The sequence below is a fragment of the Gilliamella sp. G0441 genome, assembly GCF_050589305.1.
In the GTDB taxonomy this organism is placed as follows: Bacteria; Pseudomonadota; Gammaproteobacteria; order Enterobacterales; family Orbaceae; genus Gilliamella.
In genome coordinates this window covers 57,672-173,014 of record NZ_JBNRJF010000003.1, presented here as the reverse complement: position 1 = coordinate 173,014, position 115,343 = coordinate 57,672, and the positions used below count along the sequence as shown (strand labels likewise).

96 protein-coding genes and 1 riboswitch (2 of these 97 cut by a window edge) are annotated in these 115,343 nt (G+C 33.6%); of the genes, 32 read left to right on the top strand and 64 right to left on the bottom strand.

Going from position 1 to position 115,343, the window contains the following annotated elements:
* The 4 genes from ACKJXD_RS04295 to ACKJXD_RS04280 all read right to left on the bottom strand — a co-directional run.
* Positions 1-523, bottom strand: partial view of a phosphatase PAP2 family protein gene (locus ACKJXD_RS04295; protein WP_430875637.1) — the 5' portion only. Its footprint begins 20 nt before the window's first position; 523 of the gene's 543 nt are visible here — the first part of the coding sequence; the start codon lies at positions 521-523; its stop codon lies beyond the left edge, outside the window.
* A gap of 137 nt (positions 524-660) precedes the next feature.
* Positions 661-1,353: an amino acid ABC transporter permease gene (locus tag ACKJXD_RS04290; protein ID WP_430875636.1), complete on the bottom strand. Its 693-nt coding sequence runs from the start codon at positions 1,351-1,353 to the stop codon at positions 661-663.
* Between the two features lie 6 nt (positions 1,354-1,359).
* A complete protein-coding gene (locus tag ACKJXD_RS04285) occupies positions 1,360-2,085 on the bottom strand; it encodes an amino acid ABC transporter permease (RefSeq protein WP_430875635.1) in 726 nt (241 codons plus the stop codon).
* Between the two features lie 4 nt (positions 2,086-2,089).
* Positions 2,090-2,917 carry an ABC transporter substrate-binding protein gene (locus ACKJXD_RS04280; RefSeq protein ID WP_430875634.1) on the bottom strand — a complete coding sequence of 276 codons (828 nt, stop codon included), beginning with the start codon at positions 2,915-2,917 and terminating at the stop codon, positions 2,090-2,092.
* A gap of 376 nt (positions 2,918-3,293) precedes the next feature.
* On the opposite strand from ACKJXD_RS04280, the gene ACKJXD_RS04275 reads away from it, so the two are divergent.
* The 3 genes from ACKJXD_RS04275 (at position 3,294) to ACKJXD_RS04265 (ending at position 5,845) form a co-directional block, all read left to right on the top strand.
* Positions 3,294-3,890 carry an imm11 family protein gene (locus tag ACKJXD_RS04275; protein ID WP_430875633.1) on the top strand — a complete coding sequence of 199 codons (597 nt, stop codon included), beginning with the start codon at positions 3,294-3,296 and terminating at the stop codon, positions 3,888-3,890.
* Between the two features lie 533 nt (positions 3,891-4,423).
* Complete coding sequence (locus ACKJXD_RS04270; protein ID WP_065563112.1) at positions 4,424-5,014, top strand: imm11 family protein; 591 nt, start codon at positions 4,424-4,426, stop codon at positions 5,012-5,014.
* A 285-nt stretch (positions 5,015-5,299) separates the two neighbouring features.
* A complete protein-coding gene (locus ACKJXD_RS04265; protein WP_430875632.1) occupies positions 5,300-5,845 on the top strand; it encodes an imm11 family protein in 546 nt (181 codons plus the stop codon).
* Between the two features lie 326 nt (positions 5,846-6,171).
* Here the strand turns inward: ACKJXD_RS04265 and ndk are convergent, their stop codons facing one another.
* The 9 genes from ndk to coaA form a co-directional block, all read right to left on the bottom strand.
* Positions 6,172-6,606 carry a nucleoside-diphosphate kinase gene (gene ndk, locus ACKJXD_RS04260; RefSeq protein WP_430875631.1) on the bottom strand — a complete coding sequence of 145 codons (435 nt, stop codon included), beginning with the start codon at positions 6,604-6,606 and terminating at the stop codon, positions 6,172-6,174.
* A 15-nt stretch (positions 6,607-6,621) separates the two neighbouring features.
* Positions 6,622-8,925, bottom strand: a complete 2,304-nt coding sequence (pbpC, locus tag ACKJXD_RS04255; protein ID WP_430875630.1) for a penicillin-binding protein 1C — start codon at positions 8,923-8,925, stop codon at positions 6,622-6,624.
* 136 nt (positions 8,926-9,061) lie between these two features.
* Complete coding sequence (locus ACKJXD_RS04250; RefSeq protein WP_430875629.1) at positions 9,062-14,260, bottom strand: alpha-2-macroglobulin family protein; 5,199 nt, start codon at positions 14,258-14,260, stop codon at positions 9,062-9,064.
* A gap of 268 nt (positions 14,261-14,528) precedes the next feature.
* Positions 14,529-15,212 carry a 7-cyano-7-deazaguanine/7-aminomethyl-7-deazaguanine transporter gene (locus ACKJXD_RS04245; RefSeq protein WP_220216827.1) on the bottom strand — a complete coding sequence of 228 codons (684 nt, stop codon included), beginning with the start codon at positions 15,210-15,212 and terminating at the stop codon, positions 14,529-14,531.
* 117 nt (positions 15,213-15,329) lie between these two features.
* Positions 15,330-16,490: an acyltransferase family protein gene (locus ACKJXD_RS04240; RefSeq protein WP_430875628.1), complete on the bottom strand. Its 1,161-nt coding sequence runs from the start codon at positions 16,488-16,490 to the stop codon at positions 15,330-15,332.
* Positions 16,491-16,511: 21 nt separating this feature from the next.
* On the bottom strand, positions 16,512-17,171 hold the full coding sequence (queC, locus tag ACKJXD_RS04235) for a 7-cyano-7-deazaguanine synthase QueC (RefSeq protein WP_430875627.1): 660 nt from the start codon (positions 17,169-17,171) through the stop codon (positions 16,512-16,514).
* Positions 17,172-17,198: 27 nt separating this feature from the next.
* A complete protein-coding gene (gene queF, locus ACKJXD_RS04230) occupies positions 17,199-17,672 on the bottom strand; it encodes a preQ(1) synthase (RefSeq protein ID WP_220216824.1) in 474 nt (157 codons plus the stop codon).
* Positions 17,673-17,674: 2 nt separating this feature from the next.
* A riboswitch (PreQ1 riboswitch) is annotated at positions 17,675-17,719 on the bottom strand.
* Between the two features lie 241 nt (positions 17,720-17,960).
* Positions 17,961-18,398: a DUF1090 domain-containing protein gene (locus ACKJXD_RS04225; RefSeq protein WP_430875626.1), complete on the bottom strand. Its 438-nt coding sequence runs from the start codon at positions 18,396-18,398 to the stop codon at positions 17,961-17,963.
* Between the two features lie 17 nt (positions 18,399-18,415).
* Positions 18,416-19,354: a type I pantothenate kinase gene (coaA, locus tag ACKJXD_RS04220; protein WP_267351425.1), complete on the bottom strand. Its 939-nt coding sequence runs from the start codon at positions 19,352-19,354 to the stop codon at positions 18,416-18,418.
* Between the two features lie 167 nt (positions 19,355-19,521).
* On the opposite strand from coaA, the gene yihI reads away from it, so the two are divergent.
* Positions 19,522-20,010, top strand: coding sequence for a Der GTPase-activating protein YihI (yihI, locus tag ACKJXD_RS04215; RefSeq protein ID WP_220216821.1), 489 nt, complete (start codon positions 19,522-19,524; stop codon positions 20,008-20,010).
* A 280-nt stretch (positions 20,011-20,290) separates the two neighbouring features.
* Entirely contained in the window at positions 20,291-21,694 is a 1,404-nt protein-coding gene (gene hemN, locus ACKJXD_RS04210) for an oxygen-independent coproporphyrinogen III oxidase (RefSeq protein ID WP_430875625.1), read from the top strand.
* 91 nt (positions 21,695-21,785) lie between these two features.
* Here hemN and rsmC read toward each other — a convergent pair whose 3' ends face one another.
* On the bottom strand, positions 21,786-22,826 hold the full coding sequence (rsmC, locus tag ACKJXD_RS04205) for a 16S rRNA (guanine(1207)-N(2))-methyltransferase RsmC (protein WP_430875624.1): 1,041 nt from the start codon (positions 22,824-22,826) through the stop codon (positions 21,786-21,788).
* 87 nt (positions 22,827-22,913) lie between these two features.
* Here rsmC and ACKJXD_RS04200 point away from each other — a divergent pair, with 87 nt between their 5' ends.
* From ACKJXD_RS04200 to cyaY, 6 genes are all read left to right on the top strand, one after another.
* Positions 22,914-23,318 carry a DNA polymerase III subunit psi gene (locus ACKJXD_RS04200; protein WP_220216818.1) on the top strand — a complete coding sequence of 135 codons (405 nt, stop codon included), beginning with the start codon at positions 22,914-22,916 and terminating at the stop codon, positions 23,316-23,318.
* Positions 23,290-23,751, top strand: coding sequence for a ribosomal protein S18-alanine N-acetyltransferase (gene rimI, locus ACKJXD_RS04195; protein WP_220216817.1), 462 nt, complete (start codon positions 23,290-23,292; stop codon positions 23,749-23,751). Before ACKJXD_RS04200 ends, rimI begins: the two co-directional genes overlap by 29 nt.
* Positions 23,752-23,772: 21 nt before the next feature.
* Entirely contained in the window at positions 23,773-24,396 is a 624-nt protein-coding gene (locus ACKJXD_RS04190; protein ID WP_220216816.1) for a thiamine diphosphokinase, read from the top strand.
* An 81-nt stretch (positions 24,397-24,477) separates the two neighbouring features.
* Positions 24,478-25,242 (top strand): hypothetical protein, encoded by a 765-nt coding sequence (locus ACKJXD_RS04185; RefSeq protein WP_430875623.1) that lies wholly within the window; start codon positions 24,478-24,480, stop codon positions 25,240-25,242.
* A 19-nt stretch (positions 25,243-25,261) separates the two neighbouring features.
* On the top strand, positions 25,262-25,777 hold the full coding sequence (locus ACKJXD_RS04180; protein WP_430875622.1) for a surface-adhesin E family protein: 516 nt from the start codon (positions 25,262-25,264) through the stop codon (positions 25,775-25,777).
* A gap of 98 nt (positions 25,778-25,875) precedes the next feature.
* Positions 25,876-26,184, top strand: a complete 309-nt coding sequence (cyaY, locus tag ACKJXD_RS04175; RefSeq protein WP_430875621.1) for an iron donor protein CyaY — start codon at positions 25,876-25,878, stop codon at positions 26,182-26,184.
* Between the two features lie 88 nt (positions 26,185-26,272).
* On the opposite strand, the gene uvrD is transcribed toward cyaY, so the two are convergent.
* The 7 genes from uvrD to lptM all read right to left on the bottom strand — a co-directional run bounded on the left by uvrD (position 26,273) and on the right by lptM (position 33,592).
* On the bottom strand, positions 26,273-28,501 hold the full coding sequence (gene uvrD / locus ACKJXD_RS04170; RefSeq protein WP_430875620.1) for a DNA helicase II: 2,229 nt from the start codon (positions 28,499-28,501) through the stop codon (positions 26,273-26,275).
* 190 nt (positions 28,502-28,691) lie between these two features.
* Positions 28,692-29,405 carry a 5-amino-6-(5-phospho-D-ribitylamino)uracil phosphatase YigB gene (gene yigB / locus ACKJXD_RS04165; protein ID WP_294827145.1) on the bottom strand — a complete coding sequence of 238 codons (714 nt, stop codon included), beginning with the start codon at positions 29,403-29,405 and terminating at the stop codon, positions 28,692-28,694.
* On the bottom strand, positions 29,405-30,328 hold the full coding sequence (gene xerC, locus ACKJXD_RS04160) for a tyrosine recombinase XerC (protein WP_220216810.1): 924 nt from the start codon (positions 30,326-30,328) through the stop codon (positions 29,405-29,407). Before xerC ends, yigB begins: the two co-directional genes overlap by 1 nt.
* Before the next feature lie 9 nt (positions 30,329-30,337).
* Positions 30,338-31,072 (bottom strand): DUF484 family protein, encoded by a 735-nt coding sequence (locus ACKJXD_RS04155; protein WP_430875619.1) that lies wholly within the window; start codon positions 31,070-31,072, stop codon positions 30,338-30,340.
* 116 nt (positions 31,073-31,188) lie between these two features.
* Entirely contained in the window at positions 31,189-32,013 is an 825-nt protein-coding gene (gene dapF / locus ACKJXD_RS04150) for a diaminopimelate epimerase (RefSeq protein ID WP_220216808.1), read from the bottom strand.
* A 142-nt stretch (positions 32,014-32,155) separates the two neighbouring features.
* A complete protein-coding gene (gene lysA / locus ACKJXD_RS04145; RefSeq protein ID WP_220216807.1) occupies positions 32,156-33,409 on the bottom strand; it encodes a diaminopimelate decarboxylase in 1,254 nt (417 codons plus the stop codon).
* 15 nt (positions 33,410-33,424) lie between these two features.
* Positions 33,425-33,592, bottom strand: coding sequence for an LPS translocon maturation chaperone LptM (gene lptM / locus ACKJXD_RS04140; protein WP_220216806.1), 168 nt, complete (start codon positions 33,590-33,592; stop codon positions 33,425-33,427).
* A 170-nt stretch (positions 33,593-33,762) separates the two neighbouring features.
* Between lptM and ACKJXD_RS04135 the strand changes: the two genes are divergently transcribed.
* Complete coding sequence (locus ACKJXD_RS04135) at positions 33,763-34,098, top strand: zinc ribbon domain-containing protein YjdM (protein ID WP_220216805.1); 336 nt, start codon at positions 33,763-33,765, stop codon at positions 34,096-34,098.
* A 66-nt stretch (positions 34,099-34,164) separates the two neighbouring features.
* Here ACKJXD_RS04135 and ACKJXD_RS04130 read toward each other — a convergent pair whose 3' ends face one another.
* From ACKJXD_RS04130 to ACKJXD_RS04110, 5 genes are all read right to left on the bottom strand, one after another.
* Entirely contained in the window at positions 34,165-35,061 is an 897-nt protein-coding gene (locus ACKJXD_RS04130; RefSeq protein WP_430875618.1) for an L-ribulose-5-phosphate 3-epimerase, read from the bottom strand.
* A 67-nt stretch (positions 35,062-35,128) separates the two neighbouring features.
* Entirely contained in the window at positions 35,129-35,773 is a 645-nt protein-coding gene (locus ACKJXD_RS04125; protein ID WP_267361259.1) for a 3-keto-L-gulonate-6-phosphate decarboxylase UlaD, read from the bottom strand.
* A gap of 19 nt (positions 35,774-35,792) precedes the next feature.
* Complete coding sequence (locus ACKJXD_RS04120; protein WP_430875617.1) at positions 35,793-36,485, bottom strand: L-ribulose-5-phosphate 4-epimerase; 693 nt, start codon at positions 36,483-36,485, stop codon at positions 35,793-35,795.
* A 3-nt stretch (positions 36,486-36,488) separates the two neighbouring features.
* Entirely contained in the window at positions 36,489-36,962 is a 474-nt protein-coding gene (locus ACKJXD_RS04115; RefSeq protein ID WP_220216801.1) for a PTS sugar transporter subunit IIA, read from the bottom strand.
* 21 nt (positions 36,963-36,983) lie between these two features.
* Positions 36,984-38,753 carry a PTS ascorbate-specific subunit IIBC gene (locus tag ACKJXD_RS04110; protein ID WP_430875616.1) on the bottom strand — a complete coding sequence of 590 codons (1,770 nt, stop codon included), beginning with the start codon at positions 38,751-38,753 and terminating at the stop codon, positions 36,984-36,986.
* Between the two features lie 430 nt (positions 38,754-39,183).
* Between ACKJXD_RS04110 and ulaR the strand changes: the two genes are divergently transcribed.
* Positions 39,184-39,945 (top strand): HTH-type transcriptional regulator UlaR, encoded by a 762-nt coding sequence (ulaR, locus tag ACKJXD_RS04105; RefSeq protein WP_220216799.1) that lies wholly within the window; start codon positions 39,184-39,186, stop codon positions 39,943-39,945.
* A gap of 26 nt (positions 39,946-39,971) precedes the next feature.
* Positions 39,972-41,039, top strand: coding sequence for an L-ascorbate 6-phosphate lactonase (ulaG, locus tag ACKJXD_RS04100; RefSeq protein WP_430875615.1), 1,068 nt, complete (start codon positions 39,972-39,974; stop codon positions 41,037-41,039).
* 151 nt (positions 41,040-41,190) lie between these two features.
* On the opposite strand, the gene recG is transcribed toward ulaG, so the two are convergent.
* From recG to pmbA, 6 genes are all read right to left on the bottom strand, one after another.
* The gene (gene recG, locus ACKJXD_RS04095; protein ID WP_430875614.1) at positions 41,191-43,284 is read right to left on the bottom strand and encodes an ATP-dependent DNA helicase RecG; all 2,094 of its coding nucleotides are present in this window, start codon (positions 43,282-43,284) and stop codon (positions 41,191-41,193) included.
* Positions 43,284-45,398 carry a bifunctional GTP diphosphokinase/guanosine-3',5'-bis pyrophosphate 3'-pyrophosphohydrolase gene (spoT, locus tag ACKJXD_RS04090; protein ID WP_220216797.1) on the bottom strand — a complete coding sequence of 705 codons (2,115 nt, stop codon included), beginning with the start codon at positions 45,396-45,398 and terminating at the stop codon, positions 43,284-43,286. The genes recG and spoT overlap by 1 nt, the downstream gene beginning before the upstream one ends.
* An 18-nt stretch (positions 45,399-45,416) precedes the next feature.
* A complete protein-coding gene (gene rpoZ / locus ACKJXD_RS04085) occupies positions 45,417-45,707 on the bottom strand; it encodes a DNA-directed RNA polymerase subunit omega (protein WP_220216796.1) in 291 nt (96 codons plus the stop codon).
* Positions 45,708-45,862: 155 nt separating this feature from the next.
* Positions 45,863-47,086, bottom strand: coding sequence for a CinA family nicotinamide mononucleotide deamidase-related protein (locus ACKJXD_RS04080; RefSeq protein WP_430875613.1), 1,224 nt, complete (start codon positions 47,084-47,086; stop codon positions 45,863-45,865).
* A gap of 48 nt (positions 47,087-47,134) precedes the next feature.
* A complete protein-coding gene (locus tag ACKJXD_RS04075; protein ID WP_294827179.1) occupies positions 47,135-48,871 on the bottom strand; it encodes a SulP family inorganic anion transporter in 1,737 nt (578 codons plus the stop codon).
* An 8-nt stretch (positions 48,872-48,879) separates the two neighbouring features.
* A complete protein-coding gene (pmbA, locus tag ACKJXD_RS04070) occupies positions 48,880-50,232 on the bottom strand; it encodes a metalloprotease PmbA (RefSeq protein ID WP_430875612.1) in 1,353 nt (450 codons plus the stop codon).
* A gap of 86 nt (positions 50,233-50,318) precedes the next feature.
* Between pmbA and yjgA the strand changes: the two genes are divergently transcribed.
* The 3 genes from yjgA to cspE all read left to right on the top strand — a co-directional run bounded on the left by yjgA (position 50,319) and on the right by cspE (position 52,386).
* The gene (gene yjgA, locus ACKJXD_RS04065) at positions 50,319-50,852 is read left to right on the top strand and encodes a ribosome biogenesis factor YjgA (RefSeq protein ID WP_220216792.1); all 534 of its coding nucleotides are present in this window, start codon (positions 50,319-50,321) and stop codon (positions 50,850-50,852) included.
* Between the two features lie 67 nt (positions 50,853-50,919).
* Positions 50,920-51,450: an inorganic diphosphatase gene (ppa, locus tag ACKJXD_RS04060; RefSeq protein WP_220216791.1), complete on the top strand. Its 531-nt coding sequence runs from the start codon at positions 50,920-50,922 to the stop codon at positions 51,448-51,450.
* Positions 51,451-52,176: 726 nt separating this feature from the next.
* Entirely contained in the window at positions 52,177-52,386 is a 210-nt protein-coding gene (cspE, locus tag ACKJXD_RS04055) for a transcription antiterminator/RNA stability regulator CspE (protein WP_065559242.1), read from the top strand.
* Between the two features lie 132 nt (positions 52,387-52,518).
* On the opposite strand, the gene gapA is transcribed toward cspE, so the two are convergent.
* The 4 genes from gapA to ACKJXD_RS04035 all read right to left on the bottom strand — a co-directional run bounded on the left by gapA (position 52,519) and on the right by ACKJXD_RS04035 (position 59,196).
* Positions 52,519-53,517 (bottom strand): glyceraldehyde-3-phosphate dehydrogenase, encoded by a 999-nt coding sequence (gapA, locus tag ACKJXD_RS04050; RefSeq protein ID WP_065559241.1) that lies wholly within the window; start codon positions 53,515-53,517, stop codon positions 52,519-52,521.
* Between the two features lie 408 nt (positions 53,518-53,925).
* The gene (locus ACKJXD_RS04045) at positions 53,926-55,311 is read right to left on the bottom strand and encodes a hypothetical protein (protein WP_430875611.1); all 1,386 of its coding nucleotides are present in this window, start codon (positions 55,309-55,311) and stop codon (positions 53,926-53,928) included.
* 655 nt (positions 55,312-55,966) lie between these two features.
* Complete coding sequence (locus ACKJXD_RS04040) at positions 55,967-58,564, bottom strand: SIR2 family protein (RefSeq protein WP_430875610.1); 2,598 nt, start codon at positions 58,562-58,564, stop codon at positions 55,967-55,969.
* A 431-nt stretch (positions 58,565-58,995) separates the two neighbouring features.
* On the bottom strand, positions 58,996-59,196 hold the full coding sequence (locus ACKJXD_RS04035; RefSeq protein ID WP_430875609.1) for a hypothetical protein: 201 nt from the start codon (positions 59,194-59,196) through the stop codon (positions 58,996-58,998).
* 228 nt (positions 59,197-59,424) lie between these two features.
* Here ACKJXD_RS04035 and mutS point away from each other — a divergent pair, with 228 nt between their 5' ends.
* On the top strand, positions 59,425-61,983 hold the full coding sequence (mutS, locus tag ACKJXD_RS04030; RefSeq protein ID WP_430875608.1) for a DNA mismatch repair protein MutS: 2,559 nt from the start codon (positions 59,425-59,427) through the stop codon (positions 61,981-61,983).
* Between the two features lie 118 nt (positions 61,984-62,101).
* On the opposite strand, the gene dld is transcribed toward mutS, so the two are convergent.
* Positions 62,102-63,799: a D-lactate dehydrogenase gene (gene dld / locus ACKJXD_RS04025; protein WP_430875607.1), complete on the bottom strand. Its 1,698-nt coding sequence runs from the start codon at positions 63,797-63,799 to the stop codon at positions 62,102-62,104.
* Positions 63,800-64,160: 361 nt separating this feature from the next.
* Positions 64,161-65,120, bottom strand: coding sequence for a 23S rRNA (adenine(1618)-N(6))-methyltransferase RlmF (rlmF, locus tag ACKJXD_RS04020; RefSeq protein ID WP_220216787.1), 960 nt, complete (start codon positions 65,118-65,120; stop codon positions 64,161-64,163).
* Between the two features lie 232 nt (positions 65,121-65,352).
* Between rlmF and ACKJXD_RS04015 the strand changes: the two genes are divergently transcribed.
* Entirely contained in the window at positions 65,353-66,777 is a 1,425-nt protein-coding gene (locus tag ACKJXD_RS04015; RefSeq protein WP_430875606.1) for a sodium:proton antiporter, read from the top strand.
* 518 nt (positions 66,778-67,295) lie between these two features.
* Positions 67,296-70,754, top strand: a complete 3,459-nt coding sequence (locus ACKJXD_RS04010; RefSeq protein ID WP_430875605.1) for an autotransporter outer membrane beta-barrel domain-containing protein — start codon at positions 67,296-67,298, stop codon at positions 70,752-70,754.
* Between the two features lie 628 nt (positions 70,755-71,382).
* On the opposite strand, the gene ACKJXD_RS04005 is transcribed toward ACKJXD_RS04010, so the two are convergent.
* Complete coding sequence (locus ACKJXD_RS04005) at positions 71,383-73,935, bottom strand: autotransporter outer membrane beta-barrel domain-containing protein (protein WP_430875604.1); 2,553 nt, start codon at positions 73,933-73,935, stop codon at positions 71,383-71,385.
* Between the two features lie 866 nt (positions 73,936-74,801).
* Between ACKJXD_RS04005 and asd the strand changes: the two genes are divergently transcribed.
* Entirely contained in the window at positions 74,802-75,650 is an 849-nt protein-coding gene (gene asd, locus ACKJXD_RS04000; protein WP_294828852.1) for an archaetidylserine decarboxylase, read from the top strand.
* 10 nt (positions 75,651-75,660) lie between these two features.
* A complete protein-coding gene (mscM, locus tag ACKJXD_RS03995; protein WP_430875603.1) occupies positions 75,661-78,264 on the top strand; it encodes a miniconductance mechanosensitive channel MscM in 2,604 nt (867 codons plus the stop codon).
* Here mscM and ACKJXD_RS03990 read toward each other — a convergent pair.
* Positions 78,261-78,791 carry a DedA family protein gene (locus tag ACKJXD_RS03990; RefSeq protein ID WP_294828846.1) on the bottom strand — a complete coding sequence of 177 codons (531 nt, stop codon included), beginning with the start codon at positions 78,789-78,791 and terminating at the stop codon, positions 78,261-78,263. The genes mscM and ACKJXD_RS03990 overlap by 4 nt on opposite strands.
* 204 nt (positions 78,792-78,995) lie before the next feature.
* Here ACKJXD_RS03990 and fdhD point away from each other — a divergent pair, with 204 nt between their 5' ends.
* From fdhD to ACKJXD_RS03970, 4 genes are all read left to right on the top strand, one after another.
* Complete coding sequence (gene fdhD, locus ACKJXD_RS03985) at positions 78,996-79,805, top strand: formate dehydrogenase accessory sulfurtransferase FdhD (protein ID WP_430875602.1); 810 nt, start codon at positions 78,996-78,998, stop codon at positions 79,803-79,805.
* Between the two features lie 238 nt (positions 79,806-80,043).
* Positions 80,044-80,862, top strand: a complete 819-nt coding sequence (locus tag ACKJXD_RS03980) for a purine-nucleoside phosphorylase (protein WP_294828840.1) — start codon at positions 80,044-80,046, stop codon at positions 80,860-80,862.
* Between the two features lie 59 nt (positions 80,863-80,921).
* Positions 80,922-82,163: a nucleoside permease gene (locus ACKJXD_RS03975; RefSeq protein ID WP_220216778.1), complete on the top strand. Its 1,242-nt coding sequence runs from the start codon at positions 80,922-80,924 to the stop codon at positions 82,161-82,163.
* 180 nt (positions 82,164-82,343) lie between these two features.
* On the top strand, positions 82,344-83,249 hold the full coding sequence (locus tag ACKJXD_RS03970; RefSeq protein WP_430875601.1) for an EamA family transporter: 906 nt from the start codon (positions 82,344-82,346) through the stop codon (positions 83,247-83,249).
* A gap of 12 nt (positions 83,250-83,261) precedes the next feature.
* On the opposite strand, the gene ACKJXD_RS03965 is transcribed toward ACKJXD_RS03970, so the two are convergent.
* Both ACKJXD_RS03965 and dsdC read right to left on the bottom strand, forming a co-directional pair.
* Positions 83,262-84,281, bottom strand: a complete 1,020-nt coding sequence (locus tag ACKJXD_RS03965) for a hypothetical protein (RefSeq protein ID WP_430875600.1) — start codon at positions 84,279-84,281, stop codon at positions 83,262-83,264.
* Positions 84,282-84,383: 102 nt separating this feature from the next.
* On the bottom strand, positions 84,384-85,319 hold the full coding sequence (gene dsdC / locus ACKJXD_RS03960; protein WP_220216775.1) for a DNA-binding transcriptional regulator DsdC: 936 nt from the start codon (positions 85,317-85,319) through the stop codon (positions 84,384-84,386).
* 702 nt (positions 85,320-86,021) lie between these two features.
* Here dsdC and ACKJXD_RS03955 point away from each other — a divergent pair.
* Both ACKJXD_RS03955 and ACKJXD_RS03950 read left to right on the top strand, forming a co-directional pair.
* Positions 86,022-86,453 (top strand): hypothetical protein, encoded by a 432-nt coding sequence (locus ACKJXD_RS03955; RefSeq protein WP_430875599.1) that lies wholly within the window; start codon positions 86,022-86,024, stop codon positions 86,451-86,453.
* A gap of 388 nt (positions 86,454-86,841) precedes the next feature.
* Positions 86,842-87,321 (top strand): hypothetical protein, encoded by a 480-nt coding sequence (locus ACKJXD_RS03950; protein ID WP_220216773.1) that lies wholly within the window; start codon positions 86,842-86,844, stop codon positions 87,319-87,321.
* Between the two features lie 110 nt (positions 87,322-87,431).
* On the opposite strand, the gene amtB is transcribed toward ACKJXD_RS03950, so the two are convergent.
* From amtB to ACKJXD_RS03905, 9 genes are all read right to left on the bottom strand, one after another.
* Entirely contained in the window at positions 87,432-88,712 is a 1,281-nt protein-coding gene (amtB, locus tag ACKJXD_RS03945; protein WP_430875598.1) for an ammonium transporter AmtB, read from the bottom strand.
* Between the two features lie 14 nt (positions 88,713-88,726).
* Positions 88,727-89,065 (bottom strand): P-II family nitrogen regulator, encoded by a 339-nt coding sequence (gene glnK / locus ACKJXD_RS03940; protein ID WP_220216771.1) that lies wholly within the window; start codon positions 89,063-89,065, stop codon positions 88,727-88,729.
* 263 nt (positions 89,066-89,328) lie between these two features.
* Positions 89,329-90,822, bottom strand: coding sequence for a dGTPase (gene dgt / locus ACKJXD_RS03935; protein ID WP_430875597.1), 1,494 nt, complete (start codon positions 90,820-90,822; stop codon positions 89,329-89,331).
* 18 nt (positions 90,823-90,840) lie between these two features.
* Positions 90,841-91,905 (bottom strand): 5-(carboxyamino)imidazole ribonucleotide synthase, encoded by a 1,065-nt coding sequence (purK, locus tag ACKJXD_RS03930; RefSeq protein ID WP_430875679.1) that lies wholly within the window; start codon positions 91,903-91,905, stop codon positions 90,841-90,843.
* 7 nt (positions 91,906-91,912) lie between these two features.
* Positions 91,913-92,413 (bottom strand): 5-(carboxyamino)imidazole ribonucleotide mutase, encoded by a 501-nt coding sequence (gene purE, locus ACKJXD_RS03925; RefSeq protein WP_430875596.1) that lies wholly within the window; start codon positions 92,411-92,413, stop codon positions 91,913-91,915.
* A gap of 143 nt (positions 92,414-92,556) precedes the next feature.
* The gene (locus tag ACKJXD_RS03920) at positions 92,557-92,907 is read right to left on the bottom strand and encodes a RidA family protein (protein ID WP_430875678.1); all 351 of its coding nucleotides are present in this window, start codon (positions 92,905-92,907) and stop codon (positions 92,557-92,559) included.
* A 25-nt stretch (positions 92,908-92,932) separates the two neighbouring features.
* Positions 92,933-94,936, bottom strand: a complete 2,004-nt coding sequence (gene uvrB, locus ACKJXD_RS03915) for an excinuclease ABC subunit UvrB (protein ID WP_220216767.1) — start codon at positions 94,934-94,936, stop codon at positions 92,933-92,935.
* Between the two features lie 395 nt (positions 94,937-95,331).
* The gene (modF, locus tag ACKJXD_RS03910) at positions 95,332-96,804 is read right to left on the bottom strand and encodes a molybdate ABC transporter ATP-binding protein ModF (RefSeq protein WP_430875595.1); all 1,473 of its coding nucleotides are present in this window, start codon (positions 96,802-96,804) and stop codon (positions 95,332-95,334) included.
* Positions 96,805-96,814: 10 nt separating this feature from the next.
* Positions 96,815-97,822, bottom strand: a complete 1,008-nt coding sequence (locus ACKJXD_RS03905; protein ID WP_430875594.1) for a TOBE domain-containing protein — start codon at positions 97,820-97,822, stop codon at positions 96,815-96,817.
* 105 nt (positions 97,823-97,927) lie between these two features.
* On the opposite strand from ACKJXD_RS03905, the gene modA reads away from it, so the two are divergent.
* From modA to modC, 3 genes are read left to right on the top strand one after another with little or no spacing between them, the layout of a single operon-like run.
* The gene (modA, locus tag ACKJXD_RS03900; RefSeq protein ID WP_430875593.1) at positions 97,928-98,692 is read left to right on the top strand and encodes a molybdate ABC transporter substrate-binding protein; all 765 of its coding nucleotides are present in this window, start codon (positions 97,928-97,930) and stop codon (positions 98,690-98,692) included.
* A gap of 12 nt (positions 98,693-98,704) precedes the next feature.
* Positions 98,705-99,394: a molybdate ABC transporter permease subunit gene (gene modB / locus ACKJXD_RS03895; protein WP_220216763.1), complete on the top strand. Its 690-nt coding sequence runs from the start codon at positions 98,705-98,707 to the stop codon at positions 99,392-99,394.
* Positions 99,395-99,400: 6 nt separating this feature from the next.
* The gene (modC, locus tag ACKJXD_RS03890; protein WP_430875592.1) at positions 99,401-100,081 is read left to right on the top strand and encodes a molybdenum ABC transporter ATP-binding protein; all 681 of its coding nucleotides are present in this window, start codon (positions 99,401-99,403) and stop codon (positions 100,079-100,081) included.
* Here modC and ACKJXD_RS03885 read toward each other — a convergent pair.
* The 4 genes from ACKJXD_RS03885 to ACKJXD_RS03870 all read right to left on the bottom strand — a co-directional run bounded on the left by ACKJXD_RS03885 (position 100,060) and on the right by ACKJXD_RS03870 (position 102,982).
* A complete protein-coding gene (locus ACKJXD_RS03885) occupies positions 100,060-100,821 on the bottom strand; it encodes a UDP-2,3-diacylglucosamine diphosphatase (protein ID WP_430875591.1) in 762 nt (253 codons plus the stop codon). The two genes, modC and ACKJXD_RS03885, sit on opposite strands and share 22 nt — an antisense overlap.
* On the bottom strand, positions 100,805-101,296 hold the full coding sequence (ppiB, locus tag ACKJXD_RS03880; RefSeq protein WP_220216760.1) for a peptidylprolyl isomerase B: 492 nt from the start codon (positions 101,294-101,296) through the stop codon (positions 100,805-100,807). The genes ACKJXD_RS03885 and ppiB overlap by 17 nt, the downstream gene beginning before the upstream one ends.
* A 76-nt stretch (positions 101,297-101,372) precedes the next feature.
* Positions 101,373-102,224: a bifunctional methylenetetrahydrofolate dehydrogenase/methenyltetrahydrofolate cyclohydrolase FolD gene (gene folD / locus ACKJXD_RS03875; protein ID WP_430875590.1), complete on the bottom strand. Its 852-nt coding sequence runs from the start codon at positions 102,222-102,224 to the stop codon at positions 101,373-101,375.
* A 68-nt stretch (positions 102,225-102,292) separates the two neighbouring features.
* A complete protein-coding gene (locus ACKJXD_RS03870; protein ID WP_220216758.1) occupies positions 102,293-102,982 on the bottom strand; it encodes a hypothetical protein in 690 nt (229 codons plus the stop codon).
* A gap of 373 nt (positions 102,983-103,355) precedes the next feature.
* On the opposite strand from ACKJXD_RS03870, the gene ACKJXD_RS03865 reads away from it, so the two are divergent.
* Positions 103,356-103,622: a GrxA family glutaredoxin gene (locus ACKJXD_RS03865; RefSeq protein ID WP_220216757.1), complete on the top strand. Its 267-nt coding sequence runs from the start codon at positions 103,356-103,358 to the stop codon at positions 103,620-103,622.
* A gap of 62 nt (positions 103,623-103,684) precedes the next feature.
* Here the strand turns inward: ACKJXD_RS03865 and tsaB are convergent, their stop codons facing one another.
* The 9 genes from tsaB to msbA (ACKJXD_RS03820) form a co-directional block, all read right to left on the bottom strand.
* Positions 103,685-104,368, bottom strand: a complete 684-nt coding sequence (gene tsaB, locus ACKJXD_RS03860) for a tRNA (adenosine(37)-N6)-threonylcarbamoyltransferase complex dimerization subunit type 1 TsaB (RefSeq protein ID WP_430875589.1) — start codon at positions 104,366-104,368, stop codon at positions 103,685-103,687.
* Between the two features lie 30 nt (positions 104,369-104,398).
* Entirely contained in the window at positions 104,399-106,303 is a 1,905-nt protein-coding gene (locus tag ACKJXD_RS03855) for an ATP-dependent DNA helicase (RefSeq protein ID WP_430875588.1), read from the bottom strand.
* Positions 106,304-106,606: 303 nt separating this feature from the next.
* A complete protein-coding gene (locus ACKJXD_RS03850) occupies positions 106,607-107,800 on the bottom strand; it encodes a glycosyltransferase family 9 protein (RefSeq protein WP_430875587.1) in 1,194 nt (397 codons plus the stop codon).
* Positions 107,801-107,832: 32 nt separating this feature from the next.
* A complete protein-coding gene (locus ACKJXD_RS03845; protein WP_430875586.1) occupies positions 107,833-108,795 on the bottom strand; it encodes a glycosyltransferase family 8 protein in 963 nt (320 codons plus the stop codon).
* 55 nt (positions 108,796-108,850) lie between these two features.
* Positions 108,851-109,840: a glycosyltransferase family 2 protein gene (locus ACKJXD_RS03840; RefSeq protein ID WP_430875585.1), complete on the bottom strand. Its 990-nt coding sequence runs from the start codon at positions 109,838-109,840 to the stop codon at positions 108,851-108,853.
* A 120-nt stretch (positions 109,841-109,960) separates the two neighbouring features.
* Entirely contained in the window at positions 109,961-110,941 is a 981-nt protein-coding gene (locus ACKJXD_RS03835) for a glycosyltransferase family 8 protein (RefSeq protein ID WP_430875584.1), read from the bottom strand.
* A 71-nt stretch (positions 110,942-111,012) separates the two neighbouring features.
* Positions 111,013-112,089 carry a glycosyltransferase family 10 domain-containing protein gene (locus ACKJXD_RS03830; RefSeq protein ID WP_430875583.1) on the bottom strand — a complete coding sequence of 359 codons (1,077 nt, stop codon included), beginning with the start codon at positions 112,087-112,089 and terminating at the stop codon, positions 111,013-111,015.
* 81 nt (positions 112,090-112,170) lie between these two features.
* Positions 112,171-113,937, bottom strand: a complete 1,767-nt coding sequence (gene msbA, locus ACKJXD_RS03825; RefSeq protein ID WP_430875582.1) for a lipid A export permease/ATP-binding protein MsbA — start codon at positions 113,935-113,937, stop codon at positions 112,171-112,173.
* A gap of 20 nt (positions 113,938-113,957) precedes the next feature.
* Positions 113,958-115,343 carry the 3' portion of a lipid A export permease/ATP-binding protein MsbA gene (msbA, locus tag ACKJXD_RS03820; RefSeq protein WP_430875581.1) on the bottom strand. The gene runs 351 nt beyond the window's last position, so only the last 1,386 of its 1,737 coding nucleotides appear in the window; the start codon falls outside the window, past its right edge; it ends in the stop codon at positions 113,958-113,960.

Here is a 115,343-nt window from a genome sequence, read left to right as displayed (position 1 = left end):
TAAAAAATAAAATCCAAATCTTTTTTACAATAAAAGCTGATAATCCACTGATGATAAATCCAATAACAATATCAAGAGGCCAATGAATGCCTAAATAGATACGGCTCCAACAAATAAGAATCGCAATACCAGTAAACAATAGTATTAATTTTTTGTATTTATGTTGATAATTAAACAAGACCGAAAAGCAAATTGCCCCTATAAATACTGCATGTTGACTGGGTAAAGAGCTATTTTTTTCATGATGCAAATAATTAGTACCGATTTCTAGAGCAAAAGGCCGTGGAGAATAAAATAAATGTCGAATAACAAACGTTATCAACAAGGCAAGCAACAATGTCATAAAGACTTTAATAATCAAGGTTCTAGATAACGGTTTGGTAAACCAATAGACGACAAGAACAATAATAGGTAGATAAATGAGATAATTAGCACAAAAAATAGCAAAATAAATAAAGGACTTCGATGCATGTTCAGATGCGTTAATTAATAAAAAAAGTTTTGTATTAATATCATGCCACATGAAATGTTTAGCTAAATTAATTATTCATTCTTTCAATTTAAATAAACTACCTTAAAAAAACCTTAATGTTAGAATCTTTCACAATAATAGTATCTCAACTGTAATAAAAATGATTAATAAGTAAAGGTAAAGCGTTACTAATTCTTCTGAATTGATTTTGATATATGCACTTTAGTTATATTTGAAATCGATATATCCAGTACAAAACAAATCATAAAATAGATCAATATAACAAATAGAAAAATCTCAGTGGGGTAAACCATACTTCGATTATTAATTTGTGTTGCAACAAAAGTGAACTCAGCAACCCCAACGATATAAGCTAACGAAGTATCTTTAATTAGTGAAACCCATTGATTAATAAACGACGGCAACATCATTTTTAATGCTTGTGGTAAAATAATATAGATAATGACTTGCGCTTTATTCAGTCCCAATGAATAAGCGGCTTGCCACTGATCTTTAGCAATTGCAATCATACCTGCATAAACCGAATGACCAATATAAGCAGCTCCAATTAATGATAAAGCAAAGATCACGGTCGCAATAGCTGGCACATCAATATTAAAAATCACAGGTAATAAAAAATAAGTCCAAAAAATTAACATGATGACTGGGATTGCTCGCAAAAAAGCAAGAAGTGTGATGAGTAACCAACGCACTGCACCTTTCAGCACGGTCAAACCAATACCGGCTAAGATGCCTAAAATGGTAGAAAAAATAATTGCAATAACACTCATTAATAATGTCAAAAATATGCCACCAGGAAAGTTACCCCACATCAGGTAACCCAGATTATTCCAAATAACAGCAAATCCCATAAGATCCATAACTGACTATCCTTTGCTTATTTGCAATCGACTTGCTTGATAAATATTACCTAGCGTTCCAACTATCGCAATGGCTAAAATATATAACATTGTTGCAATAGCAAAATCTTGAAACGTCTTTAATGATTCCGTTTCGACTTGACGAGAAACATAGGAAAGCTCAAGCACACCGATAGCCATGGTTAATGATGAATTTTTGATAATATTCATATATTGCCCAATTAATGGCGGAAAAGCGATGCGCACACTTTGTGGTAAAATGATAAACCGCATACTTTGCCACCACGTTAACCCCAATGCTAAAGACGCTTGTTGTTGTCCCTTCGACACGCCTAAAATACCAGAACGAAACTCTTCAGCAATAAAAGCACTGGAATAAAAAGTTAAAGCTATTAGACCAATAATAAACTCAAAAGAAGGCATTTTTAACGTTAAAAAAAAGAGGTTAATTTGGGGCTCATCAAATAACCACACTTTAAATTCAACAGGCAACAAATTACCGACACCAAAATACCAAAAAAACAGTTGCGGTAATAAAGGCGAATAACGAAAAATAGCATTGTAGGTTGTTACTACTCCTTTGATGATTTTGACATGGCTTTGTTGAGCAATGACTAACAAAAAACCCAGTACGGTTGACAATATTATGGTTAATAACGAAATCGCAAGCGTCACTAAAAAACCGTCCCACAACCACCACAAATATCGTGGTTCAAGTAATTGCTCAAACATCTATTTATTGACCTTTACCGATTTTAAAATCACCACGTGGCATTGCTGACGTTGTTTCGGGTCCAAACCAACGATTATAAATCGTCACCGCTTCACCGTCTGTTTCAAGATTTAACAAGATTTTATCCACTTTATCTTTTAGACGAGTTTCGCCTTTAGGAATGCCAACCGCTTGATATTCTTGCGTAATACTAAAGGGTGAAATTTCAAAAATAGCACGTTGCTCTTCTGGCACATTGGCAAGTAAACCAATTAATTTAGCATCATCTTGCGTAATAGCTTGCACTACCCCATTACGTAATGCTGCAAACGCAAACGGCGTATCATCATACGAAATTACTTTAGCGGTAGGATATTTCTCACGTAGAGTAATTTCCATTACTGTACCTTTATCGGCGCCTATACGAAGATTTTTTAAATCATCCGGCGATTTTAATACCCCTTTTTTTGCCACAAATTTTTGACCTGTAGCAAAGTAAGGCACGCTAAAATCGACCGCTTTGGCACGCTCCTCTGTTACGGTAAAATTAGCCACAATTAAATCGGCTTTTTGTGAAGTTAATAATGGTATACGATTGGCAGGATTAGTCGGTACAAGTTCGACTTTTACCTTTAAAGCTCTACCGATTTCATTGGCATAATCCACATCTAACCCGACAATATTATGCGTTTTTTCATCAACAAATCCAAAGGGTGGATTACTATCAAATACCGCAATTTTAATTACCCCTTTTTTTTCGATATCATCAAGACGATCAGCATAAGCCGAACTTGAAACCAATAATGAGCCGATTAGTGCAGCTACCGACAGTGACTTAGTTAAAAATTTCATTGTTATTATCCCCCTTTGGACTTTATATGGATTTAAGTTTATCAATAAAGAATCGAAGGGAATAAATAACAATTATTTAGATGCTTATAACTTAAAGTTATATTAAAAACGTCTTATAAGTCTTATAAGTAGTAAGCAACAAATTATCTGAATTTATAGCGCATTTCTATTTACAGTCACTTGGACGGATTTGATACTCAAAAAAGTAAATGTGGTTATTGAGACCCACCCCCCTCAGCCAAATAAAAGATTTGAAAAAAGCTATTTAATTTAATATAAATTAATTTACAAATATGATTTTTTTGAAAATCAGACTGAATGTTATAATAATAAAAACAAACTGATAAAAATTAAATATATATAAGGAATATGAAACATGAATAGTACAAATGACGAGTTTGAATATTACATTATTGACCGAGCAGGAGATAAAGCATATCCATTAATCGGTCCTCAAGATGACTCCAGGCACACTATGATGTATACTCTAAGCAAAACAAGAATTGAAAATCCTGAATTAACTCATTTTAAATTTTGTGATCCCATTCCCAAAAAACCTGTAATTGGCGATTATTTTCCTTCACCTGAAAGTATTGTTTCAAGTAAAATAGCTGATGTTTTAAACAGTATGCACATTACAGGAATACAGCTCATACCGGCAGAAATCGAGACCAATACTGGAGACATTTTAAAAGATTATTTTTATATACATATCTATAATCATCTAAAAGCTGTCGATAGAGAAAAATCTGAATATACAGAAGATGATTACGATCCAGATCTATTACTTTGGATTGAGAGTTTAGAACTTGACAAAAATGTGTTAAAAAATGTTCCATTAGTTGAACGATTAGTATTTAAACTTTATGAAGATTCATCTATACATCTTTACCATAAGACCGTTGTTAATGCTATTATGGCGGTTAACCCTGAAGGAGTTTCATTTACAAAAGTGGAAGATTGGTATTTTTAATTTTAGTGAAGATTTGAAGATATTAATCCAACTGAAATAAATAGGATAAAAATATCCATGAATTGATTTTTATCTGAATGATGAAATTTAGTTAAAAAATAAACTTCATTACCATTACAAAAAGAGCAGGATAAATTCTTGCTCTTTGCCGAAGAAAAATTTCATTGTTATTATCCCCCTTTGGACTTTATATGGATTTAAGTTTATCAATAAAGAATCGAGGGAAATAAATAACGATTATTTAGATGCTTATAAATTAAAGTTATATTAAAAATGTCTTATAAGTCTTATAAGTAGTAAGCAATAAATTATCTGAATTTATAGAACACTTCTATTTACACTCACCCAGACGGATTTGATACTCAAAAAAGTAAATGTGGTTATTGAGACCCACCCCCTCAGCCAAATAAAAGATTTGGAAGAAGCTATTTAATTTAATATAAATTAATTTACAAATATGATTTTTTTGAAAATCAGACTAAATGTTATAATAAAAACAAACTGATAAAAATTAGATATAAGGAATATGAAACATGAATAGTACAAATGACGAGTTTGAATATTATATTATTGATCGAGCAGGTGATAAAGCCTATCCTTTAATTATGTGTGATCCTGATTCGGAACATACGGAAGAATATCTATATGATTACGAAAATGAAAAAATTCTCAAACCGAAAGTGATGGAATTTACATTTAGTGAACCCTATTTTGCCAGCCCAGTCATTGGTGATTATTTTTCCCAACCTGAATCAGTAATCTCAGATAAGTTAAAAAAAATATTGTCTTCACTCAATATATTTGGAATTCAACTAATTCCAGCTATGATTACAAGTAATAAAGGTGATATTTTTAAGGATTACTTTTATATACATATTTATAATATTATTAATGCAATGGATAAACTAAACTCTAAATTCGACGAAGGGGATGATTGCTATTTTATCGATAAATTTAAGCTTGATGAAAATATTTTAAAAAATATTCCGTTAGAAGAAAGATTAATTTTTAAATTAGGAGAAGATCACACAATAATGCTTTATCACCGATCTATAGTTGAAGCATTAATGACTGTTAAACCAACTGGTTTAAAATTTATTAAAGTAGAAGATTGGCATATTTAAGCCATTACTGAGCCAAATATTAGCCTATCATTTAGCGCAATTTAAACAGTTATATGACTAACAAATAGCGTTCATGAATATATCAACAGAGAGCATTTAGAAGGAGAATAAATCCAATCTTCTATCTATTTTGTTATTCAAAACTTTGGAAAACATAATAGATAGGTAAAATAATTACAAAAATAAACGCTTCAGAAAACATACTTCATGCTACTATTTTAACCAACAATCAGCAAATCTATTATATCCCCCCAAAAAATACAACCCTTTGAAGAGAAATAAAACATGGAAAATTATTATTTTATACAGAGAAAATCAGACCAAGCCTATCCATTGATTCGAATAACCAATCGTGATGATCACTTAAACCCCACTTTAATAAATTTGGAATTTAATGGAACAATACCCTCTCAGCCCGTTATGTCTGATTTTTTGTCTGGCCCTGAGATTTTTATTACCGATAAAATTGCCAATGTCATTAAAAGCTTTAAGCCTAAAGGGATTAAAATTATTGACACTGAATTAACAACCCCACAAGGTAAACTCATTAAAGACTATTTTTGTCTACTTTCTGACAATATAATCGAGGCTTTAGATAAAGATAAATCCGATTATGAAAAGCCTAGAAGAACATATTTTATAAAAAAACTCATTTTGGACAGAAAAATTTTAAATGAAATTCCTTTAGAACAAAGATTAGTTTTTTTATTGAGAGAATCGCTTCATATCGTTTTTCATGAAACATTAGCCAAAGCCATAATGGCGGTAAACCCTACCGGTATGGAATTCATTAATATCGAAGCCGACGGAAAACCGTTAGAAGTAAATTGATATTGTTGACCATAGTCATAATCAAACCTAGTTTAGATTAGAATAAAATCAATCAATTATAATTACTTTTATGTGTGGAGCAGGAATAAATGCTGCTCCTTGAGAAAAATAACTAATTATTTAGCGAAGAGAAAAGAATGAAGCTTTTTGTGCCCGCTAATTAGAGATCTTTTTATCAGCTACAACACCGCATAGACGTTCAAATCAACTGTTCACAAAAATCTACCAACTATTATTTAAATTGTTGAGTAATAAGTTTTTTTGGATTTAATTAATGTCATATTTTTTATTTAAAGTTATGCTAGTATTTTCGTAATTTTTTATGTTTATTTGTTTTCACCACCAAAGATCTCACTATCTACAAAAAAATAAGCGATTTCTCTTTCAGCAGAAGTTAGAGAATCCGATCCATGCACAGCGTTTTCCGTTACACTATCAGAAAAATCTGCTCGTAAAGTACCGGCATTAGCTTTAGATAGATCCGTTGGTCCCATAAGATCACGGTAACGTTTGATAGCATTTTCACCTTCTAATACCTGCACGACAATTGGACCAGAAATTATAAATTTAATCAAATTGTCAAAAAAAGATTTCCCTTTATGCTCTGCATAAAAACCTTCAGCTTGATCTCTCGTTAATTTAAGCATTTTCAAAGCAACAATATCAAGTTTTGCTTGTGAAATTCTGGTTTCAATCTCACCAATGACATGTTTTCTAACTGCATTGGGTTTAATAATTGAGAGTGTTCTTTCAATAGCCATATTTAGATTTTCCTACTAATCAGATATAAATTTAATTCGTGATATCTGCCCACTTTCATCTATCAAAAGCAAACGATGAGTACCTTTTCTAGCAATAGTTAGTGACACTTTTTCATCATCTATTGACTGTGCAACCAGTTCTCCATCTAGAAACCACCATTTTTCACCCGCTCCACCTTCTGCTGATAAATCTATTGAAAGTTGACTTTGTCCTGGTACAGATTTAACTAGCTGTCTATCACGTAATCCGACAATCATTAATGAAGAAAAAATATCTCTACCAATTATAGGACAATTTTTATCAATTGCTGGTATGAGTGCTTGTCTTTGCTCATTTGGCAATAACCAGTTTTCAAGTGCAATTGGCCAGAGTACAATCTGCTTTTTCTGTGCACCATGACAATCGGCCGCCACACGTTTACCATCCTCATTCACCCAAAGATTGATCCAGCCAGAATGATACATATTATTATTAAGTTCAGTCAATGTTCCAATTGTTGGTGGAACCATATGATTTAATATCCATGCATTTTTTTGACGATGGCAGTTAACATCATTATCGGGTAATACTTGTCCGGATGGCCAGCATATTTTTTCCGAAGTGACAGAGTCAGGTTTAACTGAAACAGGTAACGAACGATTTAATCGGTATTCCCTATTTAATAATAATGAATCAACTTGTTGTAAAATTGGCGTTGCCGAAATAGAGCCATATTGACCGGCTACAGGGGTTCCATCAGGACGACCAACCCATACGCCAATTAAATAACGCGGATTAATACCAATTGCCCATGCATCCCGATATCCATAACTTGTACCGGTTTTATAATAAAGCATATTATTTCTGACTAACATATGTTTGGTGATCCATGCACTTCCTTCTGAAATAAACGGTTTATTGACTACAGGATCACTTTGTGTAAAACGTAACGGACTAACTTCCCCCTGTCGGGCAAAAGCGCTATAAGCGCTGACTAAGTTATCTAATCTTAATGAAGCTCCACCTAAAATATAAGAGATATTAGGCGTATTATTAATTGATTTTAAAGATAATCCAACACCAGCAAGTTTACCCGCAAATCGTTTAGGGCCATAAAGTTCGATTAACTGTACTGCCGGTAAATTTAAAGACTTACTCAAAGCCTCTGAAGCACTTACTGGGCCTTGAAAATCTTCATTAAAATTTGTAGGTCGGTAGTCTGAATGGATACGAGGAACATCTTGCAATAAAGATTCAGAATGGATCATACCCTCATCAATAGCAAATGCATAAATAAATGGTTTCAAGGTTGATCCCGGTGATCGAAGTGCATTAATCATATCTATCTGACCAAAGCGATCTTTATCATTAAAATCGGCTGAACCTATATATGCTTTAACTTTCATATCGGTATGGTCCACAACTAATATAGCCAATGATGATTTTGGTGGTAATTGATTTTTACGGTTGATTGCCATATCTTCAAGATTGTATTGAAGAATTGAATCAATGGTTGAATGAATAATAGTATCATTAGGATATTGTCGTTTTAAACGATACGATAATAATGGTGCTAGCTGTGGTGTTTTACGGGGATAAACCCATACTTCTTCTTGCCTAACTTGCTCTATCAAGTCCTTTGACCAAACATTATATTCGGACAGACGATTTAAAACTTTATCTCGAGCTAACTTTGCACGCTCAGGATATTTATCTGGTCGCAATCGACTCGGTGCTTGCGGTAATACCGCTAACAAAACCGCTTCACTTCGGGTTAACTCACTTGGTTGTTTGCCAAAATATGTCCAACTTGCAGCACCTATACCTTCAATTGTCCCGCCATAGGGTGCATGATTAATATATAAGGTTAAAATTTCTTTTTTACTATAATGCAATTCAAGCTGTAGAGTACGAAAAATTTGGTTCAATTTACCAAGTATAGTTCGATCATGTGGATAAAGTAATCTTGCCACTTGCATCGATATAGTACTTCCGCCAGAAATAATTCTATCATTACAAAAATTTTGCCAAGCAGCACGAATCAAAGAAACAGGATTTATACCAACATGTTCATAGAAATAACGGTCTTCATAATTGATCAATACTTCTAAATAAAAATCAGGAACCTCTTCTAAATTAACTGAATAACGCCAAATACCATTTTCATCAGCAAAACGCCATAAAGGTGTTTCATCTTCAGCGACAATAGTTTGTGTAGTTTTATTTTTTGATATTGATATAGGAAATAAAAAGTCAGCGATAAAAAAAACACTTAACAAAGTAAATATGACAATTAATAACCAAATAAGTAATTTTACAAGGCGTTTTTTTATCTTCATCAAAAAACAGTCTATTATTGGAGTTAACAAATATTTTTTATCATAAAAACACCGCCAATCAAAATTGGCGGATGTATTATTATTATTTTAAGTTTTAAAAAATGAGTTATTCAAACTTAAAATAATTATGCATTCTTTATTTAGGTTGTGAAATAGCCATCATATCAAGCGAACGACCAATTGCAAATAGTTCCGGTCGATACATAGATTCTACATAAGGCTGAGGAACTACATAGTTACCTGGAGTAACAGCCCTTACTAAGTACCCAACTCGTTTATGCGATTGATAATACTTACCTATATCAACGGCAGTAACATACCTGTCATCACGATATTCTTGATATTTAACATCGCCACTATTTTCATTGCTCAGTAGCTTAACTAAAGCTGGATAAGTATCTAAATTAATACTACTTCCAGTTAGATTTTGATTTTCTAATTCTAACCCGGCAGGTAAGAAATCAACAATTAAACCATCCTGAATTCTTTCTTTTGATTTTATATCTAACATGACAAACATTACGGTACCTACGTCAATCTTTGATGGCGTAATACTTTTTCCATTTAAGTCGTAATAACTTCGACTAATTGTTAAGTCATTTTGCTCTGGAGTTGGTGCTGGTGGTGTTTTAGCATAACCTGACACGGTCATGTTAATGTAAAGTGGCATATCATTTTGAGGATTTGAAATAGTTAATCCATGCTTAATATCCTCAAAGTCATAGGATTGTTTTAAAGATGCATTGGCAGACTTCACTTTATCATTAATAGAAACTTTGAATTTTTTCTTACTTTTATGTTGTTCTAATGACCAACCAGCAATAAATAGAGCATTTAATTCTTGAGTTGAAAAGTAACGCTTATTACTTAAAGAATCAGATAAACTAAATAAATAATCAGGTTGTAAATTAATTCCAATATCATTTTCTAATAATAATGCTAACACCAAAGCTTCATCACGAATATCGCTTCCATAATCATAATACCACCCATTCTGATTATCATAGATAGTGTTATCAACTTCTTCCATTAAGTTTTGATAAAGTTCCTTATTACCTATTAGCTTAGCGGTTAATGCTAACTGTGCAATAGGCAGAGGCGATAACGCTATATTTTCATTCATGATTTGTCGAGATAAACTATAAATTTCATTACGCATAGCAGACGTAATTTTATTTTGTTTAGCCAGTATCATCAGTGCATAAGCTTTTATAGTCAATTTACTATAGGCTATCATTTTTGAATCACGATAATAAACTTCCATATTATTAAAGGATGAAGAATCATAGATATACTGACCTATTCGCGTCATAGCTGAATTGAGTGCCGAATCACTCACTTGATACCCTCGTTCTTTAGCTTGCAATAAAAAGTCAGTGGCATAAACAGTCAGCCAATATTCTTCATTACTTTCACTATTCCAAAGACCAAAACTACCATTATTTCGTTGCATCGATAAAATTCGAGAAATCCCTAATTGAATCTTTTGACGACGGTTTTCGTCAGATTCGGTTTCAATCCCTAATGCAGCAAGTTGTTCACTATTAGCATACAAAGATGGAAATAAACCACTTGTTGTTTGTTCTAAACAACCATAAGGGTACGCAAATAATTCTTTGATATATTGCGCAATATTCAGCGGTGGTTGATTAGAAATAATTAATTTAGCACCAACAGTATTGCCAATTAAATTATCCATATCTTTAGAAGAAAACTGCCAACTTTCGCCACCATTTATGGCAAAGCTATAATTCATATCTGTTGCAGAATAAGCTGGTCTTACGCCTAATTTCCATGAACGATTAATTTCATAATTTGGATTATCATTTAATTTAATACCTTTGATACTGACATTTATCGTTCCTTGTCCATAGCCATAATCAGCAATGACAGGGATTTGAAGTATTTTTTTCTGTTTGCTATCAAGTTTGAGATTTGTAGCGTTAGACGAATTTTGATGAACTAATCCTGTCGTCTTGACTTCTACCTGCATTGTTTGAGACAAATCAGTTAAATTATGAATATCTAATGCTAATACCGCCTGATCGCCTCCCGATAAGAATCGTGGCATTGATAATTCGGTCACTACAGGAGAAGCAACCGTCATAATTTGTTCAGCTTTACCGAAACGATTGTCATCCCAAGCTTGAGCCATCAAACGTAATTCACCGTTAAAATTAGGCAACGCTAATTCAACAATCCCCTCCCCATCTTTATTTAATTGAATGGTTTTAAGCTGTTGAGCAACAATTTGCACTTCGGTTAATGGTTTTTTACCACCAGAGATAATTGCATCACCACCAAAAGTCATATTGATTGTTCGTCCTGTTGCCTCAATCAACTTGCCATACACATCATATTGATCCACGTTATATCGTTTTCGTCCTAAAAATGCGGTGTATGGATCAGGTGTTTTAAAATCAGTTATATTCAAAACGCCTGAGTCTACAGCAGATACTAATACTGTTACTTTCTGGCCTTTATTAACTGCTTGTTTATCCATTTTGATTTTTATCGGAACGATTTTTTCTGGTTCGGTTACCTTAGGTGCATCAATCGTCAAATTTAATTGACGATTAGAAGTATCGATTGGTAAATAAAGTAAACCAACAGCTCTTTTAACAGTTTGTACTGCTGTATCAGTTGATGGACGAATAATCATTGCGTTAATATAAATATCATGTCTAGCCCAATTTTTAATTGGTATTTCGACTTCTAGACCCTCTTCGCCTAAAGTAATTTCTTTTTTCCATAACGTGCCATCATTTGTTTCAAGCGATATATATCCTGAACCTGCAACTGGGGCTTGAACATGAACTTTAGCTGTATCACCATAAGCATAAGATGTTTTATCAATACTTAATTTAACTTGATCTGGACGTACTGAGTTCGTACCGCGGGTGTTATCTTCCCAATCATAACCAACCCAAAAGCGCAGACTACTGATAATGTTTGTTTTTGGATCAATAATTTCAACTCGATAAGATCCATAATCATCTGGCTGGAAGCGAACAGTGGCGGTACTATTTTCACCAATGGTTAATTTATTTTCTGAAACAACAAATTCTTTTTCATTAACAATTTCACGCCAACCATCGTCGTCAGACCAAGACCAATAATAGTCATTACGTTCACGAACGACACGAGCTTTTAAGTTATTGGTAGCTAATTTCTTACCAAGCATATTAATATAAGCTACTTCAAATTCAGCTATTTCGCCCACATCTACAGTTGGACGATTATCATACTTATCAGTTTTCCAATCATAATAGGGTGATTCACTAAATAGTACTCTTAAAATAGGCATCTGTTCAGCAGGCCAAATATCTTGAGTAGCATAACGCGTCACGGGTCTACCACCTGAATCGAGTAAGCTAGCTTGCATAACCACTCTAACCGGCATTTTTATCCTCGACCATTTATTTGAATCAAGTTTGATTTGATTAAGACCACTATTATCTAGCGTATTATCAATGGTTTCTAGCTCTTTATAAACGTTTTTATCTGTGATAGATCCAATTTTATAATCGTCAAATCCTTTAATCGAATCCAATTTTTTTAGATATACTTGACCAGTTAATTTATTACCTGATGCTGGTGCACCATATAAATAGCGACCTTTAATATCGAATTCTACATCATTACCAATCAACATTGGATGGTCAGATGGAGCCGTAATTTCCATTGCCATTCGTTCAGGCAAGAACTCTTCCACACCAAAATAAGAAAAACGATAATTATCATCACCTAAATTAAAACGAAGTGCCCATTTACCTGTAGCCGCATCACTCGGAATAGTAAGATGAAATTGATATAAACCGTGAGAGTCAGATTGACGTTTCAAATTATATGTTCCAGTCGATTTACCATCAGGAGAAAGAACATCAACGATAATCGGTTGATCCGGTAACATTTGTCCATCCGCATCTCGTAGTAATGCATTAAAGTAAATGGTTTCATTAGGACGATATAAATCACGAGGTCCAAAAACAAATAATTGTTTTGAATAAAACGTTGAACCAGACAGGTTAAATTCAGTTAAATTCAATGCATTACGATCGATATTGACAAATGAAGTTTGGTTTCCATCATTGGCTATTAATAAAGAATAATGATCACCTTCCGATATAGTTAATTCAGCAAAACCTTCGTTATCTGTTTGAGTTGATAGGGTTAGGCAATGTTTATTATCCGCGGTTGTATTTTTAGCACAAAGTAATGATAAATTTATGTTTGGTAATGGTTTACCATCATCTAACGCATGCGTCATAACCATCAATTTACCATTTTGATAAGCATGAATAGCGACACCCACATTACTTATTGAAAACAAACTGGCTGGGTTTTCATAGGGATATTTACCTGCTTCATTCATTACCGCTAGATAAACACCTTCCTTATTAAGTTCTGAAATTGCGGATAAGTTCAATAACAAAGTTTCTTGAGCATTAGGTTTAGGATTTAAATCAAAACGAGACGAATAAACCAAATCCATATAAGGGCTAATTTCAGAAGAACGCCAATTAGGTAAAAAATTAATAAACCCAACATTAGTAATAAATTCAGATAATTTTTCTGGTTTGATTCTAAAAAAGTTAACATCGACTTTATTTACGTTTAATGTATTAACGGGTATTCCACTCATAGATTTACTAGGCAATAATAACCCCGTACTTGCAAATCCGATAAAAGGTTGGCGGTTTTGGGTGGTCAACTCCGTTTGATAAACAGCTGATAACTGGCTATCATTAATTGCCGATAACATTTTATCAATAGTCAACGTTAACTTACGATTTGGCTCAAGAAATCGATGCCTTAACTCTAATCCATTATCTGAAAGTTCCCATGCTCCATCTACATTACCTTTTTCTTTATCAACAAGCCTAAGTAGATTAGAGAAATTGAGTTTAGGATTAAGTGGAACAGAAAAAGTAATGACTAAAGTACTGGAGCCATCAAGCATTACTTCTGAGCTATCGAGAACCGTTAAATGTTTATTTTTATACTTCTCTTTTAACTCCGGTGTTACCGTAAAAACACTATTTGATTGATTTTTATGTGCTGATTTAGCTTCAGAGGATTTTTTTTCAACGGATTGAGCTGATGTTTGACTATTTTGATTTGAACTAGTTCCTAATGGTTTTTCTTCAACTAATTGAGCAGTTGGTTGACTATTTTGATTTAAGCTACTCTCTAATGATTTTTCTTCAACTGATTGAGTTGTTGTTTGAATTTCTTTATTTTCATTAGCAACTGAAGTCGGTTGATTGCTATTATCGCAACCAATTAAAAACAAAATTAAGCTCAGCACGCTTAACTCTTTAATAAAGCTCATTATTTTCCACCTATTATCTATTCCAAATATGACATTATCAACATTATTCGATTATCTATATTATGCACTCCCTTAAAACGTTTGGCAAAAGTTGTTTTTAAAGACAATACCCGTCCTTCGAGTATGACTAATTAAAAATTATCTTTCATTAAAACATATCGTTAAAAGAATATCATTGCCATTAAATGAGGAGAGAAACTCATTTATCCATGAATATAAATGAGTTTTGTAAATAGTGGAAGGCGCTCCGTTACAAAAGCGAACAAAATTATGGATTGGCGTTGGCTAACGTCATTAATCTTTTCATTAAAAAATTTAAAATAACACCGTAAAGAGGTAAGAAGAATAATCCACAAATTAAAATTTTAAAACTATAGTCAATTGAGGCTATTTCGATCCAATGATTCGCCATAAATTCGTCGTTACTTTGATAAAAGGCAATAGCAAAAAAGACAATTGTATCAATACCATTACCTAACACCGCTGACGCCGAAGGCGCAACCCACCACGCTTTATTTTTTCGTAAATAATTAAACACAGTGATATCCATCAATTGCCCAACCAAATAAGCAGCAAAACTGGCTAATGCAATTCGAAAAACAAAACTGTTAAAATCACACAACGCTGAAAATCCCATCCAATGCCCTTCAAAAAATACAACCGAAATGGAATAAGAGAACAGTAAAGCAGGTATCATGACAACAAAGATAATTCTTCTGGCAAGGCTGGCACCAAATACCCGGATGGTTAAATCGGTGGTTAAAAAGATAAATGGAAAGGTAAATGCTCCCCATGTGGTATGAAAACCGAAGATATCAAACGGGATTTGTACCAGATAATTGCTTGATGCAATAACTAAAATATGAAAAAAAGAGAGCCAACAAAGTGCTTTACGCTGCTGAGCTAGGGTAAATTTTTTCTGTAGTGTGTCTGAGTGAATATCCAAATACATATTCGTTTCCTTTTTTGAATGGGGTGAGAGAACCCATAATGTTTAACGTAAAAATGATGTAATTAAGGTAAAAAATGTCGGATAATTCGAATTTAATTACATCGATATTTAATATTTTTAAATTGTTATAAAAAAATGCTTTTTATATAAAATAAAAGCAATCAACCAACAAATACCGACAATGAATAAGGCATAGATAAAAGAACTGGGATAGTTTCCAAAATATTGAGCTAAAACTTTTGAATACAGAAATTGTCGCAAACTCAATGAATCAGAATGATAAACCAGCGTCATTCTACGCGTTATGATCGAAATAATACCGGCGATAACAAAAATGAATAAAGAATTCATGCCAAATGGGATAAAACAATGAACAGCGTTTTTGTATTTTTTGATATCAATCAACCAAATTAATAAGGCAAATAACACACAACCTATACCACAAGTGACCAATACGAATGACGGTGACCAGATTTTTTTATTAATTGGGCAGATAAAACTCAAAATAAACCCTATTATGGAAAAAGTTATCCCGTATTTAATCAAGATTTTTATTTTGTCGACATTGACATTAGTGGCAAATATTTGTTTGGCTATACAAAAGCCAATAAGGACTTGAGCAATAGCCGGAAAAGTACTTAATACCCCTTCCGGCTCAAAATAAATACCATCATCAAAATACATACGCTCTTCACCCAAAATCATTTTATCGACTTTAGCAATAATGTTGTTACTTTTTTGCTCAAACCCGTTGCCCAAATATAAGATGAAAAAATAAAAAAGTAATATTTGAACGATCAAAATAGGCAAATATTTTCTATCAAAACATAAAATAATAAGAGAAGAAAACAAATAACAGATCGCTAAACGCTGTAAAATGCCCATAATTCGGATTTGATCTATGCAAGACAAAGCTTCAACCATCCGCTCATGAAACGGCAGCCAATTAAAATATTTATACAAAGTAAGAAACCCCGAAAACCAAGCAATCAATAATCCAATAGCAAAAATGATCAGTGTTCTTTTCAAAATTTTAATTAGCAAAATTTTATTAAGCTTAAATTCTAATTTATTTAAGGAAATATAAGTCGAAACTCCCATAATAAACATAAATAAAGGAAAGATGAGATCGGCAAAAGTCAGCCCGTTCCATTTAGCATGCCTAAGTAAAGGATAAATAGCATTTGGCGACCCAGGATTATTCACTAAAATCATTCCTGCAATGGTCATTCCTCGCAATACATCCAATGAGACTAATCGTTGTTGATGGTCAGACATGCTTTTACCCTTTAAATAATACTATTTAGTGTTATGAGTTAGATACTGATTTAACCCTTTTTCACGCAGCTCACAACTTGGGCACTGACCACATCCGCCGTCAACCCCGTAATAACAAGTGTGAGTGTGTTGTCGGATATAATCAAGATAACCGAGTTTATCAGCCATTTCCCATGTTTGCGCTTTAGTGAGATACATTAAAGGGGTGATGATGTTAAACGTGTAATCCAAGGCTAAATTCATCGATACATTCATGGATTTAATAAAGATATCTCGACAATCCGGATAACCACTAAAATCAGTTTCACATACACCAATAATAATATCTTGAATAGCGTGTTGTTTGGCATAACACCCCGCTAACAATAAAAATAGCATATTACGCCCATCAACAAAGGTATTCGGATAATTCCCTTCTTGAGCAGCTTTGATTTCTTGTGAGTCATCAATCAAGGCATTATTGGTCGTTTGTTTGATCACTGAAGTATCAATGAGGGTTTGCTTTACACCAAGATCGTCAGCAATCCATTTGGCTTTTTCAAGCTCAATGGCATGTCGTTGACCGTATTGAAAGCTGATTGTTTCAACGTTTTCACGTCCATAATCAGCAATGGCTTGCAGCAGGCAAGTGGTCGAATCTTGCCCACCCGAAAATATCACAAGTGCTTTACGATGTTGCATTAAAAAATTCCTGTTAGGCTGATGAGATTAGCGATTATCGACTTTTTCAGGATAAAGATCGTGATTAGCTAAACGATTAAGCGCAATTTGTTCCCAGTGAGTACCGGGTTTACCGTAATTAGCATAAGGATCAATAGAAATACCACCTCGTGGCGTAAACTTACCCCAGACTTCGATGTATTTGGGATCCATTAATTTAATTAGATCTTTCATGATGATATTAATGCAATCTTCATGATAATCACCATGATTACGGAAACTAAACATATAGAGCTTAAGTGATTTACTTTCGACCATTTTGATATTCGGTACATACGAAATGTAGATCGTTGCAAAATCAGGTTGACCGGTGATAGGACAAAGACTGGTAAATTCCGGACAATTGAATTTTACAAAATAGTCATTACCAGGATGTTTATTATCAAAGGTTTCCAGAATTTCTGGACAATAAGTTGTCGGATAGCGAACAGACTGATCGCCTAGTAGTGTAACGTTACTCATAATTTTCCTTAGTTTTTTTGCGTGGGAGGTTTACGAACCACGTGATAAGGCGCACACCTTACCTTTTTTTGTGATAAAAGTCTAGCCTATTGCTTAATCACTTAGCATAACGGGGTTAAACGCAAAGTTAACTTAATTTGCTTGAAAATTGGGGCATTTTGGTTAAACAATAGTAATGGATGTTGAATAAGAAAATTGTCATCATCAACGGGATAACTCACAACGTTATCACTATTTTGATGATGACAATTTGGAGAATAATGTTAATAAAAGCTAAAAAACTAAGATCTATTTCGATTTCACTGCTTTGTAAAAGTTGTCCAATTTATCTTTAGCTTCCGCAAGTTCTTTTTCAGCATCATTTAATTTTGCGGTTTTTTCTTCGATTTTTTGGTTATCACCTTTGAGTTTTGCCTCTGCTAAATCTTTTTGTCTTTCTGCCACTTTTTCAGTCTTATCAGTAATATCCTTTTTGTATTCGGCTTCTAAATTATCATCTTTACAATGCATTTTGACATTTAACAATGCTTTTTCTAATCCTTGAACACGTTCAACATTATCTGTTTTTTGGGCTTCAGTAATTTGTGCTTCAATTGCCTCTTTTTTGCCGGCACAGGTTTGCCCTTCATGATCATCAACGTTTGCGGCACAAACACCTAATGTAAGAGTTGTTAAAAAAGAAAGCAGTGTTAATTTACTTACAGACGACTTAATTGTTGATTTCATAATAATTCCTCTTAAGTTTATTTTCTTAATTGAACACAATCGACTTTATGGTTTTTGCCTTTCGTTAATATTAGACTTGCTCGCTCTCTTGTCGGTAAAATGTTTTCGATCAAATTTAATTCATTGATTTCTCGCCAAAGACGATTAGCGATATTTATCGCTTCTTGCTCTGGAAGCTGTGAATAGTGATTAAAATATGAGTTAGGATCACTAAAGGCGCCAGCTCGAAATTTTAAAAAACGATTCACATACCAATCATGTAGAAGCGACAAATCCGCATCAACATAGATCGAAAAATCAACATAATCTGAAACAAAGACTCGGTTGGTATTTTGTGTAAAATTTAAGGTTCCTTGTAATACGTTTAATCCTTCTAAAATGAGAATATCAGGACTATCTATAACGATTTCTTCATTATCAACAATATCATAAACCAGATGTGAATAGACGGGTGCTTTAACTTGAGATTGACCTGATTTTACATCAGCAACAAAATTGATCAACCTTTTAATATCATAAGATTGTGGAAAGCCTTTTTTGTTCATTATGCCACGCTCTTCAAGATATTTATTAGGATATAAAAAACCATCCGTTGTGACTAATGCAACTTTTCGATGTTCAGGCCAACGACTTAATAATGCCTGTAAAACACGTGCAGTCGTACTTTTACCTACTGCTACACTCCCGGCTATACCGATAACATAAGGAATTTTTTGGGTTTTACCTAAAAATTTGGCAAGAACAGCCTGACGGCTAAAACTATTATTAATATAGTAGTTGAGCAATCGGGATAAGGGTAAGTAAATTTCGCTGACTTCATCTATGGACAAATCTTCATTAATCCCTTGCAATGAAGTCAGTTCTTCAGGGGTTAATGTCATGGGTTCAGCATTACGCAAACTAGCCCATTCTTGGCGGCTAAACTGCATATAGGGACTAAGATGATTTTTCATCATGTCGTGTTCTCAAATTCCATCTATTTAAATTGATTGGGTTAAGATTATACATAAATCTTAACTTTTACAATCATAAATTAGCATTAATGCATGATCGTAGCTATATTGAAGACTTACTGATAAAATAGCCTAAATAAATATTTGTCCTAATATTAAACAGAGATTATATGTTAAAAACCAAATCGAAACAAAAACAGAAAAAAACCCGTCAAGAGATTAATGAAGAATCTTGGGCACTCAAGCGAAAACGCAAACATAAAGGCTTACCAAGTGGTTCTCGTTTCAATAATGAAACCCAAAAAAATAAACCAACTACTAAAACCGTTAAAGATCCGCGCATTGGTAGTAAAAAACCGATTTCGTTAATTGCAGATGAATCAGTGAAATCGACCAATAAAATCAAACAACCGAAAACGCAAAAATTAGTTCTTTCACCCGAGCAAGAATTGGAACAACTGGAAAACGATCCTAAATTAGAGCAATTACTTGATTTAGTCGAAAGTGGAAGCCAATTAACAAAAGAGCAACAAACATATCTCGATACTAAATTAAATCGTATCGATGAATTGATGCAGCAACTCGGTTATAGTGTTGATGATTTTGAAGATGAAGAAGAGAAACAAGAAGATATTGTGAGTTTATTGAAACGTAATTGACGTCATACCTGAACAAATTTACATTAATTTATTGTGATATATAATGCGATGAATTTGTGATAGTTTGGCTGTTAAAATATCAACATCAATCTGTTCCGTCGAATGAATGTACAATCAAATATTTAATAATGAGAGCCAATCATTATGCCTATGTTAATCATGCTTAGTTTATATATTGGACTATTTATTTGTACTTTACTCTATCTTCGAAAAACGAATCGGATTAAATTTCGTGTTAAGGCAAAACAGAAAACGATTTTAAAAGGTCATGGAAAAAGTCATGTCAAAGACAAAATTAGACGAAAATAATAGCTTAGCAGAAGCACAATTGTGGGATCAAAGTTTAATTGAAAAATACAATTATTCAGGCCCACGCTATACTTCTTATCCTACTGCGTTAGAGTTTAATGAAAATTTTAGCCAACAAGACTTTATCTTGTCCGCCACCCGCTTTGCGGATAGACCTTTATCGCTTTATGTTCATATCCCATTTTGCCATAAACTTTGTTATTTTTGTGGGTGTAATAAACTGGTTACCCGACAAACCCAAAAAGTCACCCAATACTTAGATATACTGGAACAGGAAATAGCTTTACGTTCTCAGTTATTTAAAGATCGCACCGTCACTCAAATGCATTGGGGAGGCGGTACACCGACTTTTTTAACGCATGACGAGATTACTCGACTTATTACCTCGTTAAAAAAGCACTTCCATTTTGATACCCATGCTGAACTTTCAATCGAAATCGATCCAAGGGAAATTACCCCACAAACTATTGATCATCTAGCCAATTTGGGCTTTAATCGATTAAGTATGGGGATTCAGGATTTTAATCATGAAATACAGAATTTAATCAATCGTGAACAAGATGAACAACTCATTCGATCCTTGATCCTTCAAGCAAGAAAAAACCGTTTTCATTCAATTAGTTTAGATCTTATTTATGGATTACCTAAACAAACGGTTGACAGTTTTACCGAAACATTGGATAAAGTGATTGATATCTCACCCGATCGTTTAAGTGTCTTTAATTATGCCCATTTACCTAGCCGATTTGCAGCACAACGCAAAATTAAAGACCACGATTTACCTAATGCTCATGCAAAATTACAGATTTTACAGACCAGTATTCAAAAGTTAACCCAAGCAGGGTATCGCTTTATTGGTATGGATCATTTTGCAAAACCGACTGACGAACTGGCAATTGCCCAGCAGCAAAATAAATTACATCGAAATTTCCAAGGTTATACTACCCAAGGGGAGGCAGATTTATTAGGGCTTGGCGTATCAGCAATTAGTATGCTGGGTGATAGTTATGCACAAAATCAAAAAGATCTTAAACTTTATCAACAACAAGTTGAATTAAGTGGTAATGGTTTATGGAAAGGGTTTTCCTTAAAAGAAGATGATAAAATTCGTCGTGATGTGATAAAACAGCTTATTTGTCATTTCTATTTAGATAAACAAGCGATTGAACAGCATTATCAAATCCGATTTGATCACTATTTTGCCGAAGATTTAACCTTGCTTGACCCATTAGTCAAAGATGGATTAGTCACAGTAACAGACGATGCCATTATTGTTAATCCTAAAGGCCATCTGCTTATCCGTAATATTTGCATGTGTTTTGATAGCTATATGAGACAACAAGCACGGCAACAGCAGTTTTCAAGAGTGATTTAGTCGCTAGTCATCCTCCCCCCTCTTTCGATGATATGTTAAAGGCAAAGTTACGGTAAAAACCGTAACTTTTTTGCTTGCGTGGAATTATCAGTTAATGACAAGCTAAATAAACTCTAAATTTTGTTGTTTGTGCAATGACTTCAACGCTTTTGAAGGTTTCGTCTAAAATAGCTTGATAAGGCAAAAATGAGTTTGCCACAATACAAAGGTAACCATTTAATTTTAAATGTTTTTTCGCCTCTTTAATCAGTGTGTTTACTGCCGTATAACTGGTTTCTTTACCATCATGAAAAGGGGGATTAGACACAATAAGATGATATTTATCATTAATATTTGAAAATACATCGCTGGCAACAACCGTTGCATCAATATGATTGGCATTTATCGTTGCTTTACTTGATTCAATGGCAGCCACGCTAACATCAGACAAAGTAAGATTGATTTCAGGATACAATTTACCCAACACGGTTGATAACACCCCTGCTCCGCATCCTACATCTAACACATTGCCTTTAATAATATCAGCATGATCAACTAACGCATTTATTAGCAGTTCACTTCCGGCATCTAATCCTTTTTGACTAAATACGCCCGGTAAACTCTTAATTTCAATATCTTGATCTTCAATGGATAAATGATAATTTAACCACCATTCACTAAGATCAAATGCCAAACGACTTTCAGCTTGAAAATGATACAAACCACAACGCCTTGCGCTGTCAATTTTTTGGATGACACCAAAATCAGCGAGAAGCGACTCAACACTTTTCACCCCCGTTCGATTTTCACCAACAATAAAGATATCACTATCTTTTGGCATATTATTTAATAGATAAGAGAGCTGAAATTGGGCTTCGCTTTTTGTTTTTGGCCAATAATAGATTAACGTATTCATGCCGTTATAAAAATCTTTATCAGGCAGAAGAGAAAAATCGATTTCAGTGCCTTTGCGACTATTTTTTAGACGCAAATAGGTATGAAATTGTGAACAATGAATTTTAACTTGATTAGCAGCAATAACGATGGGATAACTATCTTGGATATCGCCAGCAATAATAATATTTTTATCGCTAAATAATGTTTGGTGGCGTTCAAGTACTTGACTTGCAGGAGTAAAAGCGGATGTTGCCATAATGCCTCAATGAAAAACCTTTATAAATTGATGCAATGATTATACAATTAACTAACTTTAATCTCTAATAAAAACATAAATTGAATAATGGCTCAGCTTGATTGGTATTTACAGCAATGTAATATAACGCAATATGTATTGCGTAATGCGCATGTTTTTAAAGGTGAAATAGCGACACATATCAGCGATAATATCCGTTTAATTGTTGTTGCTGACAACAAACCTAATCAAAAAATTTATTATGATATTTTGAATGCAATCGGTCTTAAGGAAGATCAGGTTTTAGTGTTAACACCCGCACAATTAATCATGCCTGCAAACGAAGTAAATACAGTTATTTGGTTTATCGATATAAAGCCGGATAATTCTTGGGTAAATCCACTTATTATCGAAACAGTTAATTTGGATCTTTTAGCAACTCAACCGAAACAAAAACGCCAACTTTGGCAACAATTATGTCAATATGAAAACTATTTCCACCCTGAGCACTGATGATTTAGAAGAAGTTTATAAAATTGAATTACTATGTCATGCTATACCTTGGTCAAAAAAAACATTAGCTTCTAATCAAGGCGAACATTACTTAAATCTGAAAGTTGAAATTAACCATCAAATTGTTGGATTTTGTATCTGCCAAAACGTTGCCGATGAAGCAAACTTATTTAACATAGCAATTCATCCTCAATTTAGAGGGCAAGGACTAGCTAAAGATTTATTGAATAACTTAATTGAACGCTTATTACAAATCACTTCACCCCATGTTATTAAAACATTATGGTTAGAAGTGAGAGAATCAAATTATCCAGCAATTGAGTTGTATAATTCTGTCGGATTTAATGAAATAACAGTTCGAAAAAATTATTACCCAACCGTTAGTGGTGAACAAGAAGATGCAATTATTATGGCCTATACATTAGCTTTATAAAAAAGCCTAAAGGAAATAACAATGACGCAACGTAAAGCTCTTTTGTTTGTTAATGGTGAAATACCTAAAAACTTTCCTAACGATCTAGATAACTATAACCATATTGCTTGCACAGATGGAGCTTATCATAATTATTTATCTCGCACTGCTATTGTACCTGAATTTATTATTGGAGACTTAGATAGCTTAAATAAACAGGAAAAAATACCTCATTCCATTAAAATAATCCAAACGCCAGATCAGAATTATACTGATTTCGAAAAAGCAATTTTATTTTTAGCAGACAAAGGCGTTACACAATTTATAATATATGGCGCTTCAGGGAATGCTAGCGATCATTTTCTGGGTAATCTTTCAGTCGCAATGAAGTACTATCAAAAATATGATTTTATGTTCTATGATAATTTTGGTCGCTTCTTTTTTGCTAACCATCAACATCAGATAAAAAATGTTAAAAATCATACGATTTCATTAATTCCATTGTCAAAAGTCAACCATTTAACAATTACTGGTTTTCAATACCCTTTAGAAAACCAAACTCTCACTTTTGGTGGCTTAATCAGTTTAAGAAATAAAGCAATATCCGATACAGTTAAAATCTCTTTTAAAAATGGAAATTTACTCGTTTTCATTGAAGATTTATAACGTAAAGATTGACTGCAATATTTACAGTACTTTACAATATCATAATAATTTCTTAATAAATATTTGTCCAAGGACACGATTATGCTTTTAAAAAAACTTTCTGTGTTTGTCGGTGCATTACTTATTTCATGTATCACATTAGCACAGCAAGAGATGAATCTAAAAAAAACAGATCAAGTATTTGATGCTTTTTTACAGTGCGATAAACAGTTTTTTAAAAAGTTAGCAGAAAATAAAATTTCATTTAATCACTATGTTGATGTAACAACTTCAGATAATGTTACCTATATTTCAGTTGAATCTATAAAAAATGGAGAAGAAAATAAGGTCACATTCAAAAAAGTTTATCCATATCATGGTTTAACCGTTTCAGGCTATCGAAATTTAAATATTTCGACCGCTACATCCGGTAAATTCTATTATTGGGGATTTATTTTGGATAATTCCGTTGAAGAAGTGAAAAAGACATTAACGGATATTAATTGGCAAAAATACAATTCCAACATTTATAATGCAAATGCTAAAATTTATGAAATCAAATCTCATTCTTATAGTTGGCAAGATAATCCTTATTCTATCGATAATGTTATTCCCAAAATTGGTAGTGCTGAAAAATCACTATTTTTAGAAATGCTTCCTAACAATCAAAGTCAATTAACTTGCTCTCTTCAAGGAGACGTAGACAAAACACTTCTATACAGTATACGTCCGGATATAAAAGTTATTGTAAAGAAAATGGAAATTGAACATAAAGAGAGTTCTAAAAAAATAAAACAGCTAAAAGAGTTAGACTATAAAAAACAACCTCAAAATGAGGTTTATATTAACTTACAAAAACAAAGCTAAAAAAGGAGATAAAATTCAAATGAAAAAATTAGGATTATTATTATTTCTTTTTACTTTTTCAGTACTTAGTGAACCGTATATAACAAAATCAAAAGCTGAAACTAAAGTTGATATGAATAAAGAATATGAGAAGTTGAAAAATTCCAGTATTGGTGAACAATTTATTCCAATTTATAAAAGCTATGAAAATAATTCAATCGGCTACGCTTTTATTAATAAAAGTTCTGTTAAATTGCATCCTTATAACAAAAATATTCGTGTGTTTGATAAAGTAATTAATTATATTCCTGCATTAAATCATGCTACCGATGATGGCTCACATATCCCGTATCATTCTGAAGTAATTGAACAATATGCTAATTGCGATAACATGGAAATTGCTAATGGTAAGTCACAATATTATGCAAACTATTTTGGAGACGGAAAGTTGATTTATAGTCATCAAGCGATTAACCGCTGGCAATCAACGACGCTGGGAACAAATCAACGTGTCTTTCTCATTATTGCTTGTTCCTTACCGCTTATAAATGAATAACAGCCAATGTTGTCTGCTGCAATACTTCATTAAGTAGCAGACATCGGGGCTTTATGCTAATATCGTGACATTCCCTATCTTGAAATGATTAAAGCTAAATGAACATTACACAATTTCGAACATTAACTGAACAATTATTTAATAATATTGAAGTTTACCTGGATGATTATTCAGAAGAGCATGACATTGATATCGATTATGAAACAAATGGAAATGTGATTACTATTAGCTTTCCAAACAGTAGTAAAATCATAGTAAATACACAAGAACCGTTATATCAAGTATGGTTAGCAACCTCTAAACAAGGATATCATTTTGATTATATTGATGATCAATGGATTTGTAGCCGTACTAACCAAAATTTTAAAACTGTTTTTTCGGACTCGGTAGCAGAACAATCAAATTAAAACTCATTTAATACAACTAAAAAGGATCGATATTGATAATATGGATCCCTTCTATTCATAGCAATTAGCGGTAATCGCAAACATCCAATTAAAGCAAGGTTAAATTAGCTAACTTAATAACGAGCCATTTGATTCCTTCGTTAACAAAAGCGATTTGAACACGTCGGTGATCACCTTCACCATCAAGATTGATTATTGTGCCTTCACCAAAACGATGATGTTTAACTTTTCTACCTAAGGTATATCCATCACTTTCGCGACTTTTATCCAGATAAGATTGTCTACGATTCTGTTGAAATTGCTTTTCTTGACGGATTTGAGCTGATTGACCTTCTGGTGGTGCAAAGAATCCACGATAACTGATTTCATTTAATCTTTCGATTGGCAATTCAGCTAAAAAACGAGAAGGTAAGTTACGTTCTTCACGACCATAAAGGCGTCTTAATTCACATAACGATAAGGTTAAATGCTTGCGTGCTCGTGTAATACCGACATAAGCGAGGCGCCTTTCTTCTTCCATTCTGTCAATGTCTAGTGCTGAACGCTGTGCTGGAAACAGCCCTTCCTCAAGCCCCACAATAAAGACATTATCAAATTCAAGTCCTTTTGCGGCATGTAATGTCATCAATTGAACAGAATCTTGTTCTTTTAACACATCTCGGCTTTCTAACGATGTATAAGCTAAAAATGATTCAAGCACGGTTAAGGTCTGACCGGTTTCACTATCTTCAATCACGGTATTTTCATTATTACGATAAAACTGTTCAGCTGCCGACACTAACTCTTCAAGATTTTCAAGTCGAGATTGTCCTTTAATGCCTGGCTCTTGCTCATACATTTGTTGGATTCCTGACGATTTGATTAGGAAATCAAGTTGTTGATAAAACGGCATTTGTGCGACTTCATCATAAATTGATCCCATAAGTTCAAGAAAACGGCTTACCCCAGATCGCTGCCGTTCAGTTAATCCATTCATTTGAATTAACATCAAGCACGCATTCCATAATGAAATATTATTTTGTTTGGCTGTTAATCTGATTTTATCAAGGGTCACATTACCGATACCCCGCGTTGGTGTATTCACCGTTGCTTCAAATGCCATATCGTTATCGTGATCATGTAGAAGCCGTAAATAAGCAAGTGCTAACTTGACTTCTTGCCGTTCATAAAACCGAATCGACCCATAAATCTGGTAAGGTAAACCTGCTTGTAATAGTGTGTCTTCAAAAAGTCGAGACTGCACATTATTGCGGTATAAAATGGCACAACTGGAATATTTTTCACCAGCATCATGGTGTTTTTTTATCTGCCCAATAACAAATCTGGCTTCATCAATATCATTGAAACCGACATAGAGAGAAATCTTTTCGCCTTCACTGCGATCTGTCCACAAATTCTTACCTAATCGATTCTGATTTTTAGCAATAAGTTTATTAGCGGCATCTAAAATCGTACTGGTTGAACGATAATTTTGCTCTAATCGAATAATTTCGGTTTCTGGAAAATCATTAATAAAGAGTTGTAAATTATCAGCATTCGCACCACGCCAACTATAAATTGATTGGTCATCATCGCCAACAATCATGACATTAGCTGTTGTACCGGCTAATTTTTTTACTAAACAATATTGAATATGATTCGTATCTTGGAATTCATCAATTAAAATATTTGAAAAACGATGTTGGCAGTAACTTAATACATCTTTGTCACTGCACAATAATTCATAAGCACGTAAAATAAGCTCCGAAAAATCAACATAGCCAACTCTGTCACAAATTGCTTGATAGTCATTATAGATGGTCTGCCACATTATCTGCTTAGGATCTTCAGGTATCAGATCTTTAGCGCGTAAGCCTTTCTCTTTTTGATTAGAAATAAAACTTGCACACTCTTTTGCTGACCACTGTTTTTCATCAATTTTTAATTCACGAAAAATCCGTTTAATAAGGCGGATCTGATCTTCAGTATCGATCAATTGAAAATTGGATGGTAATTTAGCTTGCTGAGAGAACATGCGTAATAAACGGTGGGTTAATCCATGAAATGTTCCAACCCACATACCATTAAAATAACCTTCACCAATGAGATGTTGTATACGCTCTTGCATTTCAGCCGCAGCTTTATTGGTGAATGTAACGGCAAAAATGGAATGAGGCGAATAATGTTTTTCAATACAAAGCCATGCAATACGATGAACGAGTACCCGTGTTTTTCCACTACCAGCACCGGCAAGCACAATGGTGTATTGATTGTCGGTGGTCACCGCATCTTTCTGTTCGGTATTAAGGTCGTCTAATAATGATTGTTTTTTTTCCATTATGTTAAAACCTGTAGTAATCATAGCAATTCTTGATAGGTTTTGAATTTAAACCTATATCAATCAATTCTTTTCAGTTAATCTGTCGTGCTTAGGTTGTCATCAAAAAGGATGTAAAGATAGGCGTAATTTTAAAGCAATTGATGATGATCGTGTAGCTTACTGTCTATTTATACATATTTAAAATAAATTATAGCAGATTATCCAGTTCTGATAAATGATTGATTTCAATATGCGGCAAACATCTGGCATCACCAAGATGATAAATATCTTGCCCATAAATATTAATCCAACAGGCTAATAAACCATTATTTACTGCGCCGTTAACATCTGTTAATAGATTATCACCGATATGTAAAACGTGCTTTGCTGGTACGGCTAACTTGTTAACGGCCAAATTGAATATCTCAGGAAAAGGTTTAGAACGACCATCCGCCCCACCCCGCAGTGAAAATTGAAAGTAATCACTTAATCCTATTTTATGAATATCCACATTGCCATTGGTGATCACCGCTAAGGGTATTTTACTGGCAAGTGTTGCCAATAATCGATGCGTTGATTCAGAGATTTGCATTTTATGACGCCAAAAGTTAAAGCACGCCATAGATTGCTGAACGATATCATCAATTTTAAATGTGGATACCCCCATTTTAAGGAGTAGAGATTTAATCGTTTCGATTCGCCAAATAACTACATCGTGATAGATTTCGGGATTTAGAGCTAATACCTGTTGTTTTTCAGTATGAAGATCTGACAAGGTGATGTTTTTTAGCTGTTCATGTTGTCTTAATGTTTTGATGATTTCATCTTCAGCTCTTTCAACAATCATGCTGTTGTCATATAACGTATCATCAAGATCAAATGTCATCGCTTGAATGCGGTTAATTGATCGGTAAAAACGCATTACTTTCTTCCTCTTTTTGCTCTTGGATGTGCAGAATCATAAACATCTGATAAATGTGAAAAATCAAGGTGAGTATAAACTTGAGTGGTTGACAAATCGGCATGTCCGAGTAACTCTTGCACCGCACGCAAATCTCGACTGGATTCTAACATATGGGTCGCAAAAGAGTGACGCAATTTATGCGGATGAATATGCGAACTTAATCCCTGCTTGATTCCCCACTCTGCGAATCTTTTTTCAACATTTCTTGGTGAAATTCGACGCCCCAATTTTGATATAAATAAAGCATCATCTTGAGGCTCTAAAAAATCTCTCATTGATAACCAATGTTTAATCCATTTAATCGATTCTCTGCCAAGTGGTAATTTTCGTTCTTTATTACCTTTCCCTATCACACGTATTTCACCATCGATTAAGTTCAATTCTCGGCAATTAATATTGACTAATTCAGATAGGCGAAGACCTGAACCGTACATAACTTCAAGCATTGCTCGATCACGGACAGATAAAGGATCATTATACTCAATATTAAGTAATTGATTAATTTCATCAATATCGATATTTTTGGGAAGATGTTGCCCTACTTTGGGATTTAACACGCCACGAGCAGGATTAGCCTTCATTAACCCATTTTTAACCATCCAATCACAAAAACTTCGTAATGCCGATAACCTTAATGACAAGCTTCTTGCTTGTAAACCTGCTTGTTTACTTCTGCCGATTAATAAACGAACCGCTGACGAATCGAGATCTTGCCAATTGAATATTTCTGCTGTTTTTGCTAATTCAATAATGGCATAGAGTTGACGTCGATAATTGATTTGCGTGTTTAAACTGAGTTGTCTTTCGGATTTTAAGTAATTTAAAAATTGTTCAACTGGCTTAGTTAATAATGCAATATGCTCTTGATTAGGATTATTCATTAGTTGTCCTTATCTTCTTCGCATAATCCACCTTTCAATCAATATTGGCAATACTTCACTTATTTTTTCTAATAAAAGTGTCCCTTGTCCAGATTGATAATGATGTGGATTAGCACTAGTAAATATTAATATGCCTAAGTCGCCAAATTTCCCTAACAATGATAAAGCAACCGAACCAACATTGTTACGTTCAGGTATTAAGAAATCTAATTCAGTTGCATTTAAAGTACCTAAATATTGATAGCTATATTGCAAATGCCGGACACGAATAAAATCGAATTGGGAAGCATTTAACGCAAAATGATGATAATTTGATGGTGCACTTAATAACCATTTATCGTCAAAAAGATAAAGATATGCTCCATTTAATCCCAACGATTTTGCCCATAAACTAAGTAATTGCACTAATTCATTAGGGTCAGATGCTTGAATCAATTGAATCTGAAGATTTAATAATTGACTAAACAGCTGCTCATTTGCCGTAGCATGTTCCATTAACAGCGTAATTTCAGATTCAAGCTGTTTTATTTTATTACGTTGTCTTGCCATATGCCACTCCGTTAGGGAAACTGCACCACGGACTGGATGAGGTACTTGCATACTCTCTATTTGACTAGCATTGCGAATAAAAAAATTCGGATTTTGAATTAGAAACTGGCTAACTGCTTCATCATTTAATTTAACCTGCTGAAATCGTTGGTTAATAGCTTTAGCTTTTGAATTCTGCCTTTTTTTAACAACCATAATTAATGTCTATTTATTTGTTTTTAGAAATTAAAGTTAACCAATTTGTTCTATTTTATTATTAAACTTGATTTGTTTTAGAAAATAAATCAATTAAATTTTTTTATAAGTTAGATTTAAAAAGAGATAAAACCATCATAAACATGTGTTGCTGGCCCCGTCATATAAAGTGGTTGATTTTCGCCTTTCCACTCAATCAGCAATTTGCCCCCCGGTAAATTGACATTTACAGTCGGATTTAACAAGCCTTGATTAATTCCTACCGCGACCGCTGCACACGCACCAGTCCCACATGCTTGGGTTTCACCGACTCCACGTTCGAATACGCGCAAATTGATGTTGTTACGATCGATGATATGCATAAATCCAATATTTGCCCGTTCAGGAAAACGTTCGTGTTGCTCTAATAGTGGCCCCAGCGTACTCACTTGAGCAGTTAAGATATTATCGACTTGTATTACACAATGTGGATTACCCATTGAGGCAACTCCACATAAAATGGTTTGTTCTTGTGCTCTGATAATGTAGGTTTTTTCTTCTTTGATCGCTTTAAAAGGCACTTTATTTGGCTCAAAAATAGGTACCCCCATGTTCACTCGAACGGTTTCATCATCGTTAACAGTTAAAACAATGTTCCCTTTCATGGTACTGACTTTTAACACGCGTTTTTTGGTCAGGCCTTTCAAACGAACAAAACGCGCAAAACAGCGCGCGCCATTACCACATTGTTGAACTTCTGTCCCATCCGAATTAAAAATACGATAGTGAAAATCGCTATCAGGTGAATAAGGCGGTTCAACAATCAGTAACTGATCAAACCCAATACCGGTATATCTATTAGCCAGACGCTTAATTAAATCCGGAGATAGATGAACATTTTGCGTTACCGCATCAATAACCATAAAGTCATTTCCCAGTCCATGCATTTTTGAAAAGTTCATCATCATCTACCTTTTATCATCAAAGATTACTATATCTTTAATAACTGTTTATTGATTCGTTTTATTTTAAAAACGTCATAAACAACTTATTAAGATTCATCATTCTTGTTTAACCAGTTATAACCTATACATTAATGGATAGCTAAAACACGTGTTCTCCACGCCATAAGTCGTCAAACGTTTCGCGTTGACGAATCAACTTATGCTGTTGTTGATCAATCAGCATCACTTCTGCTGGGCGAGGATGGCTGTTGTAATTTGAAGCCATGCTGAACCCATAAGCACCTGCGCTACATATCACGACTAAATCATCTTGTTTGACAGATAGCTCACGTTGATAAGCAAGTACATCACTTGATTCACAAATCGGCCCAACAACGTTGTATATAAAGGTTTTATCTTCCGCTTGTTGCTCTTTTTCGGGTAATATACGCATCCAAGCTTCATAAAGCGCTGGACGAATTAAATCATTCATCCCCGCATCGACTATTGCAAAATGGTTATCATCTTGATGTTTAGTGTATTCCACTTTCGTAATGAGTAAACCTGCATTAGCCACTATTGAACGCCCCGGTTCAAATATTACTTCGAGATCTGGATAATGCGCTAATTTTTTCAATAATTCAGTCACCAGTAGCGATGCCGTTGGTGGTTGCTCATCATCATAACAAACGCCTAACCCGCCACCTAGATCAATATGTTGTATCTGAATATTTTCTGATTTTAATTTATCGACTAATAAAAGTATACGTTCAGCGGCATCCAAAAACGGCGATAACTCGGTGAGTTGCGAGCCGATATGACAATCAATACCAACAATGTTAATATTGGATAATGCTTTTGCTTGACGGTACACCTCAATCGCTAATTGGTAACTAATACCAAATTTGTTTTCTCGTAAACCGGTTGAAATATACGGATGCGTTTTTGCATCAACATCGGGATTAATTCTTAAAGATATAGCAGCGACTTTACCAAGACGTTTTGCAATATCATTGATTCGATATAATTCTGCTTCTGATTCAACATTGAAGCATTTTATACCTACTTGTAAGGCTCGTTCAATTTCGACAATGGATTTCGCCACGCCCGAAAAGACAACTTTTTTGGGATCTGCACCCGCTTTGAGTACTCGTTCTAGCTCACCTTGTGAAACAATATCAAACCCTGAACCTAACTTAACTAACAACTGTAATACCGCTAAGTTACTATTCGCTTTGACCGCATAACAAATTAAGTGTTTACGATGAGTAAGTGCATGCTTGTAAGCTAAAAACTGCTGAGTGATATAGTCAGCAGAATAGACATATAAAGGGGTACCATATTGTTTGGCTAAATCATCAATAGCAATTTGATCAGCCAATAAATGACCATTTTGATAATGCAAAAAATTCATTGTTTCTTTCCTAACTTAAGCAACTTTATTTATTATTTGTTCTTGATTCAAACTATTCATAGTTGTTTGGTCTGTTTGATTATTGGATGCTTCTGTAGGATGATATAAAGGCCCTTTTAGACCGCACCCCACAATAGATAAAATGAGCAAAAACATCGAAAGTAATTTTATTAATGATTTCATATAATATTCACAATATTCTAGATTTTTATGATAACGACTATATTACACGATAGCCCTAATCGTGCAAAGCGCTAATAATAGGTTTGCCAAAGAACAAGGCAAAATCTAAAGTCAGGGAATTTGATAATAATTATGCTATAATTAAACTTTTTAATACGACAGGAAACAAGATGGAATCAACAAATCACTGCCCTACCTGTGGATCAGAATATACTTATCCCGACGGTAATTTAATTGTCTGCTCAATGTGTGCTCATGAGTGGGATCCTAATCAAGCAACGACTGAATCATCTCAACGTGAAGTGAAAGACAGCAACGGTAATTTATTAGCGGATGGCGATGATGTATTATTGATTAAAGACCTTAAATTAAAAGGTTCATCGACTGTGCTAAAAAAAGGGGCAAAAGCGAAAGGGATTCGTTTAGTCGACGGTGATCATGAAATTGATTGTAAAATCGATGGCATGAAAATTATGCTTAAAGCCTGTTTTGTCAAAAAAGCTTAATGCATTGAATGCTTCATCTTTTTCAATAAGATGAAGCGTTGATTTACAATCAAATCATGTTTGATTTTATATTGAATTAAATATAGGAAATCCTGCCTGTTCGCCAATTGCCTTTAATCTTTTTTGAGCTGTGATAATATTTTCTTTCCATTTATCATCTTTTGCCCACATCTCAATGACTAACGGTGCTGAATAGTTCATCATTTTAAGTGTTTTAAGTATGGAAAGAAAATCAACCTCACCTTCACCAATGACAAGATCTCTAAATTGTCCTGAATAATTCTTTTTCACTTTTAAGGTGTCTTTCAGATGAATTTGGACGATATGATCACGACTTAACAATAGCTCAGTACATGTATCGTAGTTCCAACCCGTGATATTTCCAACATCAGGATAAGCCATGAAGTAAGGGGAATTCACATCCCGTTTTAAAATTTCAAATTTACTGAGTGAATTTAGGTAATTAGTATCCATAATTTCAACTGCCAACATTATCCCAACTTTTTCCGCTTGTTTAGCTGACCATTGCATACCTTCAATAAAACGTTGGTGAGTCTTGTTATTGGCTGGTTCATAATAGACATCATACCCTGCTAACTGAATCACTCGTATTCCAAGCTTATAAGCCAAACAAAGCGCTTTATTCATGATGTCTTTAGCTTGGTTGCGGACTGTTTCATCTGCTGAGCCAAACGGATATTTACGATGTGCACTTAAACACATTGAATGTAGTGGTATTTGATTTTGCTCACATAATCGTTTTAGTGCATAGATTTCGTCATCAGACCAATCGAGCCTTGCTCGACGCTCATCTGATTCATCTATTGATATCTCAATAAAATTAAATCCTAATGATTTTGCTTCCTGCAATTTTTGTTGCCATGAAAGTTCATTAGGCAATGCCTTTTCATAAATACCAATATGATTGGTCTGTAGAGTGGGATCGATTGCAAATGTTGACATAGTTAAAACCTGCTCATATCTTTATTATTTTAAAAATGCAGTCGCCGTAACGACTGCAATCTATCACTTACCAATATTTTGCTATTTGCTCTCTTAATGCTTGAGCCGTTTTTTTACCATTTTCATTGGCAAGAGCTCGACCAGCAATGAAGGCTTTGGTTTTAATGCCAGCAAACAAGTGGATATCTTCCGGTACAATTCCGCCTGTGATTGAAAGTTCTAGTCCTAAATCTGAAAGCTGACGCATTTTAACCAAATCCTCCTCACCCCAACCTACGCCAGCTAATTCCGCATCTCGAGAACGGTGATAAATTGCCTGTTTTATCCCCAATTTACGCCAAGCTTTTGCATCTTCTAATGTCCAATGCCCATACAATTCGATTTGGATTTCGCCTTTAAACTCATCGGCGACTTTCTTACATGCTTCAACCGTGGCTATGTGCGCAGCTGCCGATACGGTTAACCAATTAGCGCCAGCAGAAAAAGCCATTTTTGCTAATATTGCTCCGCCATCGGTAGTTTTTAAATCACAGACTAAAATATGATCGGGATAAAGTTGTCGTAATGTTTTTACACTTTCCATGCCTGCCCCAAATGCAAGAATAGTGCCGACTTCAATAATGTCGACAAATCCTGACACATTTTTAGCAACATCTAATGCTGGTTTTAATTCAGTTTGATCTAAGGCGATTTGTAATTTAGGTGCTGTCATTTTTATTTCCTTGTTCATTTTATTTTTGACCGTAATAAGCGTTTGCGCCATGTTTGCGAAAATAGTGCTTATCAGATAAGGTTTGTTGTATTTTAATGGTTTGATTGAGCTGACGAGTTGCAATTGCCATCATAGCGACTTCTTCCAGTACCACAGCATTATGTACGGCATCGATAGCATTTTTTCCCCAACAAAATGGAGCATGTCCAGAAATCACAGCGCCAGGCATGGCTTTTGGATCCACGCCTCGACGCTTGAACTCCTCAATAATGACAAGTCCTGTATTTTTCTCATAATCGGTAGCAATTTCAATATCGGTTAACCGACGAGTACAAGGTACATCACCATAAAAGTAATCGGCATGCGTTGTACCTAAGGCTGGGATGTCTAATTCTGCTTGAGCCCAGATAGTGGCATACCGCGAGTGGGTATGGACAATGCCACCAATATTTTCAAATGCTTTATAGAGTTCAAGATGTGTGGCTGTATCACTGGACGGATTGAGTTTGCCTTCTACAATTTCCCCTGTTAATGAAAGCACAACAATGTCATCTACAGTCATCGCACCGTACTCAACACCTGAAGGCTTTATGGCAATAACGCCTTTTGTTCGATCAATTTCTGATACGTTGCCCCAAGTAAAAGTAACCAGATTATATTTAGGTAACAGTAAATTAGCGTGTAAAACCCTTTCTTTTAAAGCTTGATACATAAACTAGCCTCCATTTAAAGCCCGATCAATGACTGCATAGACATCTTCTTTACTGTTACAACGTCTTAATTTATCGAGATCAACACCTGTTTCGCTATTTTCATCATCTAAAATTTGTGTGACTTCCATTAATCCTTCCATATGTTGATCAGACGTACTCCCAGCTAAGGTGACAAGCACGTCAACCGGTTCATCTTCTCCATCAAAATAGACAGGATTTTGTAAGGTTACCAAGGCAAAAGCGGTACGATTAACACCATCTTCAGGTCTGGCATGCGGCATAGCCAGATTAGGCGCAATGATAATGTAAGGTCCCATGGATTTTACACAACGGATAATGGCATCGTGATAAGATGGTTCAATTGCTTTTGATGCTACTAACATATCGGTACCAAGCTTGACTGCATCTTCCCAATTTGCTGCTTTTGCTTTGAGTAAAATTGAATTATTTTCGATTAAAGATTCTTTGAAAGCCATATTGCGCTCCTTTTTCATATTCTATTTATTCGTATTAACTTGATTGATAAGTTCGATAAGCTCATCGCCAAACGTGTGTGGATTAAGCATATTTTGTACACCGAGTGCGTGTTGACCTTCATTCACTTCAATTTCATGTATCAGATGCTTCGATGCCACGATAATATCAACATTCGGTAAACGGGATTTGTAGTCGGTAACCGCACAAGAATCCATGATATTGGGGATCCCCTTCTTATCCAGAAAATTAGCAATTTTCATTTTCATCATCATTGATGACCCTTGACCACTACCGCATACCGCCAAAATACGAATTGGTTGGCCTTCACTTATTGCAACTTCATCCATTTTTTCAACTACTGCTTCATTTACATCCTGATGTATATCGTTTTCGATAGGTTGATTTTTTTGTTGTGCTTCTTCTGCTCGTAGTGTTTTAGCGGCAAAGAACATATACACCAATGCTAACGCAATAATTAAATAGATAAACAAATGGGAGAATGATAATCCTTGTAAGATTGGTGGGAATAAAATTGACCAATCCGCCATACCCATCCATGAGTCAATAGGCGTACCATTTTGCGCAAAAATATTGATCACCCAAGCAGAGCCTAGGACTTCGATTATCCCCATCGCAAAACAGATTTTCATTACCGCTTTCCAACCACCAAAATGGTTGGCAAATACGCCGATTGTCGCATTTGAGAAGAACATAGGAATAAATCCTGGAATAATCATTATTGGGGATTTGAAGATAAGCAATAATGCGATCGCTAAGAATTGCCCTAATGCACCCCAAATAAAACCAAAAACCATGGCATTGGGTGAAAATGCATAAATGGCTGCACAATCAATAGCAAGCACAGCATTGGGAATTAATTTTTCAGAAATGCCTTTAAATGCTTCGGATAATTCAGCAACAAACATTCGTACACCGCCCACAATAACTTGTATCGCAACGGCAAATTTAAGCCCTGTTTCGAAAATATAGATTGTCCAATGGGTTGAACCTGCCATTGTTTGAAGATTATCTAAACCAAATGAAAGAAGGATGATGCCAAAAAAGAATGTCATGACAATGGTTGTGGCAGCGATACTATCATGAAAAATATGTAGCCATTTAGGTAATTTAAGATTATCAACCGAATCCTTTTTATCACCCAGTTTTGGCGCTAATTTTACTGCTATCCATGAACCGAGTTGCTGTTGATGACCAATGGAAAAACCAGCCCCACCTGTTACCGCTTCGGTTGGTTTAAACATCATATTTGAGAATATCCCCCAATAGAGTGCAGTAATAATGGCGGAATAGATAATGGTTTCCCACATGCTATAACCAAATAAAAAGTAAAATAGTGCAATGAGACCGACTTGCTGAAACATAATATGACCTGTCAGCATGATCGTTCTGATACCGGTTAAACGGCGAAACAGCACAAGTGCAATATTGATAGCAAGTGCCAATAGTACTGCATAGCCAACCCAAGAATATTGATCGCCCATACCCTTTTCGACGGCCACCATCGAGGCATACGTATCAATAATCGATCCTTTAATACCATGATATTCTGATAGTTTTGCAATGACGGGTTTAAAAGTTGAAACTAACACTCCTGAACCGACTTGTAATAACATAAAACCAACAATGGTTTTAATGGTGCCTTTTAAAACGGTTGTTATGTCTTTACGTAAAAGGCAATAACCTAACATTGTCACTAAGCCAAGCAACAAAGGCGCTTTTGTCATAACTTGGCTATAAAAAATATAAAATATGTTGTAGATTACTTCCATATGTTCCTCTCATTGGTTTATCGACATCTTTAAACATCTAACGCTTGACTGTGGAGAACTAACTTCGTTTTTGAATTTTCTTAAATTTTTATTTTGTAAATAGATAACTAAAACTTCTTAACTCTTTGTTATTTCGTATTACTACTCAAATAACACTTGTTATATTCTACAATCATAATTAACCATTCAATGATTATTTATGATTATTTTGATAAAGATCACTTTTCTAAATCTATCACACCAACATCTGTGATTATCATCACATTTTTGGGAAAAAACAGCGGTAAAATTTAAAAATATAATTATTATTATCAATATATTGAATCAACAATGAGTTACGATTGATTATAAATATTTGACAAAATTATTAATGAAAATTATTATCATTTTTAATCATAATTAATCATATAAATTCAATAAAGAGGTAATAATGAACGAAATATCGCGACATAACGAAATAGTGGCAATGGTTAACGACAAAGGAATGATAAAAGTGACTGAGTTAGTTTCATATTTTTCTATCTCACCCGCTACAGCTCGTCGTGATATCACTAAGCTTGATCAGGAAGGAAGAGTAAAAAAAGTGCGTAACGGCATAATGCGAATTGAAGAGAAAAAACCTATATGGGCACCAATCGGTAACAATAATACCGATCATTATCATGAAAAGGCTCGTATTGCGATTCGTGCAGCAAAGTTGTGTGGAACTGATGAGAATGTAGTTATTAACTGTGGTTCAACAGCATTTTTATTGGGTCGAGAACTCTGTGGTAAAAACGTTTCAATCATTACTAACTATTTTCCATTAGCTTGTTACTTGATTGAACATGATCACGAAAATGTCATCATTATGGGAGGGTTATATAACAAAACACAAAATATTATTCTTAACCCTATTGCGAACATTACTGATTCTTATGCTGGCAAGTGGATGTTCACCAGTGGCAAGACGTTAACACCTAATGGGCTATATAAAAATGAAATATTAGGTGCCGTGGCTGAACAACAGATACTTGAAAAAATTGAAAAATTAGTTGTGGTTGTCGATAGTTCAAAAATTGAAACCAAAGCCAACTCTGGCATGCTTTTTTGTCCTGTAAATAAAATCGATATTTTAATTACCGGTAAACAAGCAAACAAGGAAGTCATTGAAAGCATTAAGGAGCAAGGCGTTGAAGTTATTTTAGTTTAATTATTGAAATGTAAAAGGAACAAAGTATGAGTAAAGTGAACGAAATTACCCGAGAATCGTGGATATTAAATACCTTTCCTGAATGGGGTACTTGGCTAAATGAAGAGATTGAAGCAACAGAGGTTAAACCCAATACGTTTACCATGTGGTGGCTTGCTTGTACTGGCATTTGGTTAAAATCAGCCGGTAATACCAATATCTCAGTCGATTTTTGGTGTGGAACCGGTAAAAAAACACACGCGAATCCCTTGATGAACAAACAACATCAAATGATGCGTATGGGGGGAGTACGCGAATTACAACCTAATTTAAGAACCAGTCCTTTTGTATTAGATCCTTTTGCCATTAAAGAGATTGATGCGGTAATGGCAACCCATGATCATGCCGATCATATTGATGTCAATGTGGCGGCTGCGGTTATTCAAAACTGTTCACCAAAAGTGAAATTTATTGGCCCTAAAGCTTGTGTCGAATTATGGAAAAGTTGGGGTGTACCTGAAGATCGTTGCATTGTTGCCAAAGTAGGCGAAACCATTAAAGTCGGCGATATTACCATTCGAGTACTTGACTCGTTTGACAGAACATCGTTAGTGACACTACCAAAAGGGGTATCCTCAACTGATAAAGCAATTTTAGATGGCATGGATGACAGAGCCGTTAACTATCTGTTTGAAACCTCAGGTGGCTCGCTCTATCACTCAGGTGATTCTCATTACTCTAACTATTATGCCAAACATGGTAATGATTACAAAATCGATGTTGCGTTACTTTCTTATGGTGAAAATCCGCGTGGCGTGACCGATAAAATGACGTCTTCAGATATTTTGCGTGCTGCGGAATCGCTGAAAACAGAAGTTGTGATCCCTTTTCATCATGATATTTGGGCGAATTTCCAAAGTGATCCTCGTGAAATTGAAGTACTTTGGCAAATGAAAAAAGATCGTTTGGAATATCAATTTACACCATTCTTCTGGCAAGTTGGCGGTAAATACACGTATCCAACAGATAAAAAGAAAATGCATTATCAGCATTATCGTGGATTTAGAGACATCTTTACCGATGAGCCTGAATTACCTTATCGTTCTTTCTTATAATTTGTTTCGAAATTAAAATCAATAATTTTAGTGGGCAGCGAATACGATTCAATGTCCACTTTTTATATCCTCTGCTAAGAATAAACGTGGAATCATTTCACTGAAATTATTTTTCTGTTTTTATGAATAAACTAATAAGAAAATGAAAATACTAGGCATTGATATATTTTTGTCTATCCGGAAGCCAGCAATTTATCAACTCTTTAACACTTTCGGGATGCTGTTGCTGTAAAAAATAAGAGGCTTTTTGAACTTGATTTATCAAATGCTGATCACGGATTAAATCAACAACTTTAAAGTTAGCTATCCCCATTTGACGCGTGCCCAAAATCTCCCCACTACCTCGTATTTCTAAATCTTTTTGCGCAATCACAAAACCATCATTACTGTCACGCATGACTTTCATTCTTGCTTGTGCAACTTTGCTTAATGGTGCTTGATACATTAATACACAATGAGATACAGCCGTTCCTCGTCCTACACGACCACGTAATTGGTGCAATTGCGCCAATCCTAATCTTTCCGCATTTTCAATAATCATCAAGCTTGCATTTGGCACATCGACACCTACTTCAATTACCGTCGTTGCGACTAGCAATTGGATGATACCATCTTTAAAATTCTGCATTACCGATTGTTTTTCGTCCGACTTCATTTTGCCATGAACCAGCCCAATCGTTAAATGTGGCATTTTTTCTCTTAGCTCTTCAACCAGTATTTCAGCAGCTTGAGCATCTAATGTTTCCGACTCTTCAACTAATGTACAAACCCAATAAACTTGACGATTTTCCAAGCAAGCTTGATTAACGCGTTCAATAATTTCATCACGCCGAGAATTTGGAATAACGACAGTTGTGACAGGTGTGCGACCCGGTGGTAACTCATCAATGATAGACACATCTAAATCAGCATATACCGTCATGGCTAATGTTCGTGGAATCGGAGTGGCTGTCATAATTAGCTGATGAGGATAGTCGTTATCTTTGATCCCCTTTTCCCACAAACTCAATCTTTGATTCACACCAAAGCGATGCTGTTCATCGATAATCACCAGTCCTAAAGAAGCAAATTCAACTTTATCAACAAATACGGCATGTGTGCCAATTAACAATCTAATATCTCCACTTTTTACTTGTTCGTAACGCAATCTTTTATTTTTAGCAGTCAAACGCCCTGATAACCAATCAATGGTAATACCCAAAGGATCAAACCATTGTTTAAAGTTATTATAGTGTTGCTCAGCTAATATCTCGGTTGGTGCCATTAAGACAACCTGAGCGCCATTTTCAATCGCATTTAATGCCGCTAAAGCCGCGACCAACGTTTTTCCAGATCCAACATCCCCTTGAATTAATCGCATCATCGGGACAGGTTTTGCCATATCGAGATAGATATCATATACAACACGTTGTTGTGCGTTAGTGGGTTTAAAGGGTAACGAGGCTAAAAAAGGCGCTAAAAATTGTTGAGTTGGGCGAAAAATACGCGCTTGCTGTTTTTGGTTATCAACTTTTAGCATAAGCATACTCAGATGATAAGCAAGTAACTCTTCAAAAATAAACCGTTTGATAGCAGGATGTTCACCTGTAGATAATTGAGTGATATTGGTACCAATTGGAGGATTGTGAATGATATTTAATGATTCCAATGCTGGTAAAAAATGATTTACTAATGGCTCAGGCAGAATTTCTTTGGGAGGATTACGTTTTAGTAGTAATAATGCAGAAGCCATTAATTTACGAATGACATTTTGAGTTAACCCATAGGTGGTTGGATATATTGGGGTATATTTTTCTTGTTCATCACCTAGTTTATTCGATTTGCTTTCTGGATTTGTAAACAATTTATATTGAGGATGAATAATTTCGGGATACATTTTTCCCTTTTTTATTTCACCATAAGCACTAACCCAACTACCAATCGCTAAGCTTGCTTTAATGCCTGCATTGAAATGCATAAATCTTAGTATTGCTATGCCTGTATCATCTTGAATATGACAAATTAGCATTTGTCGACGTCTAACCACCACTTCACACTTGATGATTCTTCCTTCAATAGTGGTGTGTTCACCAATAGAAACCTCGCCAATAGGACAAGAAGAAGAGCGATCTTCGTAACGTAAAGGAAAGTGTAATAAAAGATCTTGAACAGTATAGATACCTAGCGTATTAAATTTTTTTTCGAGGTTACTGCCAATTCCGCTTAATTTTATTATCGGAACCTGACTTAGGAATCGACTTGTCATCATCGCTTATTAATGTTACGAGTGACACTAACGACATCTTGCTGTAGTGAAATTTTACGCATTAACTCATTAAGTTGCTGACGATTTTTCACTTCAACTTGCAAAATGACAGTATAAATTTGTCGATCTTTCTCTTCAGTATTCAGCCATTGCAAATGTGCTTTTTCATCATTAATGATTGAAAGGATATGCCCAAGTGCACCTTGGTTGTTTGAAATATCGACCCATATTTCTGCAACAAATTGCTGAGTGATATCGGTAGCCCATTTTAATAAGATATATTTTTCAGGATTATTTTGGTAACCAGTTACATTTCGACATGATTCGTGATGAACAATTAATCCTTTTTCTGGGCTGACTTGGCCGACAATCGGATCATCGGGAATTGGGTGACAACATTTAGAAAATGTGACTAATACTCCTTCACTGCCTGTTATCACTAATGTTTTATTTGTGTCACTGTTATTTTGAAACAATTCTTTGTGTTCTAAACCTTTGACAATAAAATGACTCATTATATTACCAAGACCTATCTCGGCTAATACATCATCAAAAGAAGGCAATTGTGTTATTTCAACAATCTTAGCGATTTGTTTAGTCGTCAGTGAACTGATACCACCAGTTTTAATTAATGAAAGATTTAACAATCGACGACCTAATTCAATCGCATCATCACGTTTTAACAATTTAAGGGCTTGCCTAATACGAGATCTTGCTTTAGCACTCACGACAAAATTAAGCCAATTTGCATTTGGACGCCCTTCAGGAGAGGTTATGATTTCGACAGTCTGACCATTGCTAAGTGGCTGAGAAAGAGGATAAGGTTTACGATCGACAATCGCACCAATACATTGATAGCCAATGTCCGAATGGACTGCATAGGCAAGGTCAACCGCAGTTGATCCTTCTGGTAATTGAACTATCCTGCCTTTAGGCGTAAAAACATAAATTTCTTTTGGAAAAAGGTCAGATTTCACATTTTCGATGAATTCAAATGAGTTGCCCACACTTTGTTGCAACTCTAATAAGCTTTGCATCCAACGCTGGGCTTTAATTTGTGCCGTTGTATTGTTCAATTCATCATTAGCATTGTAAACCCAATGTGCAGCCACTCCCATTTCGGCCATTTGATCCATATCTTCAGTACGTATCTGAACTTCAACAGGTGTACCATGAGGCCCAATTAACGAAGAGTGTAATGACTGATAACCATTAGCTTTGGGGATTGCAATATAGTCTTTGAAGCGATTAAGACGTGGTTTATAAAGATTATGTACAAGACCAAGTGCACGATAGCAGGCATCAACATCTTTAACAACAATCCGAAAAATATAAATATCCATGATAGAATGAAAATGCTGCTCACGCATTTGCATTTTTTGATAAATCACGTAAATATTTTTTTCTAACCCTTCGACTTCAGCATCAATATTTGCCTCTAATAAACGATTACGAATCTCAGACAAAATCTGTTGAATTAACTCTTTTCGAGTACCTCGAGCAGCTCTAATCACATTTTCAATCACTTTAGCTCGATTAGGATGCATTGCCGTAAAACCTAAAATTTCGAGTTCAGTTTTAATGTGGTGGATACCTAAACGATGAGCGAGAGGTGCATAGATTTCTAGTGTTTCTTTGGCGATTCGACGTCGTTTTTCAGGTCTTAATGCTGCGAGGGTTCGCATATTGTGTGTGCGATCAGCGAGTTTGATTAAAATCACTCGCACATCTTCGGTCATGGCGAGCACCATTTTCCGAAAATTTTCAGCTTGCGCTTCTTGCCGATTACGAAATTTTAATTTATCAAGTTTAGATACACCTTCCACTAAAACAGCAACATGTTTACCAAAATGATTAGTAATATCTTGAAATGTTACCGGAGTATCTTCGATAGTGTCATGCAATAGCGCAGCAATAATGGTTTCATAATCAAGTCGCATATCCGCCAAAATTGAGGCGACAGCAACAGGATGGGTAATATAAGGTTCACCACTTGATCGAAATTGCCCTTCATGTGCTTTTTTAGCAAAAAGATAGGCATCTTGTATTATTTCAACTTGTTTAGGTGGAAGATAAGATGCTACAACCTCTTTTAAGCTATCAAAATATTGCATAGGCAATTCCAGTAGCGCTTATTCGTATGACGGCGTATTTTCGAGAAGGATCGATTCATGAAGTGTTGAACGCACTTCTGCCTCTTCTTCTTGACGAGCTTGAAAATCAGCAGTATCAAGAATCTGTTTATTAACTAGACCATCTTCAATTTCACGTAAAGCAACGACGGTTTCTTTGTCGTTTTCTTCTGGAATTAGTGGCGACTTATTTTCGACTTGTAATTGTCGAGCGCGTCTTGCGGCAACTAAAACGAGATCAAAGCGATTACCAATTTTTTCTACTGCATCTTGAACAGTTACTCGAGCCATTTTTACCTCTAATGTATTTACTAGTTTGCGTAATTTGGAAGATCCGCTATTCTACTTAATTTTGAGGTGAATTGTCTATAATAATGTCTTACTATTATTAAGATAGCCAAAACCAAAGAAATCAAGTTGAAACGCATGTGTATCTCTATTAAAGATCAATCGATTATCTCTAACCAGGTATTTGGTCCAATTAATGTTTTGTTTAACAGATAACGACGCAAGGCATCTAAAGCAATTGCAGCAAGGGTTTGTTGTTCAATTTTTCTTGTTTGTTTTCGACCAGTGTATTTTAAATTTATGGGTAATATTTGATTAGTTGTAGCAATTATTAGCGTAAACTGACTATTTTTTTCCTTAAAATTTACAATCCCTAAGGCTATGTCTGCTCTATTTTTAGTCAAAATTTGTAAAAAGATGCTTTTAAGGTCATCAATGAGTAATGGAGAAACTTCAGATTTTACGATGGGGGCATCTGATTCAAATAATAGGTGACCAATAACGCCTGCGGATTGCTGTTCAATGACGGCAACAGTTAAATTCTTTTCATGCAACAGTTCCGAAACCACTCTTGCTAGACCAAAACCACTTTGCTGAGCAAACCGACCTTCAAAAAGCAAATTATCGCTGACAATAATTTTAATTTCTCGCCATAATTTATCAAGCTCATCCTTTTTTTTCTCTGGCCCAGATAATTTCAATTCAACATATGGCATTGCAGCACGATAACCAATATTAATATCATCTGATGTCATAAGTTTTGTTTCTATTTCAGTGGCTAGTTCACTTTCAGAACGCCCCATAGTAGTCAATTGATAACAAAGTTGTCTTTCAATTCGAGGATAGTAACGTTTAATTTCTGGTAAAATCGAGGTTTGAATCATTTCTTTGAATTCAGCAGGCACTCCTGGAGTAAAAAAAAGCAAACAATCATTGATTTTCATCTGAAACCCACAAGCAGTTCCTATAGGATTATTAATAATTTTTGAACTTTTAGGCAACATGGCTTGTTTTATATTGCTTGATGGCATAATCTTGCCTCGATTTGCAAAATAACGTTCAATTTGATTTAACCATTCTTGATTTAATTCCAATATTTCATGATTAGCTAAAGCAGCTGCTCGTGCGGTTAAATCATCTCGAGTAGGCCCGAGTCCACCATTAACAATAATAATATCATTGACCAGACTATGTGTTTGAAATGTTTTTATGAGTTGGTTTAAATTATCGCCAACAGTATGTCTAGTAATTATGGGTATACCTTCCTGAAATAGAAATTCAGATAACCATGCACCATTGGTGTCAAGAATTTGACCATATAAAACTTCATCACCCGTACTAATCATTTCGATCAATATTTGACTTTTGCTCTGATTCATCATGTTTATTTGCCTTTTAAAACATTCATTGAACAAAATAAAGGTAATTAGTTAATCATCATTATCTTCGTTATCTTTATTTTCCATATGTCCTCTACTTTGCACTAATTTAACAGCGAAATAGAGATCATAGGTAAATTCAATATAGTCATAATCTGGTTTAATGTTCATCTGTTTAAACCAATTTTTGATTGTTTTTCGTCTTCCAGATAATATGAGCACGGCATTGCGAACTTTTAAAGAATTAACTAACTCACTAATTCCAGATAAGACACTTACATCTTTATAAGTAAAACAGGGAATCGCATCAACGATAACATAATTAATTGGTTCTTCTGCTTCATCAATAAAACTGATAATTCTACGTTTAAAATAAGCAATATTAAAATAAGTTAGAGGCGAATTAAATCGATAGATGATCGTATTACTTATTGGTTTTACATCTTGTCCTAATGAGTGAATTCTCCCTGTATCATCGATACCTAATAATTGATCATTAGGTCTAAAAACACGACGTAAAAATAAGAACAACCCCAATAAAACAGCTAAAGCCATACCCGGAATAATTCCAATAAGCAAAACCGCAATGAATGTTGATAAACTTAAATAAAATGCATCTCGATCAAATTTGAAAAAGCGAATTATGATTTGAAAATTCACTAATGAAAGAGTTGAGTAAATCAATATTACACCTAAAACACAAGTTGGTATATATTGTAATGGCGATAACAAAAATAGTACGACAAATCCTATTAATGTCGCAGCTATGATTGATACCAGTTGCGTTTTTCCACCATTTGCATCATTTACGGCTGTACGAGATGAAGTACCACTTACCACAAAACCTTGTGATAGACCAGCCGCAATATTTGCCATACCTAATGCTTTAAACTCTACATCAGCATTGGTCTCATAATTATTTTTAGTGGCAAAACTTCTTACTGTAATCATCATACTTACAAAGCAGATAATGGCAATATTTAGCGAAGGAACAACTAGATTTCGCATTAATCCTTTATCAAAATCAACCCAAGCTTCAATTGGGATATAATCTCCAGTGACATTACCTATGATTTGAATACCAAAATATTGAAAATTAAAAAGCCATGAAAAAAAAGTCATGATTATCACTGCAAAGAGCGGAGCAGGATAACGTGGTTTGTATTTTTTCAATACAATTAATATTAATAAAGCAATAAATGAAACAAATGCTGTTCCTAAATGCGTTTGTAAAAGTTTAAGTGGAAAATAAGCAACACGTTCAATGAGATAGGAATAATCGTAACGGAAACCTAACGTTTTAGCTAATTGATCAACAATAATTGTAATTGAAATACCATTTAATAAACCGATCAATATCGGTTGACTTAGCAGATCAGCTAATGCACCTAAATGAAATTTTCCAGCAATAATGCACCAAACTCCAATCATGATGGTCAGCAGAACCACTAATTGCCAGCGTAAAATCGGGTCATTAGCAGCTAAAGGAAAGACAACCGCGGCAACCACAGCACAAGTTGCAGTATCGGGTCCAACTATAAGCTGCTTAGATGATCCAAAAAGTGCATACACAATAAGAGGTAAAATGGTTGAATATAGTCCAGCAATAGCGCCCACGCCTGTTAACTCTGCATAAGCGATTGAAACGGGTAATGAAACTGCCGCTACCGATAATCCAGCTTTTAAATCAAAACTGAAGTATTCTCGTTTATAAGTTAAGAAACTTGCCAGTCCAGGCATCCATAATATAATCTTTTGGAAAAACGTACTGCTGACTAACTTCCCCATTTTATTTCCTATTTTCCTGCTATACTCATGTTATCAATTAATATTGAACCGCTATGAATATTACTGCGTGTTTCAACATCATTACCTATTGCTACAATATTTTTATACATATCTTTTAGGTTACTGGCAATAGTTATTTCATTAATTGGATATTGAATCTGACCATTCTCGACCCAAAAGCCACTGGCACCTCGAGAATAATCACCAGTCACGCCATTAACACCCTGTCCCATTAATGAAGTAACCACAATACCTTTATCTAATTTTTTCAACATCTCATCAAAACTAGCATCCGGTTGACTTGGCGAGACTAGCCAATTATGGATTCCACCAGCATGTCCTGTTGAAACTAAACCCAGTTTTCGAGCAGAATAATGACTGAGTAAATAGGTTTGCAAAATACCTTGTTCAATAATATTACGCTTAACTGTTTTTGTTCCTTCACTGTCAAAAGGTGAAGAACCAACACCTTTCAAAATATGGGGATTTTCAAAAATTGTCATCCAAGATGGAAATACTTGTTTACCAATACTATCAAGCAAAAATGAAGATTTACGATAAATTGCACCCCCACTAATCGCTCCAACTAAATGTCTTATTAACCCCACGGAAACGTCAGCGCTGAATAGTACAGGTACTTGCATTGTAGCGATTTGTTTTGCCCCTAAATGGGCAATAGTTTTCTCAGCAGCTTGTCGCCCTACCCAAGCAGAAGATTTTAATTCATTAATATCACGTGATGAGGTATATGCATAATTACGTTCCATCTGTCCTTCTTGTTCCGCAATTACAGTACATGATAGTGAATGCGAACTTGCACAATAACCTTGTAGCATTCCTAAACTATTTCCATAAACGAACACGCCATAACGGCTACTAAAATATCCCCCATCACTACTTTTTATTTTCGGATAAGTTAATGCTGTTTGCTCTGCTTGTTTAGCTTGCTCAATGGCATTATCAACGTTTAAATCGCTTGGGTAAAATAGATCTAGGTCAGGTGGATTAAAAGCCATCTGATCAACATCACCTAATCCAGAATAAGGATCGGGTGAAGTGTATTGCATAATATTGATTGCTTTATCTATTGTTTGTGAAATAGCCTGTGGTGATAGGTCATTTGTTGAGGCACTACCTTTTCGTTGATCTTGAAAAACAGTGATAGCTAAAGCGCCATCACTATTAAACTCAACATTTTCTGGTTCTCCTAATCGAGTACTTACACTAATACCGGTTGATTGATTTATTGACACTTCCACTGAATCAACTTTTTGTTTAGCTTGTTCAATGGCCTGAGCAACAATATTGGATAAATTTTCTTTTTGCTTTATAGCATCTTTTTTAATCTGTTCAATACTCATTTTATTATTTTCTACAATTCTGCTAATGATACGTTATAATAAGCCAGAATTGAATTTTAGTTAACTATTAACATAAGAAATCCTATATGAATAAGCAAAAAGATTTACTCATCGATAATGATTTTGAAACCCCTATTGATGAAGAAATTATTTATGTGAGTAAAAGTGAAATCAAACGTGATGCAGAAGTGCTAAAGAAAATGGGCATTGAATTAGTTAGTTTAAGTAAGAACGAACTGACTAAAATCCCACTTGATGAAGATTTACTTTATGCTATTGAGCTGGCTCAGAAAATTAAAAAAGAGGGATATCGAAGACAAATACAATATATTGGTAAATTGCTTCGTAATCGTGATATTGAACCAATTACTCAAGCGTTAGATAAACTTAAAAATCGTCATAATCAGCAAGTTGCTTTATTCCATAAACTTGAAAAGCTACGTGATGAACTGATCGAAACAGGCGATGCAGAAAAAATTATGGCGTTATTTCCAACGGCTGATAGACAACAATTACGTACGTTTGCTCGTTTAGCCAAAAAAGAGCAACAATCCAATAAACCACCAAAAACAGCCAAACAGATTTTTCAATATTTAAAAGAATTGAGTGAAACAGAATAATCTTTATAATGTGCGCTTATTTCTTATCATTAAACAATATTTTTTAACCAAGATAGAGGATATAAAAATGGGACTTTTAAACGTACCAGCAGGTAAAGAGTTACCGGACGATATTTATGTAGTAATTGAAATTCCAGCTAATGCAGATCCAATTAAATATGAAGTAGATAAAGATACTGGTGCGGTATTTGTTGACCGTTTTATGGCAACAGCAATGTTTTATCCATGTAATTATGGTTATATTAATCATACTTTATCGCTTGATGGCGATCCTGTAGATGTGTTGGTCCCTACACCATATCCATTACAGCCGGGTTCTGTAATCCGTTGTCGTCCTGTTGGCGTATTAAAAATGACGGATGAAGCGGGTCAAGATGCTAAACTGGTTGCCGTACCACATACTAAATTATCAAAAGAGTATGATCATATTAAAGATGTAGATGATCTTCCTGAACTACTTAAATCTCAAATTAAGCACTTTTTCGAACAATACAAAGCTTTAGAAAAAGGTAAATGGGTGAAAGTAGACGGTTGGGATAATGCCGATGCAGCTCGCAAAGAAATTCTTGAGTCTTTTGAAAGAGCTAAAAATAAATAATAGCAATAACTCTTATTTACATTAATCAAATAGAAGCCATAGTTACTTACATATGGCTTTTTTATTCGGAATCAGAAATTTTTTCATTAATAATTTTTACATATATTTTCCAGCAGATATTCAAAGATGTCATTTTCGTAATTATCAGTAACTATCTAATCTTAATGCGAGTGATTAAGAGCAGTTTTTTTAGTGCAAACATGTTATTTATTTAATTTAAACTATCAATAATTATTTTTTAAATTGGTTTAATCAAATTCCTTTTTAACTTGTCAACCTTTTTTAAAAGCTAATGTAAACGTTTAAATCATAAATGACACACTTGTATGATACAAAGGATTAGAAAAGTAATCGTTAGAACTAATATTTAAATAAATTTCTTACAACACTTAATTAGCTTAAATAATCTTTACTTTCGAAATAAATTTAAATTTAAAAATCACTTATAATTTGCTATTTATCAAAATAGATCATTCCATATAAAAATTTTATATAAAACTTCATCCTAAGATGAAAAAATTGTCATTAATTTCTTGCTTTCGAATATAAATTATGCGGTAATAGTAACAGACTTATGACGCACTATTTTTTTATGAAAACGTTTAACAATTATGATGTAGTTTTTGACTCATTATTTTAGTTTTATTTGTTGATTAATGAATATTGTGTAAAAGTCTATACGTGCCTTAAAGGCAAAATATTAATTATTGTTAGGATATCTAGTAAATGAATAAGAAAACAGGCCAAGTAAAATGGTTTAACGAGAGTAAAGGTTTTGGATTTATCACACCAACCGATGGGAGCAAAGACGTATTTGTTCACTTTTCAGCAATTTCGGGTGAAGGTTTTAAAACCCTAGCTGAAGGTCAACAAGTGGAATTTGCTATTCAAGATAGCCCTCGCGGACCTGCGGCATCAGAAGTTGTCGTTATCTAATTAATATCGTAGTAAATATTAGTGAAAACGCTCATTTTTTAAATGAGCGTTTTTATTTTTGTAATAATAATAAAATTTGAGCATAAAAAAAGTGACCAAATGGTCACTTTTATGGTAACTAAAAATTAGTTATTATTTTTTAGATACAACAGCAATTAAATCTAAAACTTTATTTGAATAACCAACTTCGTTGTCATACCAAGAAACTAATTTAACGAACGTATCGCTGATTTGGATACCCGCTTTTGCATCAAATACAGAAGTGCAAACTTCACCTAAGAAATCAGTTGAAACAACATCATCTTCAGTGTAACCAAGAACGCCTTTCATTGGACCTTCTGAAGCCGCTTTGATTACTTTACAGATATCTTCATATTTAGCAGGTTTTGCTAAACGAGCAGTTAAGTCAACAACAGAAACATCTGGAGTTGGTACACGGAAAGCCATACCAGTTAATTTACCATTCAACTCAGGAATAACTTTACCTACTGCTTTAGCAGCACCTGTTGATGAAGGGATGATGTTTTGTGCTGCACCACGACCACCACGCCAATCTTTGTGAGATGGGCCATCTACCGTTTTTTGAGTAGCTGTAGTTGCATGAACAGTTGTCATTAAGCCTTCAACGATACCAAAGTTATCATTGATTACTTTAGCTAAAGGCGCTAAACAGTTAGTGGTACATGACGCATTAGATACGATATCTTGACCAGCATAATCTTTATCATTAACACCCATAACAAACATAGGCGTGCTATCTTTAGAAGGACCAGTTAAAACAACTTTTTTAGCACCCGCTTGGATGTGTTTACGAGCAGTTGCGTCATCTAAGAATAAACCTGTTGCTTCAGCAACAACATCAACACCCACTTCGTTCCATTTTAAGTTTGCAGGATCTCTTTCAGCTGTAACGCGAATTGTTTTGCCGTTAACGATTAATTTGCCATCTTTAACTTCAACAGTACCGTCAAAACGACCGTGAGTTGAATCATATTTAAGCATGTACGCCATATACTCAACGTCTAATAAATCATTGATAGCAACGATTTCAATATCAGAGCGTTTTTGTGCAGCACGGAAAACAATACGACCAATACGGCCAAATCCATTAATACCTACTTTGATTGTCATAAAAATTACCTTCTTTATTTGTGTTAAATGATAAAATAATTAGCAGTAAACTACCAAATTTTTAAGGTTTATTCAAGCTGATTCAGAATAATTGGCAAGAATAAATTAAAATGAAAATCATATTAATAATCATAGGATATAGGTTACTTATATTTTAAATAAGATTGTTATTGAATTAAGCAATAACAATGATAATTTAACTTAATTATGAGACTTAAATTCATCATAATTAAGTAGCCCAATATCCCTCTTTCCCAATATTAGATAATCACGTGATTACATTAAATAAATTAAAAGGTATCAATTAATCCATAGTCAATGTTAAGTTATGTTAAGAGGCGATTAAAATAAAAAATCCCACATTATCAACTTTGTGGGATTATATTTTGGAGTCATGACAAACAATTATTATAAAGCACTCATCCTATCAATAAATTGTTTTAAATAGTTTCTGATATCTTCACCTTGCGAATAATGTGCTTCAAGTTTTAACGTTGATTTGGATTTCCACTCGCCTTCATGTGAGTTATGAAATTTACTTGGAACATCGCCCGAATAGATATAATCCGTTTTAGAAGAAATTGCTTCGCTTATCAATCGTTTAGAATTATTGATATCACCGGTTATTTCGATATCAGTAGTAAAAATGTATTTTTTCGAATTAGTGATAGTCTTTAAGTTGAATTTTTGTTCTTTATAAATTGGAACTTTGATTTTATTACCATTATCATCGGTTTTCTCGCTCATCCTTTCTACATATTTTTCTGTTTTAACTTCATTTGTTTCATACGGTTTCATATGAATATAGTCAGATTTGGCACTAATATCTATGATGACATTAGCTTGTGAGCTATGATTAACAAAGTATATATAATCAACGTTAAAAACTTGTTTTACCCAACTAAGATAGTCGGTATCTTTAACATACACATTAACGCGTCCCTGTAATCTACATCGACTCGCTCTAGCGCTGGCATCACGGTATGAACCGAACTGTGCATATGCTGAATTGGCTGCCTCATAATATTTAGCCGCTTCACGATAAGTTTCGCGTTTATAAGCTATTTTTTCAAGTAACGCAGCTTTTTCGTAATACTCCTTTGCTAGTGCAGTGACGTGCTTTCTTTTATTAGCCTCATAGAGTTTATAGCTATCTTTATATTCGCCTATTGGCTTATAAACCTCCCAAGCTTTAAGGTATGCCAAGGAAGCTTCCTGATAATTACCTTGTTGCGAAAATGTTTTACCTAAATCGTAATGGTGCTTTGCTTCAATATCCAGATGTTGCTTTTTAGCATTTTTATATAAAGTAAAAATATCTTTATATTTATACCGTTCTGAACCTTTTAAATATAAGTTAGCTTTTACTTTGTAACTTTCACTATCCGTACCCTTTATCGAGTTACCATAATCGTAATATTCTTTAGCGATAAGTTGATCTAATTTACTCGCTGCATATTTATCATTAAAAAAAGCGACAGTTTGACTATAAAAACGATTAACTAACATTAAATTGATTTTTCGAAGCGATTCATAACTATCAATACGTGCTTGATAATCAGTTCTAGCACTACTATTAATGATTGTCTCGTAATGTTTCATCACATTACTGACCAAAACTCGTAACTTTTCGGCACTTTCCTCATTAAATTTTGCCGCACCTTTTTCACCTATGTTAGCGGTTAATAAACTGATACTTTCCACATATTGCCCTTCGTTATAAGCCTGATCAGCCGTACGAACATGACATGCAGTTAAACAAAACACCAACAAAATCGCTAAAACTATCCGCATATTATTTCCTTTCTCTATTTATTAATTAATTATCAGACAGTTAGAATAAAAACAGTTTGATTTAGTGATCTTATGAAAAAAATTAACCTTATTTTTTTCATTTAATGCTAAATTTTTAAACAATAAAGATGATTAATTTAAGAAATAATAAGACTTTTAAAGCAAATTCTTTATCATTATTAATATTTCTGATTGGTCATATCTTAATAAGTCGAAAGAATCGAAAATTATGCTAAATAGTCAGTATAAATAGAGAGAGTAATCGCCTGAAATGTAGATAAAAAAGAGAGATAATATGAGCGAATATGGCAACTTCGCTGACTATTCGCCAATCATGCGTTTATAAGTTTAATTGAATTTAAACATTATTTTAAAAAATAAAAAGATTTGTTCACTTCAGTTTTAATAACCTTTTTATATTTGACCTACTCAGGATGCTTTTAACAATACAAAAAGCAATCGCTTTAGATAATATCACTTTTTTAACTAATTACGTAATATATCTTCCATCTTTTTAGAGTTACTCTAACGCTAACTCTAAAACTAACTACTGATATAAATGAATAGGTCTAGTATAAATTAGGAAGATCACACTTTATCAATTTTTACCATTAACTTTATTACATAATAAAACAATCTTATTTTTATTACACGGTTAAATTATAGAACTTATACTCGATATGTATGAAGAAAGAATATTTTTCGGCACCGCAGGCCAATTCAAAAAATTATAATAATTCATGAAATCTCGTTCTATTAAATTTTTCAATTCTCTTTTTGCATCTGATTCATGGTCTAATAGGAAAAACGCACACATGGCAATCACCCCTTTAGATCTGTGACGAGATATAACTGTACGGACTTCAGATTCGTTTATTTTCAAATTCAGTTTTTTCTTCGCAAATTCCCTATTGATTATCAATACATCTCTTTCTTTAACATTTTTTATTTTATCAAGTTCATCGGTAACAATGTTAATAGTATCCTGATAGTTTTCTGCTAAAAGATTAATATATGTTTTTTTAATAATATAAGAACTCGATATTAAATCCTCTTTAAAAGCTTCATCAAGGCATTCCAGAGCACGTTTGTAGTCACCTTTTAAAGTTAATAATTTATATTTTATTTCCTGCAAAAGCTGATTTGAAATATCTCTTGATAGGTTGTCTATTAAATCTTCTACAAAAGGAATATTTGCTTTATCAAAAAGTAAAATATCAATAATGCTTAATAAGCAACTATTTTTCCCTCTACTATTCAGTGCTTCCTTTGCTAGTTCAATACCTACGCTAAGATTTTTATTGCAACCTATTTCATACCTAGCTTTGAATAAGATGAATGAAGCTATTTCGGCAATATCTTTCTCATCGTTATATTTATCAATAAACTCTCTCATTAATGTATTTCGTTCATCAATTTCATAATCAGTATAAAATAAAGATGAATACAGATTAGTTAAATATTTTAATATATTTCTTTTTTTATTTTTTGATGAGTGTTCATAAATTTTAGCTAACGAGCTAATGCATTCGATAATCTTTTCTTTATTTTGTTGGGAACAAGAAAAATCAGAATATATATTCAGATAAGTATCATGGATCGGATTTTTTTCTTTAATTTTTTCAAGTAATTCTCTAACTAACTTATTACACTGATCTTTTTCATATTTAGTTTGATGCTCACATTTTATTGCATCGTATTTAATTTTCCATGCTCTATTTTCAAGGCTGTTATCTTGAAAAAGACTTTCTTCAATAAGTTTATTTAATTCTTCAAATGTGATTAAATCACCATTATCATTATCCAAATAATTTATAGCAACGCGACATAGGTGATTTTTAAGGCTGATACTATATTGAAACTTAGGAAGTAGCTCTTTAAGATATTTTATTTTATCTTTTCTATCTACAAAAATATTAGATTTAAACAAAGAGTAGCTTATATTAAACTCATCCAATTCAATTAATTTATCACTATACTCTAAGGCTGATTTGGTATTTTTTTGTTTTTCCTTTATAGCAATGAGACGTTTTAGATACAAAGGTTTAATTTTATCATCGGTTGTGTTGGTAATTAAGTTATTTAACTTATTCTCTGCAAGAGAGTATTTTTTCGAACGAATTGACTTATCAATAGTTAATAAATTTCTAAAATCCTCCTCAGGAATTCTTTGATCATCGTCTTCACTCTGCGATAATTCGTTTATTAGGGATGAGATGTCTTTGGTTAAATTATTCTTTCTAATTTTTTCCAAGTCCGATTCAATAAATTGATTTTTGCTAAGATGAAAAGAATCTTTTAGGAAATTATTTATCATTTTTTCTCTTCTTGTAGATTTTTGGCTTCCACCTAGTGAAAGTTCTCCTCCAAGTTGATAAAGTAATTCAGCCATGAATTCATCAAATCCATCAATTTCAACCCAATATACTTTTTCATGATTAAGCAACTTAAAAAGTTCTGAAGTTATTGCGTCACCTTTTTTTCTACACCAATAAATACCGTTTCTTAAATAATCATTATCTTTAAGCAAATATTTAACAGTATCCATTATGGAAGTATCATTACCAGCATATCCCACAAATATTAATCCATATTCTTTTGCAAATTCTAATAATTTTTCCCTAGTATTATTTTCTAATGACTCAGTTTCCCTCAGAGAACTTTTTATACTATCGAATAAATAATCACCATGGAGTTTTATGATCTTAGGGCGAGATGAAGTTATTGATACTCCTTTTATTGATGAATCATGTGCACATAATAAAGGTCTTTCTGATGAAAATTGATAGAACGCTTCATTAATCAAATCATCAAAATTTGTAGTGAACACAGTATCAAAAAACTTTAATTCAAATAACTCTACAAGATATGCATATCCAATTGAAGGAAATTTTTTATCAACTTGAAGCTCGACAAAACGTCTACGTTGTGAAGGTAAATCAAATTTTTTTTCAAAAAGGGACGAATATTCATTATTTTGATCATACCAATCTGGATGGTTCGTTGATAACCATTGTTTTGCTTCTTCAGGTTCAGAATACTCCTTCTCTGACAATCTTGTATAAATTTCTTCTCTCCACTCCTGTACTAATTCGTGACCAGTACGAATTCCAGATGTTACAGATGCGCCAGCACCTAGAAAAAGTGCATAATTTGGTGATATTCCTGATTTAATTTTTATATAATCAGCAAGATCTTTGACACTTCTTTTTTTTATAGATAATTTTTCTACTGCAACATCACTATCAACCATCTTTATCTCCTAACATGCTAATTTATTGATTTTTATATCAATATTTATTCCTATTACATTATCAGTAACCATCATTTTTTGATAACCTTTTTAGTATCATTATATATGAAAACAATATAATTATGTTATTTTATACAAAAGCGTTGTATATACAAAAATTTACCCAGAAAAATAAAAATTGAGATTCAATTTAAACTGATAGCATTCAATTGAAACAGGTAACTATCAAATTAAATTTAAACAATGTTTTACCAAATTATTAATTTTTTATATATTTTCTTAATTTTTCTTATTCCAGTATGCAGGTTGCACTATCACCCCTAGCAATGCCATACAATTTATTTTTTTGTTCCCAAAGGGCAACACCATCAAATAAACGAGTTTTATTTTGTTTTAAAATTTTGCGAATATTGTCTTTAGCATATCCTTTGTCAATTTTTACCTAGTGCCTCAGGAATAGTCATTTTATCTTGCAAATTATAAAAAGATTCATATTTAAGTAACAGGGTTTTAATACTCAATGGATAAATACATAATCGTTCAAGTGGGTTTAATATTCTTTCAGTCATAAATAAATTAGATAACATGAGTTCACTACTACCTTTGGCTTTAATTCGATCTTCAATCCTCATAAATTTAAATTCATTATGACCTAATCACCTCATTTTCAATACAACCTATAAAGTGATACAATCATTTAATATTAAACTATGCCTAATGTAATAATAAGTTTCACCGATTTTTAGGGTTTTTAAGACAGTTACCGAGTTACTTAAGAGCAAAATCAAAGATTTTGCGAAAAAGTGAGTAAGATTATATATAGTAATCGCCTGAGTTTTAGATAAAAAAGAATTGATAATATGACCGAATACGACAACTTCACCGACCACACACCAATGATGCGACAATACCTAAAATTGAAAGCAGAAAATCCGGATATTTTACTGTTTTATCGTATGGGTGATTTTTATGAGATGTTTTATGATGATGCCAAACGGGCTTCGCAACTTCTTGATATCTCGTTAACAAAAAGAGGCTCTTCAAATGGTGAACCTATTCCAATGGCAGGCGTGCCTTATCATGCAGTTGAAAGTTATTTAGCAAAACTCATTGCGTTGGGGGAGTCGGTCGCAATTTGTGAGCAGATTGGCGATCCTGCTACCAGTAAAGGGCCTGTTGAGCGTAAGGTTGTTCGTATAGTCACCCCTGGCACAGTAAGTGATGAATTACTTTTAGAAGATCGAAAAGATAATTTGTTGGCTTCCATTTGGCAGCACAAAAATCATTTTGGTTATGCAACTCTTGATATCAGTTCTGGTCGTTTTTTTGTATTCGAATGCGATAACGTTGAAGCAATGCAAGCTGAACTACAGCGGACAAATCCGGTTGAACTTCTTTATCCTGAAGATTTCGAATCCATGTCATTAATTGACAATCGTAATGGCTTAAGACGGCGCCCATTGTGGGACTTCGATCTTGAAACAGCGAAACAACAGCTTAAGTTACAATTTGGAACGAATGATTTAGTTGGATTTGGGGTTGAGGATTGTTGTTATGCATTGTCTGCCGCAGGTTGTTTACTGCAATATGTTAAAGATACTCAGCGCACAGCCCTGCCCCATATTCGCTCTATCATTAAAGAATCAGCCTATGATTTTGTTGTCTTAGATGCTGCTACTCGCCGAAACTTAGAAATCACCGAAAATTTATGTGGTGGCACTGAAAATACGGTTGCCGATATATTAGACAAAACACAAACCGCTATGGGAAGCCGAATGTTAAAACGTTGGTTGCATTCGCCTATCCGTAATGTGGTTATTTTGCAAAATAGACAAGAAGCCATTAGCGAATTACAACAAGATCTTGGTGATATTCAACCGATCTTAAAGCAAATTGGTGATCTGGAACGAATTTTAGCCAGATTAGCGTTAAGAACAGCACGCCCACGCGATTTTGCTCGTTTACGTGATGCCTATAATGTATTGCCAGAATTACAACAATTGTTAAATCATCACTCATCACCTTATTTAATTGCTTTACGAGCTAAAATCAATCAATTTGATCAGATAGCCGATCTTTTAAATCAAGCGATTGTTGAAGCCCCACCCGTTATTATTCGTGATGGAGGGGTGATTGCAACTGGCTATAATGCCGAATTAGATGAACTTCGTAATCTTGCTGACGGTGCAACTAATTATCTGGAACAACTTGAGATTCGCGAGCGTGAAACGCTAGGTATCGATACCTTAAAAGTCGGATTTAATGCGGTACATGGTTACTATATTCAAATCAGTCGAGGGCAAAGCCATTTAGCGCCGATTCACTATACCAGACGGCAAACATTGAAGAATGTTGAACGTTATATTATTCCAGAATTAAAAGAATATGAAGATAAAGTGTTAACCTCTAAAGGTCGTGCATTAGCTTTAGAAAAACAACTTTACGATCAACTTTTTGAGTTACTATTGCCTGATTTAGCGAATATGCAAATGAGTGCCGATGCAATAGCTGAACTTGATGTACTAACTAACCTTGCTGAACGTGCTTTAACATTTAATTATCAGTGCCCGACATTATCTAATAGTGCAGGAATTGAAATTAAAGATGGTCGACATGTGGTTATAGAACAAGTATTAAAAACACCATTTATTGCGAACTCGCTTTTGCTATCACCAAACCGCAGAATGCTTATTATTACGGGCCCAAATATGGGCGGGAAAAGCACATATATGCGTCAAGCTGCATTGATTGTTTTACTGACTTATATTGGTAGCTTTGTTCCTGCATCTAAAGCCGTGATTGGGCCTGTTGATCGCATCTTTACGCGAATAGGTGCATCAGATGATTTAGCATCCGGGCGTTCTACTTTTATGGTTGAAATGACTGAAACAGCCAATATTATGCATAACGCAACTGAACAAAGTTTGGTACTTATGGATGAAATTGGTCGAGGCACCTCAACCTATGATGGGCTTTCATTGGCTTGGGCATGTGCAGAAAATTTAGCTAATCACATTAAGGCGATGACCCTATTTGCTACTCATTACTTTGAATTAACTCAACTACCTGAACATATGCAAGGTGTCTATAACATCCATTTTGATGCTATTGAACATGATAATACCGTTGCATTTATTCATGAAGTTTCTGAAGGTGCAGCAAGCAAAAGTTTCGGTATCGCCGTTGCGGGTTTAGCGGGTGTGCCTAAAACGGTTTTAAAAAGGGCAAAACAGAAATTAAAAGAGCTTGAAATGATTTCAAAACAGACAGCGAACAGCCATGTTGATAGCTCGCAACTTTCGTTTGAAGCTGAATCAGAACCGTCTGAAGTTGAAGAGGCTTTAAAACGTATAGATCCTGATGCATTAACACCGAAACAGGCCTTAGAAATGTTATATCAATTAAAAAAATTACTTTGATATACAAATGATTTTCAAGACAATATATTAATCGATTTATTGAACAATATGATTATTTAGTCATATCAACATAACACCGCCAGTTTATCAATACTGGCGGTTTTCGTTTAAGGTCAAATTACTGCCAATATTTCTTTTTCGATGTCTTACCAATACCTGGATTGAGGCTGTTAGTCGGATCTAATTGCTGATAGAATTTTTTCAAATCAGCGTTAGCTTGATATAAATGACCAACATTATGTTCAGCAGGATATTGTGCGCCACGCTGATCTAAAATGGATAACATCTCTTCTTTCACTTTGTGGCAATCTGTTCCTTTTTTGGCAATATAATCTTGGTGAAAAACAGAACAGAAGAAATGCCCATAATATAATTTATGAATAAAATGTTGACTTATATTTTCAGGTAATGTTTCAAACCAATCTTTATCATTACGTCGTAAAGCAATATCCAGTGCAACCAAATCTTCAACCGTATCCGAATGGACACTACGATAAACAGTTGCAGCACCAGCTGTCGCAAAACGATGCAACATCGCCGCTTCTGCTTCTTTCTCATTACAATGAAAATAGTCGCTTTGTTTGTTTTGAAAAAATGTTTGCAAAAATGCCTGAGCTTCCGCTATGCCATCATCGGCCATTTTTAAAATGAGATGATGTTCAAAACGATCACGATAATCACGAATAGATTTAGGTAAGTGGTTAGGAAGTAATTTACTCACAAACACCGCAAATCGATCTGAAAAATTATTGGGGAAGAATGGAATTTTTGTACTGACACGATCAACGAAATTTTTAAATGCATATAAGCGAGGAATCACATTTGTACCTAAATTTTGTATGGCTAAATAGATATGTTTACCATATACAGCAGCAATATCAAATGCATCACGATGAATATATTCGCCCGATACCGGTAAATTTTTAAAGTGAGCTAAAATATGACGTCGGATTTCATCAAGATCATCAGTATTATTAGTGCCGATATAAAATACTGCACTATTTTTTTCAAGTGGAAACGTATCTAATCGTACAGCAAATACCATTAACCGACCTGCACTACCCGAAGCTTCGTAATGTCTAGTTGGATCGGCATTAAAACGTGCTGGCGTATCGGCATCAATCTCACGAACATGATCGCAATAATGATGATCGTGTCCTAAACCTGCATCATGATTAATGTCTTTTTCAGTATAAGTATGATTTTGAAGATTTTGTAAGATAGTCTCTGGATCGTCACCTAATTCAATCCCTAAATGGTTAACCAGATGCAATTGTCCTTGATCATCTAATTGAGCAAATACGGCCATTTGTGTATAGGCAGGCCCATGCTGGATTAAGGCACCACCAGAATTATTACACACCCCACCCATAACGGATGCGCCAATACAAGATGAACCTATTACCGAATGCGGCCCACGATTATATTTTTTCAACTCTTTTTCAAGTTTAAATAGCGTACTGCCTGGCAAACAAACCACTTGCTCACCATTTTCAATCACTTGAATACCTTCAAGTCGACGAGTACTGACAATTACCACAGGCCTATCATAATCATTACCGTCAGGTGTAGAACCACCGGTTAATCCTGTATTTGCCGATTGAGTAATCACAATGACATCGGCTTCAACACACGCTTTTAAAACTAGCCACTGTTCAACTAACGTACCGGGTAAAACCACTGCAATAGCATCACCTTCCCCAAAACGAATACCTTTACGATAAAGTAATGTACGGGAAGGATCAGTTAATGTGTGCTTTTTGCCCACAATAGTTTCTAACTTTTCAATCAGTTCTGCCGTCGTATTCTTACTCATATTATCTTCCTTATACCTAAATGGATATCGCTTCAGTATTGATTATATTATAACCATTACTGTTTATTGCAAAGCATTTTAATTATCGTTAATTTTTTATAAGGAAAATAATAATTTTTAGTTATAACAAAGAATTATATAATTATTGAATACCCATTTTTAATATTAAACATTGATTACATATCATTTTTTATTTATGTAAAAATAGCATGTTGATTAAACATCTGATTAGATAAAACAAGAAAAGGTCAACTAACAATAAAAAAATTATTGGATACTATTTGCAGGACACATTGGAGGGATTAATCACTCGCCTTTGTAGGACTTAAATACCTGTCTGTTTGAGATATTTTAATAAACATTAATAATTTGCTAGAAACTGTTGACGTTCTGCTTTATTAAAGTAAGTCCATGCGACAAAACGGCTAATTTTTTGTCCTTGTGCCATAGGCACAATTTTTGTCTCAATAGCTTCAACGGCTTCTAAGTGTTTTCTAATTACTGGTAATGACTCTTTTTTTGAAACCAATGTCGTAAACCATAAACACTGTGTTTTATAATTGGCACTCTCTTTTATCATATTACTAATAAATGTGCTTTCGCCACCTTGACACCATAACTCCATATGTTGCCCACCAAAATTCAGTACTGTTTTTTGTTTTGAATCACCCAATTTTCCTAGATTTTTGAGTTTTTTCTGGGTACTGGCTAAGGCAGCTTGCGCTGACGCATGAAAAGGAGGATTACAAAGAGTTAGCATATAAAACTCTTTAGGCTGAATAATCCCATCAAAAATTGCCGAGCGATTTTTTTGCAATCGACATTGAACAGATCCCTTGAGTAACGAATTAGCCTTTGTGATTAATGATGCAACTTTTATTGCGGTTGGATTGATATCGCTACCTACAAATGACCATCCATATTCAGCCCGACCAATAATAGGATAGATCATATTGGCTCCCATACCGATATCCAACACCTGAACTTTTTTACCCGTCATCATGATATGTTGATTATCTTCTGCCAGCAAGTCGGCCAAATAATGCATATAATCGGCTCGTCCGGGTATCGGAGGACACAAATAATCGTTAGGAATATCCCAATAAGAAAGTTGGTAATAGGTCAATAACAATGCTTTATTTAACATTCTGACAGCGTCAGGATCAGCAAAATCAATCGATAAATTTCCATATTGATTTCGTTTAACAAAAGGTGAAAAATCTGGCACGGCTTTAATTAATTGTGCAAAGTCATATCCATGGCGATGTTTATTGCGAATATGTAAAGGCGATGCGTTGACAGTTGGTGATCGTTTTTGCATGTTTGTTCCAGGAATGTGTACTATTATCTATTATAATGACGTTTTGCTGTGAGAAAAATACATACACGATTAATTAAGCGCCATTTATACACATTGTTTTCACATCTTATGTATTAACTTAATAAAATAATTAAACTTTTTAGTATGATTTTTGATACAACTTACTGTAATAACAATTACAATTAAAATATTTGTTATAATAGGTTATAAAAGAATACTCAAAATACACCTAATGAATCATTTAATTAAATTATCACTAACACCATTGTTTATATTAACATTCATCCCTTTCGACTTGTATGCTGATGATTTTAGTGGTCAACATCTATCACTCTGTTGGGGTATCCCATTTGTTGGTATTTTGTTGTCGATTGCGTTATTACCATTATTGATACCCCGAATATGGCATCACCATTATGGCAAGATCACCATTTTTTGGACGTTGCTCTTTATGGGATCAGCATGTTATTTTTTTGGGTGGCAATCAACTCTTGAGCTAACTACTCATGCAATATTCGCTGAATATATTCCTTTTATTCTGTTATTGTTGGCGCTGTTTACCGTATCAGGTGGTATTTTAATCAAAAGTGAAATAGTCAGTACGCCAAAATTAAATGTTTGCATTTTAGCAGTCGGTACTTTATTAGCGTCAATCATGGGAACAACCGGCGCAGCCATGCTAATGATACGCCCACTTATCAGAGCCAATCGCAATCGAAAACAAGCCGTTCATATCATTATTTTTTTCATTTTTTTAGTGGCCAATATAGGAGGGGGATTAACTCCACTTGGTGATCCGCCACTATTTATCGGTTTTTTGAAAGGTGTCGATTTTTTCTGGACAATGAGCCATATGTTATTACCGGTATTGTTAACCTCAACATTATTACTCACGATTTTTTATTTTATTGACCGCCACTATTTCCGACTACAGTATGGTAATCTACAACAAGTTGCAATGCCCAAAATTGACAATTCCATTAAGTTTTATGGTTTAAAAAATGGAGGGCTGTTGATCCTGATTATTGCAATGGTTCTATTATCTGGAATATGGCATTCCTCTATAGAGGTAACGCTATTCGAGACTCATCTTAGTTTACCTAACCTTGTCCGAGATGGCGTTTTTATCATTATCACCCTAATTTCTATTTGCATAACTCCGAAAAACATTCGCGCAGCTAATGAGTTTAATTGGGAACCTATTATTGAAGTAGCTAAACTATTCATTGGTATATTTATTACAATCGTACCAGTTCTGGCCATTTTAAAAGCAGGCAGTGACGGAGCGTTATCGCCACTAGTTTCATTAGTCAATAATCAACAAGCGCACCCCATTAATAGTATGTATTTTTGGCTTTCAGGGTTACTATCAGGATTTTTAGACAATGCACCAACTTATCTCGTCTTTTTTAATTTAGCATCGGGTGATGCAACAATATTAATGACTTCGCTTGAAAAGACCTTACTAGCCGTATCCATGGGTTCTGTTTTTATGGGTGCTTTAAGTTATATTGGGAATGCACCTAACTTTATGGTTAAAAGCATTGCAACCCAAAATCAAATCAAGATGCCTAGTTTTTTTGGGTATATGAAATGGTCAATAGGGATTTTAATTCCAGTATTTATTGTTAATAATTTATTATTTTTTACATATTAACCCTTAAGGTTTAATTGAAAAATATAATAATATCAGATGAATAGAGTTTATTGATAGTAACGTTAAATATTTGATATTTTAATGCTATGACACTTTACTTAATATCCTCTAATCGGGTTAGCATTAATTTTTGATGCTAACCCGATGTTTTTTCGTAAAGCAATTAATCCATCATCACAGATTAAGATGCTCACTTACACACCTTAACAAAAATTTAATTTCTGATTTTCGCCACCACCTACCCCGATCATATTTTGATCAGAAATAAAAGATTTTTATCTATACATACTACTAAAATAGTAATAGAATTACCCGCCCTTAACTCTTTAATCACAATAAATTTAATTTAAATAAACAGTTTACATTAAATTTTTATACGAATGTAAAAATTGTTAAATTTAATTTTTACATAAGCCGTTAAGGGAATTACTGTTAACTTATAATATTAATAACAAAGTTAACTATAAATAAAATCTAATAGAAAGTTAGCTATAAATAAAATCTAATAGGATGATAATATGAATAAAATTTACAAATTAGTCTGGCACACATCTAAGCGACAATGGGTTGTTGTTTCAGAACTGGCAAAAAAAGGAAAAACGAAAAGTACAAAACTTCTAGCCGTAACAGCATTGGCTTCGCTTTCTGCTAATGTTTTAGCGGGCCCTTGTTCATTCAATTCAAACTTCCAAATAATTGTTGATGGAAATCAATGTGAACTTAGTGAGAACAGCTATACAGGCGTACAAATTCCAGGGAAAGATAATAAGGTCATTGCTGTTGATAATGGTGGTAAACTTACATTTAATCCATTTGCCAACAATGTAACCATTACCAGCAAAAACCAAAATCATGCTTTAGTTATTGGGACGACAGAACCATATCCTAAACAGAACCCTATAAATAATCGTCCAAATTTAGGGGGAACAGTAACTGTTGAAGGTGATTTAACGATTAATCTTAACGCTCAAACGTTACCACCCGATGATACGAAAAAACAATACCGACCAAGCAGTATTTTATTAGGGGACAACAGTGAATTATTGGTTAATGGAAATTTAAACATCAATCATACTGATTTCTGGCCCGACAAAAATGATCAATCTCAAACAGAATTTGAAACTGGAGCTCCAATTGATGTATCTCTCACTAACGCCAATTCATCAAGATTGACTGTTAGGGGGATAACGACTATAAAATCGAATGGTGACGGTATTCGTAATGGTTCTGAAATGAATAGTACTCAATTGGGCGGAATCCTTAATTTTGAGAAAAACGTCGATATTCAAGCAAATTATGTCGGTTTAAAAAACAGTGCAGGTACGACGACTTTTCATGAAAATTTAAATATTGATGTAAAAGAAGGGAAAGGTATAGCTCAAACTTCTGGTTCGATTATTATTAAAGGTGATTTGGATGTCGTATCAAACAAATTGGGGAATGCTGGCCATAATTCCATAGATATTTATGGTGGCGAGATAAAAGTTGATGGTATAACCAAGATTGAATCCTATGGTACAGGAAATCAACGCTATGCATCTGCAACCTCATTATATGTATCTGGACAAGGGAAAGTATCTTTTGGTTCTGAACTTAATGCAACAACCAATAGTACCAATGCCAATAATACGGATACAGGTAACGGTGATGTCATAAAACTACAAGATCAGGGTGAAATTAATCTAGCGGACAAAACAATACTTACTGCAAAAGACTCTGGTAATGGTATAACCATGGGGGGACAAGGTAGATTAAACCTAAACCGAGAAACCACTATTTTCACCGAAAAGGGAGATGGTATCAACATTAATGGTGGAACAATCAATAGTGATAAAGCCGTTCAATTAACCATCAGCTCTAATGCTAATAATGGTAATTTGATTAAAGTCAGAAGCGGTAATGTCAGCTTAGCCAGAAATACTACACTTAATGCTAAACACTCTACTCACGGCATAAATGTAGAAGATGGTACAGTTAATCTGAATAAGCAAACAACTATCACTACACAATCGGGCAATGGAATTTATATTAGCGGAGGTAACATCATAGCCGCTGATGATTCACAATTAGACATAAATACGGCTGAATCAACCGCTATTTATCAAACGGGGGGAAATCTAATATTAAAAAATACAAATATTAAATCTCCACAAAATTATAAAGCGGTGATTCTTGATGGTGGCTCACTATCTAATTTAGGTATATTAGCTATTGAATCTAAAACAGATACTGCAGCGATACATAGTACTGTTGAATCTGGCAAAACAGCTGTATTTAATAATGCAGGAACGTTAGATACAAGTAAAATTGATAATATTCAATCAATTATCAGTCATGATAAAACTGGTACTTTAGAAATCAACAATACAACGACTGGTGTATTGAATTCTGACAATAATAATATTTTCACAAACACATCAACAGGTACTATCGTCGCGAATAATGCCGGTAAATTGTCTGGTAAAATAGATACAGGAAAAGGGATTGTTAACTTAAATAACTCAGGACTTTGGGAAACCACTGAGTATTCGAAGCTAACCAATGTCACAAATGCCGGTACCATCCATTTCAAACATCCAATAACTGCTAATCGTAGCAGTAGCGAATTCTTCACGATTGATATCGATGGGGATTATGTCGGTCATGAAGGTACATTGAAAATGCATACCATATGGAATGCTTCAGACGACGAAAACGGTAGTAGCTCCAACTCTGATGTTTTAAATATTGCTGGTACAGCCAAAGGTACAACGACCATCGTCCAAGTATCTGCAGATGGTACAGAACGCATTATAGATGGAAATGTAAAACAAATTGAAAAAAGTTTAGATAGTATTTCAGTCGTCAATGTTGCCAATAGCGGAACAGACATTGCCTTTACAGGTAAAGCTCAAACTACCGGTTTGACAGAAGTCCAGTTGGCTAAACGTACCGTTGATAACCGAGATGAATATTACTGGACAATGAAAGCTAAAACCAAATCCCAAGCAGAAACAAATAAAACTATTTATGCAGATTCAGTTGCGGGTTATACGCTGATGCCAAGTGTTAATTTTGAACAAGGATTCACAACTTTGGCTAATTTAAGAGAGCGTCGTGGTGATCTTTATTGCTTAAATTGTGCAAATGATAATAGCCAAAATACTTGGGCTCGTATTTTCGGTAAAAATCAAAAACAAGATGGTAAAGAACGCCTTAAATTTGATACGAATATTTTCGGCTTACAAATTGGTCATGACTTTTCAATTACCCCTCTAGATAATAACGGTCTGAATTTATTGGGTGGTTACATCTCTTACAGCAAAGCTAAAACCGATTTTTCTGATAAATATCGTGCTAAAGATGGCATTATAACTAGTAATAAAAAAACAGGTAAAGGCGAATCAGACAGCTTTAGCTTGGGTATTACTAATACTTATTATACAGGTGGTGGCACCTATGTTGACTTAGTTGGTCAATTGTCTTACCTTCGAAATAAGTATAATGCTCGTACAGGCAAAAATCCTTCCACTCAAACTGGTTGGGGCATTGCGCTATCGGCTGAAGTTGGCCATTCTTTTCCATTAAACGGAACAAGTTGGTCTATCGAACCTCAAACACAATTGATTTATCAATATCTGAAACTTGACAGTTTTAAAGATAATGTTCGTCATGTTGATCAGAATAATCCAGATACGTTACGTGGGCGAGTTGGTTTAATGATTGCTTATAACGCCAATGATAATGAAAGCCGAAGTACTTCGATTTATGCTATCGGTAATATTTTACATGATTTCTATAGCCCAGATGACGTCAAAATTGGACATGACAAAATTAACGAAAAGTTTAATAAAACTTGGGGTGAAATCGGTTTAGGATTAAATATACCTGTGACCAGTCAAAGCGAACTTTATGGGGATATCCGTAGTGAGCATAACTTTGGGGGTAGTAAACGTCAAAGCTTCCGAGGTGATATTGGTCTGAAAGTAAACTGGTAATGATAATGTCTACCACATAATATCAACTGATATTTATGTGGTAGACGTTTTAATTATTAATAAAGAACTTACTGATGTAAGTTCTTTAAATAAATAGAAATTTCCGCTGTTTTATTTCTAAATCTATTCATGAGATTAAAATTTTGCAGAAGTTTGAAAGCATTTTTTTTCGAAAATTTCCAAATAATCTTTTATAAATCAAGACAATAAAAATCTATTTTAGTCAGTTTTAAAAACGGTAAAAATTCATATTGATTAATCATAATGCATTTGGATTAATGATAGATAATTCAAAAATAATACCGAGATAACGACTCCCGCCTTTCGATTTTAAACAAATATCTAAATAGATATAGATTAACCTTTTAATTCCTTTAGACTCGATATTGAATAACATACTTAATACCTAATCTGCTTTTTAAATATACAAAACAATATTATCTTAAACAAATAATTGTCTAACAGGTTGAGTTAAAAATATTTTAGGATTAGTTCCTGATTTAGGAAAGCGATAAAATAGTAAATTGATGGGGAAAACGTTTTGAATCTTATTTTTAAAAAGATCGCACAACATTATTGCAAAATGCTGTACGACCCTTTGGTATTAATTAGCTGATCATCTTAATCACTACCAACCAATTATCATTCCTACATTACCTGAAAAGCCTTGACGCGTAGTACTACCTAAACTATGTTCATAACGAACATCACTATAGATATTCATGTTTGTTATTATCGGTAATTGCATACCAATACCTAATTCAGCCCAAGTATGCGCAAACTTTTCACTAATTCTATCACGACCAATTTTAGTTTTTTCTGGATTAACAAAATCATGCCATAAATTACCAATCGCATAAAAAGATTTGCGTTGAGTAACTCGACTATCATCTTGATAAGATAATTTTAATCCAAGGCGACTACGTAAACCATCTTGAGCATTCTGATCGACATGGCGAACGTTATCCTTAAAACTACTTAAATTAAGATATTGATAAATCAGTTGAGCCTGTGGTTCAATTGACCAACTTTTGTCAAATAATGAAAAAGATTGACCAACCTCTGCTGATAATGCTGTAGCCCAACCATGTTGACTATTAGGATTATGGCTATTTTTTGCATGATATTTGTTAGTTAAATAGGATAATTGCCCCACTAAATCTAAATACCCACCGTTATTAGTAAAATAGGTATTGGTTAAACCTAGACTGATGTTTTCTGATTTACCATTTCCTGTTTTTTTATCATGAGCAATAACACCATTTTTAGCATGATATTTATCAGAAAAATCAGTATTTGCATTTGTGTAAGCTAAATAACCACCAAGCATAACTATATTTTGGTTGCTTAACTGTTTTACATAAAAATCATGCCCAATTTGTAAGCCATAAATATTGGCATCAAGGTTCAACCGTTGTTTACCATCTTGTTTATGATGTTTACCAAAGAAACGCCCCCAAGTATGATTGTCGCTAAGATTACTACAATCAGAACACGTTAAATCACCACGGCGTTCCCTCAAACTAGCAATGCTTGAATATCCTTGTTCTAAATTAACACGAGGCATAAGTGTATAACCCGCTACAGAATTGGCATAAATTAGCTTAGCATTCTTGGCGTTTGAACGTAGATTTTCATAATTAGGCTTAGCATTTGTCGACATAGTCCAAAAATATTCATCGCCATTGTCGGTTGTATGTTTTGCTAACTGAACTTCAACTGCGCCATTTGTTTTTGCAGTCCCAGTGAAAGCCGTTTCACCATTACTATCAGAAACATAAACAACAGGAACAGAGCTTACGATTTTTTCTAAAGTTTTAATATCACCTTCAATTATATTTTCTTTTCCAGTTTCTGAAACAGGGATAATTACTGTATTTCCAGTTGCAGAACCGTTAATTTTTATTACATCAGACAGAGTATTTCCATCGATTTCATTATCAGCTGCGTCCCATACAGTATGCATTTTCACGGTACCGTTTTTTCCAACATAATTACCTTTAACATCCATAACATGATATTCAGTTGGTGAATTATGAACAAATGAAATGACACCAGCGTTAATGACATTATTTAAATTTGAGTTACCATTAATATACCATTGACCAGTATTATCTAGGTTGATGGTACCTACATTAGCATCCATTGTTCCGCTAAGTTTTCCTGCATTATTAATATTGATGGTACCTGGTGTGATATTTTTAAATAATGAGCCTTTATCAAATGAAAGATCCCCATTTATGCTATTATTTACAATAAATGTACCGGTACCTTCATGAATAAACATATTTTCAATTGATGTCGAAGTCGGATCTGATGTCAGTGTTCCATTATTGTTAAATGTTGTCGTATCATCACCCATGACAGCGGCATGGACTATTGATATATCATTATTTGAATTTAAGGTGATAATTCCATTATTCGTTAAGGTTCCATACCATAAATGGAGCCCCTTTCCAGCGGTAGTAATTGTCGTATTTTTATTTAACGTTAGATTTCCTGAATATTTTTCATTTCCATCCTTGTTGCCTAAGCTGATTCCAATACCACTGACTTGACTATTATTAATGATTAGATCATTATTAAACGTAATATTTCCTCCATTACGTATCGCATCAGAACCATCAGTGTTAAACGTTGCAACACCATTGACCGTTACCACATTGTTATCTTTTACAACTTCCAGAGGTGCGCCAGTAGGGGTTTTTTTAGTTATCGTTAAATCACCTTTAACTAATAAGCTACCCTTATTGTACATATAAATACCACGAGAGACTTTATTACCCGCAATAATTTCCAAATCACCATTAAATATTGTCGTCCCACCTTCTACTTGAGGTCCCCCATTACCGCCGCCTATCGCTAGCGTGTGATTACTTGAATAAGAAGGACTTATCATTTTTACCTTATCAGCGGTAAATATTGCTGTTGTATTTTCACCTTCAATGCGAGATATATTAGTACCATAGTAATCACCGTTCGAAAATTCGCATGTTGAACCTTGGTTAGCATACGCTTTGTTACCAGCATAACAATCAGCATAAGAAACATAGGAAGTGCCCATTAATGCTGTTAATACTAATATTTTTTTTAATTTTGATTTTCCATTTCGTAATACTTCAGAAGTCACAATCCATCGTTGGAGTGATACGTTCCATACTAATTTATATTTTTTTTTCATATTTTAATTAATCTCACTTAAATCCATAATCTAATTTAGGACAACGCAATATTTCTATTTTGCTTCGAAATTGTTTGTATGATTCTTGCCAATCGTTCGAGTTTTTAATTTTGTTAACTTTCATCTTATTACTACTACTGAATATCGAATTATTAGCTTAAATCACCAATATAGAAACTTCGGATATAACATCATGAGACTAATGTTTTTTTCAGTATAAAAATAATTTCCACTTAACAGTCAAAAACGCATAAAAAAAATTGATTTTTATTAAATTTCAAATAAAAAAATTAATTTAAATAACAACCATATCTTTTTTGCGCTTAGCATTTAATATTAATCTTTAAAAATTGTAAATGACTATTTTTTAAAGTTTTATCAATGAAAATTAAAACTAATTAACGAACTTGATTAATCAAAATTAAAGCTAAAAAAATTTTTACAGATTGAGTTATTTGTTAGTTATAAAATATAAAAAAGTGAATTAAAAAAAGGAGTTATGCCAAAATTTTGCGGTGAGTTTTTGAGCGATTATTGACAAGTAAAACTGTTTTTTTTTAAATCTTAAAACCTTCGGAAATGACTTTTTTGAGAGCGTTAAGTTTTATCTATTTCTTTAATAAGATTTTCAAATTGACAATCATTAATTAACAATCATTAATTAATCTTTACTCAAAAAGTAATTAGATATAAATTTTTATTCACTACAAAACCATGCAATCATTTATCTTCATTATTACAGGATTTTATAATAGAAATTTAAAACAAGTTGCTAATCTACCTATAAACGAATTTAGTTCACTTTATACTTTCCTAATAAATGTTGTTATAATGACCCGTTTTTTATCTAACTTTGAGAGCTATCTATGTTAAATCAGCTTAAAGCAATTATTCAGTATCTTTTACCAAAACAGTTAATTACCGTTATCTTTGGATGGTTGGCAAAAAAACCGTTGGGAAAAGTGACCACATGGTTGATAAAAGGCTTTTGTAAACTTTATAAAATCGATCTAAGTGAAGCTAAAATAAGTAATATAACCGAATATAAAACTTTTAATGATTTCTTTGCTCGTGAATTAAAAGACGATGCTCGTCCTATCGATACATCTGATAATTCAGTTGTTATGCCCGCAGATGGTATATTAAGCCAATTTGGAAATATCCAAGATAATCAATTATTACAAGCAAAAGGACACACTTACACATTAGAGTCATTGCTTGCATGCCATCCTGATATGATCAAATTTTTTAAAAATGGCGCTTATGCAACTACTTACCTTTCTCCAAAAAATTATCACCGTTTTCACATGCCATGTGATGGAATATTACGAGAAATGATCTATGTCCCTGGCTCGCTATTTTCAGTAAGTAAAGCCACGACAGAAAGCATTCCCAATATTTTTGCACGTAATGAACGTGTTATCTGCTTGTTTGAAACTGAGTTTGGTCCTATGGCACAAATTCTAGTTGGTGCAACAATTGTCGGAAGTATCGAGGTTGAATGGGAAGGCATTATTACTCCGCCACGTGAAGGTATCATGAAACGCTGGACTTATTCAGGCGAAATTAAACTATCTAAAGGTCAAGACATGGGCTGTTTTAAATTGGGTTCAACTGTGATCACACTTTTTGCCTCAAATGCAGTTGAATTTCCTTCTGAACTTAAATTAGGTGATACAACTCGTGTAGGTAAAAAATTGGCCGAAAGGATCTAAGTTTATGTTGATGCGTTGTTTTTTTTATTGTTTATTAATATTTTTTTCTACAATTACGCTGGCGGAAGAATCATTATCGACGATTAATAATGATGAACAACTTTCGGAAGTGATCAAAAAATTAAATGAAAAAAATGAAGATCTCCGTCAAAATATGGATTATCAAAAAACACATTTAACCAGTATAATTAATGAACAGAACAATATTACAACGCAAATATCGCATGTACAAAATACGTTAGCCACTCTCGATGAACAAGGAGAGTGGTTAAGCTTTTCAACCGCACTTGGTGAAACTCTTCGCCAACAACTTCTACGGTTACCTGAAAAGCCAAAATCTTTGGCGCTAGATGCTGAAATTGCCGATGCAAAAGTTCAGCAACTTAATTATTCAAATAGTCTTAGTGAACTTGACCGTTATCCCGTGATAGTCGGTTCGCTAAATAATTCCAAGCTAGCTTCGCAATACAAACGTTTAATACGCGAACAAGGAGAATTATTAAAAACACTAATTTCAGGCACAGATACCACTATATTGGAACTGACCAAATTAAAAATTGCCAATAAACAATTAATTAATGCTATTGATGAAGTTAATGATGCCGCACATCGTTATTTTTTCTGGGTTGCCGATGTTAATCCGCTTTCATTAAGTTTTCCATTGAATTTAGCGAAAGATGTACATTATGTTATCTTTTCTATTGATACCTTATCACAATTATATAAAGCAACCATACAAATACTGGTCACTCCCAAATCACTATTTTTACTAATCATTTCACTCTTATTAGTTTTTGCGCACTTTAAAATGCGCTTAAAATACAATCTATTTTTAAATAAGTCAGCATCTCGAGTTGGTAAGGTTACTCAAGATAATTATTCACTCACTATAGAAGTTGTCATTTATTCTGTGGTTATGGCTTTACCGGTTCCGATATTATGGGCAGTTATTGGTTATGCATTACAGCTGAATTGGGATTATCCAGTTGCTGTTGCTCTCGGGTATGGTGTGAATGCTGCAGCACCCATTTTATGGGTGTTTATGATCTCAGCGCATTTGGCATCTCAAAATGGCCTATTTATAACCCATTTTGGTTGGTCAGAACATAGCGTTCGTGCCGCAATGAAATATTATCGGTTATCTGTATGGTTAGTCATACCATTAGTTATGATTGTCATGAGTTTTGATCAGTTTAGTAATCGTCAATTTGCTGCAACTATTGGACGTACCGCTTTTATTATTCTTTGTTTTGCATTAGTGTTCATGACTAATTCCATTCACCGCGCAGGCGTACCACTTTATATTGATAAAAAGGGAATGGGGGATAATTTACTGAGTCATATTTTGTGGATTATATTATTAAGTGCGCCCTGGCTTGCCATTATTGCTGCCTGTTTAGGTTATCTCTCAACAGCGCAAGTATTATTAGGTCGTCTTGAAGCCTCGGTCATTATTTGGGGTGGATTATTAGTCATTTATTTTATGATTCGTCGTTGGATGTGGATACAAAAACGTCGAATTGAATTTGAACGAACTAAACAACGCCGTCTCGAACGGATGCAAAGAGCGAAAACTTCAGAAGAAGATCTGTCTGAAAATGTCGATGAACCCGTTATTGATTTGGATGTGATAAGTGCACAATCATTGCAATTAGTACGTTCAATCATTATGTTAATTGCATTAATTAGTATGATATTACTCTGGTCTGAACTTCATTCTGCTTTTGCTTTCATGAATAATATAAAGCTTTGGGGGACGACCACCATTGTTAATGGAGCAGAAATTGAACAATATATCACTTTAGGATCACTATGTATTGCCATATTGGTTATGACAATAACCGTTCAACTCGTTAAAAATTTACCCGCCTTACTTGAATTGGGTATTTTACAACATTTAGATTTAACACCAGGAACAGGTTACGCAATATCAACAATTTCTAAATATATCATTCTAATGATCGGCTGTACGATTGCATTTTCATTTGTTGGGATAGATTGGTCAAAAATACAGTGGCTAATTGCAGCACTTGGTGTTGGTTTAGGCTTCGGTTTACAGGAAATATTTGCTAATTTCATTTCAGGATTGATCATCCTTTTTGAAAAGCCTGTTCGTATCGGGGATACCGTAACTATTCGCGATCTTACAGGAAATATCACAAAAATTAGTACACGAGCCATTACTATTGTTGATTGGGATCGAAAAGAGATTGTGATGCCAAATAAAGCATTTATTACAGAACAACTGGTAAACTGGTCTTTGTCTGATTCGATTACACGAATTGTACTAACGATACCAGCTACCATCGATGCCGATAGTGATCTAGTCATAGAATTACTTCAAAAAGCCTCTGATGAATGCGAATATGTTCTAAAAGACCCTGAACCACAGGTCTTTTTAGTGGATATTCAAGAAGGTATTCAATTATTTGAACTGCGTGTTTTTGCTGCTGAAATGGGGCATCGCATGGTGTTACGAAGTGCAATCCATAAATTGATCTTAGAAGCCTACCGTGAAAAAGGTCTGACACTACCTTTCCCACCGTTACAAACCAATTTAGAAGCTTTGGGTCGCAAAAGTGGGCGTCGTAGTTATATGGTTGGGACGGTTTAACCAAACAATGTTTCTAACCAGGGTACACCAAAAGTCCCTGGTGCTAACAGTACAAAAGCCCATATTGGTGCAGAGGTAATGTTAGCCAAATTAAATTTGGTGGTTGGCATATGCATAGCACCAGCAATCAATGGCACTATCGCTCTTAGCGGTCCAAAAAAGCGACCGATAAAAACGCCTAAGGTACCATAGCGTTCAAAAAACTGTTCTGCTCGAAAGACCAGTTTGGGATGGTTTTTAAGCGGCCAAGAATGGATGACTTGATGATGGTAATGTTTACCTAACCAATATGAGATTAAATCCCCCAAAGCGGCGCCTAATGAAGCTGCAATTAATACAGGTACAAAAGAAAGCGTACCTGTACCAATCAATGCGCCTGCACCTAATAATATAGCCGTTGCGGGAACCACTAACGAAATAATAGCTAACGATTCACCAAATGCTAATAAAAATATAATTGGCAAAGCCCAGATTTGGTGATTTTCAATAAATTGCATTATTGTATGCGTAATTTCATTTAATGACATAATTTCATCACAAATTATCAATTGATTATAGATGCCTATTTTATCATAATAAGTAACTATTAGCGTTAAGTTATAGATGTATTATTAAAATTTTATAACTAATTTTAAGTAGGCTAATACAATATTTTATCGAATTTAGATAACAAAAAGTGGCTATTTAGATAGCCTTAACGTTCAGTTATAACAGATAGCCAGAGAAAGTCTATGACAATTGGTTTAGAAAATATTACGGTTAAAAAATTTAACAGTAATCAATCAATCCATTCAGAACATGATGTTTTAGCTATAGAAACCCCCATTGCTTTGGTATATAACGGTATTTCACATGTTGTCATGATGGCAACTCCTAAAGATCTAGACTATTTTGCTATCGGTTTTTCATTAACAGAAGGTATTATTCAATCCATCGATGAAATCTACAATATTGAAATTATCAAAGTAATTAATGGTTATGAAGTTCATATTGAACTCTCATCACGACGTTTTTTTGAGCTTAAACAAAAACGCCGAAACCTTACCGGTCGAACAGGTTGCGGTATCTGCGGTACTGAACAGATAGACCAAGTCTGCACCTTATTGCCTATTTTATCTTCAAATCATTCCATTAATTTATCCCAATTTAATCAAGTATTGTCGGCATTAAAACGTGTCCAACCCGTGGGTGAACAAACAGGGTGTACCCATGCTGCAATCTTGCTTGATTTACAAGGTAATTTCATTGCTGGCTTCGAAGATATAGGACGACACGTTGCACTGGACAAACTATTAGGTTTTCGAGCTAAACAACTCAGAAATAATTCGAATTTTTCTGAAACTATTGTTGTCGTATCAAGCCGAGCCAGTTATGAAATGGTACAAAAAACCATTAATTGTGGAATTGAAATATTAATGGCTGTTTCTGCTGCAACATCGCTTGCTGTAGATATGGCAGTTAAAAGTAATCTAACCTTAATCGGTTTTTTCAAAAATGAAAAAGGGGTGATTTATTCAGGTAGTCATCGTATACGCGAATAAGTAAAAACACGAATTTAAATATGAATTTTATGTGATCTTTTTCTCGTTTTTAAAAAAAGATGATTAATTATTTTTTAAGATATGACATACTACTGCGATTTTAGGGGGCGTGTCATATGTAATAACGCAACCATACATTCTCAAAATGAAATTATGAATAGTACAGTAATCCAGAAAAGACGAATTATCATCAAAATTTATACTCACGAACATCTACAGACAATTGAAGGATACATCCATGCATCAAACATCTGATATTCAACAAGCGGTTAGCTATATTCAACAACAAACCAATAAAAAACCAACTATTGGTATTATATTAGGGTCAGGATTAGGTCCTTTTGCCGATACGCTTGAAGATGCAATCCATATTCCTTATGACACAATACCACATTTTGCAAAATCTGCTGCTGTAGGACACTCTAATGAATTAGTTATTGGTCAAAGCGGCGATAAAACAGTGGTTGCTATGAAAGGACGTTTTCATTACTACGAGGGATTTTCCTTAGATCAAGTCACCTTTCCTGTGCGGGTTATGAAAATGTTGGGCGTTGAAAAACTGATTATCACTAATGCTTGTGGGGCAGTGAATACCAGTTTTAATCCTGGTGATTTGATGCTGATTACTGATCATATTAATTTGACGGCAAATAATCCGTTAATTGGACCGAATAACGACGAGCTAGGCGTACGTTTTTTAGATGTCAGTGAACTTTATAATAAACAATTACGTTCAACCGTTTTAGAGGTTGCTAAAGAACTCAATATTACCTTACGCCAAGGTGTTTATGCTTGGTGGACAGGACCAACTTATGAAACACCAGCCGAAATCAGAATGATCCGCGTATTAGGTGCTGACGCTGTCGGTATGTCAACGGTTCCTGAAGCAATTATTGCACATCACTCAGGGATTAAAACGATAGGTATATCCTGTTTAACTAATATGGCTTGTGGTATTTTGGATCAGCCGCTTGGACATGAAGAAGTGATTGAGACAGCAGAACGTGTAAAATCAACTTTTTTACAATTAATTAGTAAGACTATAGCCCGTTTTTAATTAACTTTGTTATTGTTGTGATGTTGTATTAAGGGTTTACTTTATATTAGGTATCAGTAATGAACATAAGCAATAGATTGAAAATAATGATGTTTTTCCAATATTTTATTTGGGGAAGCTGGCTAGTAACTTTTGGTTCGTATATGAGTAACACGTTACACTTTACTGGAGCTGAAATTGGATTTGTATTTAGTTCAAAAGGACTTGCAGCATTAATAATGCCATGTATTATTGGCATTATTGCCGATAAATTTTTGCAACCTAAATACTTATATATGCTATGCCATTCAATCTGTGCGGTTGTACTTTTTTATGCGGCATCGATCACACATTCTACTCCTCTATTTTGGGTCATGTTAGCTAATGCTTTTGCATTTATGCCGACAATTGCATTATCTAATTCGATTAGTTATCACTGTTTAGATAATAATAATATTGATTCAATGAAAGCATTTCCCAAAATTAGGGTATTTGGTACTGTAGGCTTTATTATTGCAATGTGGATAATTAGTCTACTAAAATTAGAACAGAGTCATGCCCAACTTTATGTCGCTAGCATCGCATCAATTATACTCGTCATTTACAGTATAACGTTACCCCAAATTACTATCGATAAAATGCTAAAACAATCATGGCATTCTCGATTAGGATTAGACGCATTTATACTTTTCAAAAAACCAACAATGGCAGTGTTTTTTTTATTCGCAATGTTAATTGGCGCTATTTTACAAATCACTAATACTTTTGGTACGACTTTTTTACGTGATTTTAATAAAATCCCTGAATTTAAAGATAGCTTAATTTCGCAATATCCTGCTATTTTATCTTCTGTATCACAGATGGCTGAGGTTGCATTTATCCTAACTATCCCATTTTTCCTCAAAAAATTAGGGATTAAAAAAGTGATAATGATAAGCCTTATAGCTTGGACTTTAAGATTTGGTCTGTTTGCATTTGGTGATCCAACACCTCTTGGTTTTGTTTTATTAATGCTATCGATGATAGTTTATGGTTGTGCATTTGACTTCTTCAATATATCCGGTTCAATATTTATTGAAAAAGAAGTCAAATCAAGTATACGTGCAAGCGCACAAGGTCTATTTATGACCATGGTAAATGGGGTTGGTGCTTACTTAGGTTCAATATTAAGTGGATTTGTAGTTGATATGTTTACTCATAACGGAGTTAAAGATTGGCAAATGATATGGCTAATTTTTGCATCTTATGCATTAATATTAGCTATCCTATTTTATTATAGTTTTAACTATCACCATATAAGCAATAAACAAATTAAGCAGTAGCTTAATCATTTAATATAATGGATTATAAAAAAATGTTTATTATCTAAATCAAATCAATTCGTATTCATTATCATAATTAATTTAATGAACAGAATGAAACACAGGGTTGTCTGACCCTGTGTATTTTAGTCTGTCGATAATTATCGACAAAATTGTTGTTAAAAGTTTTGAGATATAACTATGAAAGAAAAATTTTTAGGCGGTTTTTTAGTGTTTTTAGGCGCATGTAGCTTTGGGGTACTTTCCTCTATTGTAAAAACTTCTTATAAAGCTGGATATACATTAGGCGAAATTACAGGTGTACAATGTTTTTTGGGTATGCTTATTTTATGGGGAATCCATATCATTGTTAGATTCCTTAAGAAATCCAAAAACTCATCAACTAAAAAACATCAATCAACAAAAAAATGGAAAGTATGTATTGTTGGTGTCTTTCCCGGTTTAGTCGGTATTTGTTACTATCAGTGCGTTCAATTAGTTCCGGCATCTATTGCTATCATTTTACTAATGCAATATTTATCGATCAGCATTATTATTGATTTTGCTATATTTAAAAATCGTCCTAGTTCTATTCAAATTGTAACAGTTGGCATTATTATCGTAGGGAGTTGCTTAGCAGCAGGCATTCTTAATGAAACGTTTCGTTTAAATTTGGCAGGATGTTTTTTCGGCTTTTTAGCAGCATTGATGTATTCATTATTTATTACAACGAGCAGTAATATTGGCAACGATTTACCAACATTGGAAAAAAGTGCTCTAATGATCACAGGTGCTTGCATTGTTACATTCTTAATTTTTCCACCGTTATTCTTTTTCAAACTTAATCTTTTAGATCCTCTTTATCAGTTAGGCTTTTTACTGGCATTATTAGGCACTGTTTTACCGCCTTTCTTATTTTCCGTAGGTATGCCCAAAATAGGCATTTCATTAAGTGCTATACTTTCAGCCGCAGAACTTCCAGTTGCGGTAACATGTTCCTATTTTTATTTAAAAGAATCCGTTTTGTTAGTGCAATGGATTGGAGTGATTATTATTCTTTCAGCTATTACACTATTAAATTTTAAAAATTTAAAAAAAGGCGCATGATAACGCCTTTTTTTAAGAGTTATCCACACATATTCTTTTAACTAAATATCGACTTAAGATGCAAGACACAACTAAATAACTACATATAATACATCCTAAGATTATTGCATTCAAATTTTCAAAATTGATACTCTTATAGGACGCTCTTAATTTATTTCTTAATATAATTTCATAAATGCAAATAGGTAAAACACCACATAAAAAGCTTGAAATTGTTACACAAAGAAGCATACTTATAATTAATTTTTTAATGTTTATTAATGAATCAATACTTGAAAAAGTTTTATATACGGAAAAATAGGTAACTAGGTATTGTATTAAAATCGTTAAGAGTGAGCCAAAAATATTTATAAACAATAATTGATAATTTTTGTGAAGAAGAATATCTACAAATGACTGAAAATTGTTTATAATGACAAACATTGCACTTGGAATGATCATGAGAACAGAATAGTTGAAACAATTTATTTTATTTTTTTCTGAAAGATCAGCTTGAAAAGTCTGTCTTAGGTTTAGATTTTTTTTTGCAAAAACATAAAAAACCAAATTTATAAAAAATATAATTGCTGTAAATATGTTAATAGAACTGATTAAACGTATAAACCATCTAAAAAAATCACCTAAACCTATAGTTCTATACTTATCAAATATAAATGAAAAATTATGGATGATAAAATCATCACATTTAATTTTCAGTTCATATAACAAATTTATTAATTTATGTGATGTCCCAAATAAAACAGTCGCAATTATAAGAACTCGCCACAAATCTCGACGTAGTAGATGTAAACGATAAGTTTGACAACACAAAATTGCGGTGACAAAAAATAAAATATAAAAACCAAAATTACAATAAAAACAAAATATATAATAATTAAAACTGTCTTTTATATATTGAAAATAAGAATCTATAATTCCTTCAGGATTAGTGAAGAAAGATACAGAAATGGGTACAAAAAAGTCTAGTAAAATTAAGAAAACAATAAATATTAATGGTAATTTAATTATAGATTGGCTTTGATTGGCGTTCATTATATTCCTTTATCCTAAAAATCCTTTTTTAAAAAGAATACTCATAACGACTATCGAAATCAATAGAAATTTTTGAAATTTATATTCAAATCATTGGTTACATTAAATATGGCGTTTAAGCCATTGGATAAAGATATCTGCTTTAGGGTTATACTTGGTTTGTGGTTTCAGTATATAGTACCTTTGTTTACATAAAAACTCCATTTGTGGAAATGGCATGATAAGTTCCTGTGTTTCTAAATATTTAGTAATTAATTGTTTTCTACCCATTGCAACTCCAGCATGATTAATCGCTGCCAATACAGCTAAATCAGAACGATCAAATATCATTTTCCGCATATCGTTAAAATCAAATGATAATGAAAAATTATTCGCCCATGTTTTCCACTCTTCTAACATTGAGTCATGCCCCCATGCTTGGCTATCGTGCAATATAGTACAGTTATTTAATTTCTCAACATTATCATATAAGTCTTGTTTCAGTGCATAAGCGTGACTACAAACCGGAACGATTGACTCATTCATTAAATGATCATAAACGATTTCCTCATAGCGTAAAGCATCAAAATAGATGGCCAAATCAATACGATGGCGATTGAAGTTACTTACTTCATTTCCAGATAAAATATTTAAACTAATATATGGGTATTGGCGATTAAATTCCGATAATTTAGGTATTAACCAACACTGAGTAAATGAAGGTTTTGCATAAATCGTTAATGTCCCTGCTGCTTCTTGATTCGTTATCCCCAAAATTTCTTGATTTAAATTACGTAGTGAGTTTTTTACAGCACTAAATAAATTTTTTCCGTTATAGGTCAACTCAATACGTCTATGAAATCGTTGGAATAACTTAAATCCAAGTTCATCTTCTAATTTATTGATTTGATGGCTAACGGCACTAGGACTAATACAAAGTTCCTCAGCAGCTAAAGCAAAAGAAAGATGTCTTGCTACCGACTCAAAGGTATGTAATTTTGCCAATTGGTAACGATTGATAATACGATTTTGAGTTAAATAATTATTTTCATCATACATCTGTAACTTCTCCTGTACTTCGTTTTTTAAAACTTTTACTAGCAGTTTTAGGGCCACATCTTTACATTTACAAACATTCATGTCGGGTAGAATTAGAAGAAAGTAGTAATGTTGGCTTTAAATTACTTTTTGGGATGAATTTAATTCATGTTAAGTTGTTTATTTATCATTTGTCAAATAATAATCAAAAACATCTAATAATAACAATGTTTAACCGCTTTGAAATTGGACAATATGAATTTGCTAACACTGATTTTATTACTATTAATCATTGAGTTATTCTTATTTGTTTATATCAATTTCAAACGTTATTTTTTCATCTATTATTCTATAAGTAAATGGATAAGATTAGTAATATCAAATAATTTTTATGCAAATATAGCTAGAATTATAACCAACACTAATTGTGTTGAAGTAATCAATACCATAACCATTAGAACAATAGAAATTATAATGAATCGGTTTTTAAATTTTCCTTTTAATATCAATATCAAGACTAAAATTAATATTTTTTTTAAAAAGCTATATTGCAGTCAGTTCTTTTATTTTCACCAAATTATTTTTATGCATTATTAGAAGTCATTGTTTCTTAATACGCTGAAATATATGAATATAATATTTAAGAAGCGTTTAATAATGAGTTATTTGCTCTTGTTTCTACATGAAATGTTTTTTTATTAAAAATGATACAAGGAACAAAATATGATATTTACAGGCCTTGAAAATTTGTTACAACACCACCATATAATTATTATCCAAAAAAATTTGGGTAAAATGAATTGGTTTGAAATTAATGTAATAACAGTCGAAGAAGAACTAAATATTACATTAGTAGTAAATAAATTAGGCGTAAAGGATTTTGATCACAGATTAGTAAGATGTATTCCTTATCAATATAAATCATTTCCGGAAGCGGCTGTAACAAAAGGAATTATTAAGCCACATGATATTATCAAATCGAAATTAATAATACCCCTTGAAAATTGTTATCAATATAACATGTTGAGTCGTTTATTACTCAAAAATCTAGTCATTTTTAATGGGGCACTCAGAAATTTAAAATATTTTATAATGATATTATTAATTAGTTTTAGCTTTTACCAAGCTAAAAATTATCATTTTATTGATAAATAATTTGTTTATTTATCATTGAAAATCCAGATTTACTATCTCATTAGAAGTAATTTAGTCAATTTGACTTTTATTATTTAGCATTGATTTTTATATAATTTTAATTATAGCTACTTAATTAAAGCTATTAAGAAGGAGGCGTTAAAAGTGTAAGCGCAAGCTTACAGAAAATTGAGCAAAAAATTATTGTTTTGTCATTTGAATTATCAAACTTAAATAGCATTTAAACAATTTGTTATGAAGGAAAAACTAACAAAAATTTGGAAATTTAGTTATTTAATACTGTTGTAATACCTTAAAAAAGTATTCACAGAAAACAAGTAACAATCGTTTTTTTCATTGTCCGATACATTGTTATATTATTGTCCTGAAATAGAAAGGAAGTTATAGAATGAAGACACATAAAAAACCATTATTTACATTAGTACAAAGCAGTGAGTCAGTAACTAAACAAAACACTTTAAGCTATTTAGATTCTAAATTAAATTATCCGGATTGCGTTGATGACATTATTGCACTACGTATCAAGGAGCTTAAATTACATCATACAGAGTATAAAGAAAAAGAGTATAACGAAAAAAATACTTTTCGTAACAATAAAGAGTTTTCATTTATATTTGGCGAAGTATTTGAATCAGAACATCATGAAAAACAAATCGGTATGCTAAAAGATGAGATAGCTTTGGCTAAAGAGTCCAATAAAGTAAAGGAATTACTTGGTACTCGATTAAAAGAAATGGCTAAAGTATACCCAGATGTTGAACTTGATCTAAGTGATGTTGATGTGATCCCAACACAAATAAAAGAACATTTGTTTGCTCCACCTTTAATCTTAACTGAAGATAATGCCATTATGCTTTGGGATGATTAAAAAACTGTTTTAACAATAATTAATAATACGTATAATAAATTACAGGGTACCAGCCCTGTAATTTATTTAATAAGTTAGTTTGTTAGGATAAATATAAAGAATAATTAAAATTAACTGTTAAAGGCACTTTCGCCATGGCTATTGATATCCAATCCTTCCCGCTCATGCTCTTCTGATACGCGTAATCCAACCGACAAATCGGCAATTTTATAGGCAACAAATGCGATAATAGCTGTCCAAACAACACAGGTAATCACACTCAAAAATTGGATTCCTAGTTGGCTTAGCATATTCATGCCTTGAGCATAACCAATACCGCCTAACGATTCTGCTGTAAATATGCCAGTTAGCAGACAACCTACAATACCACAGACGCCATGTACCCCAAATACATCACAGGTGTCATCAATTTTTAACATTTTTTTAAGAGAAGATACGCCCCAAACACCGGCAAAACCACAAATCAAACCAATTAACATTGCGCCACCAACGCCGACAAATCCTGCGGCTGGCGTTATGCCAACTAATCCAGCAATGATCCCTGAAGCAGCGCCTAAACATGATGGTTTACCTCGCAACACCCATTCGGCAATTGTCCACGCTAAAACGGCCGCTGCCGTTGCTGCAACCGTATTAATAAAAGCTAGACTGGCAATCTCATCTGCTTGTGTTGCCGATCCCGCATTAAAACCAAACCAGCCTATATAAAGAATTGCTGCCCCTAAATACACATAAGGTAAATTGAAAGGTTTTAAGGGCTCACGATTATAACCGATACGATTTTTGAGCAGATAGGCGCCAATTAATCCGGCAACTGATGCATTAATATGAACCACCGTACCACCAGCAAAATCTAATGACCCTTCATCGCCTAATATCCCCCCGCCCCAAACCATATGAGCCATCGGTATATAGGCGAATGTAAACCAAATTACCATAAAAATTAATACTGCTGAAAATCGAATACGTTCCGCAAAAGCACCCAGTATTAAACAGCAGGTAATACAGGCAAAAGAGCCTTGAAAAGCGATCCAAATCAACTCATAAATCGTTCCTGACAAGTCCGTTATCTTCACACTAATCAATAAAAAATGATCGAAATTACCAAAAAACCAATTTCCTTGACCAAAGGATAAGGTATAGCCATACGTTATCCAAAGTACGGTGATTAATGAAAAGGTAACCAATACTTGTGACAACATGGATAACACGTTTTTAGAACGTAATAATCCACCATAAAAGAGTGCGATACCCGGTACAGACATAAATAGTACCAGTGCAGTACACATCATCATAAAACCATTATCTGCTTTATCAGCAATAGGAACTTCATTAGCCAATACTGAACCAGAAACCAATAATCCAAACACTAAAATTACTTTTTTCAACATAATATTATCCCTATTTATAGTGCTAATTCATCGGTTTCACCCGTTCGGATCCGAACAACGTGCATCAATGGCGTAACAAAAATTTTTCCGTCGCCGATTTTGCCGGTATAAGCCGCCTGACAAATTGTGGTAATAGCTTCGTCGAGCTGATCGTCACTGATCGCTAACTCTATTTTTACTTTAGGTAAAAAATTAACAGTGTATTCTGCACCTCGATAAAGTTCGGCATGACCTTTTTGCCGCCCAAACCCTTTTACTTCTGTAACAGTTAATCCAGTGATACCAATATTTGAAAGTGATTCTCTGACCTCTTCTAATTTGAAAGGTTTAATCACAACAGTCACTAATTTCATCTGTGTAACTCCTCATCTTTTACTATGGGTAATCAACATAATGCAAAGGTTATGCCAGCTTTGATTAAGATTAATTTGTTGTGATTTTAGATAAGCAATAATGAAGCCTTTTCATGCAGGTATAAAAACATGAATTGAATAACAAATGATTGAGCTGATAAGCTCAATTTGGTTATCAAGAAAATTTGACTTGATAGCGTTTGATGCACTAATCTGGTGCTATTGCGTTTTTGTAGTGCCTCTTAATCTATTCATTAATTTGATTAGAAGGTCACCATTAACTTGCGGTATTCATCATAAGCAAAGTGATCAGTCATGCCACTAATATAATCTTGCAACAAACGACAACGATAATAGAACTCCCAACTTTGAAAAGTGTCTTTCGTTTCATCTTTATTCTTAATAGCTTGTTGATAAGCATCCCGATGTTTAGCGGAAAGTTTATGATAAAGCCGTGTTTCAATCGGGTATTCTTTGTGATTATCGTCTTTTACTAATTTTAAAAAATCATGGGTTGGCATATCGAGTAAAGGACTATAGATATCTAACAATCCACTGATAATTCGGTGACCTTGTAATTCAATATTTTCAACAGATTCATGATTAAAAACATATTTAACTCCAACCGTTTTAAAGATATTTAATAATTTATATTCAGCCCCGTTACCTTCCAAGAGCGCATTATTAAATGAACCATGGTATACCTCCTCGATATTTTCAATAAAACGCTCAGCAGCATGAGGGACAAGTTTTGTGATAGTGTTAACACGTAAATACATGAAAAATTGCCCAATAGCTATCGCATTAAATTGATTTTGTCTTAGATTTTCATATGAACGCTCGACAACTTTATCAAAAAGATCACCAGGTTTGGTTGGCCCCCAAGCGTCCTTTAAATATTCATAAAGTTGTTGTACAGAAAATAATTTTTTTTCTACCGCATCTTCAAGATCGGCAATACAGTAAGAAATATCATCTGCTGCTTCCATAATATAAGTGAGTGGATAACGGTGAAAAGGTTCAATATCAAGTTGTTCAGATAACTCTTTGATAAAAGGCTCTTCAGATAAGTAATATCCCGGTTTTTTCATCAAATAGGAGAATTTAACAGGAACTTCACGCAACCAATAGGCTGGTTTGGAATATTTTAATATTGATGCAATTTGCGAATAGGTGAGATTTAATCGCAAAATGGTATGAACTAATCGTATGGCTTGTGCATTACCTTCAAAATTGCATAAGTCTTGACGGATTTTACTTTTTAACTCCTGAAGCTCAGTATTATCCGTTTTTTGTATTTCAAGCACAGGATAATAAGATGATGCATGAATTTTTAATCGTGAGCCAAACCATTGGTTAATTGCTTTTTCACCAAAGTGTCCGAAAGGAGGATTACCAATATCATGCATTAAACAAGCCATTTCAACCAAACTTTCAATCGGCATAATAACTTGTTCTAATCCCAATTGTGCCAATTTTCCGGCGTTGCTAAGACGATGAATGATCTCTTTAACAATATAACGCCCTACCTGTTGTACTTCCATGGAGTGGGTTAATCGTGTTCTGACAACTGAATTACGCTCTAATGGAAAAACTTGTGTTTTTTGCTGTAAACGGCGAATCGCAGCAGAGTTAAGGATCCTTCCTCGATCGCTTTCGAAACAACGAATTATTGAGTAGAGATTGGTTATCTTTTCTCGGGTTTTGCTTGCGCTACGTTGATAGTTAATTTTTTTATTGAAGTCGATCATACTCAATCCCTTGTATTCATATTATTATAGTTTCTGTTCTGCCCATTCAATAGCCGATTGATATTCTACAGGTAAAAACGATATCAAATTAGTTAATGTTTGCTTTAATTTATCTGGATTATCATGCGTTAAATTGATATGCCCTACTTTACGCCCAACTCGAACTTCCTTTTCGTACCAATGCAGATGCACTAAATCAATCGATAACCATTTTTTATTGAGTTCTGTACCGATTAAATTCACCATAATTGAAGGGGTAAAGACATCTGGCTTAGGTAGTGGCAATCCTAATAAAGCCCTTAAATGCAGTTCAAATTGACTAATTGAAGCACCATTTTGTGTCCAATGCCCACTATTATGCACACGAGGCGCCAGTTCGTTAATGAGCAACTCATTACCCATCAAAAAACATTCCATCGCCATGACGCCCACATAATTTAGTTTATCCATAATAGCCGATAACATGTGTTCAGCTTTTGACTGTAATGTTTTGTATTCATCGGGTAAGACAACACTCATTTTTAGAATACCGTCTTGATGTAAATTGTTAGTCAATGGATAAAAAACTTTGTCCCCATTAGCATTACGAGCCCCAATTAGTGAAACTTCTTTTTCAAATTTAATAGTTTGCTCAACGATCGCATGTCCATAAACTTCATCGGGTATATTGACGTTATTTTCATCGTTAATTCGCCATTGACCACGACCGTCATATCCGCCTGTTCGACGTTTGACAATCAAATGTTGTCCTAACTGAGCAAACAGATTTGTCCACTGTTGTTGATGTTCAAGTGAGTGCCATTTCGCCGTTGGTAGACCAAGTCCATCGAGTAACTGTTTTTGCGTTAAACGATCGGCAATAATAGGGAATACATGGCGATTAACAAAATGAGGATGGTTAGCTAAAAGTTTGGTAAAAGGCGTATCAGGCCAACGTTCAATTTCAGCAGTAATCACCGACTGTTGATAAGGAATTGAATCGGGTTCAACATCTATGCCAACAGGATAGACTTTTATCCCTAAAGGCTCACCCGCTTGTCTTAACATTCGTCCTAATTGCCCGTTACCAAGTACACATACCGTTTTCATTGTCATGTTAATCTTCAACTCGCGGATCGGGATGATTAAGGACATCATCCGTTTGGCTTAATCGCCAAAGGGATAATCGTTGGAAAATATCGGCATCATGCAGGGCAAGAATTTGCGCAGCAAGTAAAGCGGCATTTGCTGCCCCAGCTTTACCAATCGCTAGCGTACCAACAGGAATGCCTTTAGGCATTTGCACAATTGAATAAAGACTATCTACCCCACTTAAAGCCGCGGTTTGAACGGGTACACCCAGCACAGGGACAAGTGTTTTAGCCGCTAACATACCCGGTAAGTGAGCTGCACCGCCAGCACCAGCAATAATCACATCAATGCCTTTTTGCTTAGTGTCTTGAGCAAATTGAAACAGTTTATCTGGAGTACGATGAGCAGAAACGACTTCAACATGATAAGGAATACTGAGTGTATCAAGCACATCAGCAGCATGTTGCATCGTTGCCCAATCACTTTTGGAGCCCATAACAATAGCAATTTTAGGTTGAATACGCATAGAAAATTGTATGAATATTTAAAAGATTAAGTAGATAAAGTATACACTAAAATTTTATGATTGGGGATAAAAAGGATCGTTAAGGATATACACCATGCCACCCTTGCCTACATAACAAAGGTAGCATGTGCATCAATTTGAATTTACGCTTTAACCGCAGCAATAACTTTTATTTCAACCAGATACGCTTCCACCATCAGCGCACAATGTACCGTACAACGAACGGGTGCACTGCCATTTGCTACCCATTCATCCCATGCTTTATTCATTGCGGTAAAATCACTTTTGTTGGCAAGAAAAATGGTGACATCTAAAAGCTGTGTTTTATCACTATTTGCTCTGGCTAACATATTATCTATTTCAGCCAGTGCACTTTTAGTTTGTGCATAAGCATCATTGATTAAATTAGTCGGTACACTGGTATAATAAATTACATCATTGTGTATTACCGCTTCAGACCAACGATCTGCTGGATCAATTCGTGTTATTGTCATCATTTATTCCTTATAAGATGATTAATTAAGAAACCTTAATAAAATCTGCACGTAATTTTTTTATTTCATCACGCAACACACCTGCTTTTTCAAATTCAAGATTTTGTGCTGCTTCATACATCATTGCTTCAAGCTCTTTCACTCTGGCTTGAACCTCTTTGACAGAGACATAATGATACGGTTTACCCGGTTCAAAAGCTTGGACTTTCGCCGTTGATTTTTTAGTGCTTAATCCTGCTTCTAAAATATCTTTAATCTCTTTACGTACTGATTTTGGTGTAATGCCATGTGCAGTATTAAAATCTTCCTGTTTTTTTCGACGTCGAGCGGTTTCATCAATGGTTTTTTGCATTGCTGGCGTAATTTTATCAGCATACAAAATCGCTTTACCATTTACATTACGCGCTGCACGTCCAACTGTCTGAATTAAAGAACTTTCAGAACGTAAAAAACCCTCTCGGTCAGCATCTAAAATCGCAATAAGTGAGACTTCAGGAATATCTAATCCCTCACGTAATAAGTTAATTCCAACAAGCACATCTACCTTGCCTAACCGTAAATCCCGAATAATCTCCATACGTTCAACCGTATTAATATCAGAATGCAAATACTTCACTTTCACATTATGCTCCGATAAATAATCGGTTAGATTTTCTGCCATTTTTTTGGTTAAGGTGGTAACTAATACCCGCTCTTCATTTTGCATGCGGATTTTAATTTCAGAAAGCAAGTCATCAACTTGCGTTGCCACCGGTCTTATTTCAATAATAGGATCTAGCAAGCCTGTTGGTCTAACCACTTGTTCGATGATTTCACCACCCGATTTTTCGATTTCATATTTTGCCGGTGTTGCCGATACATAAATTGTTTGCGGCATAATATTTTCAAATTCAGAAAATTTCAATGGACGGTTGTCCAACGCTGACGGCAAACGAAAACCATATTCAACCAAATTAAGTTTACGTGAACGGTCGCCATTATACATTGCACCTAGTTGTGGAATAGCAACATGGGATTCATCAATAAACAATAATCCATCAGCCGGTAGATAATCAAATAACGTTGCCGGTGGATCGCCCGGTTTGCGTTGTGATAAAAACCGAGAATAGTTTTCGATACCCGAGCAATAGCCTAATTCGGTCATCATCTCAATATCAAATAACGTACGTTGCGTTAAACGTTGTTCTTCTAACAGCCGTTGATTATCAAGTAATACTTTCTGACGCTCTTTAAGTTCGAGCTTAATTTGAGCAATCGCATTTTCCATAATGTTTCTTGGTGTAACATAGTGCGTTTTTGGATAAATTGTAATACGTGATACCTCATTAACGCTATTACCTGTCAATGGGTCAAATAATGTGATTCGATCGACTTCATCATCAAATAATTCTACCCGTACCGCAAGTTCATCCGAATCAGCCGGAAAAATATCGATGACATCACCACGAACTCGAAAAGTACCACGACTAAATCCAAGGTCATTACGCGTATATTGTAATTCAGCCAAACGAGTTAATATCGAGCGCTGATCGGTAATCGTACCTTTAGTTAAATGCAGAATCATTGACATATAAGTTTCTGGCGCACCTAAGCCATAAATCGCCGAAACCGAAGCGACAATGACGACATCACGGCGTTCCAATAAAGATTTTGTTGCCGAAAGTCGCATTTGTTCGATATGTTCATTAATCGATGCATCTTTTTCAATAAATGTATCGGTTGAAGGTACATAAGATTCTGGCTGGTAATAATCATAGTAAGAAACAAAGTACTCAACAGCATTTTCAGGAAAAAAAGCTTTCATCTCGCCATATAACTGTGCAGCAAGTGTTTTATTTGGCGCTAAAATAATCGTTGGGCGATTATGTTTAGCAATGACATTTGCCATCGTAAACGTTTTACCTGAGCCAGTCACGCCTAATAATGTTTGATGTGCTATTCCGTCATCAAGATTTTGATTAATCCTTTTAATCGCTTCTGGCTGGTCGCCGGCAGGTTTAAAATCGGAACACAATTTGAATTTTTTCATTACGTCGTAACCTAAAATTTTACCTATTAATAAAAATTATCCCCAAAAGGGCTTGACCTTTTAAAATGTTATATTTTTTGTTCAGTTATCATAAATTCAATTAATCACCGCTTACTAATGGCAACTTGATTTATGCTAACTTATTGATATTATTAAATTCGCTCCATTACGCTTACAATCTAAACAGTTCAATACAAAACCTTATAGAAACTGAGTTTTTTACTGTTTTGAATAAACTATTCACAGAGTTATCCACAGGGTTGGGGGATAACTCCATAAGTATAGTCTTTTTAAAATTTTTTCAAATTTCAACAAAAAATTTAGGGATTTAATCGCCTTTATTTAATTGTTTTTTTCTATTTTTAAACTATTTTTAATAGTAAAAAACTAACAAACTAATGAATCTCTTCAACCTTATATTGATAGTTAACATCAGTTGTAGGCACAAAAGTTAATCGATGAGTGATGCATTTAGGTGCATCTTCAGCATGATGAGACACAAATAACAATTGTGTACGCCCATCAACAATTAAGCAATCTATCCAACGTTTGACTAATTCCCGATTCAAATAATCTAATCCTTGTAAGGGTTCATCCAATATTAATAATGTAGGATGTTTCACCAACGCTCTGGCAATCAAAACTAAGCGCTGTTGCCCCCAAGAAAGCGATTGAAACGGTTTATTAGCCTGAGAATGTAAACCAAGTAGTTGTAGCCATTTATCCGCTAGCTTATTTTGTTTATCACTCGCTGTTCGATAAACCCCAACAGAATCAAAATAACCGGACAAAAGAACATTTTTAACGCTGGTACTCACTCGATAGTCTAAATGGAAGCTACTACTAACATAGCCTATATGACGTTTTATATCCCAAATGGTTTCACCAGAACCACGTTTACGCCCAAAAAGTGTCAAATCATTACTGTAACCTTGAGGATGATCGCCTGTGATTAAACTTAATAATGTCGATTTACCTGCACCATTAGGCCCGATAATTTGCCAATTTTGATTCGCTTTAACCTGCCAAGTTAATCCATTAATCACCGCTTTATCGTCATAATAAACATATCCGTTATTTAAAATGATACGATCTAAGTGATCGGCAAGTTCAATAGGTGATTCATCTGCTTCAGGTAATGATATTTCAGGTAGATTTTCCAAATTAACCAGCTGCTGGATTGTTTCATCCTTTAATATTGTATCTTTTTCACCCATTTTCAAGAGTTGACAATCTGCTAATAGCCCAATATTTTCAATAAATCGGGGAATATCATTAAATCGATTTAAAACCAATATGATAGTGATTCCTTGTTTAACCAACCCCTCAAGGATTTGAGATAAGTTTTCACGTGATTGCACATCTAATCCGTCAAAGGGTTCATCTAAAATCAGTAAATCAGGTTTTACCATTAACGTTCGACAAATCAATGCTTTGCGGGTTTCACCGGTTGACAGATATTTAAATCGTCGGCTTAAAAGTTCGCGAATACCAAATTGTTGCGCTAATTGCTGACACAAAGATTGATTTGCATGGGCTTGTTGAATAATTTGCGAAGTCGTTAATCCTGTATCGTGCTCACCTTCACTTAACATATCAGTATTGTTTCGCTTCCATTCGTCATCAATCAATTTTTGCAGTTGCTCAAACGAAATATGGGCAATGGATTTAAATTGGTTAACAATTATACCAGATAATAGGGGTAACTCTCCAGCGATAGCTTTCACAAAAACCGATTTACCGCTGCCGTTACGACCAATACACGCTAAACTACTGCCTGAGTTTAGCGTCAAAGATTCAATATTAAATACACGATAATCACTAATCTTATAAATCGCATTTTCGATTCGTAACATGGATACCTCCATTTATTCAATATTATATTAAGGTGGCGACAATAATCTGCTGTGGATCAATAGACAGCATAATTTGCTTGTCTTGGGCTATTGCCAATTTTTCTATTTCTTGGGTTAATTTGGTTGCATAAATGGCAAGCCCTGAAGGCAATAATAATTGAATTTCACTCCAATATTCATCGCTTTTAATTTGTACCACTTTTGCCGATAAACAGTTTTCATTGAGATGATTAAATTCAATTGAAGGGGCTTTAATGAGTAACATTACAGTTTTATTTAGACTCAATTTTAATCGTTGCACGCTTGATTGAGTCATGTTAACTTTCAATTCAGTTTGATTATCGCTTAATAGAACGGTGACATACCCAGCGACCTCATTAATCTCTAATTGCTTAACACTTCCATATAATTGATTACGTGCACTGGTCTGCAAAGATAACTTTGCTGTCGTTTTTAAAATATCATCGAGTGGAACTTTATCATCACTCAATATATTAAAAGCATTTTGCTGTAATTGCGTTAGCAACTCATAAAGCTGAATAAATCTTACTGCATAAGGACTAAGCTTTGTTCCACCGCCCTTCTTACCACCGATTGAGGTAATAAAAAAAGGAGTCGGGGCTAACGCATTCATTTCATTAATAGCATCCCATGCAGTTTTGTAACTCATGCCGACTTGTTTTGCAGCCTGACTTAATGAGCCTGTTTGCTCAATCGCTTTAAGTAAGGCTATTCGACGAGGATCGACAAACCGGTGTTGATTCAGATTTAATGTCAGTAAAATTTCAGGAGAAAACATGATTTCAGCCATTATTACGCTTATTTCAAAGCGACCATTCACCAAAAGATTTCTATTATTGTAAACGCTTTTTAGCCATCCACCAAAAAATGAATCGATCTTACTAATTGATTGATTAGCAATAAAATGACTTAGCAATTTCCCTATACCGTTAAACACGCTTTCGATTGTCGTATCAATCCTAAATATCAAAAAGTTTAATTGTACTTTATTAACGAATTTTGATAGCATCGCTATATAATATTTTATATAACGATTAGCTATCTGTTATGACAAGTTTAGTTAAACCAATATGATAGGTAGAATTAAAACAGCCTATATCGAGCGAGGAAGAGGATGAACAAATACATAAAAACATTGTTAGCCGTAACATTGTTAACAGCAACAACCCTATTTAGCGTTTCAGTTTCAGCCATTGAGAAGATAACTGTTTTTGCCGCGGCTTCACTGACGAACGTTATGCAAGATATTGCAAATGAATATCAAACCGATTATAGAAATGTTGAAATTGTGTTTTCATTTGCCTCATCATCGGTGTTAGCCAAACAGATTGAACAAGGTGCACCGGCTGATATTTTTATGTCTGCCGATCAAAAATGGATGACTTACTTGATTGATCATCATCTTGTTAACCATAAAGATAACTTACTCAAAAATGCTTTGGTACTTATTGCACCAAAACAGTCCTCGATTGATAAAGTTGAGATTAATTCTACAACGAATTGGAATGCTATTTTGCCTAAAAATGAAAAACTGGCTATTGGTGATCCCGATCATGTGCCAGCAGGACTTTATGCTAAAGAGTCATTAACAAATTTAGGGGTATATGATCAATTAGCCCCTCAGTTTACACCGGCAAGTAATGTTCGTGATGCTTTAATGTTAGTTGAACGAAACGAAGCCGTACTTGGGATTGTCTACAGCACAGATGCTAAAGTAAGTAATAAAGTGAAAATAGTAGGGACGTTTCCTGCCAATACATTTACCTCGATTGAGTACCCTATCGCTTTATTGAAACCTGAAGCACAAGATTTCTATCAATATTTGCAATCACCCAATGCTAAAATAATTTTTGAAAAATATGGATTTATCACGCAATAATACATTATCACTATGCTACTGACAGACTTTGAATGGCAAACCTTGTTGCTAAGTTTAAAAATTGCAGGCGTAGCCATTGCTTGCAGTTTACCCATCGGTATTTTCACCGCATGGATTTTGGCTCGATGCCAATTTTGGGGAAAATCTTGTTTGGATAGTTTTGTTCATCTTCCCTTAGTTTTGCCACCTGTAGTGTTGGGATATTTGTTACTGTTGACCATGGGCAAACAGGGAATAATCGGTAAATGGCTTTATCGTTATTTAGATATTAGTTTTAGTTTTAATTGGCAAGGTGCCGCGTTAGCTTCAGCCGTTGTTGCTTTTCCCTTAATGGTACGTTCAATTCGCTTGGCGATAGAATCGATTGATTACCGCCTTGAACAAGTCGCTCGCACGTTAGGTGCAAAACCGTTACGAGTGTTTATAACCATAACATTGCCATTAGCCTTTCCCGGTATTTTAATGGGCATAATTCTTGGTTTTGCTCGCTGTTTAGGTGAATTTGGTGCAACGATTACCTTTGTTTCAAATATACAGGGTGAAACCCGTACTTTGCCTTTAGCCATGTATACTTTATTGCAAATACCAAATGGTGAATTCGCCGCTTTTCGACTTTGCATTATCTCCATTATCTTATCGTTAGTGGCGTTATTCTTATCTGAAATGTTAAACCGCTGGCATAAAAAGAAGATAGCAGGCTAATAAATTATGTTAAATCTTGATGTAAAAAAACAACTTTCCCGTTTTTTATTTGAATTCAAACTTCAGGTTCCTTGTCAAGGTGTGACTGCCATATTAGGGGTATCGGGTGCGGGTAAATCGACACTGATTAATTTAATTAATGGTTTAATTAAACCTGACCATGGCTTTATCCAACTTAATGGCACAAGCTTATATGATGAAGAACAAAAAATTTTTGTTTTGCCTGAAAAAAGAGATATTGGCACCGTATTTCAAGATCCTTTGCTCTTTCCCCACTATCGAGTCATAAAAAATTTAACCTATGGTGCCAAAAAATTCACTACGTCACGATTTGATGAAATCGTCGATGTACTCAATATTCGACCCTTATTATCACGCTATCCAGCCATGTTGTCAGGCGGTGAAAAACAACGAGTCGCTATTGGTCGAGCGCTCTTAACCTATCCTAAACTATTATTAATGGATGAACCTTTATCAGCATTGGATATGCCGCGTAAAAAAGAGATGTTAAGCTACATCGAAAAATTGGTTAATGAACTTAACATTCCAATAATTTATGTCACTCATAACATAAACGAAGTTAAACGTATCGCTCACGATGTGGTCATTTTAGAACAAGGAAAATTATTAGATTATGGAAAAACCGATTCTATTTTGCAAAGCGCTTATTTACAAGAGTGGTTATAAAGATTTAATTGAGCACTATCTTTTTCTTGTTTAATATACGAAATACCATCATGCCATGCACCTAGTACGAGCCTTTTTACAGGTTTATTGTCCACTAAAAAATCATGAACAGCAGGTTTATGTGTATGACCATGCACCATAATATCTGCATGATAATGTTTCATCATACTGTCAACAGTTTGCTGATTAACATCCATAATATACGCTGATTTAATTTGATTTCGTTCACGACTTTGTTGCCTTAGTTTTGCAGCAATTTTCAAACGTATGAATAATGGCATCATTAAGAAAAGTTTTTGCAACCATCGGTTATGCATAACTTTGCGAAACTTTTGATATTGAAGATCATCTGTACAGAGCAAATCACCATGTAAAAATAGAATTTTTCCGTTTTGATTTGGTAAGCAATTTATATCTGGTAATAAGATCATATCACAAGTTTTAGCAAATCTTTTACCTAATAAAAAATCACGATTACCATGAACAAAATATTTTTTTATGTGACGTTGAGAGAGTAATTTTAGTGCATTTGCAACTTGATTATGCAATTTAGAATTAACATCATCACCCACCCAATAATCAAATAAATCACCTAAAATATAAAGTTCACTATATTCGGGTAATGAGTCAAGGAAGGAGAAAAAGCCTGCAGTAATATCAAAGGTATCAGCTACAGGCTCGATATCTGATAAATGAATATCAGCAATAAAATAACGAACAGGATTATTCAAAAGTGACACTCGAAATAATCACATCTTCAACGGGAACATCTGAATGCATACCATTACGCCCCGTTTTAACCGCTTTGATCTTATCAACGACATCAAGTCCATCAACAACTTCAGCAAATACACAATAACCATAACCATTAACATCCGCTGAACGGAAGTTTAAATAATCATTATCTACAACATTAATAAAAAATTGTGCTGTGGCTGAATGCGGATCTGAGGTTCGTGCCATTGCCAATGTACCACGATTATTTTTTAGCCCATTTGCCGCTTCGTTTTGAATCGGTTCTTTAGTCTTTTTTTGTTTCATACCGGGTTCAAAACCACCACCTTGAATCATAAAATTATCAATGACACGGTGAAAAATAGTATTATTATAAAATCCTTCTTTACAATACTCGACAAAGTTTTTAACCGTTTCTGGAGCTTTGTCATCAAAAGTATTAATTTTTATATCACCATATGTAGTGTGAAATACGATCATAAGTGTTCCTTATTTTCATTTTTATTTAAAGTTAAATCTACTAATCCAAATATCAAATAGTGATCGTTCAGTTCATTCATTGACTAAACTTTTCACATGCTTCTAAAGTGTTACTCATTAACATAGCAACTGTCATTGGTCCAACGCCTCCTGGCACAGGTGTTATCCAACCTGCAACTTCAACCGCAGTATCAAACTCCACATCACCAACAAGCTTACCATCAGGTAAACGGTTGATACCAACATCAATAACTATCGCTCCTGGCTTAATCCATTCACCTTTCACATAATTGGCAATCCCTACTCCTGCTATTACAATATCAGCTTCACTAACATGCTTTGCTAAATCAACCGTTCTGCTGTGTGTGATCGTTGTTGTACAACCTAATAAAAGCAGTTCTAGTGCCATTGGGCGACCAACAATACTTGAAGCACCAACAACCGTGGCATTTAATCCAGATAAATTGATTCCGGTCGACTCAAGCATTTTAACCACACCATAGGGAGTACATGGGCGTAAAATAGGATCACGCTGTAACAAATGACCAATATTGTACGGATGGAAACCATCGACATCTTTATGCGGATTGATTCGTTCAAGCACTTTAGTTTTATCAATATTTTCAGGGAGAGGAAGTTGCACCAATATACCATGCACATCAGTTCGCTGATTTAACTCATCAATTAATACTAATAATTCATCAGTCGTAGATGTAGGAAAATCATAAGAAAATGAAGCAAAACCAACATCATCACACGCCTTTTGCTTGTTTTTCACGTAGATTTTAGATGCAGGATCTGAACCAACTTGAATAACGGCAAGTCCAGGAATTGATAACCCATTTTCAACCCGAATTTTGACTTTCTTGGCAATTTCACTTCGTATCTTTTGTGCTAACGCTTTACCATCGATTATTTGTGCTGTCATGAGTTTCTATACTTGTTATTTTGAACACTAATTACATTATTCTCGCAAAAGTTTTAATTAAAGTCTATTCACTTATCGATTGATTGACGAAGTTCAGATAATATCTTTTGATATTGTTCATCGATATGTGTAATTACCGTACAAATTTTACTATCAAAAGCTTTCAGTTTTGGCTTTTGAGTTTTCCATTCATCTTTCGATATCTTTTTAATTGCCCCATAATTTTTGAAAAGATTGAAATGAAGAATACTATTACCAACAATATTATAAAAAATACGTTGTCCAATATCTTCACCATCTTTTTTTAAATTATTAAAATTTTTATAATTAAATTGTGTTTCATCATTTTGGGTTATGATTGATTGTTGCAGCAATTTAACCAATCGTTTATATAACTTTTTTAGCTGACCATGTAAATCATCATCATTATCTAATTTTAATGTAATCGCTTTATCAAATGTTTTATTCACTTCATCTAATAAATTCAATGCTTGTAACTCTAATTGTGGGAGTTGTTGACGTAAATCACGCTGAAATTTTAGTATATTTTTCTTTAACTGGGAGGAAGGTAAAACAGTCTCATGATTAAAAATTATCTTTCCTGTAGGTAAAATAACTAAATCATTTTTATTGTTAAAAATATGTACATTCTGTTTGCTTATTACAATATCATAACTTGGTTTAACTGCACATTCTGGGTTAGCAGCAAAAACAGCAAATGAATTAAACAAAAATAAAAATAATAGTTTTTTTAACATATCAACTCTTAATCATTAATACTACTTAAATTATAACCACATTTTTAATAAAAAACATAATAAAATATTTACTGCCAACATATAAAATGATTTAAATTATACACTTCAATGGGATTGCTAAAACATAATTATTAATCACCAAATATTTAAACAAATTTATTAATAAAAACACACATATCACAACAAAAACAATAATTATCTTTATAAACTGCGGATAATTAATAAAAAATCCAACATATTCTTTAATATTAACATGCAATAATGATTAATTAATAGGTTTAATCTATAAAATTAAATATGATTTAGTGCTTTTTTTTCTAGAAAAGTTAAGTATAGTAACCATTATTAAATAACATATAAACCGAGGTGACCAATGTTTACTGTAATTTTTGGACGTTCAGGCTGTCCTTATTGTGTCCGTGCAAAAGAATTAGCTGAAAAACTTTCTCAAGAACGTGATGATTTTTCTTATCGTTATGTCGATATCAATGAAGAAGGTATCACCAAAGAAGATTTATCCAAAAGTGTTGGCAAGCCTGTGGAAACAGTACCTCAAATCTTTATTGATGAAAAACCAATCGGCGGTTGTACTGATTTTGAAGCTTATGCTAAAGCACACTTAGGATTATTTAAAGAGTAGTCGTCTAAATATCTTTCCTTGATGGTTATTAACTCTATGCCACTGTTTGAAGTGGCATTTTTTTAACGTCCAGGCAACTTTTTCCATGTAACTTCGTTACGCAAATAAGTAGGCTCAACATCTTCAACATTAATAAACTCTTGCCTTTGCCATTTTTGATTAGCAATAACAATCAGGTCTTGTGCATAAGGTAATAATAACTCACTTCTTTTTATACCCGTTAACATATCCTGATAGGTTTGCCAACCGGTACCAGCGCTATAATAATCATCTGTACATTTTCGATTAATTCTATCAGCGACTTTTTCAGGGGCTATGACGCATTCATCAATCATGGCTTGCCATTGGTCATTAACATATTGATACTGTCCTAAATAAACTTCGTTCATTCTGGCATCGATTGCGGCAATCACGTTTTTGGCTTGATTCAAACGTAAAGCGCCTTGGGCTAACGTCATCAATGTCGAAACACCGATCATCGGTCTGTCAATGCCTAACGCTAATCCTTGAGCAACGCCAATACCTATTCTTACCCCCGTAAAACTACCAGGGCCTTGTCCAAAAGCGATAGCATCAACTTGTGATAATAGACAATCGGACTGTTTTAATATGTTATCCACCATTGGTAATATCTGCTTGGTATGATCCCGAGCAGAAATAAGAAAATCATGTGTGATTTCATTTTGATATAATAGTGCAACTGAACACGCTTCAGTTGAAGTATCAATGGCTAAAATTGTACTCATTTTTTTTCCAATATTGTCAGTTTTTACAAATTAGTGTTTAGTTAGCAAAAAATCAATAACCTTATCTAGATCACGTGTTCGTGGTGATGGTGGCAAGCTATTAAGAAATATTGCGCCATAAGGTCTCATGACTAAACGATTATCACAAATAATGATTGCCCCTCGATCATCATGATGACGAATCAATCGCCCTACCCCTTGCTTTAAAGTGATAACCGCTTCGGGTAATTGCACATCATTAAAAGCATCGCCGCCTTGTAATTGGCAATCTTCCATGCGAGCTTTAATCAAGGGATCATCTGGTGATGTAAAAGGTAATTTATCTATAATAACACAAGAAAGTGTATCTCCTCTAACATCGATTCCTTCCCAGAAACTACTGGTCGCAATCAATAACGCATTGCCACTATTAATAAATTGCTCTAAAAGTTTGACTTTACTGGTTTCACCTTGAACTAATACCGGTAACGCAGTTAGTTCACGAAACTGTTTGGCTAACGCATTCATCATAGCGTACGACGTACACAGAAAAAAACATCGCCCATTATTCGCTTCAATCACTGGTAACAATAGTTCTACCAATTTTTCTGCAATACCATGTTCATTCGGTGAAGGCATATAACGAGGAACACACATAATCGTTTGATGCAAATAATCAAACGGACTTTCTAATATTAACGAATCAGCATTCGTTAATCCTAAACGCTGAGTAAAATAGTCAAGTTGATTATTCACAGACAAGGTTGCTGATGTAAATATCCAGCTTCCTTTGCGTTCAGTTAGTAATTCCGTAAATTTATCTGAGACAGATAATGGCGTTAAAGCAAAAACAAAATGATTATAACTGGTCTCGTACCAGTAACTAAAGCCGGTTACATGTGTTTCTGTTAGTCTATCAAGCAACGTTTTATATTGATTAACACGATCAAAACAATTATCTAAGGCTGATGAACGCCCAACCGCTAATAATAAAACCTCATGACAAAAATTCAACGTATCAAAAAGGTAAGCTATCTCTTTTTTGACTGGTTCTTGATTGAACAATAACCGTAGATTTCCTTTAGATGCTTGTTGATTGATCACAAGACGGAGATCTTGCGTGCATTTTTGCAATTTATCGGCACACTGCTGCAACTGCGACATATCTTTAACTTCAGTTCGATAGGTAAGACTAATCTCTTTTGCTAAGTCAAAAAGCTGTCGACTGGTTAGTTGTTGCCCAAAATAGTGACAGGCAAGATCAGGTAATTGATGCGCCTCATCAAAAATCATTACCTCCGCTTTAGGTATGAGTTCCCCAAAACCGGTATCTTTTACAACAACATCGGCTAAAAATAGATGATGATTCACAACAACCACATCAGCATTCATGGCTCTTTTACGAGCTTTAACTACATAACAATCGTTGTAATGTTCACAATCACTACCTAAACAACTATCATTGGTGCTGGTTAATATAGGCCATATCGCATTGTCTTCTGTTACCGTCGTACATTTACTAATATCACCATCTTTAGTCTTGATTGACCAATTTTTAACGCGAGCTAAATCAACCCGTAATCCTTTATCAAGGTCACCGGCTGCTGCATACTGATGATATAATCTTTCTAAACAAAGATAATTTGCTCGTCCTTTTAATAACGAAATTTTACCGGTATAGTCTAACGCTTTTTTGATAATAGGCAGGTCTTTACTAAATAACTGTTCTTGAAGGTTTTTTGATCCTGTTGAAATTATAACTTTTTTATCACTACGTAACGCAGGGACTAAATAAGCAAATGTTTTTCCGGTACCTGTTCCCGCCTCAACAACTAATGATGTTTGATTTTTTATTGATTGTGAAATCTTACGTGCCATATTTCGTTGTGGTTCTCTTGCCACAAAACCATCAATAGCTTTCGCCAGCAAACCGTTCTCTGCAAAATCATCAATCACTAATATGCACCTGATTTTGAATATTCAAATATTAATAATTTTTTGAATGTGTTAAGTAAGCATTATACTATATTTTTGATTTTGAAAATCTATGAATAAAGCTAAACAATAATACATAAGTAAAAATAATGATTATAAGATTTTTATCATTATATTACAGTCATTAAATGTAAAAATATAGATATATTGTTTAAGGTATTAACTGAATAAAACTTGACGACATTCAATTTAACAGCTATTTTTTCAAATAAAAATTATAGTACTTTACTGAAAATATTTAAATTTAATACTATAACAAACTTATTAAATTAGATAGTCTTTAATATTTTTCGCAAACTCTTTTTTATCAACTTTTGTAAGAAAAGATTTATAAAAAACAATTTGTTTGGCATTTAAATTATTAGGCGCCCATAACTCATCATAGCAACATGGTAATTCAATGGATAATTTATGTTTTTTTAAATAAGGTTTATCGACGAGTTCATTACATGCTAATCGATAATATTCTTTCCATTTTTTCCTCATTGTTAAATTTAAATTATCAGTGTTTTCATGTAAAATTGTTTCTGAATAAATTGTTAAACAAGATAAACGAAACGCTGAAGTAATATGAACTATTGAGGTATCCACCGTGACAACATAAGAGGCACGTTTGATCAGTGAAATAACATCTAGAATAGAATTGGATATAAATTTTATTCCTAAGTTATCATCAATACTGATTAATTTGCTTGATTCGCCTATAAAAATAATTTGATCATCCGGTTTTCTTCGCTTTAATAATAAAACAATATATTCCATTTGCCATTTAGATAACTCTCGTTTTCTTGCTCCACCAAATGGATTAACAACTATAAATTTAGTTATATTATTTTTGTTGATAAAGTTTGTAACATATTTTTCATTATTGTCTGTTACATTTAGATCATAATCTAGTACAAAATTCTTAATATTTAAATAAGGATAGATACAATTGAATTGTTGAGTTATATGGGCATGATGATCATAATAGGAGATTGAAATATTGTAAGTCTTAACATTACTTTTATTGAATCCCATTAAATGAGTTGATTTTGTAAAAGCACAAAAAATTATTTTTTTTATTTCAAATGAATAATAAGGTCGTGAATCAATGACTAAATCGAAATGCTTTTTTCTAATTTTTTTTATTGTTTGAAATAGCTCTTTTATAGAAGAGTCATTATAACTGTAAATTCCTTTCACATAAGGGCTGTGCTTTACAATATCTAGACTTCCTAACTGAGAAGATACATAAACTTCATAGCCTGCTATTGCTAAATTTTTTATCAAAGCAGTTGTAACTACCATATCTCCAATTTTATCATTACGAGCAATTAAAATGTTTTTAATTTTAGAGGGTTCAAATACTTCATTCCTCCTAGGAAAGCAATAAATTAAAATTTTATAAAACATATTGACGAAATATAGTTTTATTTTTTTCCTAAAAAGTTTTATCTGCCAAAAATATTTATTCATACAACTAACTAATCCTGTTTGTTTAAAATTCTTTAGTTATTTAATTTTATTATTCTAAGTTTTAATAAAAAATATTTACTATAATATTGTAATGCTTTTAATAAATTCCTTTTTTTGAAAAAATTTTTAGCATAAATCCGATAATCATTTATTCTCATTTTAGGAAAGTAACTTTTTAATGGCTCGTTACTCCATGGTGTGAAATGTTTATAAAATATATATAAATTTTGCGCTAAACCAGCATGCTCTATATACCATGGCTTTCTAGCACCAGTAAAATGTATAATGTAAGGAATAGATTCTTTATGATAAAAAAATTGTTCTTTTTCAGACTCATTCATCCAAGTAAAAAGATAATTCCATTTGAAATCTATATATTTTACCTGATTCTGCAAAACCAAGTTTAGTGCATCTTGATCTGGATAAATGAGATGATACGATTGTGGATTTAATAAAATTGCATTTACTTTATTTTCTACATCACTGTCAACCCAATTTTTGGTATTAATATAGAGAAAACCTGAATTAAAATAATTATCTGTTTTTAGTTTTAAACGCTGAATATTTTTTTTAATAGAAATTGGATCTGGAGAATCAGAAATAACTGCACAAACAACTGAGTTTATATCAATCTGATTAATTGGGGAAATATCACGAAAACATAAAGTATCCGCATCCAAATAGATGAATTTATCAACTTCATTTTTTAATAAACGTGGAACTAAAATTCGAATATACATTGAACGATTAATATGTTTGAGTTTATGCTCATTTTTATATTGTCCCAATTCTTGTTGCTCAATGAAATAAAGTTTTATTGGTGCATCAAGCTTTTTAAATTTTATCAATTCACTTTCCTGAATATCATATAAAAAAATATGAAATTGAAAATTATTTTTAAAATTATTTAATTGAATTGATTTAATTGCTATAGCGACATACTCAAGATAATTACTATCTGAACAAAAAACAATGTTTATTATGTTATCTTTCATTTTTTAATATCCTACCCTAACGTTTATACCATTAAAAAAGCTTTAATTTAATAAGCTATTTTCCTGATTCAGGTCTGATATATCGATAGTATAAGCTTCCCCAAAACCATTTAATCAAATTATTACTTTTAACTATTCTCAATTTCTTGAGATCACTTTTTGACAAAAAATTTATATCAGCTATTTTTATAGAATCAGTAAAACTATAATCATTATTTAAATAATCTCGTATTCGATTGTAATCATAGTTTTTCAGATATTCAATTAATAATCTTACTTTCAATTTAACCACTATTGCCTGAACGATTTTTTTTACCTGTAAATGATCTTGTTTATTATAATTCTGATTCAAAAAAAACTGTATATGACTCCACGTTTCAATATTCTTCCGAAATAATTCAATAGTTGCAATGGAATTGGTTACTGATTGGCTGCGATACAAATAATTAAATAAATGCTCTTTAACCACAACTACGTCAGAACAAGAAATTGCCTTGATAGTAAAAAAAATGTCTTCACATACATTAAGATTAGCATCAAAAACAATTTTATTTTTAATCAAGAAAGTTTTTCGAAATAACATGCCCGAAATATGAAAACTTTTTTCAAGAAAACTTTTAAGGATATTCCCTTCATTAAATACACAGTTTTCTTTGATCTTTTCATTTTTTCTAGTGCGATAAAAACCGCAATAAACAATATTAGAATTGGTTTCTTGTTGACGCATTAGCATTTTTTCAAAAAAAGTAGGAGCATAAGTATCATCACTATCTAAAAAACAAATAAATTCCCCTGTAGCCTTTTCAATACCTTTATTTCTACTTGCAGATACACCACTGTTAGTTTGATGAAACACCATTGTTTTATTATTTTTTTTTTGATATTCATCGATAAATCGCCCCGTTCCATCAGTTGAACCATCATCTATAAGAATTATTTGATAATTTTGGAAAGTCTGATTTTCGATAGATTTTAGAGTTCGTTCGATAACTTCCCTAGTATTATATACTGGAATAATTACGGAAATAAGGGGAATATTGTTCATATATACCTTAATTATTTTATTTAGTTTAATTCATTCAAATTGATATTTAGAATATTATGATAAAAACAAATGTTCAATAATTGATTATCAATTTAATAAATTCAATCCTAACAGTATAGATTATTTTTTTGTCAATTTATGTTTCAAATATAAAAAATAATAAAAAAAAGCCTGAAAATATTTATGATACTTCCATAATATTTTTGCATAACGTCGTGTTGTAGAAGGCGAATTATTATTTGCCAATAATAATTTAGAATTATACCAAGGGGATATATCAATATATTTTTGGTAAATAGGTGTTAAATAAAGCCTAAACCAGGGTTTACTTCCAGAAACATAATGTATAAAGACCGTTTCATCGTTAGTTCTTTGATGATCTTGATAACCACCGACAGTTAATAAAGTAATTCTATTATATTTATAGGGTAGGTAATAAATATTATTCTTTAATAATAGATTTAATACATCCTGATCTGGAAATTTATACGCAATTCCTTCATTTAATAAATCAAGCGCCTTTTCAGAAATATTAGCGCGATTCCAATTGTCAATATTGTATAACATAACTCCAGAGTTGAAATAACTTCCATACTTTAAGTGAATTTTTTCGCACTGAGAAATTTGGGTACTTTCTACATCAGGTACAGCAGCAATAATCTTTTCATCTAAATTATAATTAAATAGCTCTTCTAATGAATTTAAACAAAGTGTATCACTATCAACGTAAAGCAACTTATTGATTTCAACTGGCAATATTAATGGCGCAATGATTCTTAAACAAGCAGAAATGGGAAAATATTTGGTGTTATTAGCATGAATTTTAAAACGGTTATTAATGTAGTATTGAGTAATTGAAACATTTTCTGAAACAACTTGAGCAAATTTTTCCTGATTTTCTTTAGAAATGTCTTGCATGAATAAATGAAAATGCAGGAATTTGTTTTGGTTATTAGCAATAATAGATGAAATATTAACACCTGCTGGTAATGCATAATGATCATCAAAACATAGCAATATATGCCATTCTTGATTGATATTTATGTTACCATTGACGATGATAGATTTTTTATCTTCAACAAGACCATTAACATTCATCATTTATCATTTCCATGTTTATACTTATTAATACCCGTCATATTTTAAATTGGAATTCTGCATTAATAAACGATTTAAAAGCAATCTTTAATATATGTGTTGTACATATAATCTTCATTATTTGCAAATTTTTGAACAGCAATAAAATTCTTCATTATGGCATTTTTTCGAGATAAGTAATCTTGTTCCGAACACTGTTTAATAATATACTCAATATTATCAATTTGGTTATCATTTATTCTAATAATCCCATCTTCATCAAAAAATTGCCCTATTTTAGTGGCACCAATATAAATAGGCACAGTTTGTGTAGCAAAACAGTTAGTTAATTTTTCCGTAAAACAATAAGCAGAAATTTCATTTTCAAAAACAATAGAATAACGATAATCTTTCAATGTTTCATAAGGGTCAACAAATCCACCACCATCAAAAGTTCCAAATGTATCCACTTTGGGATTATTTTTTAGTTTCAATGCTGTTAACACTCTTTTGAGATGTAGGTCACATAACTTTTTGTTTGATGATAACATTGATATATCTTTACTTTTTTCATAAAAAAGATTTTTCTGAAAAATTTCATCCAAATTTGGTAATGTCATAAAATCGCTTAAGAATAGTTTAATATCTGCACAAAATGGAACAAATCTGGCATTTGGAATTTCATTTAATAACTTTTCATCATAAGTGAAAATCAGATCAAAATCTTTTTCTAAACCTCTGTATTTCTCAAATATATTATAACTATCAGGTTTAATGCCTTTAGTTTCAACTAGTGCACCAAAACGACCTCTAGGGGATCCCATTGTCTCTAACATTCGTCCATGAGTATAAACATGTAAAGGTAATTCAAAATTATACTTATCCCAATAAATCGTATTACTCGTTTGTGATGAAGCATTGGGTTTATAGTTATCTCTTAAAAAAATAACTCTTAATCGTTCACCTTTTTTATTATAAATTTCTGGCTCATCAGAGCATAAATGAACATTATGTTTATATATAGGAATATAAATATTTTGGTAAACTTTTGCATTTTTTTTACATAGCATATAAGAAGGGTTGCTTCCATATTTTTTTTTGAGAAAATATTTCTTTTTTTTATCATTTACAAATAGACAAACAAAATCCGTAACAACCCTTTTAAAACTCATCTGATATCCTGCATTGCTAAATTTACAAAATTTTATAATCTAAGACATTGATAATATAATTTTCAAAAGTAATCAGTAAACCTAAAATTGATTTACATGATATAATTTTGCATAAAGACCTTCTTTTTTTAATAATTCCTGATGCGTTCCTTTTTCTACTATCTGTCCAGAGTCAATAACTAATATTTCATCAGCATTTTCAATAGTTGATAATCGATGCGCAATTACAATTGATGTGCGTCCTTTTTGTAATTCATGTAATGCTTTTTGAATTAAATGCTCTGATTCCGTATCTAATGCAGAAGTAGCTTCATCTAAAATTAAAATTGGATAATTCCGCAAAAGTGCACGTGCTATTGCAATTCGTTGCCTTTGCCCACCCGATAATAATATACCACTTTCCCCAACTTTTGTATCGAAACCATGCTCACTTTGCATAATAAAATCATATGCATATGCTTTTTTAGCTGCTTCTTCTATTTGTTGTTGTGTATATTCGCCAACTTTTCCATACGCTATATTATTAGCAATAGTATCATTAAATAGATGTACATTCTGCGATACCAGACCAATTTGGTTATGTAAACAATGTAGCGTAAAACTACGGATATCGTGTCCATCAATGGAAATTTTCCCAAGGGAAGTATCATAAAAACGTGTGATTAAACTTGCAATTGTTGTTTTACCGGATCCTGAACGCCCGACTAAAGCAACGGTTTTGCCAGCTGGAACAGTAAAACTAATGTCATTTAAAGCAAGATCTTGTCGTGTTTGATAACCAAATGAAACATGATTAAAATCAATATTGCCATTAACTCTTTCAATATTTATTGAGCCTTTATCCTCTGCTACAGGTTGTTCTAAAATAGCAAATAGAGTTTGGCAAGCTGCCATTCCCTTTTGAAAATTAGCATTAACGCTAGTCAAATTTTTAATTGGTTGCATTAATGCCACTAATGATGAAAAAACAACTGTAAATTCACCTGGAGTAATATTTAAATCAGGATTACTAGCAGTCAATAATACAAAAGCAATAGCTAATGAGATAACTGATTGAATAATTGGTGTTGAAAGTGCAGATATTGAGACTAAACGCATCCCATCTCGGCGAAATTTATTACTTACTTTTTCAAAGTTTTTTTCTTCTTCTTCTTGTGCTCCAAAAATGATAATTTCTCTATGTCCTTTTAACATTTGTTCTATTGACATAGTCACATTACCCATAGAGTTCTGCATATTTTTTGCTAATTTTCTAAACTTAACTGAAATAAAAGTAATAAGACTAATAACAACTGGAGTAATAACAATCAGCGATAATGATAATTGCCAACTATTGTAAAACATTGTATAAAAAAGACCACAAATAAAGGCTGATTCACGTATTATAGTAATTAAAGCATCAGAAGAAGACGCGGCAACTTGATCTGTATCATAAGTTATTCTTGATAGTAATCGTCCTGTTGACGCGCTATCATAAAAACTAACAGGCGCATCAACAAAATGAGCAAAAAGCCTTTGTCTTATACGCATCACTATTTTTCCAGATACTAATGCTAATAATACCGAATAACCATAATTTGCTACACCTCTTGCTAATACTAACACTAATATATAAATTGGAGCCATATACAAAAACTCTTGGTCATTCATTGAAAACCCAAGGTCAAGTAATGGTCGCAATAAACCAATCAAATAGGTATCTGCAAAAGCACTAATAATGAGTAAAATTATCGATATCATTAATACAAATTTATGTTTTGCAATATATGGCCATAACTTTAGAAAAGTTCGCCATGTTGATGAATCTCGATCAATATTAACAAGATCATTATGTTTATTTTGCGTCATATTTTTCTTTATTAAATATCCTATGAATTAAATTGCATTTTATGCATTAAAGCATAAACACCATCTTGCTCAATCAGTGATTGATGATTTCCATCTTCAATAATTTGACCTTTATCAATGACTAAAATTCGATCTGATTTTTCAATCGTTGATAAACGATGAGCAATAATAATAGAAGTTCTATTTTTTTGTAAGACTTCTATTGCTTCTTGCACTAATCGTTCTGATTCATTATCAAGCGCTGATGTTGCTTCATCTAAAATTAAAATTGGATTGTTACGTAATAAAACTCTTGCTATAGCTATACGCTGTCTTTGTCCACCAGACAATAATACACCATTATCACCTATTTCAGTATTGATCCCATGTTTTAATTTATCAATAAACTCCATTGCATTTGCAAGTCTAGCTGCTTTGATAATTTCATCTTCGCTATAGTTTCCTTTTTCACCATAAGCAATATTATCAGCTATCGTACCATTAAATAAATATACTCGTTGAGAAACATAACCAATCTGTTTACGTAATGATTTTAACGTATAATCTTTAATATTAATATTATCTAAAAGAATTTCACCTTTATCTATATCATAAAATCTAGGAATTAAATTTGCCATAGTTGATTTACCTGCCCCAGAACGACCAACTAAAGCAATAGTTTGGCCCGCCTCTATTGATAAATTGATATCATCAAGAATTGGTACGCTTGATGTAGGATATTGATAAGTTACACCTTTAAACTCAATATTTCCATTGATTTGTTTCGCTTCGACCTTTCCATTGTCTTCTTCTAGTGGTGTATCTAAAAGACCAAATAGCGATTCACAAGCTACCGCACCCTTTTGCAACTCAACGTGTAAACTTGTTAATTCACGAAGAGGTCGCATAACGGCGATCATTGCAGAAAAAACGACAGTGAATGACCCCGGAGTAATATCCAAACTTTGACTTGCAACTAAGTACAATATAAAACCTAAACCTGATGTTGCAATTATTTGTATAATCGGCGTTGATAATCTGGAAACTAATTCAATTTTTAACATATCGCGTCGAAAAATATCAGTGATCTTGTTAAAATTAGATTTTTCATATTCCTGCGCATTAAATATTAAAACATCTTTGTGACCTTTTAGCATTTCGTCAGCAGCTGTTGTTATTTCTCCCATGCCTTTTTGCATTGACATTAATGTTTTTCTGAATTTTTTTGCAATGATTTGAGCGACGAGAATAATTAATGGCACAAGAATAATGAGTACTAATGCTAATTTCCAACTTCCATAAAACATTACAAAACAAAGACCAATTGCATAAGTTATCTCTCTGACAAGAATAATCAATGCATCGGAAGATGCTTTAGAAAGCATTTGTGTGTTATAAGTAATAATAGAAACAAGGTCACCTACAGT

What these genes read in the sequence shown, in the direction of transcription:
- ACKJXD_RS04290 (WP_430875636.1), bottom strand. Translation starts at nt 1,353, where the DNA reads ATGGATCTTATGGGATTTGCTGTTATTTGGAATAATCTGGGTTACCTG.
- ACKJXD_RS04285 (WP_430875635.1), bottom strand. Translation starts at nt 2,085, where the DNA reads ATGTTTGAGCAATTACTTGAACCACGATATTTGTGGTGGTTGTGGGAC.
- ACKJXD_RS04280 (WP_430875634.1), bottom strand. Translation starts at nt 2,917, where the DNA reads ATGAAATTTTTAACTAAGTCACTGTCGGTAGCTGCACTAATCGGCTCA.
- ACKJXD_RS04275 (WP_430875633.1), top strand. Translation starts at nt 3,294, where the DNA reads ATGAATAGTACAAATGACGAGTTTGAATATTACATTATTGACCGAGCA.
- ACKJXD_RS04270 (WP_065563112.1), top strand. Translation starts at nt 4,424, where the DNA reads ATGAATAGTACAAATGACGAGTTTGAATATTATATTATTGATCGAGCA.
- ACKJXD_RS04265 (WP_430875632.1), top strand. Translation starts at nt 5,300, where the DNA reads ATGGAAAATTATTATTTTATACAGAGAAAATCAGACCAAGCCTATCCA.
- ndk (WP_430875631.1), bottom strand. Translation starts at nt 6,606, where the DNA reads ATGGCTATTGAAAGAACACTCTCAATTATTAAACCCAATGCAGTTAGA.
- pbpC (WP_430875630.1), bottom strand. Translation starts at nt 8,925, where the DNA reads ATGAAGATAAAAAAACGCCTTGTAAAATTACTTATTTGGTTATTAATT.
- ACKJXD_RS04250 (WP_430875629.1), bottom strand. Translation starts at nt 14,260, where the DNA reads ATGAGCTTTATTAAAGAGTTAAGCGTGCTGAGCTTAATTTTGTTTTTA.
- ACKJXD_RS04245 (WP_220216827.1), bottom strand. Translation starts at nt 15,212, where the DNA reads ATGTATTTGGATATTCACTCAGACACACTACAGAAAAAATTTACCCTA.
- ACKJXD_RS04240 (WP_430875628.1), bottom strand. Translation starts at nt 16,490, where the DNA reads ATGTCTGACCATCAACAACGATTAGTCTCATTGGATGTATTGCGAGGA.
- queC (WP_430875627.1), bottom strand. Translation starts at nt 17,171, where the DNA reads ATGCAACATCGTAAAGCACTTGTGATATTTTCGGGTGGGCAAGATTCG.
- queF (WP_220216824.1), bottom strand. Translation starts at nt 17,672, where the DNA reads ATGAGTAACGTTACACTACTAGGCGATCAGTCTGTTCGCTATCCGACA.
- ACKJXD_RS04225 (WP_430875626.1), bottom strand. Translation starts at nt 18,398, where the DNA reads ATGAAATCAACAATTAAGTCGTCTGTAAGTAAATTAACACTGCTTTCT.
- coaA (WP_267351425.1), bottom strand. Translation starts at nt 19,354, where the DNA reads ATGATGAAAAATCATCTTAGTCCCTATATGCAGTTTAGCCGCCAAGAA.
- yihI (WP_220216821.1), top strand. Translation starts at nt 19,522, where the DNA reads ATGTTAAAAACCAAATCGAAACAAAAACAGAAAAAAACCCGTCAAGAG.
- hemN (WP_430875625.1), top strand. Translation starts at nt 20,291, where the DNA reads ATGTCAAAGACAAAATTAGACGAAAATAATAGCTTAGCAGAAGCACAA.
- rsmC (WP_430875624.1), bottom strand. Translation starts at nt 22,826, where the DNA reads ATGGCAACATCCGCTTTTACTCCTGCAAGTCAAGTACTTGAACGCCAC.
- ACKJXD_RS04200 (WP_220216818.1), top strand. Translation starts at nt 22,914, where the DNA reads ATGGCTCAGCTTGATTGGTATTTACAGCAATGTAATATAACGCAATAT.
- rimI (WP_220216817.1), top strand. Translation starts at nt 23,290, where the DNA reads ATGAAAACTATTTCCACCCTGAGCACTGATGATTTAGAAGAAGTTTAT.
- ACKJXD_RS04190 (WP_220216816.1), top strand. Translation starts at nt 23,773, where the DNA reads ATGACGCAACGTAAAGCTCTTTTGTTTGTTAATGGTGAAATACCTAAA.
- ACKJXD_RS04185 (WP_430875623.1), top strand. Translation starts at nt 24,478, where the DNA reads ATGCTTTTAAAAAAACTTTCTGTGTTTGTCGGTGCATTACTTATTTCA.
- ACKJXD_RS04180 (WP_430875622.1), top strand. Translation starts at nt 25,262, where the DNA reads ATGAAAAAATTAGGATTATTATTATTTCTTTTTACTTTTTCAGTACTT.
- cyaY (WP_430875621.1), top strand. Translation starts at nt 25,876, where the DNA reads ATGAACATTACACAATTTCGAACATTAACTGAACAATTATTTAATAAT.
- uvrD (WP_430875620.1), bottom strand. Translation starts at nt 28,501, where the DNA reads ATGGAAAAAAAACAATCATTATTAGACGACCTTAATACCGAACAGAAA.
- yigB (WP_294827145.1), bottom strand. Translation starts at nt 29,405, where the DNA reads ATGCGTTTTTACCGATCAATTAACCGCATTCAAGCGATGACATTTGAT.
- xerC (WP_220216810.1), bottom strand. Translation starts at nt 30,328, where the DNA reads ATGAATAATCCTAATCAAGAGCATATTGCATTATTAACTAAGCCAGTT.
- ACKJXD_RS04155 (WP_430875619.1), bottom strand. Translation starts at nt 31,072, where the DNA reads ATGGTTGTTAAAAAAAGGCAGAATTCAAAAGCTAAAGCTATTAACCAA.
- dapF (WP_220216808.1), bottom strand. Translation starts at nt 32,013, where the DNA reads ATGAACTTTTCAAAAATGCATGGACTGGGAAATGACTTTATGGTTATT.
- lysA (WP_220216807.1), bottom strand. Translation starts at nt 33,409, where the DNA reads ATGAATTTTTTGCATTATCAAAATGGTCATTTATTGGCTGATCAAATT.
- lptM (WP_220216806.1), bottom strand. Translation starts at nt 33,592, where the DNA reads ATGAAATCATTAATAAAATTACTTTCGATGTTTTTGCTCATTTTATCT.
- ACKJXD_RS04135 (WP_220216805.1), top strand. Translation starts at nt 33,763, where the DNA reads ATGGAATCAACAAATCACTGCCCTACCTGTGGATCAGAATATACTTAT.
- ACKJXD_RS04130 (WP_430875618.1), bottom strand. Translation starts at nt 35,061, where the DNA reads ATGTCAACATTTGCAATCGATCCCACTCTACAGACCAATCATATTGGT.
- ACKJXD_RS04125 (WP_267361259.1), bottom strand. Translation starts at nt 35,773, where the DNA reads ATGACAGCACCTAAATTACAAATCGCCTTAGATCAAACTGAATTAAAA.
- ACKJXD_RS04120 (WP_430875617.1), bottom strand. Translation starts at nt 36,485, where the DNA reads ATGTATCAAGCTTTAAAAGAAAGGGTTTTACACGCTAATTTACTGTTA.
- ACKJXD_RS04115 (WP_220216801.1), bottom strand. Translation starts at nt 36,962, where the DNA reads ATGGCTTTCAAAGAATCTTTAATCGAAAATAATTCAATTTTACTCAAA.
- ACKJXD_RS04110 (WP_430875616.1), bottom strand. Translation starts at nt 38,753, where the DNA reads ATGGAAGTAATCTACAACATATTTTATATTTTTTATAGCCAAGTTATG.
- ulaR (WP_220216799.1), top strand. Translation starts at nt 39,184, where the DNA reads ATGAACGAAATATCGCGACATAACGAAATAGTGGCAATGGTTAACGAC.
- ulaG (WP_430875615.1), top strand. Translation starts at nt 39,972, where the DNA reads ATGAGTAAAGTGAACGAAATTACCCGAGAATCGTGGATATTAAATACC.
- recG (WP_430875614.1), bottom strand. Translation starts at nt 43,284, where the DNA reads ATGACAAGTCGATTCCTAAGTCAGGTTCCGATAATAAAATTAAGCGGA.
- spoT (WP_220216797.1), bottom strand. Translation starts at nt 45,398, where the DNA reads ATGCAATATTTTGATAGCTTAAAAGAGGTTGTAGCATCTTATCTTCCA.
- rpoZ (WP_220216796.1), bottom strand. Translation starts at nt 45,707, where the DNA reads ATGGCTCGAGTAACTGTTCAAGATGCAGTAGAAAAAATTGGTAATCGC.
- ACKJXD_RS04080 (WP_430875613.1), bottom strand. Translation starts at nt 47,086, where the DNA reads ATGATGAATCAGAGCAAAAGTCAAATATTGATCGAAATGATTAGTACG.
- ACKJXD_RS04075 (WP_294827179.1), bottom strand. Translation starts at nt 48,871, where the DNA reads ATGGGGAAGTTAGTCAGCAGTACGTTTTTCCAAAAGATTATATTATGG.
- pmbA (WP_430875612.1), bottom strand. Translation starts at nt 50,232, where the DNA reads ATGAGTATTGAACAGATTAAAAAAGATGCTATAAAGCAAAAAGAAAAT.
- yjgA (WP_220216792.1), top strand. Translation starts at nt 50,319, where the DNA reads ATGAATAAGCAAAAAGATTTACTCATCGATAATGATTTTGAAACCCCT.
- ppa (WP_220216791.1), top strand. Translation starts at nt 50,920, where the DNA reads ATGGGACTTTTAAACGTACCAGCAGGTAAAGAGTTACCGGACGATATT.
- cspE (WP_065559242.1), top strand. Translation starts at nt 52,177, where the DNA reads ATGAATAAGAAAACAGGCCAAGTAAAATGGTTTAACGAGAGTAAAGGT.
- gapA (WP_065559241.1), bottom strand. Translation starts at nt 53,517, where the DNA reads ATGACAATCAAAGTAGGTATTAATGGATTTGGCCGTATTGGTCGTATT.
- ACKJXD_RS04045 (WP_430875611.1), bottom strand. Translation starts at nt 55,311, where the DNA reads ATGCGGATAGTTTTAGCGATTTTGTTGGTGTTTTGTTTAACTGCATGT.
- ACKJXD_RS04040 (WP_430875610.1), bottom strand. Translation starts at nt 58,564, where the DNA reads ATGGTTGATAGTGATGTTGCAGTAGAAAAATTATCTATAAAAAAAAGA.
- ACKJXD_RS04035 (WP_430875609.1), bottom strand. Translation starts at nt 59,196, where the DNA reads ATGAGGATTGAAGATCGAATTAAAGCCAAAGGTAGTAGTGAACTCATG.
- mutS (WP_430875608.1), top strand. Translation starts at nt 59,425, where the DNA reads ATGACCGAATACGACAACTTCACCGACCACACACCAATGATGCGACAA.
- dld (WP_430875607.1), bottom strand. Translation starts at nt 63,799, where the DNA reads ATGAGTAAGAATACGACGGCAGAACTGATTGAAAAGTTAGAAACTATT.
- rlmF (WP_220216787.1), bottom strand. Translation starts at nt 65,120, where the DNA reads ATGCAAAAACGATCACCAACTGTCAACGCATCGCCTTTACATATTCGC.
- ACKJXD_RS04015 (WP_430875606.1), top strand. Translation starts at nt 65,353, where the DNA reads ATGAATCATTTAATTAAATTATCACTAACACCATTGTTTATATTAACA.
- ACKJXD_RS04010 (WP_430875605.1), top strand. Translation starts at nt 67,296, where the DNA reads ATGAATAAAATTTACAAATTAGTCTGGCACACATCTAAGCGACAATGG.
- ACKJXD_RS04005 (WP_430875604.1), bottom strand. Translation starts at nt 73,935, where the DNA reads ATGAAAAAAAAATATAAATTAGTATGGAACGTATCACTCCAACGATGG.
- asd (WP_294828852.1), top strand. Translation starts at nt 74,802, where the DNA reads ATGTTAAATCAGCTTAAAGCAATTATTCAGTATCTTTTACCAAAACAG.
- mscM (WP_430875603.1), top strand. Translation starts at nt 75,661, where the DNA reads ATGCGTTGTTTTTTTTATTGTTTATTAATATTTTTTTCTACAATTACG.
- ACKJXD_RS03990 (WP_294828846.1), bottom strand. Translation starts at nt 78,791, where the DNA reads ATGTCATTAAATGAAATTACGCATACAATAATGCAATTTATTGAAAAT.
- fdhD (WP_430875602.1), top strand. Translation starts at nt 78,996, where the DNA reads ATGACAATTGGTTTAGAAAATATTACGGTTAAAAAATTTAACAGTAAT.
- ACKJXD_RS03980 (WP_294828840.1), top strand. Translation starts at nt 80,044, where the DNA reads ATGCATCAAACATCTGATATTCAACAAGCGGTTAGCTATATTCAACAA.
- ACKJXD_RS03975 (WP_220216778.1), top strand. Translation starts at nt 80,922, where the DNA reads ATGAACATAAGCAATAGATTGAAAATAATGATGTTTTTCCAATATTTT.
- ACKJXD_RS03970 (WP_430875601.1), top strand. Translation starts at nt 82,344, where the DNA reads ATGAAAGAAAAATTTTTAGGCGGTTTTTTAGTGTTTTTAGGCGCATGT.
- ACKJXD_RS03965 (WP_430875600.1), bottom strand. Translation starts at nt 84,281, where the DNA reads ATGAACGCCAATCAAAGCCAATCTATAATTAAATTACCATTAATATTT.
- dsdC (WP_220216775.1), bottom strand. Translation starts at nt 85,319, where the DNA reads ATGTATGATGAAAATAATTATTTAACTCAAAATCGTATTATCAATCGT.
- ACKJXD_RS03955 (WP_430875599.1), top strand. Translation starts at nt 86,022, where the DNA reads ATGATATTTACAGGCCTTGAAAATTTGTTACAACACCACCATATAATT.
- ACKJXD_RS03950 (WP_220216773.1), top strand. Translation starts at nt 86,842, where the DNA reads ATGAAGACACATAAAAAACCATTATTTACATTAGTACAAAGCAGTGAG.
- amtB (WP_430875598.1), bottom strand. Translation starts at nt 88,712, where the DNA reads ATGTTGAAAAAAGTAATTTTAGTGTTTGGATTATTGGTTTCTGGTTCA.
- glnK (WP_220216771.1), bottom strand. Translation starts at nt 89,065, where the DNA reads ATGAAATTAGTGACTGTTGTGATTAAACCTTTCAAATTAGAAGAGGTC.
- purK (WP_430875679.1), bottom strand. Translation starts at nt 91,905, where the DNA reads ATGAAAACGGTATGTGTACTTGGTAACGGGCAATTAGGACGAATGTTA.
- purE (WP_430875596.1), bottom strand. Translation starts at nt 92,413, where the DNA reads ATGCGTATTCAACCTAAAATTGCTATTGTTATGGGCTCCAAAAGTGAT.
- ACKJXD_RS03920 (WP_430875678.1), bottom strand. Translation starts at nt 92,907, where the DNA reads ATGACAATAACACGAATTGATCCAGCAGATCGTTGGTCTGAAGCGGTA.
- uvrB (WP_220216767.1), bottom strand. Translation starts at nt 94,936, where the DNA reads ATGAAAAAATTCAAATTGTGTTCCGATTTTAAACCTGCCGGCGACCAG.
- modF (WP_430875595.1), bottom strand. Translation starts at nt 96,804, where the DNA reads ATGGAGGTATCCATGTTACGAATCGAAAATGCGATTTATAAGATTAGT.
- ACKJXD_RS03905 (WP_430875594.1), bottom strand. Translation starts at nt 97,822, where the DNA reads ATGCTATCAAAATTCGTTAATAAAGTACAATTAAACTTTTTGATATTT.
- modA (WP_430875593.1), top strand. Translation starts at nt 97,928, where the DNA reads ATGAACAAATACATAAAAACATTGTTAGCCGTAACATTGTTAACAGCA.
- modB (WP_220216763.1), top strand. Translation starts at nt 98,705, where the DNA reads ATGCTACTGACAGACTTTGAATGGCAAACCTTGTTGCTAAGTTTAAAA.
- modC (WP_430875592.1), top strand. Translation starts at nt 99,401, where the DNA reads ATGTTAAATCTTGATGTAAAAAAACAACTTTCCCGTTTTTTATTTGAA.
- ppiB (WP_220216760.1), bottom strand. Translation starts at nt 101,296, where the DNA reads ATGATCGTATTTCACACTACATATGGTGATATAAAAATTAATACTTTT.
- folD (WP_430875590.1), bottom strand. Translation starts at nt 102,224, where the DNA reads ATGACAGCACAAATAATCGATGGTAAAGCGTTAGCACAAAAGATACGA.
- ACKJXD_RS03870 (WP_220216758.1), bottom strand. Translation starts at nt 102,982, where the DNA reads ATGTTAAAAAAACTATTATTTTTATTTTTGTTTAATTCATTTGCTGTT.
- ACKJXD_RS03865 (WP_220216757.1), top strand. Translation starts at nt 103,356, where the DNA reads ATGTTTACTGTAATTTTTGGACGTTCAGGCTGTCCTTATTGTGTCCGT.
- tsaB (WP_430875589.1), bottom strand. Translation starts at nt 104,368, where the DNA reads ATGAGTACAATTTTAGCCATTGATACTTCAACTGAAGCGTGTTCAGTT.
- ACKJXD_RS03850 (WP_430875587.1), bottom strand. Translation starts at nt 107,800, where the DNA reads ATGAATAAATATTTTTGGCAGATAAAACTTTTTAGGAAAAAAATAAAA.
- ACKJXD_RS03845 (WP_430875586.1), bottom strand. Translation starts at nt 108,795, where the DNA reads ATGAAAGATAACATAATAAACATTGTTTTTTGTTCAGATAGTAATTAT.
- ACKJXD_RS03840 (WP_430875585.1), bottom strand. Translation starts at nt 109,840, where the DNA reads ATGAACAATATTCCCCTTATTTCCGTAATTATTCCAGTATATAATACT.
- ACKJXD_RS03835 (WP_430875584.1), bottom strand. Translation starts at nt 110,941, where the DNA reads ATGATGAATGTTAATGGTCTTGTTGAAGATAAAAAATCTATCATCGTC.
- ACKJXD_RS03830 (WP_430875583.1), bottom strand. Translation starts at nt 112,089, where the DNA reads ATGAGTTTTAAAAGGGTTGTTACGGATTTTGTTTGTCTATTTGTAAAT.
- msbA (WP_430875582.1), bottom strand. Translation starts at nt 113,937, where the DNA reads ATGACGCAAAATAAACATAATGATCTTGTTAATATTGATCGAGATTCA.